General features: G+C 60.2%; 109 protein-coding genes and 1 pseudogene (2 of these 110 cut by a window edge). 67 read left to right on the top strand and 43 right to left on the bottom strand.

The annotated features are described in order from the left end of the window. The 3 genes in view from ACQZ6F_RS26855 to ACQZ6F_RS26845 are tightly spaced (at most 27 nt apart) and all read left to right on the top strand, a layout consistent with a single transcriptional unit that may run on beyond the window. On the top strand, positions 1–963 hold the end of the coding sequence (locus ACQZ6F_RS26855; RefSeq protein ID WP_077467605.1) for a SpoIIE family protein phosphatase. It extends 1,398 nt beyond the left edge of the window; the window shows 963 of its 2,361 coding nt (coding positions 1,399–2,361); the start codon falls outside the window, past its left edge; the stop codon is at positions 961–963. A gap of 4 nt (positions 964–967) precedes the next feature. After that, on the top strand, positions 968–1,513 hold the full coding sequence (locus tag ACQZ6F_RS26850) for a slr1658 superfamily regulator (protein ID WP_449094751.1): 546 nt from the start codon (positions 968–970) through the stop codon (positions 1,511–1,513). Positions 1,514–1,540: 27 nt separating this feature from the next. After that, positions 1,541–1,879 (top strand): slr1659 superfamily regulator, encoded by a 339-nt coding sequence (locus ACQZ6F_RS26845; RefSeq protein ID WP_077467603.1) that lies wholly within the window; start codon positions 1,541–1,543, stop codon positions 1,877–1,879. A 57-nt stretch (positions 1,880–1,936) separates the two neighbouring features. Here the strand turns inward: ACQZ6F_RS26845 and ACQZ6F_RS26840 are convergent, their stop codons facing one another. Beyond that, positions 1,937–2,722 (bottom strand): metallophosphoesterase family protein, encoded by a 786-nt coding sequence (locus tag ACQZ6F_RS26840; RefSeq protein ID WP_449094750.1) that lies wholly within the window; start codon positions 2,720–2,722, stop codon positions 1,937–1,939. Positions 2,723–2,833: 111 nt separating this feature from the next. Here ACQZ6F_RS26840 and ACQZ6F_RS26835 point away from each other — a divergent pair, with 111 nt between their 5' ends. Then, the gene (locus tag ACQZ6F_RS26835) at positions 2,834–3,616 is read left to right on the top strand and encodes an ArsR/SmtB family transcription factor (RefSeq protein ID WP_449094749.1); all 783 of its coding nucleotides are present in this window, start codon (positions 2,834–2,836) and stop codon (positions 3,614–3,616) included. Here ACQZ6F_RS26835 and ACQZ6F_RS26830 read toward each other — a convergent pair. Both ACQZ6F_RS26830 and ACQZ6F_RS26825 read right to left on the bottom strand, forming a co-directional pair. After that, positions 3,577–3,837, bottom strand: a complete 261-nt coding sequence (locus ACQZ6F_RS26830; RefSeq protein ID WP_449094748.1) for a hypothetical protein — start codon at positions 3,835–3,837, stop codon at positions 3,577–3,579. The two genes, ACQZ6F_RS26835 and ACQZ6F_RS26830, sit on opposite strands and share 40 nt — an antisense overlap. Continuing rightward, a complete protein-coding gene (locus ACQZ6F_RS26825) occupies positions 3,837–4,634 on the bottom strand; it encodes a DUF899 domain-containing protein (RefSeq protein WP_449094747.1) in 798 nt (265 codons plus the stop codon). Before ACQZ6F_RS26825 ends, ACQZ6F_RS26830 begins: the two co-directional genes overlap by 1 nt. Before the next feature lie 119 nt (positions 4,635–4,753). On the opposite strand from ACQZ6F_RS26825, the gene ACQZ6F_RS26820 reads away from it, so the two are divergent. Together ACQZ6F_RS26820 and ACQZ6F_RS26815 are read left to right on the top strand one after the other, a co-directional pair. Next, positions 4,754–5,974, top strand: a complete 1,221-nt coding sequence (locus ACQZ6F_RS26820) for a helix-turn-helix domain-containing protein (protein WP_449094746.1) — start codon at positions 4,754–4,756, stop codon at positions 5,972–5,974. 46 nt (positions 5,975–6,020) lie between these two features. Next, positions 6,021–6,653 (top strand): Vgb family protein, encoded by a 633-nt coding sequence (locus tag ACQZ6F_RS26815; RefSeq protein WP_449094745.1) that lies wholly within the window; start codon positions 6,021–6,023, stop codon positions 6,651–6,653. Between the two features lie 90 nt (positions 6,654–6,743). Here the strand turns inward: ACQZ6F_RS26815 and ACQZ6F_RS26810 are convergent, their stop codons facing one another. Together ACQZ6F_RS26810 and ACQZ6F_RS26805 are read right to left on the bottom strand one after the other, a co-directional pair. Next, positions 6,744–7,625 carry a MurR/RpiR family transcriptional regulator gene (locus ACQZ6F_RS26810; RefSeq protein WP_449094744.1) on the bottom strand — a complete coding sequence of 294 codons (882 nt, stop codon included), beginning with the start codon at positions 7,623–7,625 and terminating at the stop codon, positions 6,744–6,746. A 126-nt stretch (positions 7,626–7,751) separates the two neighbouring features. Next, positions 7,752–8,480: an HAD-IIA family hydrolase gene (locus ACQZ6F_RS26805; RefSeq protein WP_449094743.1), complete on the bottom strand. Its 729-nt coding sequence runs from the start codon at positions 8,478–8,480 to the stop codon at positions 7,752–7,754. 159 nt (positions 8,481–8,639) lie between these two features. Here ACQZ6F_RS26805 and ACQZ6F_RS26800 point away from each other — a divergent pair, with 159 nt between their 5' ends. The 5 genes from ACQZ6F_RS26800 (at position 8,640) to ACQZ6F_RS26780 (ending at position 14,885) form a co-directional block, all read left to right on the top strand. Next, entirely contained in the window at positions 8,640–9,509 is an 870-nt protein-coding gene (locus ACQZ6F_RS26800; RefSeq protein ID WP_449094742.1) for a metallophosphoesterase family protein, read from the top strand. Beyond that, the gene (locus ACQZ6F_RS26795) at positions 9,502–10,425 is read left to right on the top strand and encodes an ABC transporter permease (RefSeq protein WP_267554051.1); all 924 of its coding nucleotides are present in this window, start codon (positions 9,502–9,504) and stop codon (positions 10,423–10,425) included. Before ACQZ6F_RS26800 ends, ACQZ6F_RS26795 begins: the two co-directional genes overlap by 8 nt. Then, complete coding sequence (locus ACQZ6F_RS26790) at positions 10,422–11,342, top strand: ABC transporter permease (protein WP_449094741.1); 921 nt, start codon at positions 10,422–10,424, stop codon at positions 11,340–11,342. Before ACQZ6F_RS26795 ends, ACQZ6F_RS26790 begins: the two co-directional genes overlap by 4 nt. 112 nt (positions 11,343–11,454) lie before the next feature. Further along, positions 11,455–13,008 (top strand): ABC transporter substrate-binding protein, encoded by a 1,554-nt coding sequence (locus ACQZ6F_RS26785; RefSeq protein WP_449094740.1) that lies wholly within the window; start codon positions 11,455–11,457, stop codon positions 13,006–13,008. Positions 13,009–13,076: 68 nt separating this feature from the next. After that, entirely contained in the window at positions 13,077–14,885 is a 1,809-nt protein-coding gene (locus tag ACQZ6F_RS26780) for an ABC transporter ATP-binding protein (protein WP_449094739.1), read from the top strand. A gap of 153 nt (positions 14,886–15,038) precedes the next feature. Here the strand turns inward: ACQZ6F_RS26780 and ACQZ6F_RS26775 are convergent, their stop codons facing one another. Beyond that, entirely contained in the window at positions 15,039–15,242 is a 204-nt protein-coding gene (locus ACQZ6F_RS26775) for a cold-shock protein (RefSeq protein WP_068396169.1), read from the bottom strand. Positions 15,243–15,611: 369 nt separating this feature from the next. Between ACQZ6F_RS26775 and ACQZ6F_RS26770 the strand changes: the two genes are divergently transcribed. Next, complete coding sequence (locus tag ACQZ6F_RS26770) at positions 15,612–15,758, top strand: DUF1127 domain-containing protein (RefSeq protein WP_077467589.1); 147 nt, start codon at positions 15,612–15,614, stop codon at positions 15,756–15,758. A 193-nt stretch (positions 15,759–15,951) separates the two neighbouring features. Here ACQZ6F_RS26770 and ACQZ6F_RS26765 read toward each other — a convergent pair whose 3' ends face one another. Then, complete coding sequence (locus ACQZ6F_RS26765) at positions 15,952–16,500, bottom strand: response regulator (protein ID WP_449094738.1); 549 nt, start codon at positions 16,498–16,500, stop codon at positions 15,952–15,954. 291 nt (positions 16,501–16,791) lie between these two features. Here ACQZ6F_RS26765 and glgX point away from each other — a divergent pair, with 291 nt between their 5' ends. Continuing rightward, positions 16,792–18,867: a glycogen debranching protein GlgX gene (glgX, locus tag ACQZ6F_RS26760; RefSeq protein ID WP_449094737.1), complete on the top strand. Its 2,076-nt coding sequence runs from the start codon at positions 16,792–16,794 to the stop codon at positions 18,865–18,867. A 70-nt stretch (positions 18,868–18,937) separates the two neighbouring features. Here glgX and ACQZ6F_RS26755 read toward each other — a convergent pair whose 3' ends face one another. The 6 genes from ACQZ6F_RS26755 to ACQZ6F_RS26730 form a co-directional block, all read right to left on the bottom strand. Beyond that, a complete protein-coding gene (locus tag ACQZ6F_RS26755; RefSeq protein WP_068396179.1) occupies positions 18,938–19,198 on the bottom strand; it encodes a DUF2188 domain-containing protein in 261 nt (86 codons plus the stop codon). A 380-nt stretch (positions 19,199–19,578) separates the two neighbouring features. Then, a complete protein-coding gene (locus ACQZ6F_RS26750) occupies positions 19,579–20,340 on the bottom strand; it encodes an SDR family NAD(P)-dependent oxidoreductase (protein WP_449094736.1) in 762 nt (253 codons plus the stop codon). 13 nt (positions 20,341–20,353) lie between these two features. Further along, positions 20,354–21,166: an ABC transporter permease gene (locus ACQZ6F_RS26745; RefSeq protein WP_449094735.1), complete on the bottom strand. Its 813-nt coding sequence runs from the start codon at positions 21,164–21,166 to the stop codon at positions 20,354–20,356. Next, on the bottom strand, positions 21,166–22,032 hold the full coding sequence (locus ACQZ6F_RS26740; protein ID WP_449094734.1) for an ABC transporter permease: 867 nt from the start codon (positions 22,030–22,032) through the stop codon (positions 21,166–21,168). The genes ACQZ6F_RS26745 and ACQZ6F_RS26740 overlap by 1 nt, the downstream gene beginning before the upstream one ends. Before the next feature lie 86 nt (positions 22,033–22,118). After that, complete coding sequence (locus ACQZ6F_RS26735; protein WP_068396187.1) at positions 22,119–23,282, bottom strand: ABC transporter substrate-binding protein; 1,164 nt, start codon at positions 23,280–23,282, stop codon at positions 22,119–22,121. 22 nt (positions 23,283–23,304) lie between these two features. Then, positions 23,305–24,396 (bottom strand): ABC transporter ATP-binding protein, encoded by a 1,092-nt coding sequence (locus tag ACQZ6F_RS26730; RefSeq protein ID WP_449094733.1) that lies wholly within the window; start codon positions 24,394–24,396, stop codon positions 23,305–23,307. Between the two features lie 192 nt (positions 24,397–24,588). On the opposite strand from ACQZ6F_RS26730, the gene ACQZ6F_RS26725 reads away from it, so the two are divergent. From ACQZ6F_RS26725 to ACQZ6F_RS26705, 5 genes are all read left to right on the top strand, one after another. Then, entirely contained in the window at positions 24,589–25,401 is an 813-nt protein-coding gene (locus tag ACQZ6F_RS26725; RefSeq protein ID WP_449094732.1) for a helix-turn-helix domain-containing protein, read from the top strand. Positions 25,402–25,632: 231 nt separating this feature from the next. Next, complete coding sequence (locus ACQZ6F_RS26720; RefSeq protein ID WP_449094731.1) at positions 25,633–26,277, top strand: YdcF family protein; 645 nt, start codon at positions 25,633–25,635, stop codon at positions 26,275–26,277. A 327-nt stretch (positions 26,278–26,604) separates the two neighbouring features. Then, entirely contained in the window at positions 26,605–26,961 is a 357-nt protein-coding gene (locus ACQZ6F_RS26715) for a response regulator (RefSeq protein WP_136687486.1), read from the top strand. Between the two features lie 197 nt (positions 26,962–27,158). Then, positions 27,159–27,431, top strand: a complete 273-nt coding sequence (locus tag ACQZ6F_RS26710) for a DUF2934 domain-containing protein (RefSeq protein ID WP_449094730.1) — start codon at positions 27,159–27,161, stop codon at positions 27,429–27,431. Between the two features lie 126 nt (positions 27,432–27,557). Then, complete coding sequence (locus ACQZ6F_RS26705) at positions 27,558–27,806, top strand: hypothetical protein (RefSeq protein WP_449094729.1); 249 nt, start codon at positions 27,558–27,560, stop codon at positions 27,804–27,806. 122 nt (positions 27,807–27,928) lie between these two features. On the opposite strand, the gene ACQZ6F_RS26700 is transcribed toward ACQZ6F_RS26705, so the two are convergent. After that, positions 27,929–29,218, bottom strand: coding sequence for an ROK family transcriptional regulator (locus ACQZ6F_RS26700; RefSeq protein ID WP_449094728.1), 1,290 nt, complete (start codon positions 29,216–29,218; stop codon positions 27,929–27,931). Positions 29,219–29,869: 651 nt separating this feature from the next. Here ACQZ6F_RS26700 and ACQZ6F_RS26695 point away from each other — a divergent pair. From ACQZ6F_RS26695 to ACQZ6F_RS26665, 7 genes are all read left to right on the top strand, one after another. Continuing rightward, positions 29,870–30,871 (top strand): ABC transporter ATP-binding protein, encoded by a 1,002-nt coding sequence (locus tag ACQZ6F_RS26695; protein WP_449094806.1) that lies wholly within the window; start codon positions 29,870–29,872, stop codon positions 30,869–30,871. A gap of 14 nt (positions 30,872–30,885) precedes the next feature. Next, positions 30,886–31,758 (top strand): ABC transporter permease, encoded by an 873-nt coding sequence (locus ACQZ6F_RS26690; RefSeq protein ID WP_449094727.1) that lies wholly within the window; start codon positions 30,886–30,888, stop codon positions 31,756–31,758. After that, positions 31,755–32,564, top strand: coding sequence for an ABC transporter permease (locus ACQZ6F_RS26685; protein WP_174073398.1), 810 nt, complete (start codon positions 31,755–31,757; stop codon positions 32,562–32,564). The genes ACQZ6F_RS26690 and ACQZ6F_RS26685 overlap by 4 nt, the downstream gene beginning before the upstream one ends. Before the next feature lie 30 nt (positions 32,565–32,594). Continuing rightward, entirely contained in the window at positions 32,595–33,641 is a 1,047-nt protein-coding gene (locus ACQZ6F_RS26680; RefSeq protein ID WP_449094726.1) for an extracellular solute-binding protein, read from the top strand. A gap of 107 nt (positions 33,642–33,748) precedes the next feature. Next, positions 33,749–35,725: a primary-amine oxidase gene (locus ACQZ6F_RS26675; RefSeq protein WP_449094725.1), complete on the top strand. Its 1,977-nt coding sequence runs from the start codon at positions 33,749–33,751 to the stop codon at positions 35,723–35,725. 26 nt (positions 35,726–35,751) lie between these two features. Continuing rightward, positions 35,752–36,558, top strand: coding sequence for a copper chaperone (locus ACQZ6F_RS26670; RefSeq protein ID WP_449096341.1), 807 nt, complete (start codon positions 35,752–35,754; stop codon positions 36,556–36,558). A 122-nt stretch (positions 36,559–36,680) separates the two neighbouring features. Next, positions 36,681–37,898 carry an MFS transporter gene (locus tag ACQZ6F_RS26665; RefSeq protein ID WP_449094723.1) on the top strand — a complete coding sequence of 406 codons (1,218 nt, stop codon included), beginning with the start codon at positions 36,681–36,683 and terminating at the stop codon, positions 37,896–37,898. 20 nt (positions 37,899–37,918) lie between these two features. On the opposite strand, the gene ACQZ6F_RS26660 is transcribed toward ACQZ6F_RS26665, so the two are convergent. The 5 genes from ACQZ6F_RS26660 to ACQZ6F_RS26640 all read right to left on the bottom strand — a co-directional run bounded on the left by ACQZ6F_RS26660 (position 37,919) and on the right by ACQZ6F_RS26640 (position 44,477). After that, positions 37,919–39,664: a GMC family oxidoreductase gene (locus tag ACQZ6F_RS26660; RefSeq protein ID WP_449094722.1), complete on the bottom strand. Its 1,746-nt coding sequence runs from the start codon at positions 39,662–39,664 to the stop codon at positions 37,919–37,921. Positions 39,665–39,723: 59 nt separating this feature from the next. After that, complete coding sequence (locus ACQZ6F_RS26655; RefSeq protein ID WP_449094721.1) at positions 39,724–40,872, bottom strand: substrate-binding domain-containing protein; 1,149 nt, start codon at positions 40,870–40,872, stop codon at positions 39,724–39,726. Positions 40,873–40,936: 64 nt separating this feature from the next. Beyond that, a complete protein-coding gene (locus ACQZ6F_RS26650) occupies positions 40,937–41,935 on the bottom strand; it encodes an ABC transporter permease (protein ID WP_449094720.1) in 999 nt (332 codons plus the stop codon). Continuing rightward, positions 41,932–42,921 carry an ABC transporter permease gene (locus ACQZ6F_RS26645; RefSeq protein WP_449094719.1) on the bottom strand — a complete coding sequence of 330 codons (990 nt, stop codon included), beginning with the start codon at positions 42,919–42,921 and terminating at the stop codon, positions 41,932–41,934. Before ACQZ6F_RS26645 ends, ACQZ6F_RS26650 begins: the two co-directional genes overlap by 4 nt. Then, complete coding sequence (locus ACQZ6F_RS26640; RefSeq protein WP_449094718.1) at positions 42,918–44,477, bottom strand: sugar ABC transporter ATP-binding protein; 1,560 nt, start codon at positions 44,475–44,477, stop codon at positions 42,918–42,920. The genes ACQZ6F_RS26645 and ACQZ6F_RS26640 overlap by 4 nt, the downstream gene beginning before the upstream one ends. 315 nt (positions 44,478–44,792) lie before the next feature. On the opposite strand from ACQZ6F_RS26640, the gene ACQZ6F_RS26635 reads away from it, so the two are divergent. Beyond that, entirely contained in the window at positions 44,793–45,950 is a 1,158-nt protein-coding gene (locus ACQZ6F_RS26635; RefSeq protein WP_449094717.1) for a Gfo/Idh/MocA family protein, read from the top strand. Positions 45,951–46,078: 128 nt separating this feature from the next. After that, complete coding sequence (locus ACQZ6F_RS26630) at positions 46,079–47,440, top strand: NAD-dependent succinate-semialdehyde dehydrogenase (RefSeq protein ID WP_449094716.1); 1,362 nt, start codon at positions 46,079–46,081, stop codon at positions 47,438–47,440. A 38-nt stretch (positions 47,441–47,478) separates the two neighbouring features. Here the strand turns inward: ACQZ6F_RS26630 and ACQZ6F_RS26625 are convergent, their stop codons facing one another. The 7 genes from ACQZ6F_RS26625 to ACQZ6F_RS26595 all read right to left on the bottom strand — a co-directional run bounded on the left by ACQZ6F_RS26625 (position 47,479) and on the right by ACQZ6F_RS26595 (position 54,834). Further along, the gene (locus ACQZ6F_RS26625) at positions 47,479–48,198 is read right to left on the bottom strand and encodes an ROK family protein (RefSeq protein WP_449094715.1); all 720 of its coding nucleotides are present in this window, start codon (positions 48,196–48,198) and stop codon (positions 47,479–47,481) included. A gap of 40 nt (positions 48,199–48,238) precedes the next feature. Next, the gene (locus ACQZ6F_RS26620; protein WP_449094714.1) at positions 48,239–50,662 is read right to left on the bottom strand and encodes a glucan 1,4-alpha-glucosidase; all 2,424 of its coding nucleotides are present in this window, start codon (positions 50,660–50,662) and stop codon (positions 48,239–48,241) included. 204 nt (positions 50,663–50,866) lie between these two features. Continuing rightward, positions 50,867–51,637 (bottom strand): ABC transporter permease, encoded by a 771-nt coding sequence (locus ACQZ6F_RS26615; protein WP_077467564.1) that lies wholly within the window; start codon positions 51,635–51,637, stop codon positions 50,867–50,869. Then, a complete protein-coding gene (locus ACQZ6F_RS26610) occupies positions 51,634–52,398 on the bottom strand; it encodes an ABC transporter permease (protein ID WP_449094713.1) in 765 nt (254 codons plus the stop codon). Before ACQZ6F_RS26610 ends, ACQZ6F_RS26615 begins: the two co-directional genes overlap by 4 nt. Continuing rightward, positions 52,395–53,174 (bottom strand): ABC transporter ATP-binding protein, encoded by a 780-nt coding sequence (locus ACQZ6F_RS26605; RefSeq protein WP_449094712.1) that lies wholly within the window; start codon positions 53,172–53,174, stop codon positions 52,395–52,397. The genes ACQZ6F_RS26610 and ACQZ6F_RS26605 overlap by 4 nt, the downstream gene beginning before the upstream one ends. A gap of 5 nt (positions 53,175–53,179) precedes the next feature. Next, positions 53,180–53,884, bottom strand: coding sequence for a GntR family transcriptional regulator (locus tag ACQZ6F_RS26600; RefSeq protein ID WP_449094711.1), 705 nt, complete (start codon positions 53,882–53,884; stop codon positions 53,180–53,182). A gap of 14 nt (positions 53,885–53,898) precedes the next feature. Further along, the gene (locus ACQZ6F_RS26595) at positions 53,899–54,834 is read right to left on the bottom strand and encodes an ABC transporter substrate-binding protein (protein WP_449094710.1); all 936 of its coding nucleotides are present in this window, start codon (positions 54,832–54,834) and stop codon (positions 53,899–53,901) included. A gap of 114 nt (positions 54,835–54,948) precedes the next feature. On the opposite strand from ACQZ6F_RS26595, the gene ACQZ6F_RS26590 reads away from it, so the two are divergent. The 3 genes from ACQZ6F_RS26590 (at position 54,949) to ACQZ6F_RS26580 (ending at position 58,203) form a co-directional block, all read left to right on the top strand. Continuing rightward, positions 54,949–55,938: a fumarylacetoacetate hydrolase family protein gene (locus tag ACQZ6F_RS26590; RefSeq protein WP_449094709.1), complete on the top strand. Its 990-nt coding sequence runs from the start codon at positions 54,949–54,951 to the stop codon at positions 55,936–55,938. 32 nt (positions 55,939–55,970) lie between these two features. Then, positions 55,971–56,747: a cyclase family protein gene (locus ACQZ6F_RS26585; protein ID WP_449094708.1), complete on the top strand. Its 777-nt coding sequence runs from the start codon at positions 55,971–55,973 to the stop codon at positions 56,745–56,747. A gap of 178 nt (positions 56,748–56,925) precedes the next feature. Beyond that, positions 56,926–58,203 carry an MFS transporter gene (locus ACQZ6F_RS26580; RefSeq protein WP_449094805.1) on the top strand — a complete coding sequence of 426 codons (1,278 nt, stop codon included), beginning with the start codon at positions 56,926–56,928 and terminating at the stop codon, positions 58,201–58,203. Here the strand turns inward: ACQZ6F_RS26580 and bhcR are convergent. Then, positions 58,200–59,009, bottom strand: coding sequence for an HTH-type transcriptional regulator BhcR (bhcR, locus tag ACQZ6F_RS26575; protein ID WP_449094707.1), 810 nt, complete (start codon positions 59,007–59,009; stop codon positions 58,200–58,202). The genes ACQZ6F_RS26580 and bhcR overlap by 4 nt on opposite strands. 196 nt (positions 59,010–59,205) lie before the next feature. On the opposite strand from bhcR, the gene bhcA reads away from it, so the two are divergent. The 5 genes from bhcA (at position 59,206) to ACQZ6F_RS26550 (ending at position 64,675) form a co-directional block, all read left to right on the top strand. Next, positions 59,206–60,396 carry an L-aspartate--glyoxylate aminotransferase BhcA gene (gene bhcA, locus ACQZ6F_RS26570; protein ID WP_449094706.1) on the top strand — a complete coding sequence of 397 codons (1,191 nt, stop codon included), beginning with the start codon at positions 59,206–59,208 and terminating at the stop codon, positions 60,394–60,396. Positions 60,397–60,408: 12 nt separating this feature from the next. Beyond that, entirely contained in the window at positions 60,409–61,356 is a 948-nt protein-coding gene (gene bhcB / locus ACQZ6F_RS26565; protein ID WP_449094705.1) for a beta-hydroxyaspartate dehydratase BhcB, read from the top strand. A 12-nt stretch (positions 61,357–61,368) separates the two neighbouring features. Beyond that, entirely contained in the window at positions 61,369–62,532 is a 1,164-nt protein-coding gene (gene bhcC, locus ACQZ6F_RS26560; RefSeq protein WP_449094704.1) for a 3-hydroxy-D-aspartate aldolase BhcC, read from the top strand. A 48-nt stretch (positions 62,533–62,580) separates the two neighbouring features. Continuing rightward, entirely contained in the window at positions 62,581–63,546 is a 966-nt protein-coding gene (bhcD, locus tag ACQZ6F_RS26555; protein ID WP_449094703.1) for an iminosuccinate reductase BhcD, read from the top strand. Between the two features lie 145 nt (positions 63,547–63,691). Further along, positions 63,692–64,675 (top strand): type I glyceraldehyde-3-phosphate dehydrogenase, encoded by a 984-nt coding sequence (locus ACQZ6F_RS26550; protein ID WP_449094702.1) that lies wholly within the window; start codon positions 63,692–63,694, stop codon positions 64,673–64,675. Positions 64,676–64,721: 46 nt separating this feature from the next. Here the strand turns inward: ACQZ6F_RS26550 and ACQZ6F_RS26545 are convergent, their stop codons facing one another. Next, complete coding sequence (locus tag ACQZ6F_RS26545; protein ID WP_449094701.1) at positions 64,722–65,438, bottom strand: SDR family NAD(P)-dependent oxidoreductase; 717 nt, start codon at positions 65,436–65,438, stop codon at positions 64,722–64,724. A gap of 132 nt (positions 65,439–65,570) precedes the next feature. Here ACQZ6F_RS26545 and ACQZ6F_RS26540 point away from each other — a divergent pair, with 132 nt between their 5' ends. From ACQZ6F_RS26540 to ACQZ6F_RS26530, 3 genes are all read left to right on the top strand, one after another. Then, positions 65,571–66,506 carry a LysR family transcriptional regulator gene (locus ACQZ6F_RS26540; RefSeq protein ID WP_449094700.1) on the top strand — a complete coding sequence of 312 codons (936 nt, stop codon included), beginning with the start codon at positions 65,571–65,573 and terminating at the stop codon, positions 66,504–66,506. 421 nt (positions 66,507–66,927) lie between these two features. Further along, entirely contained in the window at positions 66,928–68,061 is a 1,134-nt protein-coding gene (locus tag ACQZ6F_RS26535; protein WP_449094699.1) for an efflux RND transporter periplasmic adaptor subunit, read from the top strand. A 9-nt stretch (positions 68,062–68,070) separates the two neighbouring features. Further along, the gene (locus ACQZ6F_RS26530; protein ID WP_449094698.1) at positions 68,071–71,151 is read left to right on the top strand and encodes an efflux RND transporter permease subunit; all 3,081 of its coding nucleotides are present in this window, start codon (positions 68,071–68,073) and stop codon (positions 71,149–71,151) included. 65 nt (positions 71,152–71,216) lie between these two features. Here the strand turns inward: ACQZ6F_RS26530 and ACQZ6F_RS26525 are convergent, their stop codons facing one another. Together ACQZ6F_RS26525 and ACQZ6F_RS26520 are read right to left on the bottom strand one after the other, a co-directional pair. Continuing rightward, positions 71,217–71,396 (bottom strand): hypothetical protein, encoded by a 180-nt coding sequence (locus ACQZ6F_RS26525; protein ID WP_449094697.1) that lies wholly within the window; start codon positions 71,394–71,396, stop codon positions 71,217–71,219. Between the two features lie 169 nt (positions 71,397–71,565). Further along, positions 71,566–71,877, bottom strand: a complete 312-nt coding sequence (locus tag ACQZ6F_RS26520) for a hypothetical protein (RefSeq protein WP_449094696.1) — start codon at positions 71,875–71,877, stop codon at positions 71,566–71,568. A gap of 393 nt (positions 71,878–72,270) precedes the next feature. On the opposite strand from ACQZ6F_RS26520, the gene ACQZ6F_RS26515 reads away from it, so the two are divergent. Next, positions 72,271–72,831 carry a DsbA family protein gene (locus ACQZ6F_RS26515; RefSeq protein WP_449094695.1) on the top strand — a complete coding sequence of 187 codons (561 nt, stop codon included), beginning with the start codon at positions 72,271–72,273 and terminating at the stop codon, positions 72,829–72,831. A 65-nt stretch (positions 72,832–72,896) separates the two neighbouring features. Here the strand turns inward: ACQZ6F_RS26515 and ACQZ6F_RS26510 are convergent, their stop codons facing one another. From ACQZ6F_RS26510 to ACQZ6F_RS26500, 3 genes are all read right to left on the bottom strand, one after another. After that, a complete protein-coding gene (locus ACQZ6F_RS26510) occupies positions 72,897–73,892 on the bottom strand; it encodes an ABC transporter permease (RefSeq protein ID WP_449094694.1) in 996 nt (331 codons plus the stop codon). A 28-nt stretch (positions 73,893–73,920) separates the two neighbouring features. Further along, a complete protein-coding gene (locus tag ACQZ6F_RS26505; protein WP_449094693.1) occupies positions 73,921–75,465 on the bottom strand; it encodes a sugar ABC transporter ATP-binding protein in 1,545 nt (514 codons plus the stop codon). A 106-nt stretch (positions 75,466–75,571) separates the two neighbouring features. Continuing rightward, positions 75,572–76,528, bottom strand: coding sequence for a sugar-binding protein (locus ACQZ6F_RS26500; protein WP_068399077.1), 957 nt, complete (start codon positions 76,526–76,528; stop codon positions 75,572–75,574). Positions 76,529–76,926: 398 nt separating this feature from the next. On the opposite strand from ACQZ6F_RS26500, the gene ACQZ6F_RS26495 reads away from it, so the two are divergent. From ACQZ6F_RS26495 to ACQZ6F_RS26455, 9 genes are all read left to right on the top strand, one after another. After that, positions 76,927–78,042 carry a LacI family DNA-binding transcriptional regulator gene (locus ACQZ6F_RS26495; protein ID WP_068399608.1) on the top strand — a complete coding sequence of 372 codons (1,116 nt, stop codon included), beginning with the start codon at positions 76,927–76,929 and terminating at the stop codon, positions 78,040–78,042. A 244-nt stretch (positions 78,043–78,286) separates the two neighbouring features. Next, positions 78,287–79,174 (top strand): amino acid ABC transporter permease, encoded by an 888-nt coding sequence (locus ACQZ6F_RS26490; protein ID WP_141683844.1) that lies wholly within the window; start codon positions 78,287–78,289, stop codon positions 79,172–79,174. Further along, entirely contained in the window at positions 79,174–79,935 is a 762-nt protein-coding gene (locus ACQZ6F_RS26485; RefSeq protein ID WP_077467542.1) for an amino acid ABC transporter ATP-binding protein, read from the top strand. The genes ACQZ6F_RS26490 and ACQZ6F_RS26485 overlap by 1 nt, the downstream gene beginning before the upstream one ends. A gap of 40 nt (positions 79,936–79,975) precedes the next feature. Then, entirely contained in the window at positions 79,976–80,806 is an 831-nt protein-coding gene (locus tag ACQZ6F_RS26480; protein ID WP_449094692.1) for an ABC transporter substrate-binding protein, read from the top strand. 131 nt (positions 80,807–80,937) lie between these two features. Continuing rightward, a complete protein-coding gene (locus ACQZ6F_RS26475) occupies positions 80,938–81,813 on the top strand; it encodes a polysaccharide deacetylase family protein (RefSeq protein WP_449094691.1) in 876 nt (291 codons plus the stop codon). Continuing rightward, positions 81,810–82,709 (top strand): polysaccharide deacetylase family protein, encoded by a 900-nt coding sequence (locus tag ACQZ6F_RS26470; protein WP_449094690.1) that lies wholly within the window; start codon positions 81,810–81,812, stop codon positions 82,707–82,709. The genes ACQZ6F_RS26475 and ACQZ6F_RS26470 overlap by 4 nt, the downstream gene beginning before the upstream one ends. Further along, positions 82,699–84,060: an MmgE/PrpD family protein gene (locus ACQZ6F_RS26465; protein ID WP_449094689.1), complete on the top strand. Its 1,362-nt coding sequence runs from the start codon at positions 82,699–82,701 to the stop codon at positions 84,058–84,060. The genes ACQZ6F_RS26470 and ACQZ6F_RS26465 overlap by 11 nt, the downstream gene beginning before the upstream one ends. 47 nt (positions 84,061–84,107) lie before the next feature. Beyond that, positions 84,108–85,496, top strand: coding sequence for an argininosuccinate lyase (gene argH / locus ACQZ6F_RS26460; RefSeq protein ID WP_449094688.1), 1,389 nt, complete (start codon positions 84,108–84,110; stop codon positions 85,494–85,496). 77 nt (positions 85,497–85,573) lie between these two features. Further along, a complete protein-coding gene (locus ACQZ6F_RS26455; protein WP_449094687.1) occupies positions 85,574–86,485 on the top strand; it encodes a LysR substrate-binding domain-containing protein in 912 nt (303 codons plus the stop codon). 23 nt (positions 86,486–86,508) lie between these two features. Here ACQZ6F_RS26455 and ACQZ6F_RS26450 read toward each other — a convergent pair whose 3' ends face one another. Then, positions 86,509–87,429 (bottom strand): DMT family transporter, encoded by a 921-nt coding sequence (locus ACQZ6F_RS26450; RefSeq protein WP_449094686.1) that lies wholly within the window; start codon positions 87,427–87,429, stop codon positions 86,509–86,511. A gap of 95 nt (positions 87,430–87,524) precedes the next feature. On the opposite strand from ACQZ6F_RS26450, the gene ACQZ6F_RS26445 reads away from it, so the two are divergent. After that, a complete protein-coding gene (locus ACQZ6F_RS26445; RefSeq protein ID WP_449094685.1) occupies positions 87,525–88,298 on the top strand; it encodes an AraC family transcriptional regulator in 774 nt (257 codons plus the stop codon). A 21-nt stretch (positions 88,299–88,319) separates the two neighbouring features. On the opposite strand, the gene ACQZ6F_RS26440 is transcribed toward ACQZ6F_RS26445, so the two are convergent. Beyond that, positions 88,320–88,913, bottom strand: coding sequence for a TetR/AcrR family transcriptional regulator (locus tag ACQZ6F_RS26440; protein WP_449094684.1), 594 nt, complete (start codon positions 88,911–88,913; stop codon positions 88,320–88,322). 121 nt (positions 88,914–89,034) lie between these two features. Between ACQZ6F_RS26440 and ACQZ6F_RS26435 the strand changes: the two genes are divergently transcribed. Next, on the top strand, positions 89,035–90,261 hold the full coding sequence (locus ACQZ6F_RS26435; RefSeq protein ID WP_449094683.1) for an MFS transporter: 1,227 nt from the start codon (positions 89,035–89,037) through the stop codon (positions 90,259–90,261). 78 nt (positions 90,262–90,339) lie between these two features. Here ACQZ6F_RS26435 and ACQZ6F_RS26430 read toward each other — a convergent pair whose 3' ends face one another. Together ACQZ6F_RS26430 and ACQZ6F_RS26425 are read right to left on the bottom strand one after the other, a co-directional pair. After that, positions 90,340–90,759 (bottom strand): nuclear transport factor 2 family protein, encoded by a 420-nt coding sequence (locus ACQZ6F_RS26430; protein WP_449094682.1) that lies wholly within the window; start codon positions 90,757–90,759, stop codon positions 90,340–90,342. Positions 90,760–90,800: 41 nt separating this feature from the next. Next, positions 90,801–91,028: a hypothetical protein gene (locus tag ACQZ6F_RS26425; RefSeq protein WP_449094810.1), complete on the bottom strand. Its 228-nt coding sequence runs from the start codon at positions 91,026–91,028 to the stop codon at positions 90,801–90,803. Here ACQZ6F_RS26425 and ACQZ6F_RS26420 point away from each other — a divergent pair. Both ACQZ6F_RS26420 and ACQZ6F_RS26415 read left to right on the top strand, forming a co-directional pair. Further along, positions 90,984–91,112, top strand: a pseudogene (locus ACQZ6F_RS26420) (AraC family ligand binding domain-containing protein); the annotation flags it as partial. The gene ACQZ6F_RS26425 and the pseudogene ACQZ6F_RS26420 sit on opposite strands and share 45 nt — an antisense overlap. 15 nt (positions 91,113–91,127) lie before the next feature. After that, complete coding sequence (locus ACQZ6F_RS26415) at positions 91,128–91,640, top strand: helix-turn-helix domain-containing protein (protein WP_449094804.1); 513 nt, start codon at positions 91,128–91,130, stop codon at positions 91,638–91,640. Positions 91,641–91,650: 10 nt separating this feature from the next. On the opposite strand, the gene ACQZ6F_RS26410 is transcribed toward ACQZ6F_RS26415, so the two are convergent. Next, positions 91,651–92,811 (bottom strand): SGNH/GDSL hydrolase family protein, encoded by a 1,161-nt coding sequence (locus ACQZ6F_RS26410; protein ID WP_449094681.1) that lies wholly within the window; start codon positions 92,809–92,811, stop codon positions 91,651–91,653. Positions 92,812–93,034: 223 nt separating this feature from the next. Here ACQZ6F_RS26410 and ACQZ6F_RS26405 point away from each other — a divergent pair, with 223 nt between their 5' ends. Then, a complete protein-coding gene (locus ACQZ6F_RS26405) occupies positions 93,035–94,015 on the top strand; it encodes an alpha/beta fold hydrolase (RefSeq protein WP_449094680.1) in 981 nt (326 codons plus the stop codon). On the opposite strand, the gene ACQZ6F_RS26400 is transcribed toward ACQZ6F_RS26405, so the two are convergent. Further along, complete coding sequence (locus tag ACQZ6F_RS26400) at positions 93,903–95,378, bottom strand: amidohydrolase family protein (RefSeq protein WP_449094679.1); 1,476 nt, start codon at positions 95,376–95,378, stop codon at positions 93,903–93,905. The two genes, ACQZ6F_RS26405 and ACQZ6F_RS26400, sit on opposite strands and share 113 nt — an antisense overlap. Positions 95,379–95,550: 172 nt before the next feature. Between ACQZ6F_RS26400 and ACQZ6F_RS26395 the strand changes: the two genes are divergently transcribed. The 7 genes from ACQZ6F_RS26395 to ACQZ6F_RS26365 all read left to right on the top strand — a co-directional run bounded on the left by ACQZ6F_RS26395 (position 95,551) and on the right by ACQZ6F_RS26365 (position 104,145). Beyond that, the gene (locus tag ACQZ6F_RS26395; RefSeq protein ID WP_449094678.1) at positions 95,551–97,116 is read left to right on the top strand and encodes an ABC transporter substrate-binding protein; all 1,566 of its coding nucleotides are present in this window, start codon (positions 95,551–95,553) and stop codon (positions 97,114–97,116) included. 439 nt (positions 97,117–97,555) lie between these two features. Beyond that, positions 97,556–98,524 (top strand): ABC transporter permease, encoded by a 969-nt coding sequence (locus tag ACQZ6F_RS26390; RefSeq protein ID WP_068399104.1) that lies wholly within the window; start codon positions 97,556–97,558, stop codon positions 98,522–98,524. Positions 98,525–98,551: 27 nt separating this feature from the next. Beyond that, entirely contained in the window at positions 98,552–99,505 is a 954-nt protein-coding gene (locus ACQZ6F_RS26385; protein WP_449094803.1) for an ABC transporter permease, read from the top strand. A gap of 3 nt (positions 99,506–99,508) precedes the next feature. Next, positions 99,509–100,702, top strand: a complete 1,194-nt coding sequence (locus ACQZ6F_RS26380) for an amidohydrolase family protein (RefSeq protein ID WP_449094677.1) — start codon at positions 99,509–99,511, stop codon at positions 100,700–100,702. Next, positions 100,702–102,195 carry an amidohydrolase family protein gene (locus tag ACQZ6F_RS26375; RefSeq protein WP_449094676.1) on the top strand — a complete coding sequence of 498 codons (1,494 nt, stop codon included), beginning with the start codon at positions 100,702–100,704 and terminating at the stop codon, positions 102,193–102,195. Before ACQZ6F_RS26380 ends, ACQZ6F_RS26375 begins: the two co-directional genes overlap by 1 nt. Continuing rightward, complete coding sequence (locus ACQZ6F_RS26370; RefSeq protein WP_449094675.1) at positions 102,188–103,171, top strand: ABC transporter ATP-binding protein; 984 nt, start codon at positions 102,188–102,190, stop codon at positions 103,169–103,171. Before ACQZ6F_RS26375 ends, ACQZ6F_RS26370 begins: the two co-directional genes overlap by 8 nt. Further along, positions 103,168–104,145 carry an ABC transporter ATP-binding protein gene (locus tag ACQZ6F_RS26365; protein WP_449094674.1) on the top strand — a complete coding sequence of 326 codons (978 nt, stop codon included), beginning with the start codon at positions 103,168–103,170 and terminating at the stop codon, positions 104,143–104,145. The genes ACQZ6F_RS26370 and ACQZ6F_RS26365 overlap by 4 nt, the downstream gene beginning before the upstream one ends. 23 nt (positions 104,146–104,168) lie before the next feature. Here ACQZ6F_RS26365 and ACQZ6F_RS26360 read toward each other — a convergent pair whose 3' ends face one another. Then, positions 104,169–104,846 carry a GntR family transcriptional regulator gene (locus ACQZ6F_RS26360; RefSeq protein WP_068399118.1) on the bottom strand — a complete coding sequence of 226 codons (678 nt, stop codon included), beginning with the start codon at positions 104,844–104,846 and terminating at the stop codon, positions 104,169–104,171. A 136-nt stretch (positions 104,847–104,982) separates the two neighbouring features. On the opposite strand from ACQZ6F_RS26360, the gene ACQZ6F_RS26355 reads away from it, so the two are divergent. The 4 genes from ACQZ6F_RS26355 to ACQZ6F_RS26340 all read left to right on the top strand — a co-directional run bounded on the left by ACQZ6F_RS26355 (position 104,983) and on the right by ACQZ6F_RS26340 (position 108,010). After that, entirely contained in the window at positions 104,983–105,612 is a 630-nt protein-coding gene (locus tag ACQZ6F_RS26355; RefSeq protein ID WP_449094673.1) for a flavin reductase family protein, read from the top strand. Positions 105,613–105,635: 23 nt separating this feature from the next. Beyond that, positions 105,636–106,358, top strand: coding sequence for an aspartate/glutamate racemase family protein (locus ACQZ6F_RS26350; RefSeq protein WP_449094672.1), 723 nt, complete (start codon positions 105,636–105,638; stop codon positions 106,356–106,358). A 6-nt stretch (positions 106,359–106,364) separates the two neighbouring features. Next, the gene (locus ACQZ6F_RS26345; protein ID WP_449094802.1) at positions 106,365–107,084 is read left to right on the top strand and encodes an ankyrin repeat domain-containing protein; all 720 of its coding nucleotides are present in this window, start codon (positions 106,365–106,367) and stop codon (positions 107,082–107,084) included. Between the two features lie 89 nt (positions 107,085–107,173). Continuing rightward, positions 107,174–108,010 carry a bifunctional allantoicase/(S)-ureidoglycine aminohydrolase gene (locus ACQZ6F_RS26340; RefSeq protein WP_449094671.1) on the top strand — a complete coding sequence of 279 codons (837 nt, stop codon included), beginning with the start codon at positions 107,174–107,176 and terminating at the stop codon, positions 108,008–108,010. A gap of 79 nt (positions 108,011–108,089) precedes the next feature. Here ACQZ6F_RS26340 and ACQZ6F_RS26335 read toward each other — a convergent pair whose 3' ends face one another. Next, a complete protein-coding gene (locus tag ACQZ6F_RS26335; protein WP_449094670.1) occupies positions 108,090–108,686 on the bottom strand; it encodes a nucleotidyltransferase domain-containing protein in 597 nt (198 codons plus the stop codon). A 192-nt stretch (positions 108,687–108,878) separates the two neighbouring features. Here ACQZ6F_RS26335 and ACQZ6F_RS26330 point away from each other — a divergent pair, with 192 nt between their 5' ends. Further along, positions 108,879–109,319, top strand: coding sequence for a YqaA family protein (locus ACQZ6F_RS26330; RefSeq protein WP_449094669.1), 441 nt, complete (start codon positions 108,879–108,881; stop codon positions 109,317–109,319). A gap of 48 nt (positions 109,320–109,367) precedes the next feature. Here the strand turns inward: ACQZ6F_RS26330 and ACQZ6F_RS26325 are convergent, their stop codons facing one another. Next, positions 109,368–110,354, bottom strand: coding sequence for a LacI family DNA-binding transcriptional regulator (locus ACQZ6F_RS26325; protein WP_077467517.1), 987 nt, complete (start codon positions 110,352–110,354; stop codon positions 109,368–109,370). Between the two features lie 16 nt (positions 110,355–110,370). Then, on the bottom strand, positions 110,371–111,387 hold the full coding sequence (locus tag ACQZ6F_RS26320; protein ID WP_449094668.1) for a Gfo/Idh/MocA family protein: 1,017 nt from the start codon (positions 111,385–111,387) through the stop codon (positions 110,371–110,373). Positions 111,388–111,593: 206 nt separating this feature from the next. Here ACQZ6F_RS26320 and ACQZ6F_RS26315 point away from each other — a divergent pair, with 206 nt between their 5' ends. Next, positions 111,594–112,871, top strand: coding sequence for an ABC transporter substrate-binding protein (locus ACQZ6F_RS26315; RefSeq protein WP_449094801.1), 1,278 nt, complete (start codon positions 111,594–111,596; stop codon positions 112,869–112,871). A 77-nt stretch (positions 112,872–112,948) separates the two neighbouring features. Beyond that, a protein-coding gene (locus tag ACQZ6F_RS26310; protein WP_449094667.1) for a carbohydrate ABC transporter permease crosses the window boundary here: on the top strand, positions 112,949–113,092 show its start. 747 nt of this gene lie beyond the right edge of the window; only the first 144 of its 891 coding nucleotides appear in the window; it begins with the start codon at positions 112,949–112,951; its stop codon lies beyond the right edge, outside the window.

The following is a 113,092-nucleotide window of genomic DNA, read 5'->3' as shown; positions in this document are numbered from 1 at the left end:
GCCGCCAAGCGCATACAGGCCAAAGATTACTCAGTCAGGGTCGACATTGCGAGCAAGGATGAGGTGGCCGAAGCAGGTGTCGCCTTCAACCGTATGGCCGAGGACATCAGTTTTCATACCGAAAACCTCGAAAAGCTTGTTGCAGACCGGACGAAGGAGATCGAGGCGGCCAAGGAAGAGATTTCTACCCTCAACAATCAGTTGAAGAGCGAGAACCTTCGGCTAGGCGCCGAGCTCGATGTCGCGCGCCAGATTCAGTTGATGGTCCTGCCGCGCGCCAAGGAGCTCACTGAGGTCAAGAATCTGGAAATTGCTGCCTATATGCGTCCGGCCGACGAGGTCGGCGGCGACTATTACGACGTCCTGCAGAACGGCAAGAATCTCAAGATCGGCATCGGCGACGTGACCGGCCACGGGCTGGAAAGCGGCGTGCTCATGCTGATGGTGCAATCGATCGCGCGTGCGCTGCAAGAGGCCGGTGAAATGGATCCGGCGAAATTCCTGACCGACCTCAATCGCACGATCTTCAAGAACATCGAGCGGACGGAAACAGACAAGCATATCACCCTGTCATTCCTCGATTACGATGGCGAGCGATTGACGATATCCGGTCAGCATGAGGACATGATCGTCATTCGGCAGAACGGCAATGTCGAGCGCATCGATACCGGCGACCTTGGTCTTCCGGTCGGTCTTGAAGCGGATATCTCCCCATTCATCGACACGCGGGAAATACCCTTCGCGAAGGGCGATATGGTCGTCCTGCACACCGACGGTGTCACCGAGGCGGAGAACTCGAAGGGTGAGCTCTTCGGTTTCGAGCGGCTTCTTGAAGATGCCCGCCGCCTGCACGGCGGCACTGCCGAAGAAGTGGTCGATGGGATCCTCGATGATCTGATGACCTACATCGGCACGCAAAAGATCCACGATGATATTACCCTTGTGGTGATGCGACACAGGTGAGCCCATGACGACTGTAGTATACGGCAAGGAAGATCTCGTCTCGTTCGATACGAGCCGCGCGCTCCGGCTTCGCCTGCTTGATGGACCGCTTCACCTTGCGTGGCGCCACTCGGCGATGACGTCGGATTTTATTGCGGAGACGATGGCGCTCGGGTTCCGGTCTTCGGAACGCCAGTACAAGACGATCAGGCACGATATTGGCTATCTGACGAACGAGCTGATCGAGAATTCCATCAAGTTTCGTGCGTCCGGGGAGATCATGATTGAAGCCTTGGTGGATGCGAATGATTTCAGAATGCGGATCGTGAACTTCGTGGATGACGATGCCGCCACCCGATTTCAGCAGCTTTTGTCGAAAGTCACCGCTGGTGATCCGGGTGAACTTCTCATAGAACAGATCGAGGCGAGTGTGCTCGAAGGCGGGAATGTATCCGGATTGGGATTGCTGACGTTGATGAGCGACTATCAGGCTCATTTGGCCTGGCGCTTTGATGGGGACAATCTGCACAAGCGGACAAAACTGCAAACTTATGCCATGATGGCAATTTGATCGTCGTGAGTCCACGAGAGGCCATTTATGGAAATCAAGGAAGAAGCGTTCCGCGTCTGGTCAGAGGGCAGCACCCTGTTTTTTGACGGAACCATGCGCCTGGCAGGCCCCGATGCCTATGCACCGGTCTACGATCTGGCCAGACAAGTGCTTTTCGACGGCGGAGGCAAGGCTACGTTCGATTTGACAGGCCTGCATTTCCTGAATTCTTCCGGCATCAACCTGCTCGCCAAACTGACGATCGAGGCGCGCAAGCACCCCGATCTCCAACTCACCGTATGTGGTTCCTCGCAAATTCCATGGCAGATAAAGTCGCTGCCAAATCTGAAGAAGCTTCATCCGCGCCTCGATTTGCGCCTGACATAGCCCTGGGGGCCTATTCGCTCGCTTATAGCCAAGCATGCGATAGGCCGCGGAGCGACCTTAGGATCGGGGCAACAGCACAGCCTCTGTTCCAATCTCGCTTCCGTCTATGTGCAGTATGCGGTAGCCGAAAGTTCCGACATCTGCTTGAAGATCATCTGACTGTTTGACGATCTGGTAAGAGGTCGCCGGCGTAGCGAATTGGCGGATATTGGCGTCGCTGGCATCGTCGATCATGTGATAATGGCCGCAGAATACCGATACCTCGCAACCGATGCCAAGCAGCAGCGACCTGGTTTCATCCCGATCGCGCAAGGCAGCGCCGGCGCGATCCACGGGCGTGTCGATCGCCAGGATCGGATGATGCACGAAGAGTAAGGCCTTGCTCACGCCATTAAGCTCACTGGCCAGCCACGCGCGCTGGCTCTCGCCCAATATGTTATCGGACGAGTCGAGAAAGATATGCTTCAGAGCTCCATCGGTGCGCGAGAAACATAGCTTTCCATTCACGACATTGTCGCTGGCGTTCCAATATTGCGTGACGTTAGTGTAGTCATCATGGTTGCCGAGGATGACGCTAACTGTGAAATCATAATCCGTCAGAAGCGCGAAGAAGCCTTGAACCGATTCGGCGGTACCGATGTCGCCGCCGAAGACCACGCTCGAGATACCCTTGGCCGCAATGTCATCGAGGACCAGCCGCAGGCGATCCTCGTGTTCTTTGGGCGCATTGTCGTAGCGCATTTTGTCGCCGGCTATTTCACTGTTCGTGACCAGCTTCTGGCCGAGATGGGTGTCGGTGAAATGGGCAATCTTAGTCTTCGTCATTCGCGGGCTCCATGGCATGCATCTGCCAGACTACCTTAGCGTACCGATCGGATGGAATGTTTCGATGCGTGTCGAAACATGCGAGCAACTTTCGTGCTACTCTGGCGTTCGAAACAGGGAGCCAGACACATGGGTTCGCAGCCGAATATCGCCTCCGCCGCCGCTCTGATTGCCGATCCTGCCCGCGCCACCATACTCATTGCCTTGCTCGATGGTCGCGCAAGGCCGGCTGGTGAACTAGCTTATTGTGCCGGTGTGACCGCGCAGACGGCCAGCTCCCATCTCGGCAAGCTGTTGGCGGGCGGCTTGCTGGCGGTCGAAACCGAGGGACGGCATCGTTATTACCGCCTTGCGGGCCCGCATGTCGCGCTGGCGCTCGAAAACCTCGCGTCGATAGGTCCGGTCGAAATCGTGCGCAGGAAGGCATTGACGCGTGAAGCGCAGAAGCTGCAATTCGCCCGCTGCTGCTACGATCATTTGGCGGGCCGCCTCGGCGTCGCGGTTACAAAGGGGCTGCTCGAAAAGGGATGTCTCGTGGCCACTGACAACAAGCGGTTCGAAGTTACCTCGGTCGGTGCCGGATGGTTCGCAGACATCGGTCTCGATCCGGCGAAAATCAAACCCGCTCGCGCAGGACTCGCCCGGCAGTGCCTCGATTGGACGGAGCGGCAACATCATCTCGCCGGTCCGCTTGGCGTGCAATTCACCAATCTGCTCTGCACCGAGGGATGGATACGGCGGCAAAAAGTGTCGCGCAGTGTCGAGGTGACGCCGAAGGGATGGCGGAATTTCAAAGAGCATTTCGGTATTGAGGAGCGAGTGTTGATGGAGCCCGTTCTATTGGACGCGCCGGGTCAACGCTCGCTCGCCTCTCAATCCCTTGAAAACAATCGCAGCCACGGACCCAGGTGAAACAGGCTCATCAACAGATACATCGGCACCATGCCGCTTAGCATCGAGCTGCCTTGCGCCGAACACATCATGTCGGCCGCGGGATCGTGTGCGATGAGCAACGCCATGCCGGCAAAGACGGGCGCTGCGGCGAGTTGAAGCCAGCGAGCGACGCTTACTGATTGAAGCAGGCCGGCGGCATGCGCGCCGGCCCTTGCACGTGTTTCGGACAATCTGGGCATCAGGCCACTCCGTAACGATCGTGATGGCGCCACCATACACCCGTTTCGTTGCGACCGAGCGGCGCCCGATCGAGCCATTGATACATGCCCCAAAGGCCGTCGAGCCCGCGGGCATAGGACGAATAGGTGTGATAGATCTCACCGTCCTGGATTGTGAACGCGCTTACACCCGGCCGGTCGCGCGTATAGGTTGCGACGTCCGTTCCCGTCATCGAGGCGATCTGAGCGACCGGGCCTTCGCTGCCGCGCAGCTCCCATTGCTGCACCGTCTTGCCGGCCAGGGGCTCGGGCATCGGCGGCTCGCGGCGGTAGTTGTATTCGATGCTGCCGTCGCGTTGCTCTTCCGGGGTGAACCAGACATTGAAATCGTGGTTGAAATCGCTGTTTGCTGACGAAGCCCAGTCGAAGGTCCAGCCCATGCGCCTTTTGAATTCCTGCAGTTTTTCGAGCGGTGCCCGGGAAACGGCGGAAAAGGCGACGTCATGGTTTTCGAGGTGTACGGCAATGCCATTGAATCCGTCTGCAATCGACGAACAGGATGGGCAGCCGGCCGTATAGTCCGGGCCGAACATGAAGTGATAGACGAGAAGCTGCGAACGTCCCTTGAAGAGCGCCGAGAGCGGAACCGTCCCCTGTTCGGTCTCGAGCCGGTAGTCCTTCTCTACCCTGACCCAAGGCAATTCCCGACGGTGCTCGGCGATTTCATCGCCGCGCCGCGTCAGCTCCTTTTCCTGATCCAGTAGGGAAAGCCTGGCGGAAAGCCATTCCTTGCGCGTTCCTGTTCTGTGCATTGTCATGGATCTTCTCCTTCGTCTGCGGGTTAGGTTGCGGCGGGGGCAACATCTTGCCGCCCGATGAGGAATAACTTACCGCTAGGGTTCGGACGGGTGGGAGTTACAAGTGTGACGGGATTTCGATGGACTCGCTGATCGTCGCGGCCGCACAGGCGCTCGCATCTGGCGATGCGCTGGGAGCCATGAAGCGTGTGGCATTGCGCGACGACGCTCCGGCGCTGGCGCTTCGCGGCATTGCCATGGCCCAGCTCGGTGATTTTGACCGTGCCAAGGCGCTGCTGAAGAGTGCCGCGCACGCTTTCGGCCCCCGCGAGATTGTCGCCCGAGCCCGTTGCATCGTCGCCGAGGCGGAAATTGCCCTCGTTTCGCGCGATCTCGGCTGGCCCGAAAAAGTGCTGGAGACCGCGCGAGCCGTTCTCGACAAGCATGGCGACCGCATCAATGCCGCCCATGCCCGCAATCTGCAGATCCGCCGCCTGCTGCTTGTCGGCCATCTCGACGAAGCAGAGCGGCTGGTTGCCAAATTTGACTCCTCGCCACTGCCGCCAGCCGCAAGGGCAAGCCATGAGCTCGCGGTTGCCGGCATTGCCATCCGCCGTATTCGCACGGCGTCGGCCCGTGCTGCTCTGGTGCGTGCAGCCGACGCAGCACAGAAGGCGGGTATTCCAGCCCTTAGCGTCGAAGTACGCGATGCTGTTGACGCGCTTCACACGCCGGCGGCGCGCTTGATCACACAGGGCACGGAAAGTTTGCTGTCGCTCGCCGAGGTGGAGGTGCTGTTATCCTCCGGCGCACTGGTCATCGACGCCTGCCGCAATGTCGTGCGTCGTGGGAATGACACGGTGCCGTTGGCAACCCGGCCGGTTCTATTTGCGCTGGCGCGAGTCCTTGCCGAAGCAGCGCCGGCGGACGCGCCGCGCGAGGCACTGCTCTCCCGTGCTTTCCGTGCTCGTCATGCCGACGAATCCCACAGGGCGCGGTTGAGGGTGGAGATCGGGAGGCTGCGAGCGGCGGTGGAGCCGTTCGCCGATATCGACGCGACGGCGCGCGGCTTTGCGCTGACGGCGCATGGGAAACGCGATATCGTCGTACTGGCGCCACCCATAGAGGCGGAGCATGCGTCCGTGCTGGCTTTGCTGGCGGACGGCGAAGCCTGGTCCAGTTCGGCGCTGGCGATCGCGCTAGCGATAAGCCCGCGCACGATACAGCGTGCGCTTGATGCCTTGGCAGCCGGCGGCAAGGTGCAAGGTGTTGGCAATGGTCGTGCCCGCCGCTGGATGATGCCGCCGGTCGTCGGCTTCCCGACGACATTGTTACTCCCGGGACCTCTGCCGAGCGACTAGGATTGGGCCATCGAATTCAACAGCTTCTGAGTGGAGGATGGATACAATGAAAAAGTCTCAAGCCGAGGTCATTCGCGAATATGGCCCCTTCGACAACGCTCCCCGCGTCAATGGCGTCACCTTCGACGGCCAGCACGTCTGGTTCGCCTCCGGCGAAAAGCTGCATGCCCTTGACCCGGAAACCGGTGCGCAACAGCGCTCGATCGACGTCGCCTCGCATGCAGGCACTGCTTTCGATGGGCACTATCTCTATCAGATCGCCGAAGACCGGATCCACAAGCTTGACCCGGAAACCGGAAAGATAGTCTCCACCATTCCTGCGCCCGGCAATGGCGGCGATTCGGGCCTAGCCTGGTGCGAGGGCAGCCTGTGGGTCGGCCAGCATCGCGGCCGCAAGATCATCGAGATCGACCCCGAGACCGGCGCTATTAGGCGCACGATCGAATCCAACCGCATTGTCACCGGCGTCACTTGGGTCGACGGCGAATTGTGGCACGGCACTTGGGAGGGTGATGAAAGCGATGTTCGCCGCATCGATCCTGTCACCGGCGAAGTACTGGAACGATTGGAAATGCCCGAGGGCGCCGGCGTTTCAGGCCTCGAGTCCGACGGTAAAGATCGCTTCTTCGCTGGCGGTGGCGGCAGCGGCAAGATACGGGCGCTCCGTCGCCCGCGCTGAAGCAGCTTTGAGACGACCTGCTGGAAAACGCAGAATCTGTCCTGCAGCAAGCTGCATGAGGCTCGACGGAGGTCGGTCTTGGCCCTTCGCTCAAACGCGTTTTGTCGAGAGCACGTCGAATGTCTTTGCGATGGTCTGGGTGGCCCGCTCATAGTCGGCAAGGGCAAGACAGGCGATGAGGGCGTCGACGATGGCGAGCTGGGCGATGCGGCTGGTCATGGCCTCTGTGCGGAACTGGGTCTCGCGGGCGAGTGTGTTCAGGACGATATCGGTATGAGCCAAAAGGGGGGATTTGCCGAAATTGGTGATGGCGATGGTGGTTGCGCCGGCCTCCTTGGCAAGGCGCGTTGCCGTCAGAGTTTCGACCGTGCTGCCGGAATGGGAAATGGTGATGACGGCGGTCGAGGCGTCCGCCAGGGATCCGACAATGGCCTGCACATGGCTGTCGACGCTTGCGCGGGAGAGAATGCCGATGCGCAGCAGACGATAATTCATGTCCTCGGCGATCGGAGCGGCACTGCCGATCCCGAACACCTCGACGCGGCTTGCCTTGCGGATGGCGTCGACCGCGCGCGATAGGGCGGCGATGTCGAGGGCCTTTTGCGTGTCTTGAAGCGCCTGTAGGTCGGATTGAAATACCTTCTCGACGACCGAGGCGATGTTGTCGCTCGGGGTCAGGTCCTCATGGATGAATTGAACCGGCTGAACGAGATCGCGGGCGAGCGAGATCTTGATCTGTTGGAAGCCTCTTGCGCCGATTGCCTGACAGAAGCCGATGACGCTCCCCTCGCTGGCGCCGGCCTTTTCCGCGACTTCCGTGACAGACATGTGGATCACGTCCGAAGCGTGCTGCGTGATAAAGTCGGCAATCCGGCCGGCGGTCGGCGCCAGATCCTTGCGCACCGCGCGGATACGATCGATGACGCCGGAAAACTCCTGCGCGCTGGGTGCCTTGTCTCGTTCCACCGCCATGCGAAAACTACCCTCACATTGTCTTAGAGCATGTCCGTTTTTAAACGGAGAGACGGAAATGCTCTATCTCTTTGCTTTCATGCAATTCCCTAAGCAAAATCGCTGCGTACCTTTGCTGGAATTGCTCTAGACCACCGCAAGCTGCGGCGTATGTCTTATGCTGCCATTATGCACTTGCCAGAAACGCATGCCGAGGCGTCGCGCGCCGAGGCCGTCGGTCTGTGGATTATCGCCGATCATGATGGTATCGGAAAAGTCGATGCCGAGGCGGCGGCATCCCATCTCGAACAGCGCCCGTTCCGGCTTGCCGATGACGGTGTAGTCGCGCGTGCCGGCGCAGGCAATGATGGCGGCGGCCAATGCTCCGGTTTCCGGAATAGGCCGGCCGTCGGTGCCTGGGTGGCTGAGATCCGGCGCGGCGACCACAAGCCGAGCCCCATCGGTAAGTGCCGAGACCGCCGCCGCGAGTTTCGCATAGGAGAATTGCCGGTCGCGGGCGATGAGTACGACGTCCGGGCGAGGGGCGTCCAGGTGCAAGCCTCTGCGCCTCGCATAGGAGCGAAGGGCAGGACTTGCGAGCAAAAGCACACGTGCGCCAGGTTGCTCGGCAGCGATCTTGTCGATCGCGCATGTTCCGGCGAGAATGATGCTGCCGGCATCGACAGTAAGGCCGATGGTCTGCAGTACTCTGGAAAGCTGAGTCGGCGTGTGTTCCGCATTGTTGGAAACAAGAACGAAGCGGCCGGCGACGGCATTCAGCAGCCATCGCGCGTCTTCCAAGACCGTTTGGCCGCTTATCAAAGTTCCATCGAGATCAATAAGATAACCTCTTGCATCGATGTCGAGATCAGGCACGTCCGCTCCTCTGTTGTCATCGATACATGGATTGAGAAAAGCTCAATGTCAATAACAAATAATATTGAGATTAGTTCATGAAACTGTCATCGACGCAGCGTACTTCTGCTGCCGAAGATGGGGTTGAGAGCCCCCAAGGACCAGCGCAGGAGCATCTCCATGAAGATCGCAATCATCACCGATATCCATCACGGCCCTCAATCCCACACAAAGGAAGCCGGTTGGGATGGCCTGCCTGCGGTGAGGCAGTTCATCGATCGTGCCATCGAGCGGAATGTCGATCTGGTCCTCGATCTCGGCGACCATATTTCTGATACGACGCATGAAAACGACTACCGTTTCGCCTCGGAACTTGCCGCGATCTTCTCCACTTTTCCCGGCAAGCGCATCCATGTGCTCGGCAATCACGACGTCAACAATCTGAGCGTCGCCGATAATGAAGCGATCTTCGGCCAATCGATGCAGAGCGGCGTCCACGATCTCGGCGAACTCCGCCTGATCGCCTGGCAGCCGGACGTGAAGATCGACATGGAGACAGGTTTCAACAGCACCGGTGCTCATCTGGAATGGCTGGTGGAAGCTCTCAAGGCGGATGAGCGCCCGGCCGTCATCGCGACGCATGTCCCGCTCTCTGGTCATTCGCAGATCGGCAATTATTATTTCGAGCGCAATGCCGGATATTCGACCTACCCCGACCATGCGGCGGTCCGCAAAGCGGTGGAAGAAACTGGCAATGCCGCCCTCTGGCTCTCCGGCCATGTTCACTGGAATACCATCACCAATGTCGGCAACATTCAGCATGTGACGATCCAGTCGCTGAGCGAGCGCTTCACCACCATGCCGCTCACCGCGTCAGCTTACGCCGATCTCGAAATCAAGGATGGCGAGCTGACCATCGACGTCCATGGCAACGATCCGTTCCACGTTCGCGTCCCCTTCCGTAAATCTGGCGAGCGCCCGTGGGTTGCGCCGATGCGGCCTTTCTCGGAGATCGATTGGGCTGAGAGAAGGAAGCAGGCTGGTGCTTGATTTCCTGACCCGGCGCACGATCGGTGCGATCATCACGCTGTGCGTCGTGATCGCTGCCGTTTTCGCGGCAACCCGGCTTTCCGGTGATGCGATGGACTATCTGCTCCCGCCCGGAACCGATGCGGCAACACGCGCGGCGATGGTTCAGCAGCTGGGTCTCGACCAGCCGATCTGGGTGCAGTTCTTCCAGTTCGTGCGCGGGCTGCTGTCGGGCGATTTCGGCCTCAGTCTCTATGAGAGACGGCCGGTCGCCGACATCTATGCCGAACGCCTGCCCAATACGCTGATCCTGTTTGCCTATGCGCTGTTCTTCTCGATCGCCGTCGGCGTGCCGCTTGGCATCGTCGCTGCGCTGAAACGGGGAAAGGCGATAGGGTCGATCATCATGGGGGTGGCCTTTATCGGTTATGCGACGCCGAATTTCGTCCTCGCCATCCTGATGATCCTGGTCTTTTCGCTGAGGCTGCATTGGTTTCCAAGCTCGGGCTCGGCCACGCCGCTGCATTTCGTCATGCCGGCGCTCGTCCTGTCGGCGCTCATGGTGGCCGAAATCCTGCGCTTTACCCGCAACGCCATGCTCGACGTGATGAGCCAGGACTATATCCGCACTGCCCGTGCCAAAGGCCTGCCGAAATTGCTGGTCATCGGCAAGCATGCCCTGCGCAATGCCGCGATCCCTGTCGTCACCATCATCGGCCTGCAGGTGGCCGGCATGGTCGGGCGCTGCGTGCTGGTCGAGGCAGTCTTTGCCACCAAGGGCATTGGCGATCTCGTCGTCTATGCGGCCATCGGCCGTGATTATCCGGTGCTGCAGTTCGGCGTCATCTTCATTGCCAGCCTGGTGGTCGTCACCTCCGTCGTCATCGACGTCATTTATGCCCTGATTGATCCTCGTGTGAAGGTAGCCGCATCATGAGCGACATCGCCACATCCCCGAAAACGATAGCGTTGAAACCAGCCGCCAAGGCGCCGCGACGCACGGCCAAGAGCGGTGTCGGGCGTCTCTTGGCGAAAGCCGGGCTGATGCCGCGCGTTTATCTCGCCGCCTTTGCCGTTGTTCTTGCTTTGGCGCTCGCCGCCCCCGCGATTGCACCATTCGATCCCAATGCGCAGACGCTGCTTGCCCGCCTTCGTCCCCCTGTTGGTTTCGACCGGGCGATGGCGACACACCTGCTCGGCACGGATGAACTCGGACGCGACGTCCTCTCGCGAACCCTGTCCGGCCTGCAATTGACGATGCTCATTGCGCTTGCCGGCAGCTTCATCAGCCTCCTCGTCGGTGTCGCTCTCGGGGTGGTCGCCGGATATTTCCGCGGCCGGCTCGGTGCCTTCCTGATCGCCATCGTCGATGTGCAGATGGCCGTTCCCTTCACGCTGATCGCGCTTCTGACGATTGCCATGCTTGGGAACTCGCTGGCGGTGCTGATTTCCGTCATCGGGCTTTCCGGCTGGGAAGTCTATGCCCGTGTCGTGCGCGCTCAGGTGCTGTCTGTCTCGCGGCAGCCTTTCATCGAAGCGTCGAGGGCGGCCGGTGCCTCGCATGCGCGCATCCTCTTCCGCCACATTCTCCCGAATGTAACGTCGCCGATCATCGTTATCTGGACCATGACCTTCTCGGCATTGATCCTCCTGGAATCGTCACTGTCGTTCCTCGGTCTCGGCGTACAGCCGCCGACCGCGACGCTGGGTTCGATGGTGGGAGCCGGTCGCGACTACCTTGCCACAGCCCCCTGGGTCGCGCTGGCGCCCTCGCTGATGATCATGGTCGTGTCGCTGCTCGTGCTCTTGATCGGCGACTGGTTGCGCGACGCGCTGGACGTAAAACTGAAATAGGTCGCCGGCGGCCGGGCCGCTGGCGACCTCGCATTCAAGCCCCTTTATCTCATGCCCTGCCGCGCCGCGCGCCGGACGGAAGGGGAAACCTTGCTCTCAAGAGGGACACGTCATGACATCGAAAACAACGCTCGCGCTGACCGCGGCGCTGCTGCTCTCCACCTCGGCCATGGCCGCCGATCTGCGGGTCGGCGTTCAGAACCTTCCGCCATTCCTGGATCCCGGCAAGGACTTCAGCAATACGGGCTCGCAAATGTACTACAACGCCTTCGATCCGCTGATCGAGAAGGATTATTCCAAGCCGGAAGCAGCCTTCAAGCCGGGGATTGCAACTTCGTGGAAGCAGGTCTCTCCGACCGTATTCGAAGTCAAGATCCGCAACGATGTCAAGTTTCAGAACGGTGACCCGCTGACGGTCGACGATGTCGTCTTCACCTTCGAGCGCCTGCTCAAGGACATGACGCCGGAGTTTGCCGGCATCCATCGCCAGTTTTTCGCCAATTTCGTCAAGGTCGAAGCCATTGACGAGAGCACCGTCCGTTTCACGACGGAGAAGCCGGAACCGCTCTTCGAGACGCTCCTCAACACCTCGGAAGGATCGATCGTTCCGAAGAAGTACATTATGGGCCTTTCGGGCGATCCGAATGCGCTTGAGAAATCCGACTTCGACGCTTTCGCGCTGAAGCCGATCGGCACCGGCCCCTACAAGATTACCCAATACACGCCGAATGAAAGCCTGACCTACACGCGCTTCGACGGCTTCTTCGGTGAGAAGGCGCCGTTTGAAACGGTCTCCATCCGTCGTATCCCGGAAATGGCCGCGCGCACCACGGCGCTTGCCAATGGTGAAGTCGATCTCATCACCAACGTACCGCCGGACCAGCTCGACGCAATCGCCTCCAATCCGCAACTCAAGGTCGAAGGCGCTGTCACGCCGCTCTTCCACGTCGTCATCTTCAACACGAAGAACGGCGTGCTGAAGGACAAGCGGGTCCGCGAGGCGCTGAGCCTGGCGATCGACCGCGACCTGCTCAACGAGTCGCTGTGGCTCGGCAAGGCGATCGTTCCCAGCACCCATACCTATCCGCAGTATGGTGCGCTTTACATGCCGGAGCTGAAGACCTTCGAATACAATCCGGAAAAGGCAAAGCAGCTCTTGAAGGAAGCCGGCTATGACGGCTCGCCCGTGCGCTACGATACCGACGCTACCTACTATACCAACGGGCTACTGGCGGCGCAGGCGATCAAGGAAATGTGGGCAGCCGTCGGTGTTCCGATGAACATCAACGTCACGCCAAAGTGGACTGCCGCCAATCCCGACATGGACGCGCGTAACTGGTCGAACCCGATGTATTTTGCGGATCCAGCTGGCTCCTTCGGCACGATGTGGGCTCCGAAGGGCGCAGGTACGGAAGCCTCGTGGTCGTCCACGCCAGCCTATGATGCCATGTGGGAGCGGTTCCGCTATTCCACTGACGTCAACGAGCGCAAGAAGGCCTATGCCGAAATGATGGAGCATGTGAAGGACGAAGCGCCGTTCATCCCGCTCTATCGGCCCTACGAGTCTTACGGCATGAGCCGGAAGATCGACTGGAAGCCGCTGCCCGGACATATTCCCTATGTCCTCGATTTCCGCGCCGGCGCCGTCTCAATCGCCACCAATTGATCGCATTAGGCCACCGGGTTGTTCCGCAACCCGGTGGCCTCCTCCCATTCGTCCATTTGAGGCCCACGATGGCTACGGCACCGCTTCTTTCCGTCGAAAATCTCCGCGTCAGCTTTCAGACTGACAATGGCAAGCTCATTGCGGTCGACGATCTTTCGTTTGGTATCGAAGCGGGCGAGTGTGTTGCCGTCGTGGGGGAGTCCGGATCAGGGAAGTCAGTGACCGCGATGGCGATCCTCGGCCTCACCACCTTCAACAGTGGCCGTATCGAGCACGGCGCTCTCAAATTCTCAAGGCGTGACGGGAGCATCAGCAATCTTGCGACCCTGCCCGAGGCAGAGCTTGAGGGGATACGCGGCGACGAGATCGCCATGATCTTCCAGGAGCCGATGACCAGCCTGAACCCCGTTTTCACCATCGGCGAACAGATCGCCGAAGTCGCCAGGCATCACAGGAAGGTCAATGGCAAGGACGCCACAGCGCGCGCGCTCGAACTGTTGAAACGCGTCCGCATCCCTGAGGCCGAGACCCGCTTCCGGCAATTTCCGCATGAGCTATCGGGTGGCATGCGTCAGCGCGTCGTCATTGCCATGGCGCTTGCCTGTTCGCCGCGGCTTCTGATTGCCGATGAACCGACGACGGCGCTGGACGTGACCATCCAGGCGCAGATCCTCGATCTGTTGAAGGAGCTCGCCCGGCAGGACGGAATGTCGCTGCTGTTCATTACCCATGACATGGGCGCCGTCGCCGAAATTGCCGATCGGGTCGTCGTCATGCGCCAGGGGCGCAAGGTCGAGGAGAACCTCACGGCTGATTTGTTTGCAGCACCGACAGAAGCCTACACACGCCAACTGCTGAATGCTGTTCCAAAACTTGGCTCGATGGCCGCCTTTTCCGGACCCCGTGCCTTTGGCGACGAGACGCCGGATTTACCGGTGGGCGAGGAAAGAACCAAAGCGGAGAAACAGCCGCTTCTGCGCGTACGCGATCTGGTGACCCGTTTTCCGGTCCGAGAGGGCGTACTTCAGCGGCATGTCGCCAATATTCATGCGGTCGAGAATGTATCCTTTGATCTGCATGAAGGTGAAACGCTGGCTCTGGTCGGCGAGTCCGGCTGCGGTAAATCGACGACCGGCCGCTCCATCCTGCGTCTGATCGAGCCGACATCGGGGAATGTCGAGCTTGCCGGGGAAGATCTTCTTTCTCTTTCAGGGCCGAGGCTGCAGGCGCGCCGGCGCGACATGCAGATCGTCTTTCAGGATCCCTATGCGGCTCTCGATCCACGATTGACGACATTCGACCAGGTGGCCGAGCCGCTGATCGTCCACCGCGTCGAAATGGGCACGGCGTTGCGTGACAGGGTGGTGAATCTGTTGGAAAGAGTCGGTCTGTCAGCCGACCATCTCGACCGCTACCCACATGAATTCTCCGGCGGCCAGCGCCAGCGCCTATGTATCGCGCGAGCCTTGACGCTCTCGCCGAAGATCATCGTTGCCGACGAGCCCGTCTCGGCGCTTGACGTCTCCATCCAGGCGCAGGTGGTCAACCTGATGATCGAGCTTCAACAGGAGTTCGGCCTCTCCTATCTGTTCATCTCGCATGATATGGCGGTGGTGGAACGAATGAGCCATCGGGTGGCGGTCATGTGCATGGGCCGGATCGTCGAGATCGGCACGCGCGCCGATGTCTTCGGCAATCCCAGTCACGCCTATACACGTGCGCTGTTGTCGGCTGTGCCGAATCCGGATCCGGCGAGAAGGCGGGTCAATGCAGTTGTTGCCGATCCGTCAGGATCTCCGCTGAAGCCGGTCGGACATGTAGCCCCCGAAGCAATCTACCAAAAGGTTTCAGACGACCACTATGTGCTCTCGGATTGAGGCTCGCTGGAGCTCCGCCAGCGCAAATAAGTCAATCGTCGGCTGCGCCGACGCCCACGGTCCCAATCCCATGAGACATGGGATTGGTTTAGCCCGGCCCAATTTCTTATATTGAATCAGGCTAATCCGTAGACATTCGTCTAACCGATACGATCAGAGTACGCTGACGTTTTCGGCCTTCGACTTGCCGGTCTTGCGATCCTGGCCCAATTCGTAGCTGACCTTTTCACCTTCTCTGAGCGAACCGCCCCGCTGCAAGGCAGACACATGAACGAACACATCCGCTCCCCCGTTCTCGGGGGTAATGAAGCCAAAACCCTTGTCTTCATTGAAAAACTTTACGGTCCCTGTAGGCATAACACTTCCTCTTAATCTTCGACGGCCATCTAGCTCGCCCGACGACCTTATAGCTCGTAAGCTTCATGATCAACAATACGCCATGTTTCTGTAGTTTCGGCATTCATCGGAAATCTGGGCATTGAGCCGGACTTTGGCGAGCAACCGCCTCGAACACCAGTCTCAAGGTGGATCGGTAGCGTCGGTCACCCAGAGCCTAAAAAACGATCACCTCTTTCTGATCCACGAGAACCCATGCACTCAATGCATGGGTGGAATGATGGATTGTCTCTGTTTTAAATCGATTGAAATGGCTATATCTCAATCATCGAAACGACGCCGGAACCAAGCAAGGTTGCTGACGTCATAGCCCTCAGAAAGGGGATTATCATGAACGTAGCACGCTCTTTCAACAACTGGCGCCGGTTCCGTCAGACCGTTAACGAACTTGGTCGCATGTCCAGCCGCGAGCTGGAAGACCTTGGCATCGACCGGGCTGATATTCGCACCGTCGCCCGCGCATCGCTTGCGCGTTAATTGCATAGCATTTAATCTTCCTGATTGCTCAACGCCCGCTCATGATGCGGGCGTTTTTGCGTTTCGGCTTCGGATCGAAGCCGGTTTGCACGGCAAGCCGTTGCCGAGCGGCGACCTCAATCCAAGCCCGATAATTGCGGTCGATATCGCTTTGGGTTCGAAATTCGAATAGTTTGGCTGGTCGCACCTCCCATTATGGAGAGGCATCCGCCGTTCCGCGTGCTGATACCAACCTCACGAGCGTGGCCGCCGAAACGGGTTTTGCGACGAAGGCCATCCCCCGGGCAAGGTCCGAACGAGCCATCCGGACAAACCCCGATACGATGATGATCCTCGTCTTCGGCCACAGAGACAAAACTCTCCTGGCAAGGCCGAGACCATCCATCGATCCCGTCATGTTGATATCCGTGTAGAGGGTATCGATCCGATTCTTTTTAAAGAGCACCAGGGCCTCATCGGCATTGGCCGCTTCAAGCGTATCGAAGCCCGCACCCCTGAGGATCTCGATAGCGTCAAGGCGCAGGATTGGTTCGTCCTCGACGATCAGCACTCGATGTCGGCGGTTCGTTTCTTTCGCATCGGCCTGGTTGCGCGCCAAGATTTCGGCGCCGTCATGGGATGCCCGCGTCTGCTCCATCAGGTCGCGTTCCGCGACAGCCTGCAGCCAATGCTCATGGTCCTTGCCCTGAGGTCGCCCCGCGTGCTGCCACAGGTCATAGGCGCGCGCGTTGATCCAAGCCATTCTTTCATCCGTCATCATATTCCTCCGTTATCGCCTCTAACGTCGACGGACGGGCGCGGTTCCGGGCCAATATGAAAGTATCGAAAAAGTGACCGGACGGTGCGAGTTCGCAGCTCGTCGGCCTCCCATAGGCGGATCTGACCGGCTACGTGCAGACAGACGCGCTGGCCCTGTCGTGCTCCTCATCGGCCGCAACTGAGAGGCAGGCGCGCAGTCGGCAGAAGTCTCCCGATCTGAGGGAACAAAGCTCGCCATATCGTGTTTCTGGTGCGCATCAACGATGAGGATTCCATGACAGACGAGGCAAAGCGGCATTCGATCGAGCCAGGTGATTTCACGCAACTCGGGGCCAATTATGATGGACATGGCGTCAATTTCGGGCTCTTCAGTGCCTTTGCCGAGAGAGTCGAACTCTGCCTCTTTGATGAGACCGGTAGCCGGGAAATCGAGCGGATCGAGTTACCCGAATATACCAACGAGATCTGGCACGGTTATATCCCAGGATTAAAACCTGGTGCCTTGTACGGCTATCGTGTCCACGGGCCGTTCGACCCGGAGAAAGGGCACCGCTTCAATCCGAACAAGCTGCTCATCGATCCCTACGCTTGCGAGCTGGTCGGCGATATCGCGTGGTCGCAGGCGCAGTTCGGCTACAGGCTGGATGACGAACAGAAGGATCTTTCCTTCGATGAGACCGATAGCGCTGCCGAGATGCCGAAGTGCCGTGTCATCGATCTTGGTGGGGGAGAGCAGTCGCCGACCCAAAAGCCATCCGTGCCGTGGTCGCAGACGATCTTCTATGAAGCCCACGTCAAAGGAATGACGATGCTTCATCCGACAATTCCTGAAGAATTGCGTGGGACGTTCGACGGACTCGGCCAGAGAGCGATCGTCGATTACGTCAAAAGCCTTGGTATCACCTCGATCGAGCTGTTGCCGATCCACTTCTTTCCCGATGACAGCCATTTGCTGGACAAGGGCCTGCGCAATTATTGGGGCTACAATTCGCTTGCCTTTTTCGCACCGGCCTCGCGCTATTACGGGCCGAGAGGTCTTGCAGGCTTCCGTGAGATGGTGCGCGCCTTCCACGACGCCGGCATCGAGGTGATCCTCGACGTCGTCTATAATCATACGGCGGAGGGCAACGAGCTCGGTCCGACCTTGTCGTTCAAGGGCATCGACAATTTCTCATACTATCGAACCATGCCGGAAGAGCCTCGCTACTACATCAACGATACCGGCACGGGTAACACCATCAACACGTCGCATCCGCGCGTGTTGCAACTGGTGACGGATTCGCTTCGCTACTGGGCTGAGGAAATGCATGTCGACGGCTTCCGCTTCGATCTCGGCACCATTCTCGGCCGCGAGCCGAACGGCTTTGATCAGCGCAGCGGCTTTTTCGATGCAGTGGGCCAGGATCCGGTGCTTTCCAAGGTCAAGCTCATCGGTGAACCCTGGGACATCGGCCCCGGTGGCTATCAAGTCGGCGGCTTTCCGCCGGGCTGGGCGGAATGGAATGACAAGTATCGCGATACGGTGCGCGACTATTGGAAAGGCACGCCTGGCACGACGGGAGATTTCGCGGCACGGGTTCTGGGCTCGGGAGATGTCTATGACCTGCGCGGGCGCAGGCCATGGGCGAGCGTCAACTTCATCACAGCCCATGACGGGTTTACGCTGAACGACCTCGTCTCCTACAACGATAAGCACAATGAGGCGAACGGTGAAGGCGGCGAGGACGGCCACAACGACAACCGCAGTTTCAACTACGGGGCCGAGGGTCCGACCGAGGATGAGGGCATCATCCGGACGCGGGACCGGCAGCGGAGGAACCTGCTGGCGACCCTGTTCCTGTCGCATGGGACGCCGATGCTGCTTGCCGGCGATGAATTTGGCCGCAGCCAGATGGGCAACAATAACGGCTATTGCCAGGATACGGAACTAAGCTGGCTTAATTGGCAGCATCCTTATGAGAGCACGGAGGCCTTGCAGGCATTCACCAGGCGCCTGATCGCACTGCGCCAGGACCATTCCATTTTCAGACGGGAGAGCTGGCGCGATGGCCTGAGCGTCGTCTGGCTCAATCCCGATGGCGGCGAGCAGACGGAAGAACGCTGGAAAGAGGATGAGAGCACGACCATAGCCCTGCGTTTGTCGCGCGAGCAGCCCTTCGAGGAGGGATGGGATGACGTATTGCTTCTGTTCAATCCGCGGGAAGAAGAGACCATCTTCAATCTCCCGGAGGACAGACGCTGGATCGTGGAACTCACGACATCAGATTCGGCAGCCACGACAGACGGAGCGACTAGCGAACAAGGCTTGCGGGTCGAGGGCCGGAGCCTCACGGTTTTGCGTGTCGGCTAGACCCTCTGTAGGATCGAGTAGTTAATCGTTCTCATGTTCCCGTTCATCTCCGCGGCGCAGCGCTGTCAGACTATCTGTGATGCCGGTCCTTTTCGTCGTCGATCACTTCGGTATCGGGACGATCTCCTCCGCCGACATGTTCCGTCTGCCAATGCCCATCGGGAAGCTGGTACGATATCTCGGCATCGCGCCCTTCGACATGCTGCCGCTGCGCGGCAGACTTTGCTGCAGCGAGTGCACTGTCGTGGTTCGGAAATGTCTCCGACCAAACATCGCCAAGCCGATATGCGTATCCGCCGTCATGCTTGCCCACATGATAGGTAACCGTCATCCCATTTCCTCCAACAATTAATAGGAAGGTAGGGCGTGGCGGCTCCATTCCAATATGCCTGCGAGCATCAGCGCGATGATGAACCATATAGGGCGGACTTGCGCGTCTTTCGCAGAGGCAGCCGCCGATCAGCAAAGTCAGCTTCTGGCCGGGGCAATGGCATTCAATAGGTCGTGCTGCCTTAAGATCGGCTTGCACAGCGACAAGGTTCCGATCGAGCCGAAAATCGCTCGTGATGGCTTTGATTGTCGTGAGATGGGCTGCGGTATGGGTAGTCCTACCTATGCGTCTGTCAGATTGGATGGTTTGTGCTATCGCAGCCGTTCACCCGCCATGGAAAGCGCCTTGGCTTTATTTCAGCGGATCGGTTGCGGCATCGCCTAGACGACCGTTTCGCCGCCATCGACGACTAGAATCTGGCCCGTCATGTAGGAGGATCGGTCCGAGACGAGGAAGAGGATCGGCTCGGCAATTTCCGAGACGTCGGCCCATCGTCCGAGCGGCACTTTCTCGGCGATATAGCTTTCGATGGCGCCACGGCCGCCCATCTGCGCGATGAACGGGGCGTTGAACGGCGTGTCGACCCAGCCGGGGCAGAGCGCGTTGACGCGAACACCGAACCGGGCGTAATCGCCTGCCATCTGCCTGGTCATGGCGATGACAGCATGTTTGCTCGTCGTATAGGCGATCATTTCGCGGTCATAGAGCACGCCTGAGGAAGACGAGGTGTTGAGAATGACCCCTTTGCCCGCCTTCTTCATGACCGGCATGACGAAGCGAGATGCCATGAAATGGGCACGGACATTCAGGCTCCAGGACATGTCGAAGCCCGCGACTGCAACATCTTCGAGACTACCCGCCACCTGCGATCCCGCGTGATTGTGCAGGATATCGATGCGTCCGTGACGGGCGGCAATCGCGGCAATTCCCGCTTCGAGCGCGGTGTCGTCGGTCACGTCGACCGCGAGGGCTTCGCTACTTGCGCCGGCAGCCGCAATCTGGCTCACCGTTTCCTCGGCATTGGCCAGATCAATGTCGGCGACAACCACATGAGCGCCTTCGCGCGCCATGATGAGCGCGCCGGCGCGACCGATGCCGGAGCCGGCTCCGGTGACGATTGCGACCCGGTCCTTGAGTATCATGATGTTTCCCCGGTCAGTTTGTCGTTGTCTTTTCGCGCATCAGGAAGCGCGCGATGAAAATGAGGATGAGTGAGGCGATCAGCACCATCGTCGCGATCGCATTGATTTCCGGTGTCACGCCACGGCGAATGGAGGCGAACACATAGATCGGCAGCGTCGTGTTCGATCCGGCGACGAAGAAGGCGATGATGAAATCGTCGAAGGAAAAGGTGAAGGCGAGCAGGAAGCCGGCGAGGATAGACGGCATGATCTGTGGCAGGACGATCTGCCGGAACGTGGTCAGCGGCGTGGCATAGAGATCGCTGGATGCCTCGACGATGTCGCGTCCGAGGCCGGCAATGCGCGCCTTCACGATCATCGTCACCAACGCCATGGTGAAGAGGCCGTGTGCCGCGATGATGGAGCCGTAGCCGAGTGCGAATTTGGGTGGTTGATCGCCGGGCCACACGGCCGCGATCAGCGGATTGACGACACCGAAAACCTCGACCAGCGCCACCAGTGTCGCAATGCCGATGACGACGCCCGGCACGACGATCGCGGCGGCAAAGAGCCCGTCGAAAATGGCTCGGGTGCGGGCGCCGAGCCGTTCCATGCCGATTGCCGCCATCGTGCCGAAGATCGCCGCCAGCGCCGCGCTGGTGAAGGCGATGATCAGGCTGTTGCGCAGGGCTTCCATCAGGAAGGTGTTGGAGAGCGCCCGCCCATACCATTGCGTCGAGAAGCCGGTGAACTCGCTCGCATTGCGGCCCGCATTGAAGGAAAACAGCACGACGAGCGCGATCGGCGTATAGAGAAACAGATAGACGAAAGTAACGAGCGCGCGCATCAGACGAGATCCACCTGGCGGGTGCCGGCAACGCGCCACGCGATGCGCATGGCGACAAGCAAGACGATGACGACGACGGCAACGAGGGTGACGGCGATCGCCGATCCGAACGGCCAGTTGCGCGATTGCAGGAAGAGATCGACCAGCGCATTGCCGATGAAGAACACCTTGCCGCCGCCGAGAAGCTGCGGAATGAGGTATTCGCCGAGCAGCAGGATGGTGACCAGGGCAACACCGGTCATGACGCCGGGCAGGGATAGCGGCAGCGTAATGCCGGAGAAGGTGGATATGGGTTTGGCGCCGAGATCGGCGGATGCCTCCAGCAGCCGACGGTCGAGCTTTTCGAGGCTGACATAGATCGGCATGATCATCAGCGGCAGGTAGCCATAGACAATGCCGAGCAGCACGGCGCCAGGTGTGTTGATGAGCCTGACATTCTCTATCCCGAAGAATTCGAGCAGATGGGGAATGCCGCGTGCGCCGAGCAGATACATCCAGGCGTAAGTGCGAACGAGCAAGCTGGTCCAGAAGGGAACGACGACGAGGGAAACCAACAGCAACCGGCGCTGCGGGCTTGCCTTGACGGCGAGATAATAGGCAACCGGATACGCAACCAGCAAACAGGCAGCAGCACCGATCGGCGCCAGGATCAGCGTATTGACGAAGGCCGTTGCCCGCGCGCCGAGATTGGCGAATTGTTCAAAGGTAAATGCCGCCTGATATCCGCCTTCCGGGGCACGCTCGCCGAAGGCAAAGACGATGATGGCGATGAAGGGCAGCACCAGGAAAACGAACAACCAGATACTTGCCGGGCCGACAAGGGCAGCAGTGACGAGGCGCCGTTTTGTGGCAGAGGTGAGGGGCATCGAGAGGTTCTTTATCCGCCGGTTCGGAAGGCGAGGCCGGTCCCTTGCCACCAAGGCGGGCAGGGACCGGAGTTGGGCGAAGGCGATCAGGCTGACTTGAAACGAGCCATCAGTTCGGCGCGGTTCGGATCGGTCAACGTTGCCGCCGCGCCGAATTCCAGCGGTGTCAGCGCGGCCTCGTCAGGATAAACGATCTTGTTCGAGGTGATCTCCTTCGGCAGCAGCGCGATGACACGGCTGTCGGTCGTCGGCGCACCGTTGGCGATGTGCTCCTTTACGGCATTCTTCGGGTCCATCAGGTAGTTGAGCAGAGCGTAGCCCGCCGCCTTGTTCGGGGCATCCTTCGGGATCGCGTAATAGTCGGTCCAGATCTCGCCGCCATCCTTGCCGAGCACATAGGCAAGCTCCGGCATGTCACGGTTGAGCTGCGCGCCGTCATTGGTCCAACACATGGTCAGCCACGCGTCGGTCGAACGCATCGACGGCTGATAGTCGGAGTTGATCGCGAAGAGATGCGGCTTGACCTTGATGAGCAGCTCTTCGGCCTTGGCGAGTTCTTCCGGCTTGATCGAATTGAAGTCGTAGCCGAGGGAAACGAGCGCGCTGCCGATAGTGGTCAACTGATAGTCATGCACCATGGCGCGGCCATCGGCTTCGGTCTGGGCAATCTCGAAGAAATCCTTCCAGCTTGAAAGCTTCGTTTTGAGCTTGTTGGTGTTCACGGAGAAGCCGGTTGTGCCCCAGTTCTTCGGCACGGCATAGGTCTTGCCGTCGATCTGCCCTTCCTTGGTAAAGCGCGGGCTTTCGGTCGCCTGGCTGAAGTTGGGGATCTTCGAAAGATCGAGTTCGTCGATGAGGCCAAGCTTGTGATGGGTCGAAATCGTGTAATTCGTCGGCACGAAGAGCGACCAGCCGGACGCGCCTGCCTGCAATTTCGCGAGCATTTCCTCGTTCGAGCCGAAGACGTTGACCTCGACGGCGACGCCGGTTGCCGCCTTGAAGTTCTCGAAAGTGGCGGGGTCGTGATAGTTCGGCCAGGTCGCGATCGACATCTGCGTGCCGAGCTCACCGGCGGCATAGGCCGGTGTCGAAAGCGCACCCGGGAAGCGCGAGAGCACCGCCGCCGCAAGGCCGAGGCCAGTGATGTTCAGGAAGTGGCGGCGGCTGACGGAGCCGCGTTTCAGGCGCATGAATTCATCCATGAAGCCTTCGGCGGAGATGGGGAGATTGTCCTTGTAATCCTTGCTCATGATGCTGTTCCCTTGTTTTGGCTTATGCATTCGATGCTGGAAAGACATGTATGGCTTTGGGGTCGAAGCCGAGGAAAACCTCCTCGCCCGGCGCCACGAGATCGCTGTCGCTCATGCTGCGGCGATCGGCCGTGATCAGGAAATCGCCCAGCCCCGGAACGGTGACGGCATATTCCGCCGACGAGCCGAGGAAGATGCGATGCGTAACCGTCCCCTTGAAGGATGTGCCCGTCGTCGCCCGGGTGCGGGCTAGGTGAATTGCTTCCGGCCGAAGGGCCGCAATTGCTGCGCCGGGAGAGAGGGGTTTGCCGGCCGCAATCGCGGAGCCATCCGCGAGGCGAAGCGTCGTGCCGTCCGCTTCCATCGTCGCGGCAATCCGGTTGGTCTTGCCGACGAAATCAGCAACGAAGAGATCGGCCGGCCGATCATAGACTTCCTGCGGCGTCCCAAGCTGGCGGATGCGGCCGGCGCTCATGACGCAGACGATATCGGCCATCGAGAGCGCCTCTTCCTGGTCATGTGTGACGAGCACGAAGGTGATGCCGAGCTCGCGCTGCAGCGTCTGCAGCTCGATCTGCATGGCCGAGCGCAGTTTCTTGTCGAGCGCGGCCAGCGGCTCATCGAGCAGAAGAACGGAGGGGCGATTGACGATGGCGCGTGCCAGCGCCACGCGCTGCTGCTGCCCGCCTGACATCTCGTGAATCCGCCGTTTGGCAAAGCCGCCGAGCCGGACCATCTCCAGCGCCTCGGCAACGCGGCGGTCGATCTCCGCGGACCTTATCTTCGGGCGCATCTGCTTCAGCCCGTAGGCGACGTTCTGCTCGACGTTGAAATGCGGAAACAGCGCGTAATGCTGGAACACCATGTTGACGGGACGGCGGAACGCCGGAACGCCGTTCATCTCGCGCCCATCGATCAGCACCGTGCCTTCGCTCGGCTGCTCGAAGCCGCCGATCATGCGCAGGCATGTCGTCTTGCCGCAGCCTGATGGACCGAGCAGCGCCAGGAAGGCGCCCTTGGGCACATTGAGGTTGATGTCCGTCACGGCGGTCACGGCGCCATAGGCCTTGGTGACCGAACGGAATTCGATATCGTTCGTCGAAGCGGATGCCACGTCTGTTCCCTGCGGTTGGTCTGGAATTGGCAGTCTTTACTGCTCTAATGCCACCGTCGTTAAGGAAAGAGTAAGCCTGAGCTTCCTGCAAGGTATATACCCCGAAAGAGGTATTTCCGTGCAAAATGCTTCGTGGGAGGTGTATATGGAAACTGCGCTGTATTGCGCAGGGCGGCAGAGGGGATCCGTCAGATGAGCACCGACCTGGAGGGCCTTTTTGCTGCCTTCAGCGCCACGATCGGCAGACCGGCGATGGCGGATGCCGAGTTCGGAGAGACCTTTCGTCAAATGATGGCGGCGCTGGTGCGCTTCGACTATGTCGTCGTCTTCGCCTATCGCGGCAAGGAGCGGCCGATCGATCTTTACAGCACCTTCGACCCTGAAGAGCATATCGTCTTTGTGACGCTCTATCAGGCCGGCCCCTATCTGCTCGACCCCTTCTATCATACGGCGCGCGAGCGCCGTGAAGGCGTTCTCCGGATGCGGGAACTGGCGCCGGACCGCTTCTTTTCCAGCGAATATTACCGCACCTACTATGTCCAGACCGGTCTTGCCGAGGAGATCGGCTTCTTTGTGAATGCCGGTGAAGATGTCACGATCGTGCTGTCGCTGATGCGGCGCGAGACGACCGGTGTGTTTCCGCCGGCCGAATTCATGACGCTTAGGAAAGTCGAGCCACTCGTGACTGATATGGTGAGGCATTACTGGTCCGGCCTTGCGCCGCGCTTCGATGCGCAATTGGCGGCCGGCGGCAGGAGCAGGCGCAAGCAGGGCCAAACCGGAAACACCCCGCCTGCGGATGCCGTCTGGCGTGACCTCAACCTGACGAGCCGCGAGACTGCCATCGTCGAGCTGGTATTGCAGGGGCATTCATCGGAATCGATCGGGCTCAAGCTCAATATCTCGACGGGTACGGTGAAGGTTCACCGGCGCAACGTCTACCGCAAGCTCGGCATCTCCTCGCAGACACAGCTGCTATCGCTGTATCTGAAGAACCTCTCATAGGGTAAAAGCACCCACTATTGCGGCAATGCCTCGACACGGTCGAGCGTTGCCACAGCATGCGGACCATCAACTGCCTGAATGGCGAGATCGGTGCCGGCAGCCGCCGCAGCCCCGGTCGGAATAATCCCGGGCTATCGTAAGCTTGGCGTTTACGATAGCGAGATATAGGTGTTGAATTCAGAGAGATAATCCGACTTGCCAAGTCGGATTTGCAGAAGGATTGCCGCAAGAGTGCGTCTTATATTTCGCTACCTCAAGTTCGCGGTCTTGACGGTAGCCATCGTGTGGATTGCGGCGGCTGCCATCATCTGTGTGCGCGGCATTACCATGCGCTATGACAAGGCCGATATTGCCGTGGTCTTCGGCAACGCGCTTTACGGCGATGGGACCCCGAAGCCGATCTTGGCGTCTCGACTGGATGTCGCCGTGAATTGCTATCAGACGGGATATTGCGCAAAACTTTTTGTCAGTGGAAGCATCGACGGCCCGGGCCTCGATGAAGCAGCCGCGATGCAGACCTATCTATTGGCACGCGGCATTCCGGCCGATCGCATCATCGTCGACAACAAGGGCGACAACACGCTGGCAACGGCTCGCAATGCGATCGACTATATGCGGGAGCATCAGATCTCCCGCGTCATGCTGGTAAGCCAGTACTATCATCTCCCGAGGGCGCAACTCGCATTCGAGCGGGTGGGTGCCTCCGAGGTATATGGGACGTTTCCACACGCGTTTCAGATTCGCGATCTCTATTCGAGCTGGAGAGAAGTGCCCGCATTTGCAATTTACAGCATCAGGCTGGCGTTGAACCCGGATTCAAAACCCATTTCCTTCAGGCCGATGCAATTCATTTTGAGCGTCTTCGCCGCGCAATAGCCGCCACCGATTACATCGCTGTATTCGCAATGAAGTTCCGCTGCCTTCTCGGTATCCGCTTCCTTGTGCCGGCATATCAGAGTCTAATCCTCAGCGAGGCCTGTTTTGAAAAAGCTCGTCATAGGAGTATCCGTCGAGCCTATTTGTCTGGTCTCAAGAATCGACTCCACATACAAGCGATGAGGGTCAATGCTGCGTTCGATTTCACGCAATAGTGAATCGACGCCACATTTCACGTTTCGAAATAATGGTGGCTTCTTTATATCTAGATGGAACCAAATGATGTTTTCGGGGTTGGTAGCGACCCAGGGGGATTGCATGACACAGGTGAACCCGAAGGTACTCGTCGTCGAAGACGAACCTTTGCTACTGATGACGGCGATCGATATCGTCGAGGGTGCCGGTTTTGAAGCCGTTTCCGCTCGCAATGCCGACGAAGCCATCCGCCTCCTCGAGAGTGTTCCGGACATACGGATATTGTTTACCGACATCCACATGCCGGGCTCTATGGATGGCCTGAAACTGGCGGCCGCGGTGCGCGAGCGATGGCCGCCGATCGAGATCATCGTCGCCTCCGGCATGACACAGCCCGAGGCGACGCAGATGCCGGAGCGCAGCGTTTTCTTTTCAAAGCCGTACGATCCCCGCAATGTCTCGGATGCGCTCCTCAAGTTCAGCGCATGATTGCATCGGTTGCCGGCTGAGCGGCTAGTCGCCCGATCTCATCCGCTTGGCCCATTACTAGCCCAATGCATTCCCGACATAGCCGCTACGCCGGACAGGCGAAGATCGCGGACCTTTTCCTAAGCCATGCACCTCCCGCGGGGAACAAAAGCTCGCTGCCAGAGTTCGAGATAGCAGTGGCATTGATGGAGAAAGACATGAATGAGGACGATATCAGGAAGGCTGCCTATGCCCGCTGGCAAGCGGAAGGTGAGCCGGAAGGTCAGCACGAACGCCATTGGCACGAAGCCGAGGAAGAGTTGACCTCGGACAGCGATGAGCACACCTCGGCACCCTCCAGGGATCATGCAGACGATTCAATATCCTCGCCTTCCGCAGATGCTGGCGAGACGAGTTCCGAAGCCATTCCTGCGCGAGGGAATGGGCAAAGAGGCTTCAAGCCCGGCGAGCTTGCCTCAGAGAACAAATAGCTTCGGTGCAAATACCACGAGGCAGCATCTGCTTCTTGCGGTCATGCGCCGGAAGAGCCGGCGCAATCAGGCTCCCATCAAGCGGACGGCTGATCACCTGAAAACATACAATTGAAGGAGCATACCATGACAAAGCATCAGCCGGTGTCGGCGACAGCACATGTTTCGAGTGCTTCAAAGACACCAAAAAGCAATAGAATTCGCTCCAACAAAGGCGACAAAACTGCCTATGAACGCGGTGCAGATGCGGGCAGAAAGACGGACTCGCAACAGGCCAACCCCTATCCGGACGGCAGCGATGCCGCCAAGACTTTCGAACATGGGCAGCTGGATGCTCAAAAGGTCAGGAGCAACGACAAGCCGCCAGGGAGGTAAGCCCGTCTTCATCGGATTGCCCGGCTACGGAGATAATCTTCATGGCCGTACGTGACTCGCGACCTCTGACACAAGATTATTCAAACGCTGTTTGATAATTAATGCCTTGAAAGCGGCTTTCCTTACTCCAGGGCAGAATCGATTCCCAGGGCGGCGAGCGCCGGATTGGCGGCCATGGGCGTCTTGCTGATGGTCGCGCGCCAGGAGGCGCCTGACGTGCCGGGCTGCATGACGATGGCGATCGGCAGGGCGGCGGCGCCGAGCGCCGGCAGTTCGGCGGCATGCTCCGCCCGCATCAGGCGCGGATGGCTGTTGGAGTGCCGGTGCGTCATCGTGGGTAGCAGCGGCGCTGCGGCAGCGATGATTCCGTCCAGCAATTCCAAGGGCAGGCCGCCGCCGATGACGACGGTATCGGGGTCGAGCATGGCTTCGACGTTGCGGATGGCGATCTTCAAATATTGGCCGGCCTCCTGTTGCCAGGCGAGCAATCGAGCGTCGCCGGCGCGAAAACAGGCGGCCAGCTCTTCGGCGGGCACCTCGTCCGGCGTGCGCGTCGGGCCGCAGATGGTTTCAGCCGCCGAATAGAACGAGACATATTGCTCCAGGCAACCGCGGCTGCCGCAAGGGCAAAGCCGGCCGCCGGGCTTGACGATCATATGGCCGATTTCCCCGGCGCCCCCGAAAGCGCCACGATAATGATGGCCGTCCATGACAAGGCCGCCACCGACGCCCAGATTGAAATGCAGGTAGAAGAAGCTGCGGGCGACGCGGCCAATGCCGTAGAGGCGTTCGCCGATGGCCGCCACGGTCGCGTCGTTTTCGACGAAGGTTCGCACGCCGGTCAGTTCTTCAAGCTTTGCCGCCAGCGGAAATTTGGTCCATTCGTCGGCTTCCTGAACCTTGTCATACCAGAACGTGCCGTTCTCAACTGTCCCCGGAACGCTGCAGCCGATGCCCCAGATCTTCTGCCGCTGTATCCCCGACGTCTCGACAAGCCGGTTCACCAGAGTGCCGAGTGTCTGGGCGATCAAGGCGGGCTCGCGCTCGATCAGATCCTGCGCCTCGCTGGCGACGACCGTGCCGGTGAGGTCGACGAGGACGCCGGAAACCCGGCGATAGGCGAGAGACAGTCCAATCGTATAGCCGCCCGCCGGATCGAGTGACAGCTCGACGGCGGGTTGCCCGCGCTGTCCCAAGCGCTTGCCCTGCTGGCGAATCAAGCCGGCAACTTCCAGTTCCGACGCAATGTTGGAGATCGCCTGAACGGTAAGGCCAATGGTCTTTGCCAGTTCCGTGCGCGTGATTGGTCCGCCACGACGCACGGCATCGAAGACCGCGCGGCGATTGAGCGTGCGGGTCTGCGCCAGATTGGTGCCCGGCATTGCGCCGTCGCGATCTGCTGAAGTGGCCATGCCTGTTCTCTCATCAAAGCTCCGGTTGCAAGATATTCAAAAACCGTTTAATTAAAAAGTGTTGCGTTATTAGTCATGTGACACCTCGTTGCGGGCAAACGTGCCGGCACAGCCTTGGTCGGCATGCAAGGGCTTTCGGTTGACCGGAATGGCGGCGCCGGGAGTTCCTGTCCGGCAAGCTCCGGTCATGTCGGCTGCAAACACGAAGAGCATGCATCAGCTGAATATTCGAAGAGACGGAGCTCTCCAAAGGCTCAACTTCTTTCGAGTATTTAGTAACCAGATAGTTATGTAGTGACTGAGCTTGACCTTTGCCTCGCTCCCGAGGCCGGCTCTTGTCGCTGTTGAAAAATTGCTGAGATGGGCACTCCCCACGTTCTTGAATAGAGCGTTGCTGGAGGGGAAGTTTTTATTATCTCATTTCATAAATACAAATAAAATCAACGTATTATTGAGATTATTGAGCCGTTTCATGCCCTTAGGGTGGATGATGAGAAATCATGCGCCACCGGTTCACAATTTCCTGGCGCCGATGCTGGCGATTTTTAAGTTTGGCTAGGTCAGCGCCGCTTGACAGGAGAATTTTGCCGCTGTTAGCTATTCACCAAATGGTTATTTATAAAAAACCTGAGGGGCTAAAACGTGCAGGCTATGATCGGTATAGAGGGTGTCTCGAAGTCCTTCTCCACGAAGGGCGCCGGTCTCGTCACCGCCTTGAACACGGTTAATCTCACAATCCAGGACAATGAGTTCTTCACCCTGCTCGGCCCCTCGGGTTGCGGAAAGACGACGCTGCTGCGTCTGATCGGCGGGTTTGAGGCGCCGACGACGGGCAAGATCCGCATCGGCGATATCGACGCAGCCTCGCTGCCGCCGCAGAAGCGGCCCGTCAACACGGTGTTCCAGAGCTATGCGCTCTTCCCGCATATGACGATTGCCGAGAACGTCGCCTTCGGTCTGCAAATGCTCAAAGTGCCGAAGGCCGATATCGATCAGCGGGTGCGCGCCGCGTTGAGCATGGTGCGGCTCGACAATTATGCCTCTCGCAGCCCTCGTCAGCTCTCCGGCGGTCAGCAACAACGCGTCGCGCTCGCAAGGGCGCTTGCTCCGCGCCCGAAGGTGCTGCTGCTCGACGAGCCGCTGTCGGCGCTGGATCTGAAACTCCGCAAGGAAATGCAATCGGAGTTGAAGCGCCTGCAGCGCGAGACCGGCATCACCTTCATTCTGGTCACGCATGATCAGGAAGAGGCGCTGGCAATGTCGGATCGCATCGCCGTCATGTCGGCAGGCAACATCCTCCAGGTGGGCGAGCCCAGGGAGATCTACGATAATCCGCAAAGCCATTTCGTGGCGGATTTCATTGGCGAGTCCAATGTTATTCCCGGCACTGTTCTCGGACGCGACCCCGCCATCATGGTTGCGGTGCGCCCGGAGCGGGTTGCCGTTTCTCCCGCCATGAATTCGGGGCAGGGGCGGGCCAGAGGCACGATCGCGTCAGTCACCTTCCTTGGTCTCGATACACTCTATGAGGTCACGCTCGACGGCGGCAGCAAGGTGCGCAGCCGCTGCCGCGATGCCGAACTTTCCCTGACCGCCGGACAATCCGTCGTCGTCGATTGGCCGAGTGGCGTCGAACGCCACCTGTCGAATTGAGTGGAGGCGGTCTCGTGAACGAAAATCGCACTCTGGCTCTTATCGCCCCGGCCTTCCTGGTCATCGGCATCTTCATGGTGCTGCCGCTTTGTATCGCCGTCGTCTATTCCTTCATGACCGCCAATCCCTATGGCGGCGTGACCATGCCGCTGACCTTCGATGCCTATGTGCAGTTCCTGTTCCGGCGCGATTTCGACGACAGCCTGATGTTCTCGTGGAGCTATGTGATCATCATCCTGCGCTCCATCTATCTGGCGGCGGCAACGACGATCATTTGTCTCGCGCTTGGCCTGCCTGTCGCCTGGTATATCGTTTGCCAGGCGCCGGAGCGCCGTCGAATCCTGCTGTTCTTTGTCACCCTGCCGTTCTGGATCAACACGCTGATCCGCACCTATTGCTGGGTGCTGATCCTGCGCGACGAAGGGCTGGCGAACGGTCTTTTGAAGTCGTTGGGTGTGATCAACGGTCCGCTGCCGCTACTCTACAATGATGGCTCGATCCTGTTGGGCCTGGTCTATACGTTCCTGCCCTTCATGATCCTGCCTGTCTATTCGACGCTGGAGCGTATCGATCCCCGGCTGATCGAAGTGGCCTATGATCTCTATGCCAATCGCTATGCCGTCTTCCGCCGCGTGATCTGGCCTCTGGCCAAGCCCGGCGCGCTGGTTGGCGCAAGCCTCGTCTTCGCTCCTGCCCTCGGCTCTTTCCTGGCACCGGACCTTTTGGGTGGCGGCAAGAAGCTGTTGATCGGCAGTCTCGTGCAGATGCAGTTCACCACATCGCGCAATTGGCCCTTCGGGGCGGCACTGTCGATCGTCGTGACGGTAGGCGTATTGCTGATCTTCCTTGCCCGTGCCCGCAAGGTGCCTGAGGAGGGCCGCTCATGAAGACCGTGAGACCCTTCGATTGGCGTCACACACCCGGCCTTTCGGCCTTCACGGCTGTGATCATGCTGTTCTTCTACGCGCCGCTGGCGATCCTGGTGATCTACTCCTTCAATGCCAACCAGCTGGTGACGGTGTGGAGCGGCTTCAGTTTCCATTGGTTCGTCGATGTCGCCGCCAACACCGATATCCGCCGCGCTGCCTTCAACAGCATTATCATTGCTATCGCCGCGACAGTCGCTTCGACCCTGATCGCGACGGCCGGAGCTCTCGCGCTAGAGCGCGGCAAGCTGCGGTTTGGCCGGGCGACGGTGACGGCGATGATCGCGCTGCCGCTGATCGTGCCTGAGATCATCGTGGCGATCATGACGCTGATCTTCTTCTCGATGGTCGGCATGCATAATGGTCTCGTCAATCTCATCATCGCCCATACCGTCTTCTGCATCCCGTTTGCGCTGCTGCCGGTGCAGGCCCGCTTGCGCGACATGGGCGGCGCGCTGGAAGAGGCGGCGCGCGATCTCTACGCCAGCGAGTGGCAGCTGTTCCGGCGCGTGACACTGCCGCTCTTGATGCCGGCAATTTCGGCCGGCGCCTTGATGGCCTTCGTCGTCTCGCTCGACGATTTCCTGATCAGCCTGATGGTGTCCGGAGCCGGGTCCACGACGCTGCCCGTTTATGTCTACGGCATGATGCGGCTCGGCGTGACGCCGGAGGTCAATGCCATCTCCACCATTCTGCTTGCGGTCTCGCTGGTCTTCGTCACGGCGTCGCTTTTGCTCGGACGACGAAGCCAGAAGGCGGAACAATAATCTCTAGGCAAAAATAACAGAGAGGGAACCATGACCAAAATGAAGAAACTGCTCCTGAGTACCAGCCTGCTTGCAGGCGTTGCCTGCGCCATGCCGCATGCGGCTTTTGCCGATGCCGGCGTCCTGCATATCTATAATTGGACCGACTATACCTCCGACGAGATGGTCAAGAAATTCGAGGCGGAAACCGGCATCAAGGTGACGATCGACACCTATGATTCCAACGAAACCGCTCTTGCCAAGATTAGCTCCGGCGCATCCGGCTATGACGTGATGATCATCAGCAACGACTTCGTGCCGATCTTCGCCAGCCAGGGCCTGCTGCAGGATGTCGGCGTCGCCTCGATGCCGAACTTCAAGAACCTGGAGCCGAAATGGCAGAAGCGTCCGTGGGACGTCGATGCCAAATACTCGGTTCCGTGGGTATGGGGAACGACGTCATACTCGGTGGATACCGCCATCTACAAGGGCCCGACCGATAGCTTAAAGGCGCTGTTCGAGCCATCCGCCGACCTCAAGGGCAAGATCGGCATGTTCGGCTCGCCAAGCGAGGTTATGTCGCTGGCATTGCTTTATCTCGGCAAGGACCAATGCAACGTCAACCCGGCCGACCTGAAGCAACTCGACGCCTTGCTCCAGGCACAAAAATCCTTCGTGAAGGTCTATAATTCCGACGGAACGACGGAGCGCCAGGTGTCCGGCGAAACCGTGATGCACGAGCAATGGTCGGGCAAGGCGCTAGCTGCGCGTCAGCAGAAGTCGACCATCAAATACGTCATTCCAAAGGAAGGCGTGATTGGTTGGATGGACAATGTTGCCGTTCCAAAGGGCGCTCCCGATCTGGAGAACGCCAAGAAGTTTCTGAACTTCCTGATGGATCCCGAGAACATCGCCCTGCAGCAGAAGTCGACCGGCTATCAGAGCGCGGTCGCCGGATCGAACAAGTATCTGCCGCCGGAAGTCGGCAATTCGCCGGAGTTCAACCCGCCGGTCGATCTGAAGATCGTCTTCGCTCCCTCCTGCCCAGAGAAGGCGACGCGCGCCTATGACCGGATCTGGACGGACCTGCGCCAATAATACCGACCATCAGACAGGCCGCGCGTGGCGGCCTGTCGACGACGACGAACCGCGTGGGATGGCCGTTCAGCCGGCCTCCACCGCAATAGAATAGGGAACAGAGTGCCATGAATCAGACCGTTCACCCCGCTACGGCGCAAGCCGGCGTTGCTGCACCGCCGCCGCCAACCTACCTGAGAGCTCTTTCGCCGCTGACCGCGGATGAAATCCGCATCGTTGCCGATGTGGTCAAGGCTGATCCAGAGCTGGGGCCGGCTGCGCTCTTCGAGAATATCGATCTCCGCGAGCCGACGCCGGCGGAATATCGCGCCCATCTGGACGGCAAGACCTTGCCTCGCGAGGCACGCGTCAACGTCAACCATATCGACAAGCCGGGCGTCTGGCAGTTGATCATCTCGCTGGCCGACAAGTCGATCGTCGGCCGCAAGCATTTCCCGACGGCGCGCGCCGGCTTCATGGTCGAACAGATGCTGAGCGTCGAGGTCAACGTCAAGAACGATCCGCGCTTCATCGAAGCCTGCCGCAAGCGTGGCATCGAGGATATGACCGGCGTCATCGTCGACTCCTGGTCCGGCGGCAATTTCGGCCACAAGGATGAAGAGGGCCGACTGATCTCCCATACTTTCTCGTGGCTGCGCGTTCACGAGTTTGGAAATTATTACGCCCATCCGATCGAAGGTCTGAATGCCGTCATCGACGTCAAGACCGGCGAGGTTCTGCGCGTCGACGATCACCCCGATCATCCGCCGATCCCGATGGTGCGCTATGACTACGATCCCGAATTTCTGCCCGCTCCGTCGGCGCCGCTCAAGACGCTCGATGTCGTGCAGCCTGAGGGTGTCAGTTTCACCATCGACGGCCATGCGATTTCCTGGGACAAGTGGACGCTGGCGATCGGTTTCACCCCTCGCGAGGGCCTGGTACTTCACGATATCCGCTATGACGGACGTTCGGTCGTTCGCCGGGCCGCAATCGCTGAGCTCGTGGTGCCCTATGGTTCGCCCCTTTTCGGCCATGCCCGGCAGAATATTTTCGACGTTGGCGAATACGGCTTTGGCAAGCTCACCAATTCGCTCAAGCTCGGCTGCGATTGCCTGGGCACCATCCACTATCTCGATGCGCATGTGAACGGCATCAAGGGCGAAGCCGTTACCATCGAAAAGGCGGTTTGCATCCATGAAGAGGATACCGGCATCCTCTGGAAGCATTGGGATTTCCGTACCGGCCGGACCGTGCTGAAGCGCGGCCGCAAGCTGGTGATCTCCTCGATCTGCACGGTCGGCAATTACGAATATGCGCAATACTGGTATCTGGATCTCGCGGGCGAGATCGAATTCGAAATGAAGGCGACCGGCATCGTCAACACCAATGCCTGCCATCCCGGCCAGCCGGACAAATACTCGGTCGAAATCCAGCCGGGTCTCGGCGCGCCGATCCATCAACATGTGTTCTGCGCCCGTCTCGACATGGCTGTGGACGGTTCGGGCAATAGCGTTGTCGAGACCAACTCATACATGGAGCCGACGAGCGCCACGAACCCCTTCGGCAATGCCTTCTATGCCGAGGATACCGTGCTGAAGACGGAGCTTGCGGCGGCCCGCAGGGCCGATCTTTCCACGCATCGCAGCTGGAAGGTCGTCAATCCAAACAAGCTCAATCACGTCGGCAAGCCCGTAGGCTACAAACTGCATGCACCCAACTGCGTCACCCCGATGATCCAGGATGATGGCGCTTCCGGCACGCGGTCAAACTTCATCCGCAATCATATCTGGGTCACGCCGTATAATGAGAACGAGCGCTATCCAGCCGGTGAGTTCGTCGCCAACTCCGATGGCTCGGACGGGCTTGCGGAGATCGTCAAGCAAGATCGTCCGGTCGAGAACACCGACATCGTGCTCTGGCACTCCTTCGGCCTGCATCATGTCGTCCGTCCGGAGGACTTTCCGGTGCAGCCCTGCATATCCTGCGGCTTCTCGCTGGCGCCTGCCGGCTTCTTCGAGATGAATCCGTCGAACAACCTGCCGGATACGGTCAACAAAGCGAGCGTCCTTGCGGGCGACGGCTCGAAGGGATGCTGCTGCTGATCTCCTCAAATTAGGCAGCAGCTCACATGGCGGCTTCGCTGGCCGGGGCCGCCATGTGCTCTCCATCAACACTCCAGTCGGTACTTGCGATGAGTTCGACCATCATGCTTCGCGACACACAGATGCAGGCGATCCTTCTGGGGATCGCCTTTGTCAGTGCGCTTTGCTGGTGGCTTCTCGTTTCGACCATGCCGATGGCAGGCATCATGGTGTGCGGCGTCGAGGGGATCGGGTCGAACATACCGACCTGGAATTCAGGCCGGGCATTCAGCCTGCTGGCAATGTGGATTGTCATGACACCGGCTATGATGCTGCCGGGCGCGGCTCCTGCTATCATGCAGGCGTCCTGGGATCATCGCGGCCGCCTCGATGTCTATACTGCAGCCATGTCGGTCGCGAGCGGCTATCTCCTCATGATCCTGCTCGGAAGCGTTGTCGCCGCATTGGCACAATGGGCTCTGGAATCCCACGGCGTCCTGATCGGCGGCGCGACCATGGGTAATCCGAAATGGAGCGGCCTTCTTTTCATTGCTGCAGGCCTTTATCAGGTCCTGCCGTTCAGGCGGTCGCCGAAGCCGTTTTGCGTAACGGGGACTTGCGGCGGGGGTACAGGAGTGAAAGCGGGGCTGCGACACGGCAGAGCATGTTTTGGCAGCTGCGCCGGCATGATCTGCCTGCAGTTTGCCGGTGGCGTGATGAATGTCGGCTGGATGGCGCTATTGACCGCGTGGATGCTGGCGGATGCGATCTTGCCCTGGAAAAGGCATGTCGCCGTTCTGGCAGGAGTAGCCTTGCTTGTGAACGGCGCTCTGTGCCTCGCAATGACGTCCTGAGCCAGATCACATTTGAGCGATCTGCCCATTTTCCATCTTCTGATTAGTCATGGGCCGGCCTAAAAACCACTTCGCATTTCCTTGAGATCATGCTCAAGTTGCAGCCGAATCCGGAGATCTCCATGCAAGAGGATGAAACATTGGCGACCGATAGGGTCGAGCAGGAGCCCTCGCGCGCCTTTGTGACCGTCGTGGCGGTTGCGACGGGTGCGCTCGTCGCCAATCTCTATTATGCTCAGCCGCTGGTTGCCTCCATCGGCGCCGAGCTTGGTATCAGCGATCGCCTGGCAGGTTCGATCACCAGCATCACCCAGATCGGCTATGGCGCCGGTCTGTTTCTGCTGGTCTCGCTAGCCGATATCGTCGAGAACAGGCGGCTGGTGCTGGTGACGCTTTCGCTCACCATCATTGCGCTGATCGCGGCTGCTGTCTCGACGGTTGCAGTTCCGTTCTTCATCGCTTCATTCGTCGTTGGGGTCTGTTCCACCGGCGCGCAGGTGCTGATCCCCTTCATCTCCCATATGGTGCCGCCCGAGCGGCGTGGCCGCACCGTCGGCAACATCATGGGCGGATTGTTGACCGGCATCATGCTGGCGCGTCCGGCTTCGCTGTTCATCGCCGCGAGCTTCGGCTGGCGCGCCGTTTTCTGGTGCTCGGCAGTGCTGATGGTGCTGATCCTCGTGGCGCTGGTGCGCATGATGCCGAAGCATGCAGTCAAGGGCAGTCTGCACTACGGCCAGATCCTCACTTCGATGGCGGGGCTTTGGCTGGCCATGCCGGCTCTGCGCTGGCGCGCAGCCTTCCAATTTCTGATGTTTGCCGCCTTCAACATGTTCTGGACGGCCGCACCGCTGATGCTTGCGGAGCAACTCGGCCTCAGCCAGCGCGCGATCGGATTTTTCGCGCTTGCCGGTGCGGGCGGCGCTCTTGCCGCACCTCTGGCCGGACGCCTTGCCGATCATGGTCACTCCACCATGGTCACCCTCGCTTCGATGCTGCTGGTCGGCGTCGGGTTCCTGGCCACCGGCTGGGCGGCGGCAATCCCGACCGTGGTTGGCCTGGCGATCCTTGCATTCCTCATCGATGCCGGCGTGCAGGGCAATCAGGTGGTCAGCCAGCGGATCATCTTCTCCGCAGCCGGGCAGGAAAATCGCGGTCGCATCAATGCGCTTTACATGACCGTAACCTTCATCGGCGGTGCACTCGGTTCGCTGCTTGGCACCGTCACCTATCATTGGGGTGGATGGACCGCCTCGGCCTTGGCGGGCGGCGCGCTGGGTCTTCTGCTTCTCATCCTTTTCGGCCTGCAACAGGCGACCGCATCCCGCCAACCGGCGTGATGCGGGATTGAATGCCGTGCCTATGCCGATGGCGAGGCGGCGCGCGCCGGTGATGAAGCGCTCTGCCGTGCGGCCTTGATGTCGTCGGCGATCTTCTCCGCCATCATGATCACGGGCGTGTTCGTGTTGGCGCGCGGGATGGTCGGCATCAGCGAGGCGTCGCAGATGCGCAAACCGGCGATGCCGTAGACCTCGCCGCTGCCACTCGTCACGGCAAGCGGGTCGCTCTCCGCGCCCATCTTGCAGGTTCCCGAAGCATGCCAGACGCCGCCGACGGCACCGCTGACGAATGCGGTCAACGCCTTGTCGTCGGCAAGCAGGTTCTCGATCTTCACGCCGAGCGTTACCACGGAATTGATGAGCCAGGGGCGCAGGGCATAGGAATGATCGAGCATCGCGCCGAACAGGCCGCGCTGGATCTGGTTGAGCATGCCCGGACCGCCAAGCTTCGCGACCCGCGGCGAATAGCTGGTTGGAAATACCGGGCCGCGATGACCGTCCATATGCTTGTCGAGCAATGTCTGGGCACCGAGACGGAAGGCGGATTTCAACCGTTCGAGATCGCGTTCGTCCGACAGCATGCGGAAATCGACCAGCGGCTCCTCGCGCGCATCGATGCTTTGCAGCTGCACATGCCCGCGCGAATAGGCCTTGTTGACCCAGATGAACAGCGTACCCACCCGCTGGCCGACGCTGTGCCAGCCGGAGCGGGCGATCATTGCCGCGTGCATGTCGCCTTCCGGCGTTCCCGGCAGGCCCGACGAAAAGCGCAGGATGGCGTGATCGTGATGTTCGTCGAGATCCCGCAGCCGCGATTGCGGCGGCAGATATGTGGAAACGGCGGTCGACGGATGTTCCATCAGATTGCGGCCTATGCCGGCCTTGTCAAGGGCAACCGCGATGCCGAGCTTGTTCAACTGCTCGCCGGGGCCAATGCCGCTGCGCATCAGCAATGCCGGTGTATGAATGGCGCCGCAGCTGACGATGGTCTCGTGGCCGAGCAGCGTTTCAGTCCTTGAGCGGTCCCGTGCATCGGAAATGACTGCGCCGGTAACGCGGCCTGCTTCGAGCACGAGCTTGTCGGCGAACCGATCCGTCAGGATGCGCAGATTGGGCCGCGCCCTGACTTCAGGAGACAGATAGGCGACGGAGGTCGGCACGCGTTCGCCCTTGTCGCTGACGGCGATCGCGCCGACATAGATGCCGTCCTTCCATTCACCATTCTGGTCTGGCCGGCGCTGATGGCCGCGCGCAACCATGGTGTCGATGACGCTCTTGACGAAGGGCGACATGTTGGCCTGCTTGATGCGGCGGATCGGGATCGGGCCATCCTGTCCGTGATAGTCGTCGTTGAAATCGAAATCATGTTCCAGCTTGCGGAAATAGGGCAGGGCCGTTTCCCAGGACCATCCCTTCGCACCCTCGGCGCCCCATTCGTCATAATCGCCCGGTGCGCCGCGATTGGCGACCATGGCGTTGACGGCCGAGCCGCCGCCGAGCACGCGGCCCTGTTCATAGCGGCGCGGGCTTCGGCCTGAAGTTTCGCCCTTCGGCGCACCGATATAGGCCTTGAGATCAGCCCAGATATTGCCTTCGTCGATATAGGCGCGGCCAGGATAGCGGCTGCGGATATTGTCGGGAAGGCTGCCGGCCGCAATGTTGCGACCGGCTTCGACGAGAACGACCTCAACGCCGGGATTTTCGGAAAGACGGGCGGCCAGAACGCAGCCTGCGCTGCCACCACCAAGAATAAGATAGTCGATCATGGAATACGTCCTGTTATTATCGGCAGAGTGGTCGTTGTGTGGTCATTGCGCGAAACGGATCAGCGTTTGCCGCCGAAACGCTCGGGGTAGCCCGGCAGGTCTTCGCAGCCGCAGAGCGCGTAGTGCAGCGGCGGCATTTTCAGGTTCACATAGTGGTCGAGATTTTCGTTGGTGATGACGGGTTGCGGCAGCACCCATTTCGGGCCTGGAACCTGCTTGCCATCAAGGATCTTTACGGCCGCCTGCAGTGCGGTGCGCCACTGATAGGCCGGGTATGTCGGGGCAACGCCCTTGAAGCCGGTATTCTTCCACTTCTGCAGATAGTCTTCCTGATCCTCGCCGGTGATGATCGGGTAGGGCTGGCCGGCATCTTCGAAGGCTTCGGCGACGGCAACGGACATGGCGCCGAGGTCGACCCATACAGCATCGAGTTGACCGAGTCGGCTCAGATAGTCTGATACGACCGCCTTGGTCTTGGCATTGTCACCACCGGTAAATTCGCTGCCGACAGGTGTGATGCCGGCCTCCTTGAAGATGCGCATGGCGGCATCGGAGCGGGTTTCGAACAGGTCGATGCCGGGTGCCGTGCGCAGCATCAGCACCTTACCGCCCTTCGGCAGGTTCTCGGCAATATAGCGGGCACCGGCGATGCCCCAGGCATTGCCGCCGATGCTGCTGATCGAGGTGACCGGGCAGCTCGTATTGACACTGCGGTCGAAGACGATGACCGGCATCGTCTTGCAGGCTTCCTCGACAACGGGCGTCAGTGCGTTCGACGTCGTCGGTGAGACGATCAGCGCATCGCACTGGCCGCCATTGATGAAGGCGCGGATGTCGGAGATTTGCTTGTCGTCGCTATCCTTGGCATCGGCATATTGCAGCGAGGCGACGGAGCTCTTTTCGGCGTCGGCTTCCGCCTGCATGACCTTCCAGCCGACGACGCGCCACGGGTTGCTGACGCTGGCGTTGGAGAAGCACAGCTTGTGCGGGCCGGCCTTCTTGTATTTCGAGGTATCGACCAGGCCGCCGCCGACATATTGCTCCCACGGCTTGTCTACGGGGCCGGTCGGCGTCACCTTCAACAGCGCCTGTTCGGCGGTGAAGGCGTCATCCGCCATGGCCGGTGGAGCGAAAAGCGCCACTGACGCCGAAAGCAGGCAGAGGCTGACGGCTATGGATAGAGGCTTCGTTGCGTTGAATGCTGTCATGTTACCCTCCCAATGTTGAACCGGTATTGCCCGGTAAGGCGCCCTCTCCCAAGGAGCGCGATCGTCAACTCATCATCTGCCGCCGCGATGTGATCGCGGCTGCGACGATCAGAATGATGCCTTGCACCGCCACGCGCATCGGCTCGGGAAAGCCGATGAGGTTGAGCAATGTGAACAAAGCGTAGAGCGAAAGAGCGCCGCAGGCGGCGCCGAAAATGCTGCCGCGACCACCGAGCAGCACGATGCCGCCGATGACAGCCGCCGATGTCCCCTGCAATTCGAGGCCGGTGCCGACATCGACTGACACGCCCGAAAAGCCGCCCAGCAGGATGCCGGCAATGACGGCCGAAAGGGATGAGATCACGAAGGCCGCGAAGCGGATCCTGCGGACCGGCGCGCCGGCGAGTTCCGCGGCGCGTGGATTGTCGCCGATCATGGTCAGCAGCTTGCCGTATTGGGTTGAATGCAGCAGGAAGGCGAGCAGGGCGACGACGACGATAAGGACGATGACGGCGACAGGCAGGCTGCCGATGACCGGCACGGGGCGGATGACCATGCGGCCGAACATGCGCAGATTGTCCGGAAGGTAGCCCTGCGGTGCCCCGCCTGACCACACCATCGCCGCGCCCTTTACCGACAGGAGCGCGCCGAGCGTTGCGATGATGGAGGGCACTTTCAGATAGGATACGACGAAGCCGTTGACCGAGCCGACAACAAGCCCAAGCACGAGGGCGATGCCGATCGCTTCAGGGGTGAGCGCCGCATCGCCGCCGGTGAGCAGCGCGCAGGCAATGACGACGAGGGTGACGAGCGAACCCTGGGCGAGATCGAAGCCGCCGGAGATCAGCACGAAAGCCTGACCGCAGGTGAGAATGACCAGAGGGGCCGCGCGCTGCAGCAGGCTCATCATGCCGGCAGGCGTACGATAGAGCGGGCTCAGGATCGCGATGCCCACAAGCAGAACGAGAAGCATGATCAGGGCGGGGTTGACCCGCCTTATTGACGCCAGCATGGGAAACCGCCCCTGTGGAATGTTGAGCTTGGCCGCGAGGGACGGCATCATGCGATGTGCCCTTTCTGCCTGACGCTGTGATAGGCGACGGCGAGCACGACGACGGCGCCGCGCAGCACCTGTCCGAGGAACGGGTCGATCTGCAGCATGTTGAAGACGGCGTCGATGGTGCAGAAAAGAAAGACGCCGGCAAGCGTGCCGCCGACACCGCCCTTGCCGCCGGCAAGCAATGTGCCACCGATGACGACGACGGCGATGGAATCGAGATCGTAGCCGCCATTGCGGCCGACCCAGGGTGTCGCCGTTCCAAGCCGGCTCGCCAGATAGAGACCGGCGACGGTGGCGCATGCACCCGATACGATATGAGCCGCGAGCACCACCCTGTCGGTGTGGATGCCGGCGAGACGGGCGCTGATCGGATTGCCGCCGACGCTGTAGATGCGGGCGCCGGCGATGGTGCGGCGAAGAACGAAGGCGGCGACGATGCCGATGGCGGCCAACAGCAGCAGCGCATAGGGGACTTCGGCGATCGAGTCATAGGCAAGCGTCCGGTAGCCGGCAGGCGCTGTCGCCTGCATCGTTCCGTAGCTTGTCGTCAGGATACCCTGCAAAATAAGGCCGGTTCCGAGTGTCGCGATCAGCGGATTGACCTTCAGAAGCGTTACGAGCAACCCGTTCACGCCCCCGACGACAATGCCCAGGAGGATTGCCGCAAGGATGCCGAGCCAGATCAACGTGGGATCGCCCTGCATGACGAAGGTCGAGATGATTGCCCCGAGGCTGATCAGGTGCGCCACCGAGAGGTCGATCGAGCCGGCGAGGATGACGAAGGTCTGGCCGACCGCCACGACCCCGAGCGCGACCATGCGCTGCAGCAGCCCCATGACCCCGTCCCAGCTCAATTGCGCGATCTGACCGGTTATGAACGCGACGACGGTATAGGCAATGGCCGAACCGGCGACGAGAACGAGCGGGAGCGCCGAGCTCCGCATCCTGTTTCTTCCGGCCCGGCTGCTTTCGATTGGCATATCGGTCATGTTGTCGCCCTCGACGCGCCTGATAGTGGCCGGTGCGACAGGACCGCATGTTTCATGATGTCTTCCTCGCTGGCGCCGGCCGGGCATTCGGCGGCGATCCGCCCTTCGCTCATCACCAAGATGCGGTCGCTGAGGCCGATGACCTCGGCGAGATCGGAGCTGACGACCAGCACGCTGCCGCCCGCATCGGCAAAGGATCGCAGGATCGAATAGATGCTGGATTTGGCGCCGACATCGACGCCGCGCGTGGGTTCGCACAGCACCCAGAGGCGCGGATTGACGGCCAGCCATCGGGCGACGACCACCTTTTGCTGATTGCCGCCCGACAGAGCGCCCACAGGCATCGTGTGGCTTGCCGCCCGGACATCGAGCTGGCGCAGCAGCGCATCGAGCGCCGGCGCTGAACAGCCGCCGCGCGACACAAGCGATAGCGAAGGCGACAAGGCGCGTCGGGTCAGGGCTGCGTTTTCGCGCAACGACTGGCGAAGGCCGAGACCTTCGCTTTTCCGATCGTCGGGAACGTAGGCAATCTTTCTTCGAACGCCCTCGCGTGGACTGGACGCCGCGCCTTTGCCATCCCAGAAGCGGATATTGCCGGCCTTGAAGGGCTCGTCGCCGGTGATGGCACGCGCAAGTGCCGTCTTGCCGGATCCCTCCAACCCAGCGACGCCAGTGATTTCGCCCGCTCGCAAGGTCAGCGCGATATCGTGAAGATGGCGGTTTCCTCCGTCGGCGATGGAGAGAACCGCTTCGCCAGACGCGACGCGAGATCGTGGCGGGAAGAGTGCTCCGATCTCGCGACCGACCATGAGTCGGACGATGGCGTCGGAATTGGTATCGCTTCTTTCGAGGTCGCCGACGAGCCGTCCATCCTTGATGACGCAGATGCGGTCGGCAAGCGTGAAGACCTCGCCCATCCTGTGCGAGATATAGAGGATGGCGGCGCCGTCCCGCCGCAACTCCTCGATCAGGCGGAAAAGCTTCGCGGCCTCGGCATTGTCGAGAGCCGCCGTCGGCTCGTCGAAGACCAGAATGCGGGCGTCGAGCGTCAGTGCCTTGGCGATCTCCACGACCTGCTGATCGGCGATAGGTAGAATGCCTGCCAAGGTGTCGGGATCGATGGTCGATTGCAGGCGTGCCAGCACGCGCAAGGCCGCCGCACGCATGCGCTTGTGGTCGACGATGCCGAACCGCGTCGGCTCGCGCCCGAGGAATATGTTCTGCGCAACCGTGCGGTGCGGCAGGAGGCTGAGTTCCTGGTGGATGATGGCAACGCCTTCGCGCTGGCTGTCGAGCGGGTGCCTGAAATGAACGAGATTTCCGTCGATATGCACGTCGCCGGCATCCGGGCGGTAGAAGCCAGCCAGAACCTTCATGAGGGTGGATTTGCCCGCGCCGTTCTCACCGCAAATGGCCAGCACTTCGCCGGCCCGACATGTCAACGAAATGTCGTCCAGCACGGTAACCGCGCCGAAATGCTTTGAAATATTACGCATATCGAGGCGTAGCGGAAGGCTCGTGCCTTCATTGGCACTTATACCGGCGGCCGTCTCCATCCCATGCTTCCTCCAGGCACCTGATCAGCCTTGCAGTCTCTCCCAAAACCACAAACACAAAATTTGAAAATGTTGTAACCGATCGGTTACTAGAATGCATAAGCCCCGAGAAGCTGTCAAGTAGTCGCGAGGAGCGTGCAGCCATGGGATAGATCGGGCCTTTTGAACCTAGTGGTTATGCAGCCTGACGTTTTTTCGCAACTGCTCAGCAATCAGAGATGATGGAGGTGTTCCCTTGCGGCTTCTTGGCGTTGACAGGTGTGCATTGGCATGTCAGTTATGTAACTATATGGTTATTTACGGAAGGAATGGCTTATGGCGACAAGGCCAATCGGGATCATCATGCACGGCATCACCGGACGCATGGGCTACAATCAGCACCTGCTGCGCTCCATCCTGGCGATCCGCGAGCAGGGCGGGGTGTTGCTGTCGAGTGGCGACAGGCTGATGCCAGAGCCGGTGCTTGTCGGCCGCAATGCCGAGAAGATCGAGGCGATTGCCCGCAAGCACGGCCTGTCGAAGACGACGACCGATCTCGATGCCGCTCTGGCCGATCCTGCCAATGCGATCTTCTTTGATGCCGGCTCGACGCAGATGCGTGTGGAGTTGCTGGAGAAGGCGATTGCCGCCGGCAAGCATGTCTATTGCGAAAAGCCGATCTCCGAGACGCTGGAAGAAGCGCTGTCGGTGGCAGCCTCCGCCGAGCGGCGCGGCGTCAAGAACGGCGTGGTGCAGGACAAGCTGTTCCTGCCGGGCCTGCGCAAGATCGCCATGCTGCGCGACAGCGGCTTCTTCGGCAAGATCCTGTCGGTGCGCGGCGAGTTCGGCTACTGGGTGTTCGAGGGCGACTGGGGCGTACAGGCGCAGCGTCCGTCGTGGAATTACCGCAAGGCCGACGGCGGCGGCATGATCCTCGATATGCTACCGCACTGGCGCTATGTGCTCGACAATCTGTTCGGCGAGGTCAGGTCGGTGAGCTGCCTTGGAGCCACTCATATTCCAAGCCGTGTCGATGAGAACGGCAAGACCTATGCCGCCGATGCCGATGATGCGGCCTATGCCACGTTCGAGCTCGAGGGCGGGATCATCGCCCATATCAATTCCTCCTGGGCGGTTCGCGTCCGTCGCGACGATCTCGTCACCTTCCAGGTCGACGGCACGCATGGGTCTGCGGTCTGCGGGCTGATGCGCTGCTGGACGCAGCATCGGGTGAACACGCCGAAGCCGGTGTGGAACCCTGACCAGCCGCAGCCGATCAACTTCTTCGAGACGTGGGACGAGGTTCCGGACACGCAGGTGTTCGACAATGGCTTCAAGGTGCAGTGGGAGGGCTTCCTGCGCCATGTCGCCGAGGATGCGCCGTGGAAGTTCAGCCTGCGTGAGGGCGCCAAGGGCGTGCAGCTTGCAGAACTTGCCCAACAGAGCTGGCAAGAACGACGCTGGGTCGATGTGCCGGAACTCAATGCGCGATAAAGATTTGGCTTGCGGGGAATGGAAATCTATCCGGAAGCGACCGGTTTGGGGCGAGGCCCCTGATATCGCGTCGTTTCCGCCCCATCTATTGAAATCAGCGATTAGACAATGTCCGGAGGAGAACGAGAATGAGCTTTCAATCCTACAATCCAACGACGGGCGAACTCATCGGCACCTATGAGGAGCATAGCGATTCCGAGGTCGAACGGTTGCTGCAGCAATCCCACGATACGTGGAAGAGCTGGTCGAAGACGCCGATCACCGAGCGCAGCGCCTTCTTGATCCGCCTTGCCGACCTGCTGGAAAGCCGGGCCGAGGAATACGGCGCCCTGATCGTCTCGGAGATGGGCAAGCCACTCGCTGAAGCGATCGGTGAGGTGAAGAAATCGGCCTTCGGCGCGCGGCATTTTGCCAGCGACGGCCCGGCCTATATCGCCGATGAAGCCATCCCGGGTACGCCGGGCAAGATCATCTATCAGTCGATCGGCCCGATCTTCGGCGTCATGCCGTGGAACCTGCCATTCTGGCAGGTGCTGCGCTTTTTCATTCCGGCCGCTCTGGTCGGCAATACCGTCATCGTCAAGCATGCCGAAAGCGTGCAGGGTTCGGCTGCGGCGATCGAGAAGCTGATCCTCGATGCCGGTGCGCCCGCTGGTCTCTACACGAACCTTGTCATCGACCGCCGCCGTGCGCCGAAGGTCATCAGCGATCCGCGCATCGCGGCCGTCACGGTTACCGGCAGCACCCAGGCCGGCCGTTCGGTGGCGGAGCAGGCCGGCGCGCTTGGCAAGAAGGCCGTGTTGGAGCTTGGTGGCTCCGATCCGTTCATCGTCTTCGCCGATGCCGATTTCGACAAAGCCGTGCAGATGGCAGTCGTCTCGCGCTACTCCAACAACGCCCAGAGTTGCATTGCCGCCAAGCGCCTTTTCGTCGAGGAATCGATTGCCGAGCGTTTCACCGCCGCCTTCGTTGAGGCCGTGAAGAAAATCCCGATCGGCGATCCGATGAAATCGGAAACCAAGCTCGGACCGCTGGCGCGCAAGGATATTCGCGACACCGTACATCGTCAGGTGACGGATGCGGTCGGCGCCGGTGCCAGGGTGCTTGCCGGCGGCAAGCCGATCGAGGGACCGGGCAATTTCTATGAGGCGACCGTGCTTGCAGGCCTGCCGCACGATGCTGCCGTTGCCCGCGAGGAATTCTTCGGGCCGGTCGCGATGCTCTTCACCTTCAAGAACGAAGAGGAAGCCATCGCTCTTGCCAATGACACGGAATATGGCCTCGGCGCCACCGTCTGGAGCAGCAATCCCGAGCGTGCCGAACGTGTTGCAGCAAGCATCGAGGCCGGTGCCGTCTTCATCAACGATTTTGTCCGCTCTGACCCGCGCGCACCTTTCGGCGGCGTCAAGGGGTCAGGCTTCGGTCGCGAACTCGGCGGCCTTGGTGCCCGCGAGTTGACGAATGCGAAGCTGGTCTGGAAGGGGGCGTGACATGGTGATGTCACGCCGCTTGTAGTAGACGACGGGATCTAGAACTTCAGGCTTTCGTCTTTCCAGAGGCGAAAGCCGCCGAGAAAAGCATTCTCGTTGTCGCCGGCGCGGCAGCCTTCAGGCAATGTTTCAAGCTTTTCGACATTGCCGCCGCCAATGACGGTTTCATGCGGCAGCAATGCCGCCTGCAGCCGGGTTACGACCTTCTCGACAGACTTGCGCCATTTCTTCTTGCCATATTTCTCGAGACCGCGCTCGCCGACGAAATCCTCGAACGTGTCATCCTTCTTGTAGGGCAGGTGCGCGAGCTCCATGGGCAGGCAGACATTGTTGACGACCATTGCCGAACCGAGCCCGGTGCCGAGCCCGATAAACAGCATATTGCCGCCCTTATAGCCGCCAATTGCCTGCATGACCGCGTCGTTGACGAGCCTGACAGGTTTGCCGAAAGCGGCTGAAAAATCGAAGTCCTTCCAGCCGGGACCAAGATTATGCGGCTCTGCCGCTGGCTTGTTGTCCACGACCGGGCCGGGATATCCCATGCCGATCACGTCATAGTGCCAGTCGGCGGTAAGCTCCTCGACCGTTTCGACCATCTTCTTCGCCGACATCGCCGCGCCGGAAACGGCTGCGCGCCGTTCGCTGCCCGTGCTTAGAAGCATTTTGACATGCGAACCGCCAAGATCGATCGCCAGCACGACGAGATCCTTCGGGGCGGCAGACGTTTTTGGTTTGATGGATTTTGGTTTTGCAACCATGATGCGCCTCTCTTTCGGTGTGTTTGCTGTCGACTGACGTTTACTTGTCGCCATCCGCCACGACGACGGAGAAGTCTTCTCCCTCCCAATGGTCAGTGTCAGGCCAATAGAAGGTAAAGACGATCACGGTGCCTGCCGGCAGCCGTTCGGTTGCAAGCTCAGCGACGTCGATGCCGAAGCCGTTTTGGTGCGTTGTGACATCGCTTTCGTTTGCCCAGCCATCGGAACTCCAGCGCACCACAGCCTTGGCCATCACCTCGATCCTGAGGCGCTTGCCGACGGAAACCTGCGCAGTCTTGTTGTTGAAGCGCCAGAGCACAAAGGGTGCGGTGGTCTTGTTTTTCACGTAGCGCTCGACGCCCTGCGGCGGCATGTCGAAAACAGCATTATCTCTGAGCGAGCGCAGGAGTTTGATATGCTCCGCATGCGCCCAGACAAGCGGCATCGCGCTGCCGGAGGGTTCGCCGAAAATGAGGCCGCGCTCCGGGATATCGGGCTGGTCCCAGACCTGTTCGGGCAACAATCCGCCCGGTCCGGCCGACCCTTCAAGGGCGCTGAGTAACGCGATGGCCGCCTTTGGCCTGCCGGCCGCAAGCTCGTAATGGGCGCGTTCGCCGGCAAGCAACGGCCATGGGCGGCCAATGCCGGTGCCGTTGAATGCGCGGCCATCGGCATGCTCGCCATAGCCGTCTCCGGTATAGCGATACCAGAGCGGCCCCTGCGGCAACTCGCATTTGAGTTGCGCATCGATCACCTTAACGGTGTCGACAATGCGCGGATCATTGGCGGAACGCAGTCCGAAACGAACGAGCGCCAGGGCATCCGGACTGACGACACGGGCGGTCGGCAGATAGGATTCCCCAGGCGGGCGGTTCTTGATCGGCACGAAGCCATCAGCTGGCGAGGCGCCGTCGGCGATCTCCGGCGGGGCGATGCGAACATAGTAGCCCTTGACGCCAAGTTCGTTGCCTGTGGCATCGGCAGGGACATAGGTCCAGCGCTCGATCTGGTCGTTCCAGGCGTCCGCGGTCTGGCGCAGATAATCGGCATTGTGATCCTGGCCGGCAATCTCCAGAATATCGGCAGCCGCCAGCAAAGCGGCGATCTCGACCGCTAGCGTGAAGGGCGAAAAGCCGCCATCCTCCTCCCAGCGGTCCTCCCCCGTCACCGGGCCGTTGACGACCACGTAGCGCGCGGCTCTCTCGACCATCGAAACATAGGAAAGCAGCGCATCGCCGGTGAGCGCCCCCTCGCGGCGCAGGGCGTCGGCAAGCAGGATCGGAAAGGCGCATTCATCCATCTGAATGCCGGTCCAGTAGGGTTCGCCATCGAGCCAGGCGTTCTGCGGCCAGTGGCCGTCGGCCTCCTGGATCACCCGGAGATAGGCAAGGATGCGGAGCGCATCCAGCGGAGCGCCAGCCGCAAGGAAACCGCCGGCCGTCTCGACGAGATCGCGCGGCCAGACCAGGTGGTAGCCCCCGAGATCCTCATCGCCCTTGGCAAAACCCCAGGGGATGGAGAGCGAGGCAACGGCGGGCCCTTCGAAGGAGAGTGGACGATGCGTGGCGAGAACGGCTGTCGAGATCCGGTAGCGATTGACTTCGGGCGGCGGCGCTCTCGGCTCATCCAGCGCCAGCAGCGTACTCTGCCATTTCCGCCAGTCGGCGACATAGGTGCGCTCTGCATCCTTGTAGCCGGCCTGCAGGCTGGCAAGTGCGTTGTAGCCGGCTTCCTCGGCACGGTTTCCGAAGCCGAGCGAGATGAGAACAGTGTCGCTGCCGGCTGCAAGATCGATTTCGCCCGTCAGCGCGACATTGCCGTCGGCGGCATGGGTGACGCGCGGATCCAATTCTCCGGCGTCCTGCAACTGCCGCCATCCGTCGGAAATGCCGACATAGCCGGCCGATGCCGTCCGCCAGCCGCCGCTGACAGCGAGCGCCAGCGAGATGCCGCCCTTGCCAGTCGCAAAGAGCATCGGTGTGCCCTTGTAGTCGCCGACCCAGCCGGTATTGCCGGCGCCGGCATTGACGAGATGCGGGGCGGCAAGCACAAAGAGCCGATAGTCGTGAACAGACCCTTGCAAGGCTTCGAACGATATTTGCTGAAGCAGGCTGTTGCGCACGGGATCGACGATGATGCGCTTGATGATGCGGTAGCGCCCGTCGAGTGCCGTGTTGACGAGACGATAGGCCGGAACGCCGTCTTCGACTGTCGTGACCACACTTTCGGTATCGCGTTTTTCCTCGGAAAAATAGCCGTCCGGACCGGTGACGATCAGGCCGAGGTCGCGCGTGCAGGCACAGTCGACACGCGGGAAATAGACTTCGTTGAGAATGCCGTGGCTGAGCGTAAACCATATGCGGCAGGCCGGCGAGAGTGCCGTGCCGACGCCGCTCTTCGCGCTGGATGTCCAGCGAGGGGCGATACCCCCCGCGTTAGAGCCCGAAGTATCGTCCTGTGTCATGCGTCCATCTCCATTGTCGCTGCAATCTGCTCCGACAAAGCTGCTTCGGCAAGTGCTGCTTGCGATGATGCTGATATGACGCGATGGCTGTGGTCAAGGCCACTCAATTGTTATTGATCAAGTTAGCCGGCAAAGGGCTTCGGACGTGCTTTTCCACGAGCGACCGGACATTCAGTGTTTCGTTCGGCAATTTCACGCTAGAGGTCAGCGTGTCTTTGATCGCCAGACTAGAAGCCGCCGTTCGAAGGCCGCGATCACGGCAGAGGTTGCATAGCCGAGTGCGCCGAGAAGGATCACGCCCGCATAGAGGTCGGGTGCTCTGAACGAACGTGCGGAAAGAAGGATCCAGTTGCCCAATCCATTGCGCCCGGCAATCATTTCGCAGACGATCGACAGGATCAGCGCGACGGTAAGACCAAGCCGCATGCCGGCCAGGATATCTGGTGACGCCGAAGGCAGTGCGACCTTCCAGATGACCTTTGCGCGCGAAAAGCCGAGAGCCCGCATCACCTCGTAAAGGCGTGGTTCCACCGCCGAAAACCCGTGAATCGTCGCCAGCAAAACGGGCCACATCGCCCCGAAGGCAATGACCACAAGCACCATTCCGTCCGAGAGGCCGAAGATCGCAATGGCGACAGGGATCGTGGCCGAAGCCGGAAGAGGACGCAGGAACTCAAGCATCGGCGCGAGATAGGCCCGCAGCGCGGGCGAACTGCCGATAACTGCGCCGAGCGCGACGCCCGCAAGCGAGGCGATCAGCCAGCCCCAGAACATGCGTTCGATGGTGGCGAGGAGTTTGGTGCCGAGGTCTCCCTGGCTAAATCCGGTCATCAGGGCTTTCCAGGCGCGATCAGGGCCGGGAAGGAAGACGGGATTGACCAACCGATGATCTGCGGCGATCTGCCAGAGCCAGACGAGGAAAATCGCCACGGCCAGGCTGCCGGCGAGAAAGAGCAGGCGCGATCCCCATCTCATGTCGTCACTCCGATCGTGGCCGCGCGTCCCAAAAAGCGGTGCTGCGCAACGGACAGCAAGGCATTGACAGCCCAGCCGAGCAATCCGGTCCAGACCAAATAGGCGAGCATGGTTGCCGGCTGCAGGCCCTGCTGGGCAACCAGAATGCCATAGCCAAGCCCGAGAGGATTGACCGCAATCTCGACGGTCACCGCCACGACCAGCGCCATAGCTGCGGCAAGCCGGAATGCAACGATAATGCGCGGCAGGGCGGCCGGCAGTACGATCGTGCACAGGCGCTGCCATGTCGAAAGGCGAAGCGCCCGGGCCACTTCCAGCAGGCGCGGCTCGATACCCGCCATGGCGGAGCGCACGAGGATCATCATCGGCCAGATGCAGGAAAAGGCGACGATCGCAATTTCCATGCGGAATCCGAAACCGAATACCAGCATCGCAATCGGCAATATGGCGACGGATGGGATCGGCCTGATCAGTTCGACGCTGACTTCCATGAGCCGGTCGACCACACTGGCGAGGCCAAAAAGGATGCCGAGCATCAGGCCGATCAACCCGCCGAGCACGAGCCCGGCACCGGCCGAGATCAAGGTGTCGCGCGTCGCCGTCAACAGGGATGTGTCGGCAATGCTGCGGAAGAGAGCGAGGGCAATATCGCTTGGTGCAGCCAGCGACAACGAAGTCGATCCCTCGACACGCATGGCGACTTCGGCAAGCAGGATCAATATCACCGGGACGACGAGCCCTCTCCACCATCCGGCTTTCATTGTTCAGCTCTCTCGATGAAGGCGAACAGCGCGCGGCGTAGCTGCAGGAATTCCGGCATTTCGCGTGTTTCGAGCTGGTTGCGCGGGCGGGGCAGATCGACGTTCAATTCGATGCCGATACGGCCGGGCCTCGGCAGCAATCCGATGACCCTGTCTCCAAGGTAGACGGCTTCTTCCAGATCATGCGTGACGAACAGGACCGTCGTGCCGGTTTCGGCAGCAAGCGCCAGCATCTCGTCCTGAAGGCCCTGGCGCGTCATCGCGTCGAGCGCGCCGAAGGGCTCGTCCATCAGCAGGACCGAGGGTTCCTGTGCCAGACAGCGCGCGATCTGGATGCGCTGCTGCATGCCGCCGGACATTTCGGTCGGATATTTATGCTCGTGTCCGGCCAGGCCCACCTTGGCAAGCAGGGCGTGGGAACGGTCGGCGCGCTCGGCGCGAGGTGTGCCTGCCGCTTCGAGCGCAAGCGACACGTTGGACGCGGCGGTGCGCCAGGGCAGCAACGCCTTTCCATAATCCTGGAAGACGATCGCCACGTCGCGCCTGGGTGCTGTCAGCGGCTGGCCCATGAAGCGCACTGTTCCGCCATTCGGGCGCACCAGCCCGCCCGCCATGCGCAGGGCCGTGGTCTTGCCACAGCCGGAGGGGCCGATGACGCAGACGATCTCGCCGCGTCGGATCGTCAGGGACAGGTCCGAGATGATCGCGCGGTCGCCATAGGCAAGACCAATTCTATCGAAGTCGATTACTGCGCTGCTTGATATCACGGCGTCCATGTTCTTCATTTCCCGGCCAAGGGGGTGGGGCCGTGGTAGACAATGTCCAGGGTCTGATGGAGGTGGGCTGCCAGCTCGGCTTCTGCCCGGTCGGCGTCTCTCGAAAGGACGATGTCGGCCAGAAGCCTATGCTGCTGGATGAAGCCTTGATGATGATCGATGCGGCTCATCATCGTGCGCCGGTAGCGGTAGGCCTGATAGTAGAGATCGTCGTGAAGGCGCAGCAGGCGCTCGGAACCGCAGGCTTCCAGCAGCGAGCGATGAAACGCCTTGTGCAGATGGTCGAATTCCGACGATCCCTCCCGCATGGTTTCCGGGTCGCGCTCGACCGAGCGGACGAGGCGGTGCAGGGCGGAGAGGATGCCGGCTTCCCATTCGTCAAGGCCGTCACGGATCGAGCGGCGAAGCGCTTCGGTTTCGACGAGGATGCGCACCTGGGTGATGTCGGCGAGGTCGGCTTCGGAAACGCTTGCCACGCGAAACCCTCTCTGCCCGACGGCCGAAACGAGACCGCGCGACACCAGGCGGGAAAGTCCTTCCCTCAAGGGGGTCGCGCCGATCTCATAACGCTCGGACAGGGCTTGAATGCCAAGCCGGTCTCCCGGCTGCCAAACGCCGGCGAGAATATCATGCTCCAAGACCGCCGCAGCTCTTTCGCTGAGGGTCTCGGAGCTCGCCAGCTCCGCCACGGTTCCGAACAACTTGGTCACCCATCACTCCCTGATTATTTCTCGATAAGTGTAGCCGTATCCGGCTTTCCCTGCAGCATATGTTGCTGTGCCATGGTGGCGGCCCACCAGTCGAGCTGTTCCTGATCGAGCGTTGGATCGGAGAAGGACAGCTTCATCTTCGACAGCACAGTCGGTGGGATCTTGGTGAAATCGGCGATCGCCTTGCGCCCCGCATCCGGATCGTCGTTGACGATCTTGGCCGCTTCGCCGATAGCAGCTCGGAATGCCGCGACCGACTGCGGATTGGCATCGGCCCATTCGCGCGTTGCGGCATAAAGGATGGCCGGGCGGCCATCGGGCACGGTTTTCAGGAAGTATCCCGCATTGGTGCCGACCTTCGATTCGATGATGCGCGACATCATAGGCTCGGCTGTCACGACGGCATCGACAGCGCCGGATTTCAGCGTGTCACCCATGGTCGGAAAGGTAACCTCGACGAAATTGACCTGCTTCGGATCGACGCCATTGTCGATCAGCCATTTCGAGAACAGCACCTGCAGAAATGCGCCGATGCCCGGTGCTCCCACCTTCTTGCCGACAAAATCTGCCGGCTTGGCGATGCCGCTATTGGGGCCGACCAAGACGCCGACGGTATCGTAGGTCGATTGCGCCGTCGAGCTGGCGCCCGACACGCCGACAAGGTCAAGCCCGCCATCGACGGCCTGCAGGAACACGGTCGGCGTTGGGCCGCCGATCTGTACGGAGTCAGAAAGCAGGGCTGCCGGAATATTGGAATTGAGGCCGATCAGGGTCATCGAGACATCGAGGCCGTGCTTCTTGAAGATGCCTTGTTCGAGCGCGACCGCGGCAGATGCACAGTCGGTGGTCGCAGTGCAGCCGATATTGATTTTCTGATCGGCGGCCGCAGTTCCTGACCAAGCGACAATGGCAAGGCCCGCGGCGAGCGCGGCCTTCGAAATCGAGTTCATGGTTTCTCCTCCCAAAGAAATCCGCTTCCCAATTGGGTCGGTTTCAGATATCGATAAAAGCACAAAATATATATGATCTCAAGTCGTGTATAGAATTTGGAGGAGAAAGAGCCGATGAAGCTTGCGACCTATCGAGCCGCCGCTGGCGATATCAGGATTGGAATTGTGTATGCCGGTGATGGTCGTTTGTTCGACCTGCATGCCGCCGCAACTAAAGCCGGCGCCGGCGGATTGCATCGCTTCACATCCATGCTCGCATTGATCGACGGCGGCGATGCCGCGCTGGTCGAGGCAGCCGCGCTGTTTGAGAAGCATGCCGGCGACGTCACGCTCTCTGTCGCGATTGCCGATGTCCGCTTGCTGGCTCCGCTGCCGCAGCCCACGCAGATGCGCGATGGCATGAGCTATGAAACCCATATTCGCCAATCGTCGCGCGGCATGCGCCGTCTGGCTTTGGGCGACGACAAACAGGCGATCGCCGCGCTGGATGCGGAACCGCTGCCGCCGCTTGCCGATGTCTACAAGCAGCTGCCGATCTACTACATCACCAATCGGATGATTGTTTCAGGCCCGGAAGACACGATCGTCTGGCCCGGCTATTCCAAGGTCATGGATTACGAGCTGGAATATGGCGTCGTTGTCGGCAAGAGCGGCAAGGATATCAGCGTCGAGAATGCCCGCGACCATATCTTCGGCTACACGATCTTCAACGATTTCTCCGCTCGCGACCAGCAGGCCAAGGAGATGCCCGGTTGGCTTGGCCCGGCCAAGGGGAAAAGCTTCGATGGTGCCAATGTGCTCGGCCCCTGGATCGTCACCAAGGACGAACTCACAGATCCCTATTCGCTCAAGGCTTCCGTGCGTGTGAATGGCGAGCTGCGCTGCGAGAGCACGACATCAGGCATGCTGTTCAGCTTCGAAGCGATCCTCTCGCACATGTCGCAGGGCGAGACCGTTCACGCCGGCGAATTCATCGGCTCCGGTACGATAGGCAATGGCTGCGGCCTTGAAACCGGCATCTTTCTGCGAGACGGCGATGTCGTCGAGCTCGAATTCGAAAAGATCGGCATTCTCAGGAACAAGGTTTCGCGCCGAGCTTCCTAGCGGCTGGCCATATCAAGCGGAGGAGATAACCCATGACCCAGCGTATTATCGATCTGTCGGTGCCGATTGCCAACGATATTCCGGCCGATCCGCCGATCCAGATTCCGGCGATCACTTATATCGACCATACCCAAAGCCTCAAACAGATCCTTTCCTTCTTTCCTGGCCTGACGGCGGAAGACCTGCCGGATGGCGCCGGTTGGGCGGTGGAGCATATTGCGCTCTCCACCCACAATGGAACGCATCTGGATGCGCCGTGGCACTATCACCCGACGATGAACCATGGCGAGCCGGCATGGCGCATCGATCAGGTTCCGCTGGAATGGTGCTATCAGCCCGGCGTCAAGCTCGACTTCCGTCATTTCCCTGATGGTTATGTCGCGACGGCTGCCGATGTCGAAGCCGAGCTGAAGCGCATCGGCCATAAGCTGAGCCCGCTTGAAATCGTCGTGGTCAACACCTCGGCCGGTGCCAAGTTTGGCCAGGCGGACTATGTCGCGAGCGGATGCGGCATGGGCTATGAGGCAACCATGTACCTGACCGACCAGGGCGTGCGCGTCACCGGCACGGATGGCTGGAGCTGGGATGCGCCCTTCGTGCACACGGCAAAAAAATATACGGAAACCGGCGATGCCTCCCTCATCTGGGAAGGGCACAAGGCGGGCCGCCACACCGGCTATTGCCACATCGAGAAGCTGCACAATCTCGAGGCGCTCCCCTCGACCGGTTTCATCCTCAGCTGCTTCCCCGTGAAGATCGAGAATGCATCGGCCGGATGGACCCGCGCGGTAGCGATCATCTCGGACTGAGGGCCTCACTGTCATCGCATGAGGAAACGGTGGAGCCCTCCTTGAAGAGGAGTGGAGTGACCGTTGTTGGGCATGCCATTCAGTTCCCTCGTAACGCGAGGGAACCTTTTCCGGTCTGGAGCTTTCCGTTTGACGATTTCCAGAATCGGATGGTTGCCGATTGTCGCGCTTATTCCCGATTGACCGGCTGCGCCGGGCTCTCATTCCGCTTGGGTTTCTGAATTTTTTCATGGCCGACGTTCAGGCGGGCATCGGTCCCTTTCTCGGTGTCTTCCTGATCGCGCATGGCTGGCAAAGCGGGCCGATCGGTTCCGTGATGACGATCGGCGGCATTGCCGGCATGATCATGACGGCGCCGGCCGGCGCTTTTATCGACGAGACCAAACGCAAGCGAACCTGCGTGATCGTCCTCGGCATCTGCACCGTGCTCGCCTCGATGATCATTCTCACATCGCAAACTTTCTGGGTCGTGGCGTTGTCGCAGGTCGCAACCGCCGTGGCGGGTGCGGCGATCGGGCCGGCGCTGAACGGCATAACGCTCGGCATCGTCCGACAGGCCGGTTTCAATCGCCAGAATGGCTATAATCAGGCGCTCAATCATGCTGGCAATCTGGTCGGCGCCGGCCTGTCCGGCTGGCTTGGCTGGGCGTATGGCTTGACGGCCGTCTTCTGGCTTGCGGCCGTCTTCGGCGTGTTCTCGATTATTTCCGTGCTGATGATCCCGCGTGAGGCGATCGATGACGATGAAGCGCGTGGCGCGGTTCATGTCGTCGCGGATCCTCAAGGGAAAACCGGTTCTACTGAACAGCGCAAGGCAAGCGGCTTCGGCGTGCTCGCCGATTCCAAGCCGCTGCTTCTCTTGGCCGGTGCGCTGGCATTGTTCCATCTCGGCAATGGCGCGATGCTACCGTTGTTCGGACTCGCGGTCGTCGCGGCCAAGCAGGGCGATCCTGCCGGCTTTGTCGCCCTGACCATCGTCGTCGCGCAGGCCACCATGATCATCACATCGCTGATCGCGATGCAGGTTGCGGAGAGGAGAGGGCAATGGCTGGTGCTGTTGATATCCTTCATTGCGCTGCCCGTTCGCGGTTTTGTCGCGGCCCATCTCATCACGTCATGGGGCGTCTATCCCGTGCAGATTCTCGATGGGATCGGCGCCGGCCTGCAGAGTGTCGCCGTGCCCGCACTCGTCGCGCGTATCCTGAACGGAACGGGCCGGATCAATGTCGGCCAGGGTGTCGTCATGACCGTGCAGGGTGTCGGCGCATCCCTAAGCCCGGCCATTGGTGGCTGGCTGGCGCAGGAGATCGGCTATAGCGCCATGTTCATGATCCTCGGCAGTTTTGCATTCGGATCGATCGCGCTCTGGGTCGGATTTCACGGCGTTCTGCGAGCCGCCTCTGCGGTCCCGGGCCTTGCGTCGCGCCCGCTGCTCCGTCCTGAACCCCGATCCTAAGGCGCTCCAAGGCGCCGCGACACCATTCTCGCAGCACTCCTCACGCGCTCGCCGATCTTGTCGATATCGCCATCCGGAAGCCGATGGATGGGGCCGGAAACGGAAATGCCGGCCACGGCTTCGCCGTGCACATTCAGGATCGGCGCCGCGACGCATCGCATCCCTTTGGTTCGCTCCTCATCGTCGAAGGAGTAACCTCTCTCCCGCGTCTTCAGCAGCTCCTCGCGCAGCTGCTCGAAAGAATGCACGGTATTGTCCGTGAAACGCTCGAATTCCTTCTTTTTGAAGAGGGTTGAAAGCCGCTCTTCGTCATAGGTGCTGAGAAGCGCCTTGCCGATGCCGGAGGCGTGCAGCGGCGACAGTGTGCCCGGCGGGAAGAAGGCGCGGATCGACTCATGGGTTTCCACCTGGCTGACAAACAGGACGTTGCCGTCCTTCTCGATGCCGAGATTGGATGTTTCGCCGGTTTCGAGCATGAGTTCGCGCATGATCGGGCGGCTACGCTCGACGACGTTGGAGCGGCGGAGAAATGCTGCACCTAGCCGATAGGCCTCGGGGCCGATATGCCAGACCTGCCGATCGGGACTGATCTCGACGAATTCGCGGCGCTCCAATGTCGCCAGCACGCGATGCATGGTCGCCGTCGATTGATCGAGCTGGCTTGCCAGCTCGGACAGCGTCTTGCCCTCCGGTGTGGCAAGAGCGTCAAGGACATCCAGTGCCCTGTCCAGCGCCTGGATGGTGTTTTGTGTTTGCGGGCCGTTGAAGGCCTTGGGGCGGCCTCTTCGGCGTGGTTCAGCGGGCATCAGCCATCGTCTCCAATGGGATTCAGTCGATGAAAAATTCTGGCTTGAAAAATAGATTTGTACAATGAAAAAATAGCAAATTATTGATTTAAATAAATATTACCGTGTTTGTTGCCATTTTGAAAAATGATTTCAAAAAAATTTATCTCCAATTTCCGGCGTGCTATCCATTCTTCAACAACAGGAGGTCGCCCAAATGTATATGCAGAACCCAGTCTTCATTCCGGGCCCGACGAACATGCCTGAGATCCTTCGCAAGGCTACGGACATGCCGACGCTCGATCACCGCTCGCCCTTGTTCGGAGAGATTCTTCGCCCGGCACTTGCTGGCGTGAAGAAGATCCTGAAAACCGAAGCGGCCGCCGTCTACGTATTTCCGTCCACGGGAACCGGTGGTTGGGAGACGGCGATCACCAATACGCTCAGCCCCGGCGACCGCGTTCTTGCCGCCCGCCATGGCATGTTCAGCCAGCGCTGGATCGACATGTGCCAGCGGCACGGGCTGAAGGTTGACATCGTCGAAGCCGCCTGGGGCGCCGGCGCTCCCGCTGATCGCTATGAGGAAATCCTCGCGGCCGATACTGCGCATGAGATCAAGGCGGTTCTCGTCACCCATAACGAGACGGCAACCGGCGTCAAATCCGATATCGCCGCCGTTCGGCGTGCGATCGATGCCGCCAAGCATCCCGCTCTGTTGTTCGTTGATGGCGTCAGCTCCATCGCGTCGATGGATTTCCGCATGGACGAGTGGTCCGTCGATATTGCCATCACAGGCTCGCAGAAGGGCTTCATGCTGCCTGCAGGCCTCGCGATTACCGCCTTTTCGCCGAAGGCGTTGGCGGCGGTCGAAACCGCCAAGCTTCCGCGAACATTCTTCGACATCCGAGACATGGCGCGGAGCTATTCAAACAACGCCTATCCCTACACGCCGGCCGTCGGCCTCTTGAACGGGCTCAAGCTGTCGACGGAGCTGCTGCTGGCCGAAGGCCTGGAGAATGTCTTCGCGCGCCATCACCGCATCGCTTCGGGCATTCGGGCGGCCGTCCGGGCATGGGGACTGGAACTTTGCGCCAAAAGTGAAGACCTCTACTCTGACACGGTCAGCGCAATCCGCACGCCGGATGGTTTCGATGCCACGTCGATCGTCGCCCACGCAGCCAAGACATATGATGTCGCCTTCGGGGTCGGCCTCGGCGAAGTCGCCGGCAAGGTCTTCCGCATCGGGCATCTCGGCAGTCTGACGGATGTCATGGCACTGTCGGGCATTGCGACGGCGGAGATGGTCATGGTCGACCTCGGCCTTAACATCAAGCTCGGCTCGGGTGTCGCGGCAGCGCAAGAGCATTATCGCAACGGCCGCGCTTCGAAAATCCAGGCCGCAGCCTGAGGAGGCAGACCCATGTACATTCCAACACTCGCCGACATGACCGCCGCAGAAGAGCGGATCAGGCGCCATATTCATCGCACTCCGGTTCTGACCTCCAGCTTCATCAATTCGCTCGTGGGAGCAGAGCTGTTCTTCAAATGCGAGAACTTCCAGAAGGCAGGAGCCTTCAAGGCACGCGGCGCATCGAATGCCGTCTTTGGTCTTAGCGATGAGCAGGCGGCCAAGGGTGTCGCGACGCATTCCTCCGGCAATCATGGGACCTGCCTTTCCTATGCTGCCGGCCGTCGCGGAATTCCCTGCACCGTTGTCATGCCGCGCACTGCGCCGCAGGCGAAGAAGGATGCAGTGCGGGGCTATGGCGGCAAGGTTGTCGAGTGCGAGCCCTCGACCTCGTCGCGCGAGGCCGTTTTCGCCGAAGTCGTCGCCGAGACCGGTGCGGAGTTCGTGCATCCCTACAATGATCCGCGTGTTATCGCCGGACAGGCAACCTGTTCGAAAGAGTTGATCGAACAGGTGGACGGGCTCGATGCCGTCATCGCCCCGATCGGCGGCGGCGGCATGGTTTCGGGAACCTGCCTCACTTTGTCCAATCTGGCGCCCCATATCCGGGTTTATGCGGCCGAACCTAAGCAGGCTGACGATGCATATCGCAGCTTCAAGGCCGGCCATATCATCGCGGACGACGCGCCGAACACGGTGGCCGATGGCCTCAAGGTGCCGCTCAAGGACCTGACCTGGCATTTCGTTAGAAACCACGTCACCGACATTCTGACGGCCTCGGAGGAAGAGATCGTCGATGCGATGAAGCTCATCTGGAAGCGGATGAAGATCGTCATGGAGCCATCCAGCGCCGTGCCTCTGGCGACGATCCTGAAGAACAAGCACGTCTTTGCCGGAAAACGTGTCGGCATCATCATCACCGGCGGCAATGTCGACCTCGATAAATTGCCTTGGCAATAGGGAGAAGAAGCAATGAACATGGAACCGAAATTTGCCGGCATGGAAGTCGGCTACGACGTACCGGCTCTTCCCGGAATGAGCGTCGATGATATCCAGACGCCCTGCCTGATCCTGGATCTCGACGCGCTCGAGCGCAATATTCGCAAGATGGGCGACTATGCAAAGGCTCACAACATGCGCCACCGCGCGCATGGCAAGATGCACAAGTCCGTGGACGTCCTGAGGCTCCAGCAGGAGCTGGGCGGTGCAATCGGCGTCTGCTGTCAGAAGGTGTCCGAAGCGGAAGTTTTCGTTCGCGGCGGTATCAAGGATGTGCTGGTCTCCAACCAGGTTCGCGATCCGGCAAAGATCGATCGCCTGGCGCTTTTGCCGCAGCATGGCGCGCGGATCATCGTCTGCGTCGACGATCTGGCCAATGTCGAAGAGCTTTCCAGAGCGGCGCAGAAATACGGCACGACGCTGGAGTGCTTCATCGAGATCGATTGCGGCGCCGGACGGTGCGGCGTCACGACGACTGCGGCCGTCGTCGCGCTTGCCAATGCCATCCATGCGGCACCCGGCCTCAAGTTCACCGGCATCCAGGCCTATCAGGGCGCCATGCAGCACATCGATAGGTATGAAGACCGCAAGGTCAAGCTCGATGCGGCTATCGCCCAGGTCAAGGATGCCGTCGAAGCGCTGAAAGCCGAAGGTCTCGACCCCGAATTGGTCAGCGGCGGCGGCACGGGCAGCTACTATTTCGAGAGCAATTCGGGCGTCTACAATGAGCTGCAATGCGGCAGCTACGCCTTCATGGACGCCGACTATGGCCGTATCCACGACCAGGACGGCAAGCGGATCGACCAGGGCGAATGGGAAAACGCGCTGTTCATCCTGACCAGCATCATGAGCCACGCAAAGGCGGACAAGGCGATCTGCGATGCCGGCCTCAAGGCACAATCGGTCGACTCCGGACTGCCCTTTATCTACGGTCGCGACGATGTGAAATACATCAAATGCTCGGACGAGCATGGCGTTATCGAAGACCCGAACGGCGTCCTCAAGATCAACGAGAAGCTGCGTCTGGTCCCTGGTCATTGCGATCCCACTTGCAATGTTCACGATTGGTATGTGGGCGTGCGCAACGGCAAGGTCGAAACGCTCTGGCCCGTATCCGCCCGCGGCAAGGCCTACTGATGACACGGGGGCTCCGACCCCCTTCCTAAAATTCAAGCGGAAGCCAGAATGATCATCGTTCCTGAGAGTGAAATTGCCGGATTGGTAACCCCTGCCGATTGCTTCAGGGCGGTCGAGGGCGTCTTTGCCTCGATGGCGGATAGATCGGCCTACAATTTCCCTGTCGTCCGTGAGGCGATCGGGCATGCCGATGCCCTATACGGCTTCAAGTCAGGGTTCGATCGTAAAGGTCTGGCACTCGGTCTCAAGGCCGGCGGGTTCTGGCCGAACAATGTCCAGAGAGGTCTCACCAACCATCAGTCCACCGTGTTCCTGTTCGATCCCGATACCGGCAAATGCCGGGCCGTCGTCGGCGGCAATCTGCTGACGGCGCTGCGGACGGCAGCGGCCTCCGCCATTTCGATCAAATATCTCGCCCGTAAAGACGCGAAGGTCCTTGGCATGATCGGTGCCGGTCACCAGGCGACGTTTCAATTACGCGCAGCCCTTGCGCAGCGCCCATTCGAAAAGATCGTCGGCTGGAACCTGCATCCCGACATGCTGAGCCGTCTGGAGGAGGTTGCCAAGGAGGAGGGCCTTCCCTTCGAGGCAGTCGATCTTGGTCGGCTGGGAGCAGAAGCGGATGTGATCATCTCGATCACCTCCTCTTTTGCGCCCATGCTCAAGGCGTCGCAGGTTCGCGCCGGGACGCATCTCGCCTGCATGGGGACCGATACGAAAGGCAAGCAGGAAATCGAGGCAGAAATCCTGGCCAAGGCAACCGTCTTCACCGACGAAGTGGCACAGGCCATCACCATCGGCGAGTCCCAACATGCGATCGAAAGAGGGCTGATCCGCGAGGAGTCAATCATCGAGATCGGCGCCGTCATCAACGGCACGCATCCCGGACGAACCTCCGCGGACCAGATCACCCTCTTCGACGGCACGGGGGTCGGCCTGCAGGATCTTGCCGTTGCTTCGGCTGCGGTCGAGCTTGCTCTGGCGAAAGGCGTGGCAATCGAGGTCGACTTCTAACGCAGGCGGATCTAAAGGGAGGGGATAGGGAGGAGAGTGGCATCGGCATCCGCCGTGCCACGAGCATCGATAGCCAAATCAACCGCGACACTGCAGGCCTCCGGCATTGTCGAGCAAGGGTGTAAGTCGAATGTCGAACCGGCCGTTGAGGATTGCAATTAACGGGTTTGGCAGGATCGGGCGTTCGGTCCTGCGTATTCTCCTGCGCGATCGTCGTGACATGGAAGTGGTCCTGATCAACGACATCGCAGCCCTGGAGACATGCGCCTATCTCTTCGAATATGACAGCGTCTACGGCCCATGGCCTGAGCCTGTCTCCTTTCGCGAGCAGACCCTCGTGGTCGGTGGGGTGTCGATACCGTTTCACCATGCGGCCGACATCAGCAAGCTCGACCTTCAAGGGGTCGACGTCCTTTTGGAGTGCACCGGCCACGCCAATTCCCGTGCGGTGGCTTTGCGCGGCATTGAAGCCGGGGCAAAGAGAGTGCTGATTTCCGGCCCGTCGGCTGCTGCCGATGTCACGCTGGTGCTGGGCGCCAATGAGGAAGCCTTCAGCGATCAGAGCGTGATTTCAAACGCATCCTGCACGACAAATGCGCTGGCGCCGCTTTTGCGCATTGTCGACCAGGAATTCGGCATCATCGGTGGCCAGATGACCACCATTCATTGCTACACGGCGAGCCAGCCGACCATAGATCAACCGCGTTCCGATCTAGCCCGCAGCCGTGCCGCCGCACTTTCCATGGTACCGACGACCACGAGTGCCCATGCGATCGTCGGCGAAGTCCTTCCGCATCTCGCAGGCTTGATCGAGGCGCGGGCTCTCCGGGTGCCGACGGCCAGTGTCTCGGCAATCGACCTCACGGTCGCAGTTCGGCATGTATCGGACCTCGCCACCATGCGTGCGACGTTGAAGCAAGCTGCGGAGGCGTCGCCGATATTGGGCTGGATCGAGAAGCCGCTGGTCTCGTCGGATCTGCGCGGCCGCCAGGAGTCTCTTGTTTTGAGCGGACCCGAGACGTCGCTTGGCGCCGGCGGTCTTCTGAGGGTGTTCGGCTGGTACGATAACGAATGGGGCTTCTCGAACCGGATGCTCGATATGGCTCAGCATATCGGCCGCCCGAACTAGAGAGATCAAAGCCGCGCTCGCCGCAGGTTGATTTGCCGAGACAATTTCACCAGGGCACCGTGCGGCCAAGATAATCGAGATATTCCAGACCCGGTCTTCCCTGCTTGGCAAGAAGCACATCTACCAGACTCGGAATGCTTTCTTCGATGGTGAGCTTTGCATCCGGCCCTCCCATCTCGGTGCGGACCCAGCCGGGGGCCATGATTGCCATGGCACGCGATGTCTCCGCGTGACGGGCCGCGAAGCTGCGCATGAACATGTTCAGCGCCGCCTTGCTGCCACGATAGACCTCGCGTTGGCCGGCATTGTTATTGGCGATGCTGCCTTGCCCGGATGACATCACGCCGATCAAGCCCGTCGCAGGCACGTATTGCTCCAGGCTTTCGAGAACCCGCATCGGGCTCAGCGCATTCGTGACCATCACCCGGATGAACTCGTCCGTCGTCACTTCGCCTATCGTTTCGGTCGGATTGTTCGTGACGCCGGCATTGACGAACAGCATGTCGAATACTCGTCCCGACAGCCGCTCGTGCAGGGCCTTGACCTGATCCGGCTCGCAAATGTCCAGGGTCTCGATTTCGACGCTCCCTTGGAATTCGTCAGCGAGATCATGCAGCTTGGTGCGGCCTCCGCCGGCCCGCACAGTACCGACGACATTCCATCCTCTTTTCAGGAATTCGCTCGCCATCGCAAGGCCGAGACCCCGAGATGCGCCAATCAGAAGGATTGTGCCAGAAGGGGTATTCGAAATGCTTGTAGACATGGGTCAGTCTCTTTCGTTGGCTCGTTCACGCTAGATATGGGCAATCGGCCAATTGGCGCCAGACGCATCAAAATCAAAATATAGTTGCATCGAACGCTATGTCAGGCGGACGAGGTGCGATAGGCTCCTTTCATGAACGATATGGATGTTGACCTGAATCTTCTTGTTACGCTGGACGTGCTGCTTGCCGAAGGCAGTGTGACGGGCGCCGCCCGCCGGCTTGGCTTGAGCACTTCGGCGATGAGCCGGACACTCACGCGGCTTCGCGCAGCGACAGGTGATCCGTTGCTCGTCCGGGCCGGACGCGGGCTTGTGCCGACACCGCGTGCCTCGGAGCTGCGCGATCACGTTCACGAGCTTGCACGGGATGTGCGGGCGGTTCTGCGGCCGCAAATTGCCGAGGTAGACCTGGTCGCCCTGGAACGGACTTTTACTATCCGGGTCAACGAGGCGTTCCTGGAATTCCTCTCCGGTCCGGTGGTCGCCGCGGTTTCACGCGCGGCACCAAATGTCTGCCTCCGGTTCGCCTATAAACCCGACAAGGATGCGCTTCCGCTTCGCGAAGGCCTGATCGATCTGGAGATCGGGGTGCTTGGAACTTCCGCACCCGAGATCCGCACCCAGCTTCTGTTCTACGACAAGCTTGTCGGCGTCGCCCGGATCGGTCATCCACTTCTGACGGGAGCAGCAATCACGCCCGAGAGATATGCGGCCTGCAAGCATGTCGCCGCGTCGCAGGAAGGCAATTTCGTCAAACCGATCGATGACGCCCTGGAACAGCTCGGTCTTCGCCGCGCGATAATGGTCGTCGTACCGGGATATCCGGACGCCATGCGGATCGCCCGGCAATCGGATCTGGTCGCGCGCGTACCGCGCTCTTGTTTTGGCAATGGCGTGGCCGATGGTCATGCCGCCACGGCTGGGCTTCAGACTTTCGAGCTTCCTCTGCCCATGCCGGAGTTCAAGGTTTCGGCAATATGGCATCCGCGCATGGACGCCGATCCAGCCCATCGCTGGCTGCGCGATACTGTGATGTCGGTCTGCCGTGCGGCGTATCCGCGACGATAAGCATGTGGCGATGTTGTGATCTGAGCATTCCACTCAAGGCAGATTGCGGCAAGGCGATGCGCCTTGCCAGCAAGGGATGCAAAGCGGGCAGGTAATCTTTTGGACACCATATTGCCGTAATTTAGGACATCTTTGATGTGGTCTGGGTATGATAAATCAGTTATCGTGAATGTGCTCGGGAGAGCCTGTGCTCAATCAAAACAAAGGCCTGCCAATGACGTTTGACTGGTCCGCTTTGTTTGAGGACAGCCGACATGGGCACAATAAATCCGCATCGTTATCGACTGTCACGCCGAGCCTGAGTGCCGGCAATGACGCGGTGCTGAGCATGTCGACGGAAAGGCGTTTTCCGTGAGCCTAGCCGGAGCCGATGCCATCAAATCTCGTACCGACCCATCCCTGAAAAATAGAGTCTGCTAACATGATAAAACGCATGGTCATCATGCTGATCGTCATAGGCCTGATCCTGGGCGGGATCTTCGGCTTTCAGGCATTCAAGAACCGCATGATTGCGGCTTATCTGGCTAACCTCAAGGCACCGCCGCAGACCGTTTCGACAATTACGGCGGCAACGAGCCCATGGCAGACGACGTTGCAATCCATCGGCAGCTTTAACGCTGTCGAGGGCGCCAACCTTTCGGCGCAGGTCCAGGGCATTGTTCAGAAGATCGGCTTTGAGGATGGCCAGGATGTCAAGAAGGGCGATCTGATCGTGCAACTGCTCGCCGATCAGCAGATCGCGACCTTGCAGCAATACCAGGCGTCGGCCGCGAACGCGCAGATTGCCTATGACCGTGACTCGAAACTGATCAAGGCCAACACTATTGCGCAAAGCCAGGTCGACAGCGATCTCGCCAACTTGAAATCTGCGCAGGCGCAGGCCGCGTCGCAACAGGCGTTGATCGATCAATATTCGATCCGGGCACCCTTTGACGGGCATCTCGGCATCAAGCTTGTCAGCCTCGGCCAATATCTGGCGGCCGGAACGGCAGTCGTGACCTTGCAATCGCTCGACCCGATCCAGTTTGACTTCTCAATGCCACAGCAGGCTCTGTCGCAGCTGAAAGTCGGGCAGGCGGTAACGGCAACGGTCGACGCCTATGGCACCCAGACCTTTGATGGCAAGATCACGGCAATCAGTCCGTTGGTCGATAGCCAGAGCCGCAATATCACCATTCGTGCCACTTTCGACAATCACGATCGCAAGCTTTTGCCCGGCATGTTCGGCAATGTGTCCGTCGTGGTCGGCGATCCGCAAAACTACATCTCCTTGCCGCAGACCGCCGTTGCCATCAATCCCTACGGCAATGTCGTCTATATCGTGACCGACAAGGGTAAAGGACCGGATGGGAAGCCGCAGCTCGTCGCCAATCAGAAGTTCGTCAGCACTGGGCAGGCGCGCGGCGATCAGATCGCGGTGACCAAGGGGGTGAATGCGGGTGATGTCGTTGTGACCTCCGGCCAGCTCAAACTGAACAACGGTTCGCCCGTCATTATCAACAACGACGTACAACCGTCGAACGACCCGAATGCTAATCCCGCAAATCCAAACTGAGGCGTGACGATGAATATCACCGACATCTTCATCCGGCGCCCCGTTCTTGCCCTGGTGGTGAGCGCGTTGATTATCGTGATCGGCTACCAGTCGTTCCGCTCACTGACGGTGCGCCAATATCCACAGACACAGAATGCCGTTGTTACGGTGACAACAACCTATCCCGGTGCCGCACCCGACGTCATCGCCGGCTTCATCACGACGCCGCTCGAAAACGCCATCGCTCAGTCGAATGGCATCGATTACATGACCTCGACGAGCACCAGCGGTACGTCGACCATCACCGTCAACCTGCGCCTCAATTATAGCGCCGACTCGGCGTTGACAGAAATCAGCGCCAAGATATCGTCTGTTCTCAATCAGCTGCCAACGGGCACGCAGCAGCCGATCTTGTCGGTCTCCATCGGCCAGTCGATCGATGCGATGTATATTGGCTTCCGCAGCGATGTTCTCGCCAGCAACCAGATCACCGACTATCTGACGCGCGTCGTTCAGCCCAAATTGCAGGCGGTCAATGGCGTTCAGACGGCCGAAATCCTCGGCGCGCGAACCTTCGCGTTGAGAGCGTGGCTGCAGCCGGACAAGCTCGCCGCTTACGGGTTGACGGCCGGCGATGTCGGGACTGCACTTGCAGCCAACAACTATATCTCCGGTATCGGCACGACGCGCGGCCAGATGACGCAGACCGTGCTAACCGCACGGACCGACCTGCATTCGGTCGACGAATTCAACGAGATGGTGGTCAGGCAGATCGGCACCTCGATCGTTCGCTTGAAGGATGTCGCCACTGTCGCGCTCGGATCTCAGAACCCCGACGTCCAGATTGGATTTGATGGCCAGGACGGTGTGTTCATGGGCATCCAGATCGCGCCGACGGCCAATCTGCTCGACGTGATCACGGGTGTCCGCGCTGTATTTCCGAGCATCCAGGAACAGCTTCCGCAGGGGCTCCAGGGCTATATCGTTTATGATTCCAGCGTCTTCGTCACCACGTCGATCAACGAGGTCGTGAAGAGCCTGCTCGAAGCTCTGGTCATCGTCATTTTCGTGGTGTTCGCATTTCTCGGTTCCCCACGTTCGGTCGCCATTCCCATCGTCGCCATACCGCTATCGCTGGTCGGTACCTTCGCGATGATGCTGATCTTCGGCTTCTCGATAAACCTTTTGACCTTGCTTGCCCTGGTGTTGGCAATCGGCCTTGTGGTCGACGACGCCATTATCGTGGTCGAGAACGTCAACCGCCATATCGAGGAAGGTGCGACGCCGATGCGGGCGGCGCTGGATGCCGCGCATGAATTGGTCGGGCCAATCCTGGCCATGACCGTCGTGCTGATCGCCGTCTACGTGCCGATCGGCTTCCAGGGCGGCCTGACGGGTGCGCTTTTTTCGGAATTCGCCTTTACGCTGGTTGGCGCCGTAACCGTCTCGATGATCATCGCGCTGACGCTGACGCCGATGATGTGCTCACGCATCCTGAAGCCGCACCTGACCGACCGTAGCGGTTGGGAAGAGCGCGTCTCGGATTTCATCGATCGGCGCTTCTCGGAAATCCATCGGCCCTATGTGCGAATGCTGCACGGCAGTTTGAACACCATACCGGTGGCGCTGGTATTCGCCGCGATCGTGCTCGGCAGTATCTATTTCCTCTACACAAGCGCCAAGAACGAACTGGCTCCCAATGAGGACCAGGGATTTCTGGCGGCACAGGTGACCAACGCTCCGAACGCAACGCTTCAACAAAAGCTGCTCAGTTCCGACCAGGTCACTAAGATCTTCCACAGTTTTCCTGAAACCGACAAGACCCTTCAGGTTGAGGTGCCAGGCACCTCGTTTGAAGGCATGGTGCTGAAGCCTTGGGACCAGCGTACCAGAACAGCCGACCAACTGCAGCCACTGGTACAGGCCGACTTGGCAAAGATCGCCGGCGGTCAGGCGGTGGTCTTCCAGATACCGCCGCTACCCGGCGCCAGCGGCCTACCGGTGCAATTCGCCATCGGCAGCACCAGCGGCTTCGAGCAACTCAACGAAGTGTCCAGCGGCTTCCTGCAGGAAGCGCAGAAATCCGGTCAGTTCATCTTCCTGACAAAGGATCTCTACGTCGACAATCCGCAATATTCGATCCAGATTGATCGCAGCAAGGCATCGGCACTTGGGCTAAATATGAACACCGTCGGTGCGGCGCTCTCCTCCATGCTCGGCGGTGGCTACGTCAATTATTTCAGTATCGACAACCGCTCCTACCAGGTCATTCCGCAGGTGGAGCAACGCTCGCGTCAGACGATCGATCAGATCATGAATTATCCGATCGCGAACGTGAACGGTTCTAAGATCCCGCTTTCGGCCATCGCGACCGCGAAACTGCAGGCGACTCCGCGCTCAGTCGCGCACTTCCAGCAATTGAACTCCGCCACCATCTCCGGCGTGCCGGCGCCGGGCGTCGCCGTCGGCGATGCGCTTGAAACCCTCAAGTCGATCGCGGCGCGTACATTGCCGCAAGGCTACTCGGTGGATTATGGCGGCCAGTCGCGCCAGTTCGTGCAGGAATCGAGCGGCATGGCCACCACATTCGCTCTCGCGCTGATCATCGTTTTTCTGGCGCTGTCGGCCCAGTTCAACAGTTTCCGAGACCCGTTCATCATTCTCGTCTCGGTGCCGATGTCGATCGCAGGTGCGCTCGCCTTCATCAGCCTTGGCATCGGCGGCGCGACGATGAACATCTACACGCAGGTCGGTTTGGTGACGCTCATGGGGCTGATCAGCAAGCACGGCATCCTCATCGTCGAGGTGGCGAATACGCTGCAGGCTCAGGGGAAATCCAAGCGCGAGGCGATCGAGGGCGCTTGCGGCATTCGACTGCGTCCGATCTTGATGACGACCGGCGCCATGGTTCTGGGCGTGATACCGCTGATCTTGGCGACCGGTGCCGGTGCTGCTTCCCGCTTCAACATGGGTCTGGTGATCGCCACCGGGCTGGCCATCGGTACGCTTTTCACGCTTTTCGTAGTGCCTGCGGTCTACATGGTGCTGGCTGCCGACCATCGCAAGCAAGATGTGCCCGACGGGGAGCCGGAGTCGGCACCGGTGCATTGACAATCTAGCGGCGTCGGCCCGCCGGCGTCTTTGTACTCCGCCCGGATAGCGGCGATGTCCGAATATTAGTTGCCGGGCTGCTGATCGTTTTGCTGTCCGTTCTGATTGTCGCCTGGTTTGATGACCGGGGTTCTACCGACCTTTGGCGCCGGTTTTTCCAACGCGCTATCGCCGACAACCGGCGGCTTCAGCACGCCGTCGCAATCCTTCAGCTTGTCGCTGGAGTTGCTATCGGGTGCCGGCACAGCCTGTTCGGTTTTGGCCTGCCGGCCAGAATTGCCAGCCTTGCAGCGATCATTGTCCGCCGCCGGCTGCGCAAATGCTACGGTCGATGAAACGGCGGCGACGATGACGGCAGTCAGCAGGACACCGCGGCATTTGGGCAGGCTCCATCGTCCCCTTTGATGTGGCTCATCAAACCTGTGTCGAAATGATCGTGTCGACGCTAATCGTGCCGGCGATGACGCCGCGGTGGTGATATTGCTTGCCATTATTCACCTCGATGACGGTGTAGAGTTTCTCGTTGCGAAAGACGCTTGCCATTTTGGTCGTCTTGTCCTCCGCGGGCACGGCATCGATTTCCATGAAATCCAGTTCTCTTTCGGCCGCGACCACACGGGCATCGCCTGCGGTTCGAGCTGCCACCAGAACTTCGCCGTGCGATTTTCCGCCAAGCCAATTGGGGTCATTGTCGGCGGCCGTCGGAACCAGACGATATAGTTTCATGGGGTCATCCATCTTCATCTCCCTTGTGCGTGAGTATCGAAGAGGCCACAGGTCGGATGGGTAAGAAGCTCGTCTGCCGTTTCGTTGGCTATGGAGAGAAAGCGGAAAAATCTCCATATTCTTCGGCGCCATCGCGTCCGCTTGGCACAACCTGCGGCCTCATGGAGCTAACGCCGGGCTATGGGCAATGTTCCAATTTAGATAGACCGGGTGCGGCCGCCGGTTGACGGGCTAACGCTGCTGGCACCAATTGGACCGGTAGTATCCCGCACGAGCCGAGCCGCAACAGCACGCTGAATTGGGAGAATATTGCACTCCCTGGCCGCTGGATAATTCCCAAGCGATTATGCGATGCTATGGATGATTCCCCCGACAGAGAGGCAAGGAAACAGCATGACCGATGTGACCTGGCGCGCAGATCCACTAAGCTGGGGCCATGGCTCCCGCGTTTTCGAAGTTTTCCTGGAGCCGACTTGCCCATATTCGGTCAAGGCGTTCAACAAGCTCGACGCCCTACTGGAACAGGCTGGTGAAGATAGGGTCACCATCAAGGTCCGCCTGCAGTCGCAGCCATGGCATATGTATTCCGGTGTCTTGGTGCGCTGCATCCTTGCCGCTTCGACGCTTGCGGGCGGTAAGGAGACGGCGAAAAAGGTGATGGCTGCGATTGCCGCGCATCGCGAGGAATTCGAGTTTGCACGCCATGCCGGTGGACCCAACATGGATGTGACGCCGAACCAGCTGATCGAGCGCCTGGAAAATTATAGCGGTATTCAGCTGAAGGAAGCGTTCTCGATCCCCGATCTCGACCGCGAGATAAAGTGGCATTGCAAATATGCCCGGCAGAACGGCATTCACGTTTCCCCCACCTTCATGATCGATGGGCTGGTGCAAGCCGATATGAGCAGCGGCGACGAGGTCGAGGCGTGGATCAAGAAGCTGGCAGTCATCTGATCATGCGGTCGGCTTCTGCCTCGTGCCTGTGGTCAGGACGTCAAGGCATAGCCGTCAAACGAGGCCTATTCAGCGGGCTGCCGCACATCTGCCTGACGGGCCGCGGATACCAGGCTCCGCTGCGCGCGGATTGCGCTCCACTGCTGATCGATCAGCACGCCGATCAGGATCACCCCGCCCATGACGGCGAAGTTGAGTGAAGAGGGGATGCCGAGCAGATTGACGAGGTTCTGCAGTTCCTGCAGCAGGATCGTGCCGAGTACCACGCCGATCAGGGAGCCTTCGCCGCCGCGCAGAGAGAAGCCGCCGAGCACCGCTGCCGCGATGGCATAGAGTTCATAGAACTGCCCATGGCTCGCCGGCGAGATCGAGCGCGTATACATCGCGAAATAGATCGCTGACAGAGCCGTCAGAACGCCGCATATGACGTAGGAAATCATCACCATCTTGGAGGTGCGGATGCCGGAATACTTTGCGGCTTCCTCATTCTTGCCGATGGCGTAGAGATAACGCCCATAGACCGAGCGATGCAGGACGACCCACATGATAGCGGCGATGATCAGGAGCGCTATGAAGGTTGTGGGTACGCCGTAAAAGCGGCCGGCGGTCAGGAATTCGAGGGAAGGGAAATTCTGGCCGAAAGCGAAGCCTGCCGTACCATCGGCCGTGTAGAAACGCGCCGCGCCGCGATAGATCAGCAGGCCGCAAAGCGTGACGACGAAGGGCTGAAGATTAAGCCGCGTAATGAGCCAGCCATGGATGCCGCCCAACAGGCCGCCGAGGATCAGGATGAGCGGCAATGCGACGGCCCAGGGCACGTTCTGCACGGCAATGAAATCGATGAACAATACGCCGAGCAGGGCGACCAGCGACCCGACCGAAAGCTCGATGCCGCCCGTTATGATGACGAAGGCCTGCCCGATCGACAGTATCCCGAAAAGGCCGATCAGATTGGAGGTATTCGCCAGGTTGATCGGCAGCAGGAAGCGCGGATTGATGATCGTCACGACGATGCCGACGACGATGATCAAGAGGAGCAGGCCTACGTCTTTCTTACTCATCGATTTCAATTCCTATTGGCCGCAGCCGTTAGTGTACTGTTTTACCAACGGCCAGCAAAAGCACGTTTTCCTGACTGAACTGATCCTTGTCGAGAATGCCGGCGATCTGGCCCTCATGCATGACGGCGATACGGTCGGAGACGCCGATGACCTCCTCCATGTCGCTCGAGATCATCAGGATCGCGACGCCCGCATCCGCAAGTTTACGCATCAGGCTGTAGATTTCATTCTTGGCACCGATATCGATGCCTCGGGTCGGCTCGTCGAAGATCAGGACCTTCGGGCGCATCGACAGCCATTTGGCCAGAACGACCTTCTGCTGGTTTCCGCCTGAAAGCGTTCCCGTGCGTGTCGAAATCGAGGGTGCCTTGATGCTGAGCTGTCTGCGCTGGGTTTCGGCGACGGTGTTCTCCTGACCTGTCGACACCATGAAGCGACGCGCAAAGGCAGGCAGATTGGGCAGGGAAATATTCTGCGAGATCGGCAGGTCCAGCAGGATGCCGCTGAGCTTGCGATCTTCGGGGACCAGGAAGATGCCGTTGGCGACCGCTTCCCTGGCGGAGGTAATCCTTATATCTCGGCCATCGAGCGTGGTGGTGCCACCCCCATAACTCCTGTCGATGCCGAAAAGAACGCGGGCTAGCTCGGTGCGTCCCGCGCCGACAAGGCCGGCGAGCCCGAGGATTTCGCCATATCTGATATCGAGATCGACCGGGCGGGTCGGATGGGCGGCGGTGCGGATGGCGGAGACTTTCAGTGCTACATCGCCCGGCGGGCGGGCCGGCTCCGCATCGCGTGCTGTCAGAGCGCGGCCGATCATTAATTTTACCATGCGGTCGTGGTCGATCGAGTCTTTCGGCAAAGTGCCTGCGAGCGTTCCATCGCGCAGGACGAGAACGCGATCGGCAACGCGCTCGACCTCATGCAGGCGATGCGAAATGAAGATGACGCTGATGCCATCCGCCCTGAGCGAGGAAATGACGGTCAGGAGCTTTTCGGTCTCGGCGAGCGGCAGGCTGGATGTCGGCTCATCGAGAATGACGAGGCGGGCGTTGATCGACAATGCTTTGGCGATCTCGACCATCTGCTGTTGGGCCAGGGATAGCGACGATACAGGCGTATCCGGCGAAAAATTCGCGCCGACGCGTTTCAAAAGGAGCGCGACCATCGTTCGCAGGCGATCGCGGTCGACAAGCTTCATAAGGCCGCCGCGCAGGGGCTCGCGCCCGAGGAAGATGTTGGCCGCAACGTCGAGGTTGTCGAAGAGATTGAGCTCCTGATGGACGAAGGCGATACCGGAAGCAATGCTGCTCTCGACGGTGAATGCCTCGTGCTCGGTTCCATCAAGCCGAATGGCGCCGCGGTCGGGTTTGACCACGCCTCCGAGGATTTTCATGAGTGTCGATTTGCCGGCGCCATTCTCGCCGACAAGGCCGATCACCTCGCCGGGATTGACATCCATCGAGAAATTATCGAGCGCCACGACACCGGGATAGGTCTTGCCAATTCCTGAAAGGCTGAGAAACGGCGTGGTGGCTTCCATCGATACCAATGCATCCGATTGCTGGTTCATGACGAATATGGGACCCATACGATGAGGCTCGAAAAGCCGATGCGTCGTGCGCAATCACGGTACAGCAGCGCCGGCCCTCGAAGCCGGCGCTGCCGCAGAATGACTTTTAGTTGCCGGCCATCGACTTCAGGTTCGCGGCATAGGCATCCACGTCATCCTTGCCGATGATCTTCGTGGGGATGATGATCAGCTTTTTGTCGGGAATGCCCGATTTGTCGCCCTTGAGATAGGCAGCCATCAGCTTCATGCCCTGATAGGCCCAGAGATAGGGCTGCTGCACCACGGTGCCGGCAATCGTGCCTTCCTTGACGCCGCCGAGCGTGATCGGATCGTCATCGAAGCCGACGACGGTGATCTGGCCAAGCTTGCCTGCTTCGCGAAGCGCTTCGTAGATGCGCGGCGTGTTGTAGGAATAGAAGCCGACCATGCAGGTGACGTCAGGGCTGGCAACGAGTGCGTCCTCGACATTCTTCTTGGCGCGGGTCTGGTCGATATCGTCGCCACGAACGTCGACAAGGTCGATCTTCGTGCCGGCGATGCCATCCTTCATGCCCTGGATGCGCTCCTTGGCATTGTCGGCGCCGAGAAGACCCACAAAGCCGATGCATTTGCCCCCGTTTGGCATGGCTTTCTTGGCGATCTCGGCGGCCTGCTTGCCGGCGTCGACGTTCGAGGAGCCGATATAGGCGACGCGGTTCGTATCCGGTGCATCGCTATCGGTGGTAAACAGCGCTGTCTGGGAGCCGATCTTGTTCAAGCCGTCCGTCGAGGTCTTGGGATCGACGGCCGAAACCATGATCCCTTTGACGCCGGCTGACACAAGGTCTTCCATCAGGCGTTGCTGGATCGCGACCGAAGACTGCTCGGGATATTTCAGTTCCAGATTGAAGTCCGGCAGTTCAGCCTGGGCCTTCTTGACGCCGGCTTCTGCTGCCTTCCAGAAGTCGGATGCGCCGTTGACCACAAATGCCAGTGTCGGCTTGTCGGCGGCGTAGGACGCCGTTGCATAGCTCAGCAATAGCCCTGCCGCGATGGTGGCAGCGCCCCGTGTAAGGTACTTCATGACAATCCTCCCATAGACCCGCTGTCGGGATCCAGTTTCAATTCGCGGCAGACCGTCCTTCACCCCCTCCTAGGGCCTCTCGCCAAGCGAGATAAGGTGCGTCCAACCACAAGCGCGACGGTATACGACTAATTTCGATTAGTAAATAGAATTAGTAATACAAATTAGTACTCCTACGGCGACACGACAGCGGCGAGATCGATATCTGCAGCAGTTATCGAGCCTTATGCCGAAAAGAATTGTGTGTGCGGTCGCATTTCCATCTGAGCCTGTTGCCGAGATCGGCCCAATGATGATAATAAATATTAGCGCGTGAAGGTGGCCGTGGGGATCTGGCAGGCTTCGCTTCAGGGAGACGAGACTTTATTATGAGCAAAATACCGGCCGCAAACGGCAATATGACGGCCGAAGACAACAGGGCATCGAAGCGAAACGGCCGCCGTCCGGGCAATAGGGTGACGATGACCGATATTGCCAAGGCAGCCGGGTGCTCGCAGAGCGCCGTATCCTTTGTGTTGAACAACACCCCTGGCATGCGCCTGTCGCAGCAAACACGCGAGAGGGTTATCGAGGCGGCTCGACAACTCGGCTATGCTGCACCGGTGCTGTCAATGCCGCCGGCGCTTCTGTCACCCGCCAAGCTGGATGGCGTTATCGGCTTTGCCGTCGACCAGTTGGCGACCAGCCCTGAAGCTGTCGTTGCCATCGAAGGTGCGCGACAAGCCTCCTGGAACGCCGGAAATGTTCTCCTAGTTGCGCAGACCATGAGTGATCCGATCATGGAGCCGAGGACCATAAAGGCGCTCAGCAATAGCGGGATCTCGGCTCTCATCTACATGACGATCTTCACCCGCGAAGTGGAGGTGCCGGATTATCTCTACGATCTCAATATTCCGATCGTTCTCCTCAATTGCTACACTTCCGACTACGCCTTTCCCGCCGTTGTTCCGAGCGAGATAGCCGGAGGTCAGACAGCGACCCGGCATTTGATCTCTCATGGCCACCACCGGATTGCGACCATTACCGGCGAGCCGTGGATGCAGGCGGCGCAGGATCGACTGACCGGCTATCGCCGGGCCTTGGCGACCGCAGATATCCCCTTCGATCCGGAACTGGTCATAGAGGGCGACTGGTCGGCCAGCGCCGGCTATTCCGCGACGATGAAATTGCTTGCTCTTGCCGAACGTCCGACAGCCATCTTCTGTCAGAATGACCGCACTGCCATCGGTTGCTACGAGGCGCTCAAGGAAGCCGGGCTTCATATTCCGCAGGACATGTCGGTCATGGGCTATGACGACGAGGACATATGCCGTCATCTCGTGCCGCCTTTGACGACTTCGGTTCTCCCGCATATGGCCATGGGGCAATGGGCGATCGAGCATCTGGAAACCGCAGTGCTGCCGCGGGAGCGGCGATATCCGGTTACCAAGCTCGAATGCTCGCTTGTAAAGCGCGCATCCGTTGCCGCCCCGGCGGGCGCAAAGACCGGTAGTCGCAAGGTCCGGAAGATCTAACGGTCAGCGGATACCACAAGCCGCCTCCCGGCGACGCTCTCTTCGGACTGCTCAGCGGCAACGCGCATATGGGCCGCGATCCAGCTTGCTCAGCCACCGCCAAAAACCACAGCTTCCCTGCCTCATTTATGCGTAAAGAGCATAAATCGCATGTTCAAATCTCGTTTGTGGATGATTTCGAAACCAACGTAAGCTTCTTCCACTACAAGATTGAAGCTCACAAACGAGCTCAGGGAACCGGAATTTGAGCAACTCAGCGCCACTCGACGTGAATGCGCTTGTGATCGTGCCGCAACGAAAAATCGGCACAAAGATCATGGCGGCGGTCTGCATCATCCTGCTGCTTCTGTTGGCGAGAGCCTTCTGGAAGGGAGATATTGCCTGGAGCTATGTCTCGGACAATCTCTTTACCAGAGCCGTCCTGCAAGGCGTTGCTAACACCATCATCATGACGATCTGCGCCATGCTGGTCGGCATCGTCCTCGGTGTTGTGGCGGCCATCATGCGCATGTCCGACAATCCGGTTCTGCGCAGTATTTCGGTCGGTTACGTCTGGCTGTTTCGCGGCACGCCGGCGCTGCTCCAGCTCTTGCTCTGGTTCAATCTCGCCTTGATTTTCCCAACGATCGGTATTCCCGGGCTCTGGTCGATCCGCACTGTCGAGGTCATGACCCCGTTCGTCGCCGCACTTCTCGGCCTTGGCATCCAGCAGGGTGCCTATACTGCGGAAGTCGTCCGTGCCGGCCTTCTGTCGATCGACAAGGGGCAGATGGAGGCGGCGCAATCGATCGGCATGACGAAACTGCGCGCAACGCTCAAGATCGTCCTGCCGCAGGCCATGCGCGTCATCGTGCCGCCCATCGGCAACGAGACCATCGGCATGGTCAAGTTGACCTCGCTTGCAAGCGTCATCCAATATTCCGAGGTGCTGAAAAACGTCGAGGACATCTACTATGTCAACTCGCGCGTCATCGAGCTGCTGATCGTCGCGGCCATCTGGTACATGGTTGTCGTTACCGTCCTGAGTATTGGACAGATCTATATTGAACGGCACTTCTCGAAGGGCTGGGGCAGGCGTGATGCGTCCGCCCAGCAGGCCACGAACCAGACCTTGGTCGGGGAGGCAGGCTGATGGACGCGATCATCACGGCACACGGCCTGCAGAAATATTTCGGCACGTTTCATGTCCTGAAAGACATCGAGTTCGAGATCAAGAAGGGTGAAGTGGTCTGCGTCATCGGGCCATCGGGTTCGGGCAAGAGCACCTTCCTGCGCTGCATCAATCAGCTCGAACAGATCGATGCCGGTTACGTCCTGGTCGACGGCGAGATCGCCGGTTATCGCCGCGACGGCAACCGGCTGTTTCCGCTCGCCGACCGCGAAATTGCCCGCCAACGGCAGGCGGTCGGCATGGTCTTCCAGAAATTTCATCTCTTTCCGCATCGCACGGTGCTGCAGAATATCATCGAGGGCCCTGTCGGTGTTCAGGGACGGCCGAAGCGGGACTGCATTGCCGAAGCGCGCGTTCTTCTCGAACGCGTCGGCCTGGCGGACAAGGCAGGCTCCTATCCTGGCGAGCTTTCCGGCGGCCAGCAGCAGCGCATCGCCATTGCAAGGGCGCTGGCGATGAAGCCGAAGGCGATGCTGTTCGACGAGCCGACGTCCGCTCTGGACCCCGAACTGGTCGGTGAAGTCCTTGGCGTCATGAAGGAACTCGCGGCCTCGGGGACGACGATGATCGTCGTCACGCATGAGATCGGCTTCTGCCGCGAGGTGGCCGATCGTGTCGTCTTCATGGATGCCGGCATGATCGTCGAGACCGGAACGCCAAGCGAGATCCTTGAAAACCCCCGGAATCCCAGAGTGAAGAACTTCATCTCTGCGGTGCTTTAACAACAAGAACCCTGAAGCAAAATCATCAGAGGAACATTTTATGAAACTCATTCGTCTTGCCGCCTCAGTCGCCTTGCTATCCCTCGCTGCAACCGCCGCCTCCGCGGATTCGAGCCTGAATCTGCTCAAGGATGGCGAGCTGCGCATCATGACCAACCCGATCTATCCGCCGATGGAGTTCGTTAACCCGGATACCGGCACGATCGACGGTTTCGACGTCGATCTGGCGAATGCCATCGCAAGGAAGCTCAATCTGACGACCGTCTTCGTGACCTCGGCCTTCCAGGAACTGCAGAGCGGCCTTCAGACCGGCCGCGCCGACACGATCATTTCCGGCATGAGCGACAACGTGAAGCGTCAGGCGAGCATGGACTTCGTCGATTACATCACCAGCGGTCCGATCCTCTTTACCGTCAACGCCAATGCTGAGACCTACAAGCAGCCCGTCGATCTGTGCGGCAAGACGGTTGCGGGAAGCCGCAGCACCTCCTTCGGTGATAACGTCAAAGCCTGGAGTGCTGCCAATTGCGAAGGCAAGGGCAAGCCGGCCATCAAGTTCGAGGGCACTGCGGATTCGAACGCTGCCCGCCTCGGCATGAAGCAGGGTCGCTATGACGCGGTCGTCCAGGGTATCGAGACGATCGCCTACCAGATGCGCCTTGAGCCCGACACCTACAAGCTGGTCGGCGAGCCGCTGCTCAGCAACGACACCTTCGGCATTGCCTTCAAGAAGGACAATACCGCACTCCGCGATGCCGTCGCCGGAGCCTTCGACGCCGTCATCAAGGACGGGACCTATGACGAGATCCTCAAGAAGTGGGGCCTTGTCCACAATGCCGTGCCGAAGGCTGTGGTGAACGGCGTCAAGTAAGACACAGAAGAAGCGCCGCAGCGATAGCGGCGCTTCCCTTTACCATCAACGCACCTACCGGCCGGGACGTTACCGCGTTCCGGGATGGATGCTTGCGTCCCAAATACAGCTGAAAGCGCATGCAAAGTCCCATGACTGCCAAGACCGTACCCATGACGTCGTCGATGCCTCGCCTCTGGCCGCAAGGCCGGCAGTCGGCGGTGGCGCTTGCCTTCGATGTCGATGGACCCACCGGCGACGCGATGCTCGACGGTTCGCTATTGTCCAATCCGCGCTACTTCACGCAAGGTGCCTATGGACCATGGCGTGCCCTGCCGCGGCTGCTGGATCTGCTTGGCGAATACGGGCTCAAGGCGACGTTCTTCGTGCCGACCTGGGTGGTCGAGCACTGGCCATTGCCGTGCGAACGCATCCTTAAAGACGGGCACGAGATTGCCTATCACGGCCATTATCATGAGGTCTTCATCGATTGCAGCCGGCAGCAGCAGCTCGATATCATGGCGCGCTCCCGCGACATCTTCCGCACGCGGCTGGGCGTGACGCCGGTCGGCTTCCGCACGCCTTCGGGCGACTGGAGCGAGGAAACGGCTGAACTGCTGCACGAATTCGGCGTGATCTATTCGAGTTCGATGCGTGGCGACGACCGGCCCTATTTCCACAAGACGCCTCAAGGGCGTGGCCTTGTCGAAATCCCCGGGCGTTGGGATATCGACGACTATACGGCCCTTGCCTACAGCGAGGAGCCGGACTTCCCCATCGGCCTCGACCGCATCTCGGCCTATGCCGACGTTCAAAGAAACTGGTGCGCCGAATTCGAAGGCTATCACCGCGAAGGGCTATGCTGGACGACGATCCTGCACCCGAAAGTCTGCGCCAAGCCTGGCCGGCTGGCAATTCTGGAAGGCCTTTTCCAAGCCATCACCGCGCATGGCGATAGCGTCTGGGCGACGCATTGCGCTGAGATCGCAAAATGGTGGATCGCGCAAAATCCGGAGATCGTGGCATGAGCAACACGGCTTCCGAAACCTTCTGGCCGCAGGGCAAGAGATGCGCCGCCGTCGTCTCTGTGATCTTCGATGACGGGCTTGATGCGATTGCGCAGGCGCCTGATCTGGCAGCGCGCAGCAAGAGCTTTTCCGTTTGGCAATATGGTGCCACGCGTGGCGTCGAACGCCTTTGCAATGCGTTTGCCGCCGCCGGCATATCGACGAGCTGGTTCGTACCCGGCATCGTCGCGGAGAAACACGAGCAACTTCTTCGCGATGTCGTCGCCGAACATCACGAGATCGAAAGCCACGGCTGGGCCTTCGAACGCTACGATGCCCTTGAGGCATCCGCTGCTATCGAGCTCCTCAAGCGCAGCCGCGATAGACTGAACTCGATTGCATCGAAAGACGTCTCCGGCTTCCGGCTGCCGGCAGGCAATTGGCCGCGCCATTTCGACCGGTTGTTGCTGGAAGCAGGCTATTCCTGGTCGGCATCGCTAAACGGTGACGACATGCCCTACAGTCATTCGTCGTCGCTGGTGGAAATCCCTGTCCATATCGAGCTCGAGGACCGGCCCTATTTCCAGTTCAATTTCACCCCTTCTTTTCCCAAGGGGCAGGGCCGTATCCCCTCCTATGAGGCGGTGCTTGCCAATTGGATTTCCGAATTCGACGCCTATCGGAAATACGGGCTCTGTTACGTGCTGCAGCTTCGGCCCGAATGGACGGGAACACCCGGCCGGATCGCCCTGGTCGAGGAATTGCTGCGCCACATAAGCAGCTTCGATGATGTCTGGCTGGCGACGGCTGCCGAGGTTGCCCGTTGGCATGGTGGCAAGAGCATCGTCGCGCCAGCCGAGCATCCGATCAACGTCTATGACGCCTATGTCAGCGAGGAGCAGGCCGGTGAGCGATAATCTGACCCGCACCCTTGCCGGGCACGTCTGCGCAACGCGCTTCGATGCTTTCCCGAGCCAGACGATCCATAAGGCGAAGCTTCATATCCTCGATACGCTCGGCGCCGCTATCGCTGGATCGGCGTCGGGAGAAACCGGAGCGATGCTGGAAATGCTCAGCCTTCGCGGCACGGCAGGGCGTTCGCCACTCTGGGGATTACCATTGTCAGCGGACGCAAGAACTGCCGCTCTCGTCAATGGCGTCTCGGCCCATGCCTATGAGCTGGATGATAGCGGCGGCTGCGATCATTCCGGTGCCGTCGTTTTGCCCGCAGTGCTCGCGGCACTCGGTGATCTCGACCATTCCTTCAGCGGAGCAGATCTGCTGCGCAGTGTCCTCCTTGGTTACGAGGTCGGCCGTCGCGTGCTGGAAGCAGTCGGCGGATATGAAGAGCATAATGGTCTCGGATGGCATTCCACCGGAACCTGCGGCGCGTTTGGCGCCGCCGCCGCCGTCGGTGCCATGCTGAACCTCGATAGCGAGGCGCTGGCGTCGGCGATGGGTAACGCCTGCTCCTTTGCCGGTGGTACATGGGCTTTCATTCACAATGGCAGCTCGGCCAAGAAGCTCCATGCCGGTCGCGCCGCCGAAGGCGGCTTGATGGCCGCATATCTGGCAAAGAGAGGTTTCGAGGGGCCGGATAGCGTCTTCGAGGCGGATCGCTGGGGAAGCTTCTTTGCGACCTTCGGTGCCGGACGGGGTGACCCGGCAGCACTGGTTCAGGATTTCGGAGTGAACTGGCGGCTCAATCGCTGCTCGATCAAGCCGCACGCGACCTGCCGCGGCACCCATGCGGCGATCGATGCGCTCGACCTCCTGCTGCAACGCCACGGGCTCACGGCCGGCGAGATTGCTGCGATCGAGGTCGATATCAGCCGCTTCCAATATGGCATGTGCGGTGGCAAGGTCGTCGAGTCCCGCGCGCAGGCACAGATGAGCCTGCCCTATGCGCTTGCTGCCCGGCTGCGCTACGGCAAGGTCTTCCTTGCCGAATTGAAAGAGGCAGCGTGGTCGGCGCCAGAGATCGGACCTTTGCTCGATCGCATCGCCGTTCGGATTGATCCGGAAATGAAGGATGAGGACGAGCCGGCGATTACCATCGTGACCGCCGATGGCGCACGTCATCGCCTGATCGTCGAATTCCCTCTCGGAGGACCGCAGAACCCGCTGAGTGACGAGCGGCTCATCGGCAAATATGCCGACCTTGCCGGCATGGCTCTGCCTGCCCCAAAGGTCGACGCCATAAGGGATTTCGTTCTCGGTCTGGAACATCAGAGCGACGCCCGCGGTCTGCTCGAGCTGCTTCAATAAACGACGCGCCCGGCACGGGCTGCTACCTTTCGAAAGGGAAGATCGAAATGAGAAACCAGACGAGCACCACATGGTCCCCGCTGTTCAAGCAGGACGTCTCCAGGGATTTTCAGGATTTCCATGAATGCCTGGATCAGGACAAGCGCATTGCGCTGCATGATGTCGCCGGCTCGAAAGTCCATGCCGAGATGCTGGCCCGTGCAGGCATCATTACGGCCGAAGACAATGCCCAGATCCAGAGGGGGCTTGACCGGATTGCCGAGGAAATGCGCTCCGGCGCCTTCGAGTGGAAGACCGAACTCGAAGACGTTCATACGAACGTGGAGAACCGCCTTGTCGCGCTGATCGGCGATGCCGGCAAGAAGCTGCATACGGCCAGATCGCGTAATGATCAGGTGGCAACCGATATACGCCTTTATGCGCGCGAGCAGCTGGATCTGCTCGCCGATGATCTGAAGGTGCTGATCGGTGCCTTCGTTGATCTTGCCGAGCAGAATGCCGAGACGATCATGCCCGGTTTCACCCATCTGCAGGTGGCCCAGCCCGTCACCTTCGGACATCATCTGATGGCCTATGCGGAAATGTTCCTGCGCGATCTCGATCGCGTCAAGGCGGCGCGTGAGCGTCTCAATGTCTCGCCGCTGGGTGCGGCCGCCTTGGCGGGTACCGGCTATCCGATCGATCCCGAATATAGCGCGGCACAGCTCGGCTTTTCCGGCTCGTTTGCCAATTCCCTCGATGCCGTTTCGGACCGCGACTATGTCGTGGATGTCTGCAGTGCCGGTGCGCTAATAATGGGTCATCTCTCGCGTTTCAGCGAAGAGGTGATCCTCTGGTGCACGCCGATGTTTGATTTCATCGAGGTCGGCGATCAGTTCTGCACGGGATCCTCGATCATGCCGCAAAAGCGCAACCCTGATCTGGCCGAGCTTGTGCGCGGCAAGGCAGCACGCGTCATCGGCAATCTGGCGTTTTCCGCGGCTCTCATGAAAAGCCAACCGCTTGCCTTCAACAAGGACCAGCAGGAATCCAAGCCACCGCTGACGGATACGCTCGAAACCGTGCGTGGCGCCGTCAGCGTCACCGCCCAGATGATCCCGAGCATCACGGTAAAGCACAGCCGGATGCTGCTCGCCGCAAACCAGGGTTATTCGACGGCGACCGATCTTGCCGACTATCTCGTCCGCGCCGGACTGCCTTTCCGCGATGCGCACCACGCCGTCGCCGCGATCGTGGGCGCAGCACGCGACAAGGCCTTGCCGACACTTTCAGAACTTTCTCTGGCCGAGATGCAGTCCTTTGCGCCCTTGGTTCGCGAAGATGTCTTCGAAGTGCTAACGGTCGAGGGATCGGTCGCCAGCCGCGACCATCGGGGCGGGACGGCTCCAAGGCAGGTGAGACTGGCTGTCGAGGCCGTGCGCCGCTCGATTGCCTGAGCTGCATCCGGTTGCCATTCGATCCGCATGCTTTAAAGCTTGTTGTTTGCGACAGCAGCGAGAAAGCCGGATAGGGAATGGAGCCGAGATTCGATCATAACAGGCTGCCGCCATTGCAGACGTTGCAGACCTTTTCCGTGGTTGCGGAAACGGGAAGCTTCACGGCGGCGGCCGCCGAACTCAATCTCAGCCAAAGCGCCATCAGCCGGCAGGTTCAGCAGCTCGAGCATTATTTCGGTTGCAGCCTGTTCGAGCGTCACACGCGTAAGGTCGCACTGACAGAGCGCGGCATGGCGCTGATCCCGATCGTCGACAGCCTGCTCGCTTCGCTGAAGACCTCGTTCGAGGCGACGCGGACGACAGTGCGCTCTTTGACCATTCGGATGCCGCCAACCTTTGCGCGCAAGTGGTTCCTGCCGCGCCTGCCGGATCTGCACAGTCACCACCCGGATCTGAACATCAATATCGATACGGCCTGGTTCCTGCGTCCCACCTTCTCCGTCGGCGATATCGACATGCTGATCACCTATGGCAACGGCCATTGGCCGGGCATGGATGTCTTGCCGCTGCTTGAGGAGCGGTTGACACCGATGTGCTCCCCTCAGCTGCTTCCCGCGCTCGGCGATCCGCCTGTTGTGGAGAAGCTGCAAAGCTGCGTGCTGCTGCATTCCAACCCCCGTCACAGCGACTGGACGCTTTGGTTGCAGGCCGAGGGCGCCTATTCCTTCCAGGCAATTCGTCATCAGGTGTTCGATACCCAGGATTTCGCCATGACAGCGGCGGCAAGCGGCTATGGCGTGACGATGGGGGACCTCGCCTTTTCGCAGCAGGATCTCGAGAACGGCGAACTCGTCGCCCCTTTCGAGCGCATCATCGACAGCGGCTATGGCTACTACGCCCTCTGGCCCGCCCGCGCGGAAGCGCGCCAGAAGGTAAAGGCATTTTCGGATTGGCTCGGACATGCTTGCGGCACCACGCGGCTCACATAGATCTCGACCGAGTGCTGCCACTTCTAATCGACGATTTCGGGAACGACTGGAGGCGCACCGCGCAATGGCCGACGGAAGATTTCGACGCAAGCCACCCCGGTTAGCGCAAGGCCGCCGCCGATAACGTGGTAGAGATGGATCGGCTCGCCGAGCATGGTTATGGCGCCGAGCGCCGTGAAGACCGGCAGCAGGTTCATGAAGGCGGCGCAGCGGCTTGGCCCGAGGATTTGGACGCCGCGGATCCACAGAAATGGAAGCACGACCGAAGCCAGCCCGCCGGCATAGGCGATCAGCGGCAGCGTCTCGGCATTGAGCGAGCGCATGGGTGCGGGTGTTGCAAGGAATGCCGGAAACATGATCGCCAAGGCGCAAATCGCCTGCATATAGGTCGATTGCCAGCCGGCGACAGGAAGGCTCCAGCGTTTCAGCAACACACCATAAAGCGCATAAACCACCGCGGCCGTCAGCATCAGCGGATCGCCGAGATGGATGCCATTCTGAATGAGTGCGCCGGGATCGCCGGCGCTGACCAGATAGACGAGCCCGACAAGCGACAGGATGCCGCCGCCGACCATGCCGACAGTCGGGGTGTCTTTCAGGACGACGGCGCTCAGGGCAACCGTCAGCAATGGCGTCAGCGCCGTGAACACGGCCATGTTGGTCGCCGTGGTGGACTCGGCCGCCAGATAGGACAGGCTCTGGAACAGGCACATCGCCAGGAAGCCGAGAATGGCGAACTGGCCGAGATGCGGCCAGATGACGGCGCGGTTTCGCCATGCGGGTGCGGCGACGAAGGTGCTCATCAGAAGCACCGCAAACAGCAACCGATAGAATGTGATGGCCTCCGGTCCGATCGTATGTGCGGACATTCTGGAAACGATGACGTTGCCGGACCAGAGGATGATGGCGATGAGGGGATAGAGAAATGCGAGTTTGTTTTTCATGATCGATAACCGTGAACTGTCGTTGATATCGACGCTTATCGGTTCAGCTTTCGTCCGTATCGCTCTATACTGAACACAATTGTAGAGATTAGGACATGCAAAGCGACCCGACCCAGAAACATCTGGATTTTCACGATACGCATCGCGCCATGGCTGCGATGGACATCAATTATCCGGACGGATCCTCGACCGGATGGCATTCCCACCCGCGCGGCCAGCTTCTCTATGCGATCGAGGGTGTAATGATCGTGCGTTCGGCGGAGGGTTCCTGGGTCGTGCCGCCGAGCCGGGCGCTGTGGTTGGCCGCCGGTTTGGAGCATGACGTCAGGATGTCGGGCGAGGTCAAGATCCGCACGGTCTTCATCGATGCAACGGCGATCCGGCACTTACCGGAAAAAAGCTGCGTCATCGAGGTCTCGCCGCTATTGCGCGAGCTCATCGTTGCCGCCGTTCATGTTCCGCTCGATTATGAGGAAGGCAGCCGCGACGATCGGCTCATGCGGCTGGTCGCAGACGAGGTGCGTGTTTCCGACATACTGCCCGTGCACCTTCCCATGCCGGAAGACGCGCGCATCAAGCTGATCTGCGAAGCGGTGAGCGAAGATCCTTCCGACACTTCGACTGTTGGCGAATGGTCCGAGCGGCTAAATGTGACTGCCAAGACCATCCATCGGCTGTTCAGCAAGGAAACGGGCATGAGCTTCGGGCGGTGGCGCGAACAGGCAAGGCTCTTGTTCGCGCTGCGCCGGCTGGCCAATGGCGAGCGCGTGATCGATATCGCTTTCGATTGCGGCTATGCCAGCCAGAGCGCGTTTACGGCGATGTTTCGGCGGCATTTCGGAAAGCCGCCATCCGAGTTTTATCGCTAGTGGCGATCAGTGGCGAAACGCTCAACCGTTCTTGATCCGCAATCCCTCGAGGAAGGTCCGGAACGCCTTGACCGCCCGTTTCGAGGTCGCCTCCGGATCGTCCGAATTGGCGATCCATTGCGCGGCACTGCTGCTGGCCGCATTGATGAGGCGGGCGCCGGCTTCGGGATCCATGTCGACGATGATGCCCTCTTCGCCAAGACTGCGAAGGCTTTCGGCAACGGCGGTGATGCAGCCATTGGCGCTCGGCCAGCCGGAGGGATCACCGAGCACGGCCGGTCCGTCGCGGAACATGATGCGCTGGAGTTCCGGCTCGAGCGCCATCTGGACATATCCGACATTCTCATCGATAAATCCCTGCCAGCGGGACGGCGCCTGGGACGAGATGGCACGGAGTCTTGCGGTCATTTCCGCATCGATCTCGCCGACAACAGCCTGCAGCAGGCCCTTCTTATCGCCGAAATGATGATAGAGCGCGCCTCGCGTCAGCCCGGCTGCGGCCGTGAAATCGTCCATCGAGGCTTCGGCATAACCGACGCTTCCAAATGCCTTTCGGCCCGCCGCCAGCAGCTTTGCCCGCGTTTCTGCAATCATCTCACTACGGGGCTTACGCATTTTTTCTCCGTCAACTCACATACGTCGCGTATATTAGTTGACATTCGCACGGCACGCAATTACTTCATTCTCATACGCCGCGTATGTGTATGGCGACTTCATTCAGTCAAGGATCGTTCCCATGTCCAATCCGTACAGTGAAATCTTCCGGGCTCCCGGCGCCAAGGGCTTTTCGGCAGCCGGCTTTTTCGCTCGTCTACCCATCGCCATGGCCCCCATCGGCATCGTCGCGATGCTTTCGCAGACGCGTGGTGAATATTGGCTCGCCGGTGCCGTCTCGGCGACTTTCGCGCTCACCAATGCTCTCATCTCCCCGCAGATATCGCGGCTCGTCGATCGGCGCGGCCAACGCGCCGTCGTCGCACCGGCAACCATTGTCTCCGTGCTCGCATTCGTTGTTCTCATCATCGCTTCAAATCAGAATTGGCCGGTATGGACGCTGTTTGCCTCGGCTTTCCTCTCCGCGGCCATGCCCAGCATTCCGGCTATGGTGCGTGCCCGCTGGACGGAAATCTTCCGCGACCGACCAGAGCTGAATACAGCCTTCGCATTTGAATCCGCTGCCGACGAACTTGTCTATATTGCCGGCGCTTCCCTTTCGGTCGGCCTTGCCGTCTCGCTGTTTCCGGAAGCGGGAATGGTCATCAGCACGGCCTTCCTTGCACTCGGGACGACCGTCTTTCTCCTGCAACGCTCGACGGAGCCGAAGGTGCGCGGGCTCGATTCCGATAGTCCTCAGCGTTCTGCAATCCGGCTTCGCCCGGTTCAGGTCATCACCTTGGCTCTGATCTTCGTGGGTGCGACATTCGCTACCGCAGAGGTGAGCGCAGTCGCGATCACCAAGGAGCTTGGTCAACCAGGTGCTGCAAGCCTAGTGATCGGTGTCTACGCCCTCGGTTCGTTTGTTGTCGGGCTGATCATCGGCGCGCTCAATCTCAAGGTGCCGCTGCACCGGCAGCTGCTCGTTGCCGTCGGTGTGCTTGCCCTGACGTCCTTGCCGCTTCTTGTCGCCGGCAGCTCGGTTGCCCTGCTCGCCTTCGCCGTCTTCCTCAGCGGCGTGGCGATCTCGCCGACCTTCATCACCGCCTTCGGCCTGATCGAGCGCCGCGTGCCGGAATCGATGCTGACCGAAGGCGTGACCTGGGTGATGACCGGCATCGGCATCGGCATGGCGCTCGGCGCTTTCCTCTCCGGTCTGGTGGTTGATAATTTTGGCCCGGCAAATGGGTTCTGGGTATCCGTCCTGGCGAGCCTGGTGACCGTCGTGATCGTGGCACTCGGCCAGAACACCCTCTCGGGCAAGCGCGCATCGCCGGATGCAGCCTGCATCACCCAACCGGCGGAATGAGGTTCTCTCTTCTTAGCTGAACGTCTCGGCCGCTCCGGGCGAGACGTAAAAATCCAGGCAGGGCGGATGCCGGCCAGTTCAATCCGGCATTCGCGAACCGAGATCCCGGTCCTGGGTTGTCCCTTCAAGCAGGTGGGTGAGTTCATCCACCAGGCAGATGCGATGGTCGCGAAACTGGTAATAGGCAATCACCTTGAGGCGGATACGCTCGCCATTGATCTTCACGGCCTTGGCGATGTGAACTGTCGCCGCCGAAACGCCATCGGTCACGAAGTGTTCGAAGGTGACGTTGCTTGAAGAGAGGCTCGCCTGCAGCGCTGCGCTGTGATGGAGAAAGCCGGCATAGTCGAGCTCTTTGCCGTCGACCCTTTGAATGTAATCCGGCGTCAGCAGTTCGGCATATTGCTCCGGCTTCGTCGTCGGGTTTGTGAAGGCGGCAAACATGCGCTGGAGCAGGTCATGAACTTCATTCTGCGTCATCACGTCTTTGGGTGTCATCGGTGTCTCCATAAATTGTATGGGTTGGGAACACCTTGCATCTAGCTCACGTGCTTTTGCGCTGCTAACGTATCGGGGCCAATCAATACGGCTTTGAAGCCATGCGCGATTTTCTTGTTGATCCTCTTCGACTCAGTTCCGCCCGTGAGCCGGTAATCCTGGTGACAAGCCGGCATCAAGCCGAGATGCGGCAAACGGACCGGCACGCCCACGCACGAGGCCAATTGCTTGGCACCACGCAAGGCGTGGTCACCGTCGGGACCGATCATGGCCGTTGGCTCATCCCGCCCGTTAACGCCGTATGGCTTCCACCGCATCTCGAGCACGATTTCAGATCGCACGGCGCCTTTCATGGCTGGAGTGTGTATGTGGCGGAGCAGGCATGCGCTGCCTTGCCGGATGCGCCGCGCGTCATACGGCTTTCTGGCCTGCTGAATGAGACAGTCGCCCGCGCAGCGGCTTGGCAGTACGGACCACTTTCCGAGCCGCAGGCACGCATTGCCGGCGTGATGCTGGATGAGATCGCCGCGCTGCCGGAAGAAGCTCTCGGACTGCTGATGCCGACCGATCCACGGCTGCAGAAGATCGCGCGTGCGATTGCAGATGATTCATCCGAGCGGCGGAGCATGGCGGAGAGGGCGACATGGGCCGGTATAGCGCCCCGGACGTTGAGCCGGCGGTTCGTTCTGGAAACGGGCCTTACATTCAGTGCCTGGCGTCAGCGCGCCCTGCTGCTGCGATCCCTGGAAATGCTGGCGGCTGGAAACTCCGTCACTACGGTTGCTTTCGATCTGGGCTATGAAACGGTCAGTGCCTTCATCGAGTTGTTCCGAGCTCATTTCGGCACGACGCCGGCGCGCTATTTCAAGCGGTCGAACTGACGGAACTCTTTCAAATCGAACCGGCCTTGAAGACCAGACCGGCGAAGCGTTCACCCATCAGCCGATGGGTTTCGGCGTCGGGATGGAGTTCGTCCGGCAGTGGCAGACGCTCGTTGTCCGTCTCCCCATACAGTTCTCTGCCGTCCACGTAGTGGATATTGCCGTCATCTTTCGACCGGCGATCGACGATGGTTCGGAGTTGGTCGCGGATGAGGGTGAGCGTCAGCTTGCCCTGCCTCACCTCCTCGGCATTGCCCCCGGCTTGAAACAGCAATTGTCCTCTCCTCAGTGAGGCGAGGTCGGCCTGGCTCGGTCCCGGCACCGTTTCATGGATCGGGCACAATATCGGCGACACGACGAAGAGAGGTGTCGTCGGATGCCCTTCTCTGATCGTATCGAGAAATCCATGCATGGCCGGGCCAAAGGCGCGCAGCCGCATCAGGTCGGTATTGACCAGATTGATGCCGATCTTGAGGCTGATGACATCCGCCGGCGTGTCGCGGATCGTGCGCGCCACGAAAGGATCCAGCAAGGCGCTGCCGCCAAAGCCGAGATTGACAAGTTCCACTCCCGCCTGATCGGCTGCGACCACCGGCCAGATGCCGGTCGGCGATGCCGCATTCGAGCCCTGGCTGATCGAACTGCCATGGTGAAGCCAGACCGGTTTGCCGGACGCTCTGATCGGGTCGATGGGAGCATCCGAGCGTAGAGCGATCAGCTCGGTGGCCTCATTGTGTGGCAGCCAGATTTCCACGGTCTTCACGCCTTCCGAAAGGTCGGAGAAGCGCAGCGTTTGCGGCTGGCCTGGCTCAAGCGTAGATGAGCCCTTCGCCATATCGATCCTGAGAACCTTGCCGCCTGAAGCACTCTCCTGCCTCTCCAGTCGGCCATCCACGCGCAAGTCATACACGCCGGCTGGGCGAGGGGGCATGCCGACATAGTCTCGCCTGGTGGGGAGGACCTCGAGTTCAATTGCCGTCGCCGATGTCTGGAACACCAACCGAACACCGGACGGCTGCGCCTCAGCCATCAATAGTTGAGGATCGTCGCATTGGGTGCGGGCGCGAAATGGCAGGCGATGCGGAAGGAGGCCGGCATCGGTGCGTTCCAACTCGAGTGCGCCGAACAGGAAGTCCGGAGTGATTGATGTTACTGTGGAGGTAGCGTTCATGGACTCGTTCACGCGTTAAACCGGCTCGCAACATTTGTCCGGATTTCCTATTCAAAATAGTCTTTTACCTAATGCAGTCAGGTTTCGCGTTGGACAAGCTTGCTCGGCAATGATGGCTACGAATTTTCCACCTATACCCGGCTTCTCCTAGAGCGATAGGGGTGGTTCCGGCCGGCCTTGCTGGATATAGGGTGGAGACGACGCATAGGCCCGGAGAGTTGAAGTGACTGAGATCAATGAGAGCGAGCACTGGATCGAGAGCCCTGGTGGCCGGCTTTTCGCCAAGGCCTGGACGCCGTGTGATCCAGTGTCGGGTACGCCGCTGATCCTTTTTCATGACTCGCTCGGATGCGTTGCACTCTGGCGGCAATTTCCACAATTGCTGGCCCAAACCCTTAATCGGCGGGTCATCGCCTATGACCGCCTGGGCTTTGGTCGGTCCGACCGCCGGACGGATGTGCTGAGCAACAATTTCGTCGCGACGGAAGCGGAGCAGTATGTGCCGCTCCTTTGCGAGGCCCTTTCGATCGATGAGTTCATCGCCTGCGGGCATAGCGTCGGCGGCGGCATGGCGGTTTGGGCGGGAGCGCGGTTGCTACGGCAGTGCAGGGGCGTGATCACCATAGCCGCTCAGGCCTTTGTCGAAGATCGGACCTTGGCGGGGATCAGAGCAGCGGAAAAAGACTTCGAGTCGCCCGACAGCATGAGCCGCTTGGCGAAATATCATGGCGGCAAGGCCGAGTGGGTTCTTCACGCCTGGATCGATACATGGCAGCGTCCGGAATTTGCCGATTGGAGCCTCGATGCAGCTCTTCAGGCAATTCGTTGCCCGCAGCTTGCAATCCATGGCGAATATGATGAATTCGGATCGCCTGCGCATCCCCGCCGGATAGCGGGGACGCGCGGAGAATGCCGCATCCTGTCAGGCGTCGGGCACACACCGCATAAGGAGTGCCCGACACTGCTTATTGAAGTCATCGAAAGCTGGCTTGTTTCCTCAAATCCAGCGTCCACATCGATATCCGCCGATCGCGGAAGCCCGAGGGCTCGGCGATCGATCCTTCGTCGAATAGGCAGTGATGGCCTTGGCTTCAGCAGTCCGCGGCTTGCGGAGGCCGTATTGGCTCCGAGAAAGTTCGCTGCAGCTTTCCCCAGCCGGGATCGTGCATATGAGCGCGCAGACCGGCCCGCTCGACAAGGGTAAGCGCCTGCTGCTGGCCGAAATCAAGCGCAGCTTCGACATCCGTCGTCAGCACCTTGCCGGCTTCCATCAGCACTTTGCCATTGACGATCACCGTATCGACGTCGCTTCCGAGAACCTGATGGACGAGGCGGTGAACCGGCATCCAGTTGGGCATTAGATGCGGCTTGCGCATGTCGATGATGGCAATATCCGCCTTCTTGCCAACCTCCAGCGATCCGATCTCGTGATCCATGCCGATGACCTTGGCGGCATCGATGGTGATCATCTCGAAGACCTTGCCGGGTGGCAGCAGGTATCGGTCGTGGTTATGCAGGATATGCTGCGTGGATTGGGCCAGCCGGGCGGTCTGGAACATATCGAAATGCCGGCTGGGAGCGGCGCCGTCCGAGGTGATGGCGAGAGGAATGCCCCGTGCCATCATCTCCATAACCGGCGTTGCACGGCCGGGCGGTGCGTGGGTGACGTTGGTGCCGGTCTCGGCCAGAATGTCCATCTCCTCATGCGAAATGCCCCAGCAATGCTGCAGGTGAACGTCGGGTCCGAGCATGGCGTTTTCCTTATCCTGAAACGCCATGCGGATCTGTCCGGCAAAGGCATCGGAATGAATACGCACGCCCCATTTGCGGGCGGTTTCGCGAACCCTGCGCGCCTGCATACGATCGCTGTCCGTGAGATTTACGGCCTGATCCGGCGTGGATGCGTTCGAGGGCTCTACCGACGGTACGATGGTGAACGGCGTCAGGAATACGCTGATGCGTCCGTCCGCGCTGCCATCAAGCGTTTCTATCACCGCTTCCGAACCTTCGATCATCTGCTCGAAGGTAATGTTGTGCCGCTCCGGTTTGCCATTTTCCCAGCGGGTCACGGGGTGCGGCCAGGGCAGGCCAGAAGGGCCGACGCAGACGATCTCGCGCAGGCCGATTTCGGTGTAGGCGCGGGCGTGGTTGATGGCGAAAACAGGGTCGTCGCTGCGCGGCATCGAGGTGATGATACTTGCTCCCGTCGTCACGCCGGCGCGAAGCCGCTCCAGACCCGAAACGAGCCCGTCCGCATACCAGAAGTCGCGGGTGACGTAGTGATAGTAGGTTGGCGTCACCACCCGCATCCACATGGCGTTGGTGTCGGCGGCGATGCTGCGGATCAACGCATGCCCGGCATGGCCATGGGCGTCGATCAAGCCGGGGATGATCATCTTGCCGCTGCAATCGATCACCCTCTTCTCGGTGTGCCTGGATATCAGCTCTGCGGCTGTTCCGATCTCGACAATCCGGTCTCCGGAAATCGCCAGGCCGCCATCCTCGATGATCCGGCGCTCTTTGTCGACGGTAACGATGGCTCCATGCAGCAGAAGCAGGCCGTTCATATCTTCCTCCCATATCCCCAAGCGTTTGTCTTGGCGCCGATCGGCATGATTTTTGGATACGATAATTGTCAACAATTTAATTGACAATAGCGAAAGTCACACCGATACTCCGCCCCAAATTGGGGAGGGGCCGTTCAAATCAGGGCTCTGCAAATAACAAAGGGAGGAAACAATGTTTCGTTGGAAAAAGCTCATTCTCGCTGCAGTGGCTACGGCCGCACTGACCGCGCCGGTCGATGCCGCCACGCTGCGCTGGGGCAGCAGAGCAGATATCTACTCGCTGGATCCGGATTCGGTTCCGTCCACCTCGAACCTTGCCTTTCTCAACCATATTTACGAGGGACTGGTCCGCTATGACGCGAACTTCAAGGTCGAGCCGGCACTTGCCACGGACTGGAAGCTGATCGACAACAAGCACTGGCGCTTCACCCTGCGCCAAGGCGTGAAGTTCCACGATGGCGCGGATTTCACCGCCGATGACGTCGTCGCATCGTTCAAGCGCGCTTCCGACCCGGCATCGCCGCTACGCGGCAATATTCCACTTTATGTCGGCATTCAGAAGGTCGACGACCATACCGTCGATATCGAGGTTTCCGCGCCCACCTCGCTGTTCCTGAACGACATCACCAATATCTTCGTCTTCAATGCCAAGTGGCTGAAGGACAATAACAGCGAGAAGCCCACCGATTTCGCGTCGAAGGTCGAAGGCTACACGACCATGCACACCAACGGCACCGGGCCGTTCAAGCTCGAAAGCCGCGTGCCTGACAGCAAGACGGTCCTGGTTGCCAATGGCAGTTGGTGGGATCAGAAGAAGCACAATCTCGACCGCATCGAGTTCGTGCCGATCTCCTCGGCCGCCACGCGTGTCGCTGCACTACTCTCCGGCGAAATCGACTTCATCGACTCCGCTCCCATTCAGGATTTGCCCCGTCTGGAATCGACGCCCGATATCAGTGTCCAGAAGCGCACGGAACTGCGCACAGTCTTTGTCGCCTTCAATCGCAAGGAAAAGCTGGAAGACGGGCGCCCCAATCCATTCAATGACTTACGCATACGCCAGGCGTTTGAAGCGTCCATCGACCGCGACCTGATCAACAAGAAGGTGATGCGCGGTCTCGCCCGCCCGTCCGGCTCGCTGATCGCGCCGGAAATCTCCGGTTACGTGAAGGACCTCGATACCTACCAGCCGGCCGATCCCAAGCTTGCGCAAAAGCTCCTGGACGAAGCCGGACAGAAGAACCTCGCCTTTACCTATACCTGCATGAACGACGAGAGCATCAATGAAGAGGATATTTGCTCCGGCATTGCCAATATGCTGAAGCGCAGCGGCTTTCAGCCAAGCATCGATATCGGTCCGCGCGCGGTGCAGACATCCAAGCGCAGCAACGGCAAGACCGATGTCTTCAATCTGAGCTGGGCGAACGAGCCGACGCTCGATGCCTATTCGTTGCTGTCGCAGGTCCTCTCCACCCGCAATGGCTCCATGGGCGTCTCCAACTATGGCGGCTGGTCCAATCCCGATCTCGACAAACTGGTGGCGCAGGCGGCGCAAGAGCCGGACAATGACAAGCGCCTGGCTCTCGAAGCGCAGGCACTGAAGATTGCCAAGGATCAGGCCATGCTCATACCGCTCCATCAGCAGCCGATCGCCTGGGCGACGCTGAAGAAGGTCAAGAGCATCGATTTCCGCGCCGACAACAAGCCGCGCCTTTGGCTGACGCAGATGGCTGAGTGACGGCCGCCAGGTCATAGTATCGAGGTAAGAGAGAGCGTCTCGCGGTCCCGTGAGGCGCTCTCTTCTTTTATGGATATCTTCTGCCGGCCGGAGCTGTGATGCTCGGGATTGTTCTGCGGGTGCTGTCTTCGGTTATTCGCTATCCGGGAGCGCGCCGAGCCCGCCGAACGCGCAGTGGCCCCAACATTGGTAGTCAATATTGTCTACAATTACGTTGACAACTTCAGAATATCTGCGTTAATGACTGCCAAAGGGAGTGAGGGAGGAGATCGCGGCGCGCATGTTCGTGTTGCGATGGCTGTCAGTAATGACGGCACTAGAAGTGGCATGCGTTCGAATACGTTTGCTGCCGCAAATCTTTCCCCATTGCCGAACGAGAATTCCGTGAGGGTTGACCGGGCAGGTGTGCCGGAGACCGAAGCGAAGCCTAGAGGTTCCCATGCTGGTTTTCATCATCAAGCGTCTCGGCAATGCGATCCTCGTCATGCTTGCTGTTGCCCTCCTGGCGTTCCTGATCTTCCGGCTTGCCGGCGATCCCGTCGAACTGATGGTCGGCGAGCAGACGTCTCAGGCGGACCGCGCTGCCCTTCGCGAGCGGCTGGGCCTCAATGACAGCCTGCCGACACAGTACATCCGCTTTGTCGTCAATGCGGTGGAGGGTGATTTCGGCGTTTCCTATCGCAACGGCCAGAAAGTCTTACCGTTGATCGCCGAGCGCTTCCCCGCGACGCTGGAGCTCGTCTTCGTCGCGACGCTGATCTCGCTGCTCCTCGGCATTCCCCTTGGTGTGCTGACGGCGATCAAGCGTGGCAAATGGTATACGGAGGGGCTGCAATTCCTGTCCATCATCGGCGTATCGCTGCCGAGCTTCGTCGTCGGCATTCTGCTCATCCTCGCCTTTTCCGTCAGCATGGGACTGTTGCCAGCCTTCGGACGCGGCGACGTGGTGCAGATCGGCTGGTGGTCGACCGGATTTCTGACGCCAACGGGCCGGGCCGCGCTCATCCTGCCGTCGATCGCGCTTTCGCTTTACCAGATCACGCTGGTCATGCGGCTGGTGCGCGCCGAGATGCTCGAAGTGTTGCGCTCCGACTATATCAAGTTCGCCCGCGCCCGCGGCATTCCGCGCTGGCGTATCTATTTCCGCCACGCGCTGCGCAACTGTCTCATGCCCGTGGTCACCATGACGGCGATGAATGTCGGCTCGTTGATCGCCTTCGCGCTGATTACCGAGACGGTGTTCCAGTGGCCGGGTATGGGCATGCTCTTCATTCAGGCCGTCACCTTCCTCGATATTCCGGTCATGGCGGCCTATCTCTGCATCATCTCCTTCATCTTTGTCGTCCTCAACACGTTGGTGGACATCGCCTATGCGGTGATCGATCCCCGCCTGCGCACCGCACGCTGATCGAAGCCAGGAGCCCGCTCGATGACCATGGAACTGTCGGAAACGCCCAAACTGCAAAAGCCCTCGCGTCCGTCGCTATTCAAACGCCTTCGCAATAGCGACCTCTGGTGGTCCTTCATCCATAGCAAGGCGGCGATCATCGGTGCGACCATTCTCGCCATACTGATCCTCACAGCGCTGCTGGCGCCGGTGATCGCGCCGCAGAATCCCTATGACGGCGCGCAGCTCGACATGTGGAAGGCGGAATTGCCGCCGATCTGGCACGAAGGGGGCGAGATGCCCTATCTGCTCGGCACCGATACCCAAGGCCGGGACATGCTGTCGGCCATCCTCTATGGCACCCGCATCTCCATCGTCATCGGCATTGCCTCTGTCGTGCTGTCGTTGGTGATCGGCCTGATCGCCGGCCTGGTTGCCGGCTTCTTCGGCGGCTTCATCGACAATCTGCTGATGCGCATCGGCGACGTCATGCTGTCCATACCCACCATTCTCGTCGCAATTCTGGTGTCCACGGTCGTGCGGCAAATGCTGCCGGAAAGCCTGCGGGAGATCGGTGCCTCCGCCGTGCTTGTCTTTGCCATCGCGCTCTCGAGCTGGGTGCAATATGCCCGCACGGTGCGAGCGCAGGCGATCGTCGAAACCGGCAAGGACTATGTGCAGGCCGCAAGGCTGATCGGCGTGCCCGCACGCCGTATCATGGCCAAGCACATTCTGCCCAATACGCTGACGCCGATCATGGTGGCGGCGACGCTCAATTTCGGCATGGCGATCCTCACCGAGGCGACGCTGTCCTTCCTCGGCATCGGCATGCCGCCGAGCCAGCCTTCGCTCGGCACGCTCATCCGCATTGGCAATCAGTTCCTGTTTTCCGGTGCCTGGTGGATCGTGCTGTTCCCCGTCATCCAGCTTTGCCTGCTGGTCGTGGCCGTCAATTTGCTCGGCGACTGGCTGCGCGACGCCCTTAATCCCAAACTGAGGTAGATCATGACCAATCTTCTGCTCCGCAATGTCAGGCCCATGGCCGGCGAAACCTGCGACATCCTGATCCGCGACGGAAAGATTGCAGGCTTTGGAAAGTTTGAAGCCGAGCCGGGCATGCCGGTCGAGGATGGCGGCAACGCAATCGCCGCACCCGGTTTGATCGACGCTCACACCCATCTCGACAAGACCACCTGGGGCATGCCGTGGCATGTCAACAACCGCGCCGCGATCCTGCGCGAACGCATCCATTTCGAGCGCGAGCATCGTCTGGAGATCGGCATCGATCCGCATCGCCAGTCCATGCGCCACGCCATCGGTCTGGCGGCACATGGCGGCACGCATATCCGCAGCCATGTCGATATCGATCCGACCCATGGTTTGCGTCTGGTCGAGGGCGTGTGGGAAACCCGTGAGAAGCTCAAGGGCATCATCGATATCGAGATCGTCGCTTTCCCGCAGTCCGGCGTGATGGTCATGCCGGGCACGGTGGAACTGCTCGACGAAGCGCTGCGCCAGGGCTGCGAGGTGCTCGGCGGCATCGACCCTTGCGGCATCGATCGCGATCCGAAGGGCCAGCTCGATATCCTCTTCGCCCTTGCCACCAAGCACGGTGTTCCGATCGACATTCATCTGCACGAGGCCGGCGAGCTCGGCGCCTTCACGATGGAGCTGATGTTCGAGCGCATTCGGGTCAACGGCATGCAGGGCAAGGTGGCGATCAGCCACGCTTTCGCATTGGGCATGAACGATTATCTGCGTGTCGGGAAACTGATCGACGAGATCGCCAAGCTCGATGTGGCAATCCTCACGACCGGCGCACCTTCGGCAGCCGTGCCGTCCATCATGCGTCTCAAGGAAGCAGGCGTACGTGTCGGCGGCGGCTGTGACGGCATCCGCGATACCTGGGGTCCGTGGGGCCATCCGGATATGCTCGATCGCGCACAGGTGATCGGCATGAAAAACGGACTGCGCTCGGATCGTGATCTGGAGCATGTGCTGCATATCGTGTCGCAGGGCGGCGCTGATGTCATGCGCATCGAGAACTATGGCCTGAAGGTCGGTTGTGACGCCGATTTCACCCTGTTGGCCGGCGAAACGCTCGCCCACGCCGTCGTCGACATCGCGCCGCGCCCGCTTGTCGTCAAGGGTGGCCGTGTGACGGCACGCCAGGGCCAAGCCGTGGTGGAGATGCCCTGATGGTGCAGGAAACGGATAATCTTCCGCTCGGTCGCCAGCCGGAAGGGCGCACGCTGATCACCGCAAGCTGGGTGGTCGGCCACAGGGACGGTGGCCACCGGCTGCTCCGCAACGGCCAGGTCGTGTTCGAAAATGGCGCCATTCTCTTCGTCGGCCATAATTTCTCCGGCGAAGTGGCGCGTCGCATCGATTTCGGCAATGCGCTGATCAGCCCTGGACTGATCGATCTCGATGCCCTGTCTGATCTCGACACTACCATCCTCGGCATCGACAGCCATCCCGGCTGGGCCAAGGGGCGGGTCTGGCCTCGCAGCTATGTGGAAGCCGGTCCTTACGAGATGTATTCTCAGGAGGAACTGGCTTTCCAGAAGCGCTTTGCCTTCGGTCAGCTCCTGCTGAACGGCATTACGACAGCCGCTCCCATCGCATCGCTGTTCTATCGTGAATGGGGCGAGACCGTCGCCGAATTCGATGCCGCCGCCGATGCTGCCGGCGATCTCGGCCTGCGCGTCTATCTCAGCCCCGCCTATCGTTCGGGCGGCATGGTTCTGGAAGCGCCGGGCAAGATGGTGCCGGTCTTCGATGAAGAGCGCGGGCTCAAGGGCCTGAGCGATGCCATCGCCTATATAGAGCGGCAGAATGGCCGGCATGGCGATCTCGTGCGTGGCATGCTGGCGCCGGACCGGGTCGAGACATCGATGCTTGCGCTTCTGCAGCGCACCGATGCTGCTGCGCGTGATCTCGGCTGCAAATTCCGCCTGCACATGGCTCAGGGCACGATGGAGGTCGAGACAGTGCGGGCGCTGCATGGTGCGACGGCGCCGGCCTGGCTTGCAAAGCATGATCTGCTGAGTGACCGGATGATCGCGCCCCATGCGACGAATGCTACTGAGGAAGACCTCGGGCTCTATGCGGAAAACGGTGTTTCCATTGTGCATTGCCCGCTGGTCTCGGCCCGCAGCGGCTCGATTCTCAATTCCTTTTCCAGCTGTCGCAAGCGCGGCATCAATATCGCCATGGGCACCGATACGACGCCGCCCGACATGCTGATGAACCTGCTGGTCGGGCTCATTACCTGCCGTATCAGCGATCATGCACCGGATCGGGTGCGGTCCGCCGACCTGTTCGATGCCGCGACGCTGGGCGGCGCTCGGGCGCTTGGGCGTTCCGATCTCGGCCATCTGTCACCGGGAGCACGCGCCGATATCGCTGTTTTCAGCCTGGATGACGCTATCATGGCACCATCCGTCGATCCGATCACGACCATCGTCACCGGCGGTTCCGGCAAGGTGACGCGCGCTGTCTTCGTCGACGGCCGTGTCTCGATGTTGGATCGGCAATTGGCCGGCTTCGACATGGAAAAGGCACGCGTGCGGGCACAGGCGCAGTATGACGGGCTGATCGCCAAATACCCCGAGCGCAGCTGGAACCATCCAACGGTTTCGGAGATCTTCCCGCCCAGCTATCCGATCGAGGTGGAGAGCCATGCTTGAGGCACAACAGCCGGTTATCGACGTCCGAAACCTGAAAGTGGAATTTCCGAACCGCCGTGGCACGGTCACGGCACTCTCCGATATCAGCCTGTCCATCCGTGCGGGCGAAGTTCTTGGCGTCGTCGGAGAGTCGGGCGCGGGCAAATCCATGACCGGACTTGCTATTCAGGGGCTGCTCGAGCGTCCCGGCCGCATCGCCGGCGGTGAAATCTGGCTCGGCAAGCAGAGGATCGACACGCTCGACGACCGGGCGATGGAGCGCATTCGCGGCCGCGAGATCGGTGCGATCTTCCAGGACCCGTTGACCTCGCTGAACCCGCTCTTTACCGTCGGTGCACAGCTGATCGAAACAATCAGGCAGCATCGGTCGCTCGGCCGGGCGGAGGCGCGGGCGCGAGCCGTGCAGCTGTTGCGTGATGTGGGCATTCCCTCGCCGGAGGAGCGGGTCAATCATTATCCCCACCAGTTTTCCGGCGGCATGCGTCAGCGTGTGGTGATTGCGCTGGCGCTGGCAGCCTCGCCGAAGCTGATCATCGCCGACGAGCCGACGACGGCGCTCGACGTCTCGATCCAGGCGCAGATCATTTCGCTGCTTCGCCGGCTGTGCAAGGAGAAGCAGGCGGCTGTGATGCTGGTGACGCACGATATGGGCGTGATCGCCGAAGCGGCCGACCGCGTTGCCGTCCTATATGCGGGCCGGCTGATTGAGATCGGTCCGGTGGAGCAGGTGCTGCATGCGCCGCGCCATCCCTATACGCAGGGGCTGATGGCTTCCATTCCCTCGCTCGGGGCGCGGGTGAAGAAGCTGAACCAGATCGACGGCTCGATGCCCCGGCTTGATGCGCTTCCGCAAGGCTGCGCCTTCAATCCGCGCTGCAAATCTACCGGCTCGCGCTGTCTGCGCGAGCGGCCAGAACTGATCCCGGCCGGCGATGGCGCAAGCGCCTGCTGGCTCAACGCGGGAGGCACCGCATGACGACATCCTCTAACGCAGTCGCAGCTCTGACCGTCGACGGTCTCGTCAAGACGTTCGATGTTTCTGTCCCATGGCTCAATCGTGTGGTGGAGCGCAAGCCGCGTCAGTTTCTTCAGGCGGTCAATGACATCAGCTTCACTGTGCCTGCCGGCGGCTGTCTGAGCATTGTCGGCGAAAGCGGCTGCGGCAAATCGACGGTGGCGCGGTTGGTGACTGGACTCTACGCGCCAACGGGCGGCGAAATCCGTTTCGCGCCCGGGCGCAGCGGCGCGCCGCTATCTGCCCAGATGATCTTTCAGGATCCTTATGCCTCCCTTAATCCGCGTTGGCGGGTAAAGAACATCATCGCCGAGCCATTGCGCGAGCTGAAGCTACGCAAGACATCAGCCGAGGTGACCGAGCGCGTCGAGGAACTGCTGCTGACCGTCGGTCTCTCCGTCTCCGACGGCGAGAAATTCCCGCATGAGTTTTCCGGCGGACAGCGCCAGCGTATTTCCATTGCCCGCGCACTTGCGAGCGAACCGGAATTCCTCGTCTGCGATGAACCGACATCCGCACTCGATGTTTCGGTGCAGGCACAGGTCTTGAACCTCATGCGCCGGCTGCAGGACGAGCTGGGGCTAACCTATCTCTTCATCAGCCACGACATGAGCGTGGTGCGTCACATGTCGGACCGCATTGCGGTGATGTATCTGGGGCGGATCGTTGAGGAGGGGGATACGGAAGAACTCTTCGCCCATCCGCGCCACCCCTATACCCAGCTTCTGCTGCAGACCATTCCGAGCATCGCCGCGCCAAAGCGCGATCAGGAGCTGGCGAGCGGCGAGGTTCCGAGCCCGCTGAAGCCGCCGTCGGGCTGCACCTTCCATCCGCGATGCCCACTCGCCACGGTCAGGTGTTCCGCAGAGGTGCCTGCTGTCCGCGAGCTATCGAACGGAACACGAGTTGCTTGCCATCTCGTGGCCGACGCGTGACGGATGCGGGCGCTTCGACCGGTTCAAGCCAGCGCGGCGCGCAGGTCGTGGGAGAGGTCGCGGATCTCGGTGAGGTCGAGTTCGGATTCGACATGTTCGAGGTGGTGAGCCATCAGATGTGTCGCCTTGTCGGCATTGTTGCCGACAATTGCTTCGACGATTTCGGCGTGCTCGTCAGGCCCGCAATTGAAGCGGTTGGTGTTGCGGTAGATGGCCGTGATCAGCGAGGAACGAGCGATCAGGTCGCGCATGGTGGCGAACAGGAAGTCTGAGCCGGCGGTCTCCGCCAGGAGCAGATGGAAGCCGCCGGAAAGCTTGATGATGTCGGTGGTGATGTCCTGCGTATTGGCGATCCGCTCCTTGGCGACATGGTCGCGCAGGCGTTTGATGTCGGCTTTGGAGATTCCTTTGCAAAGCCGCTCCACCACGCAGCGCTCGACGGTGCGTCGCACGAAGAAGACATCGCGGGCCTCATCTACGGAAGGTTTGGAGACGAAGGCGCCACGGTTGGGAATGATGCTGACGAGGCCATCACGCTGCAGCACGGCCAGAGCCTGCCGGATGCGGGCGCGGCTGACGTTGAAGATGGTTGCCAGCTGCTCTTCCTTGAGCTGCACGCCGGGCCTGAGCCGTCGCTCAGCGATGGACAGCCAAACTTTCTCGACAATCTGCTGAACAGAGACCCCGTTTTGGTCGGCCATGAATCTCACTCCTCGTTATGGCTAGAGAAGCGTGATGCGCGGGAAAAAGTCAATCACAACAATCGGTTTTCGATTGCAAAATTGTCTACAATATATAATTATATTGTAGATCATAATCGACATGCAGGATGGCGCGATGGAATTCGACTTTGCCGAGCTTGAGCCTCAAAGCCGATACCGGCTTCTGACAAACTTCGTCGGGCCGCGCCCGATCGCGCTGGTGACGACGCGCTCTTCCGCCGGGCACAACAATGCGGCGCCGATGAGCTTCTTCAATGTCTTCTCGCACGATCCCCCGATCGTGGTTCTGGGCATACAGCCGCGGGTGAACGGCGAGGAAAAGGATACGGTCGCCAATATCAGGCGGACCCAGGAGTTCTCGATCAACATGGTGGACATGGCGATCGCACAGCAGATGCTCGTTTGCGGCCTGGGCTTTGATAATGAGGTCGATGAGCTCGATATGGCGGGCCTGACGGCGACCCCCTGCCGCAAGATCGATGCAGCCTATGCCGAGGAATCCCCTTGTGTGTTTGAATGCAGGGTCGAGCGGCTGATCGATTACCCGCGCCGCACGCTGGTTTTGGGCGAGGTGGTCCATATGCATGTGCGGCGCAACTGCCTCGACGCCGAAGGCCACTACGTCGATCCGGAGCAGTATCAGCCGATCGCTCGCCTGCATGCCGACAATTACATCGTCTCCGACCGCCAGTTCGTCCTCAAGGCGCCGTCAATCACCGATTTCATCAAGCCGCAGCGCGACTAAGGATGGATGAAAGGTCTCACACCATGCATATTCGCCTCATCAATCCGAATTCGACGGCATCCATGACGGCGCAGGCGCTGGATAGCGCCGTTCGTGTCAAGCAGCTCGGGACGCAAGTCTCCGCGGTCAATCCGACCGATACTCCGGTCAGCATCGAAGGTGGCGCCGACGAGGCTGCCGCCGTGCCGGGAATGCTGGCCGAGATCCGCAAGGGCGAGACGCTCGGGGTCGATGCCTATGTCGTTGCCTGCTTCGACGATCCCGGCCTTCATGCAGCGCGAGAAGTCGCCCGTGGGCCGGTCATCGGCATCTGCCAGGCCGCCGTACAGGTGGCAATGACCATAAGCCGCCGGTTTTCAATTATCACGACGCTGCCGCGTTCCATTCCGATCATCGAGGACTTGGTGAGCGACTATGGCGCCGAACGCCATTGCCGCAATGTTCGGGCCATCGATCTGCCGGTTCTTGGGTTGGAGGAAGATCCCGCCGAGGCGGAGCGGCTGCTGATTGCGGAAATCGAACGCGCCAAGCGTGAAGATCGCGCCGAAGCCATCATTCTCGGCTGCGCCGGCATGTCCTCGCTTTGCGATCGATTGCAGGTGGCAACCGGCATTCCGGTCATCGACGGCGTCACCGCTGCCATCAAGCTTGCGGAAGCGCTTGTGGGTGCGGGCTATACGACCTCGAAGGTCAATGCCTATGACTATCCTCGCGTCAAGGAAATGCCGCGCCTGAACTGCGCCTAGCCGATGATGAAGCCTTCCCATGGTGACCTTGTTCCCGACATAACAAAGCGGCGGCGCTTGCTGAAGCTCGCTTCTCTGTCTGTCTGGGTCTTCCTGACGGCCCTCTGCCTTCCTGTTCTTGCTAACGGTAACTCCATGGATCTTCGATTGCACAAAGCGGCTGCGGCAGATGAGGTTGCGGCCATCCAGCAATTCCTCGCCGGCGGGGCGGATACCGATGCGCGGGATGCAAGTGGCGCAAGCGCTTTGCTTGTGGCGACGCACGGCAACAAGATTGAAGCCGCACGCGCATTGATCGAGGCCGGCGCCGACGTCAATGCCAAGGACGATATTCAAGACAGCCCCTATCTCTATGCCGGCGCCCGCGGCCATCTCGAAATCCTCAAGCTTACACTTGCGCATGGCGCCGATTTGAAGAGCGTCAATCGCTACGGCGGCACGGCGCTCATTCCGGCGTCCGAGCGCGGCCATGTCGAGACCGTCGATACGCTGATCAGGGCCGGGGTCGATGTCGATCACGTCAACCGGCTCGGCTGGACCGCGCTTTTGGAGGCGATTATCCTGAGTGACGGTGGGGGCCGTCATCTGCGAATCGTCGAGTTGCTTGTAGCCGCCGGAGCAAATGTCAATATCGCTGATCGTGAAGGTGTGACACCGCTCCAGCATGCTCGTGGCCGCGATTACGACAAGATTGCGGCATTGTTGGAAAAAGCGGGAGCGAAGTGACGCGGTGTTAAGGCTTTGCCGCCATCCATTGACGAGATGAAGGCGGGCGCCGAGCCTCCCGGGAAATTCTGAGAACGAAGGGCGAGACGATGCAAAGAATCTATTATTCCTCTCTCGGCGGCCATCCGCCGCAAAGCGATCTGCTGACGGGACGAGCCGTCTTCACCGAGGCCTATGCGGTTATTCCGAAAGGCGTCATGCAGGATATCGTCACCAGCTTTCTGCCCTTCTGGAACGAGACGCGCTGCTGGGTGATTGCTCGCCCGCTCTCCGGTTTTGCCGAGACCTTTTCGCAATATGTCATGGAAGTCGCGCCGGGAGGCGGCAGCGACCGGCCGGAGCAAGATCCTGAGGCCGAAGGCGTGCTCTTCGTCGTCGATGGCGAGATCGAATTGACGCTGCCGACGGGCAAGCACATTATCCAGCCGGGCGGCTATGCCTTCCTGCCGCCAGGCCTGAAGTGGTCGCTTCACAATCGCTCCGGCGCTCATGCGCGCTTCCATTGGGTCCGCAAGGCCTACGAGGCCGTCGAGGGGCTCGATCATCCGGAGCCGCTGATCCTCAACGAGAGGGATATAGCGCCCTCCGTCATGCCCGGCACGGAAGGGCGTTGGGCGACGACCCGTTTCGTCGATCCGTCCGATCTGCGCCACGACATGCATGTGACGATCGTCACCCTCCAGCCTGGCGCCGTCATTCCCTTCGCTGAGACCCATGTGATGGAACACGGTCTCTATGTGCTGCAAGGCAAGGCCGTCTATCGCCTGAACCAGGATTGGGTCGAGGTGGAGGCCGGTGACTTCATGTGGCTGCGCGCCTTCTGCCCGCAGGCCTGCTATGCCGGCGGCCCGGAACCGTTCCGCTACCTGCTCTACAAGGACGTCAACCGCCACATGACGCTTCGTCCCTTCGGTTCACGCCGCTAGGCCGCACAGGCCATCACGGAGCCCGCGCCTTACAGCGCGGGCTTTCGCCTGTTCAGTCGGTGCATCGCCGATCAGCGGATCAAAGTGCTGCCAGCCATTGGTGGTTCGGATGGACGAGTTCGAGCCATAGCCGGAGCGTTTCTCTTTCAGCGGGATCGAGGCAGGGCAGGGCTCGTGCAAAATCCACCTCATCCTTGTCGCGGAGATATTTCGCCTTGAACAGCAACACGGCAGCGGGCGCCATATAGGGTATTCCCGTTTCGCTGATCCGGACTATCTCGGAACGGGGCGCGTGGATGGATGCGTCGCGCTTGTAGATCCAGGTCGACGGCGTTCCTCTTTCGAGCATCATATCGACACGCCAGCGAGCGTTACCGGAATCGAGGCCCCATAGCTGCGAGACATGCGGCGGCGGCGATCTGGCGGGCTCAAGATACTCGATGACACCTGCATGAACGGTGAAGAAATCGAGCTCTTTCAATATCTCGCGAAACTCCGGCACGCTTTCCGGCAGGATCGCAAACTCCAGATCCTCATGTTCTCGCGTCCGTCTGCCATGCCAAAGGTCGAGTGCCCATCCGCCGACGACACACCAGAGTCCGCAGGCGTGCTTCAGTCGGCTTGCAAGTTCGCAGGGCAGCCATGGAGACCAGGCATCGTCGGAGACCGGATTCATTGATCGCTCAATTCATATGGAGATGTGGTGGCGTGATCCGCCGGGCGAATGCGGAGCGACGTTTAGCACAGGCCGACCGACATCGCGACTATTGCCAGCCCGAAAACCGATCTCTTCCGGAGCTTCGGTCGTGAGCCAAAGCATATGTTGGGATACGTTGACACTGATGCACGCGTGGAAGATAGAGACGGCATGATCGATCTTGCAGCTTACCTCGGCCTATTCCTGGCGGCGCTTGCTGCTGCGACGATCCTGCCCATGCAATCCGAAGCCGTTCTTGTCGGCATGCTGCTGACGGAGAGTTATCCGGTCCTCGCGCTTGTCACCGTCGCAAGCCTCGGCAACGTGCTCGGTTCGCTGGCGAACTGGGGGCTGGGGCGATGGATCGAGCGCTTTCGCCATCGATCGTGGTTTCCGGTCGGCGATCGCGCCATGGAACGGGCGCAGGGATGGTATCGCCGCTACGGGCGTTGGTCGCTGCTGGCAAGCTGGCTTCCCATCGTTGGCGATCCGATCACCGTGGTTGCCGGCGCCTTGCGCGAGCCGTTGCCAACGTTTCTTCTGCTGGTCGCTATCGCCAAGATCGGCCGCTATGTCGCGCTCGCCATGGTGACGACAAGCCTTGCGTCATGATGTGCCAGGCAATGGCAATCTCGCTGGCGAAGCGGGCATTCAGGGATTTCAGCAGGTCGAGCCCCAGCGAACCGTGTATTCGTGGGTTACGGTTGCAGTGCCATCCTTGCCGAGGACCTGATCTTCGATGAAGCCGACGATCGTATCCATGTAGGCGTTGATATCGAGCGCAAGCGTGGTCAGATCATTGCATTCCCACATGGCCAGGTTGACGCCATCCTGCCCGATGATCGCGAGATCCTCCGGCACCTTCCTGCCGAGCACGCGTGTCGCCGCATCTCGAACGCCAATCGCCATCACGTCGTTTCCGCAGACGACCGCATCGATCGACGATCGGCGAAGCAGCACGACGGCCTCCTTGAAGCCTGACTCGTAGGAATAGTCGCCATGGCTTTCCGCGACGAAGCTGAGGCCATGCTGGGCGAGCGCATCGGCAAACCAGCTCTTGCGCTGCTTGTCGATCCAGCTGGAGTTGCGGCCGGTCAGATAGGCAAAACGGCTTCGCCCGGAAGATACCGCCTTGGCGACCACTTCGGCCGCCGCCTTCGATCCGTCGACGATGAGCTGCGATATGTTGGGATCGGAAATGGGCTCAAACGACACCATGATCGGCCGGGCGGTCCGGAAGATCTGAACCGCATCGGCCATGGACACCATGTCGGAGAAGATCACGGCGTGATCCACCTGATAGGCGGACGCCATCCGCATCAGATGCGCCCGGTCATCATAGCCGGCGCAGCAGAGGAGGATCGGCAGCAATTCCCGCTCCTGCAGCCGCTGGACCAGATATTGCAATTGCTGCCCTTCGCACGGGTTCTCGATCGAGTTCACGACGAGGGCGACAAGCTGCGATCTTTGGCTGTTCAACGAGCGGGCGATCGCATTCGGGCGGTAATCATGCTCGTCAGCAATGGACATGATCCGTTTTCTCGTCCGATCGCTGATCCGCGCATCGCCCGAGAAAGCCCTGGAGATCGTCGACGAAGACACGCCGGCGAGCTTTGCGATTTCCTTCGAGGTGATGCGCTTGTTCATTCCCGCTTCCTAAAGATTAGCCGATGTCGGAAATTCTGACCGATTCTCCGTCGCGTGCTGCCGAGGCCTTGATAGCATCCCAGAGGCGCGCAAAGCGAAGCCCATTCTCGACGGTCGAAGGATTTTCCTCTTCGCCACGGCGCACGGCAAGGAAGGATTTCAGCGGGGTCTCCTGATGGGTGGCCTCGGCAACGTCGCGCGTGCCGGGCTTTCCGTCCAGCTCGATTTCGCGCCAAGCGCCCCATGCGTCTATCCGAACGATGGCCTTGGAATAGAACAGCGTCATGTGCGAGGCGCAGCCGGGAGGGCCTTCGCCGGCGGCGTTGAACGTGACCAATGCGCCGTTCTCAAGTCGTGCCGCGACTGCGCAGGTGATGTCGATGGGCTTGCCGTAGTTGTTCATATAGGCGGAGACACGCTCGAATTCGGAGCGAACGAGAAGGCACACGGTATTCATCATGTGTGCGCCGGTATCGAACATGAAGCCGCCGCCGGATAGTTCAGGTTTCTGCTTCCACTGGCCGTCATATTTCGAAGACCAGCCCTCCCAGATGGTTGCCGAGACGCTGACCAGATCGCCGAATTCGCCTGCGGCCGCCCGCCTGTGGGTGTCGCGCACGAGTGGCGACAGCGCGCCGTTGAAAGCGATGACTACGATATTGTTGTTTCTGGCTCGGGCTTCGATGAGCGCCTTGGCCTCCGCCACGGTGGTGACCATCGGCTTTTCGAGGAAGAGGTCGAGGCCGGCCTCGATTACGGCCAGTGCCTGTTCGGCATGGAAGGCATGCGGCGTCGATACGTAGACGGCATCCAGCTCGTCCTTGCATTGCGCGAGCATGGCCCGGAAATCATCGAATTCCAGCGGAGCCTTGCGCCCTGCGCTCGTGCAGATCTCCGCCAGCCGCTGGCGCGATGCGACGCTGACGTCCGCCGCCGCTGCAAATTCAATCTCAGGCATCCGAACCCAGCTCCGGGCGTATTCGGCGGCTTTCAGCCCGGCTCCGATCACGGCCAGGCGAACGGGATTTGACATAGTTTCCTCCATTTATGCACACGTATGCGCAAAACGATCTAACCGGACATGAAAAAATTTTCAATATAAAACAGCCTAGTAATTGAGAATTTGGCGGCGACATAATCACGCTATTGAAAATCAATGCCATACGTGTGTACATTTCCGTGGCGATGGAGGATCGCAAGAAGAACCCATGGGAGGGGTGGATGTTGAAGAGCTTTCTCATGGCCGGCATATGCGTCGCCGGCCTGTCAGTTTTCATGAGCGCCGCCAACGCGGAGACCATCCGAATTGCCGAACATCGTCAGGCGCGCATCGATGCGCTGAAGGTCGTCGTTCCGGACATCGAAAAGAAGTTCGGCGTCACGATCGAGGTCATCGAATATCCGGCGCCGGAGAAGGACTATCTGTCGAAGCTGCTGACCGAGCTTCGGGCCGGCAATGCCCCCGATCTGTTCACAGCCCCCGCCGGGCAGGATGTCGCGGATATGGTGGCCGCAGGCTATCTCGCGCCGATCACGACCGAGTTCAGGGCCTGGGACGGCTATAGCCAGCTGTTCGACGTCTCCAAGAAGCTCGTGACGCGGCCAGACGGCGACGTCTATGTCTTGCCGGCCATGCTGGGCGTGCAGCAGCTCTACTATCGTCGCGACATTCTCGAAAAGGCCGGCATCTCCACGGAGCAGCCGAAGACCTGGAAGGATCTTCTCGATCGCGCCAAGGAAATCAAGGCAAAGACCGGCGCTTATGGACTGCTGTTTCCGGCCGGTGTGACCTGGGGCGGCGGCGCCTTTGCCGAGGGGTTCAGATATCTCGTCGTCGGAAGCTCAACGCCACAGATCGCCAATGACGATGGCACCCTCAACCTGAAGGGCGATGGCATCAAGGATGCGCTCGGCTTCTACAAGGATCTCATCGACAGCGATTTGATGCCCGTCCAGCCCCTGCTTGGCCCCGAACCATGGGTGACGCCAAAATACCAGATGTTCCCGGAGGGCAAGCTGGTCGCCACGACCTGCGGCTCCTGGTGCTACATCTATGACTGGGGTCCAGAGAGCAAGAACCCTATTCCAAACGTGACGCAGGCCGTCGGCACATGGACCATGCCCGGAAAAGACGGTGGCGAGCATGTGCTGGTCGATATCGACAGCGCATGGGGCGTAAACGCACAAGGCTCCGATCCTGATCTTGCCAAGAAGGTCCTGCTCGAACTCGGCTCGGTCAAGGCCGATGTCGCCTACTCGGAACGCCTCGGCAACATACCCGGGCGCAAGGATGCCACAAGCGATCCCGAATTCCAGAAGCTCACCGCGCTCGTGCCTGTTCTGGCGGCCGTCGAGAAGGGCGTGTTTCTGAATTCCGCCCCCGGCTTTTCCGCCGTCTCCGAGGGTGTGGCCCGTGCCACCGAAGCTCTGCTCCGCAAGGAGACGGATGCTGCCGGCGCACAGAAGATCCTCGTCGATTATGTCAGCGAGACGCTCGGCGAAGACATGGTGAAATAACCTATCCGTTCGATCTTGGAACCAGCGGGAAGAGGCGACAGCGCTCGCTCTTCCCGCCGAATAGGGACGGTTGCGCAATGCCCGCAAAGAATTTCCACGAAGCCCGGATCAGGCGGCAGCTATTTCTGATCCTGCTGCCCTCCATGCTGCTGCTGCTCGCCTTCGTGATCTATCCGGCGGTCTATTCCGTCTATCTGAGTTTCACGAATGAGGCGTTGACC

It is taken from the genome of Rhizobium sp. A22-96 (assembly GCF_053521805.1).
Note: the sequence above shows the minus strand (reverse complement) of the source record. Positions and strands in the feature narration are given on the sequence as shown.

Coding starts and splice junctions, on each gene's coding strand:
- ACQZ6F_RS26850 (WP_449094751.1), top strand. CDS start 968: ATGACGACTGTAGTATACGGCAAGGAAGATCTCGTCTCGTTCGATACG.
- ACQZ6F_RS26845 (WP_077467603.1), top strand. CDS start 1,541: ATGGAAATCAAGGAAGAAGCGTTCCGCGTCTGGTCAGAGGGCAGCACC.
- ACQZ6F_RS26840 (WP_449094750.1), bottom strand. CDS start 2,722: ATGCCATGGAGCCCGCGAATGACGAAGACTAAGATTGCCCATTTCACC.
- ACQZ6F_RS26835 (WP_449094749.1), top strand. CDS start 2,834: ATGGGTTCGCAGCCGAATATCGCCTCCGCCGCCGCTCTGATTGCCGAT.
- ACQZ6F_RS26830 (WP_449094748.1), bottom strand. CDS start 3,837: ATGCCCAGATTGTCCGAAACACGTGCAAGGGCCGGCGCGCATGCCGCC.
- ACQZ6F_RS26825 (WP_449094747.1), bottom strand. CDS start 4,634: ATGACAATGCACAGAACAGGAACGCGCAAGGAATGGCTTTCCGCCAGG.
- ACQZ6F_RS26820 (WP_449094746.1), top strand. CDS start 4,754: ATGGACTCGCTGATCGTCGCGGCCGCACAGGCGCTCGCATCTGGCGAT.
- ACQZ6F_RS26815 (WP_449094745.1), top strand. CDS start 6,021: ATGAAAAAGTCTCAAGCCGAGGTCATTCGCGAATATGGCCCCTTCGAC.
- ACQZ6F_RS26810 (WP_449094744.1), bottom strand. CDS start 7,625: ATGGCGGTGGAACGAGACAAGGCACCCAGCGCGCAGGAGTTTTCCGGC.
- ACQZ6F_RS26800 (WP_449094742.1), top strand. CDS start 8,640: ATGAAGATCGCAATCATCACCGATATCCATCACGGCCCTCAATCCCAC.
- ACQZ6F_RS26790 (WP_449094741.1), top strand. CDS start 10,422: ATGAGCGACATCGCCACATCCCCGAAAACGATAGCGTTGAAACCAGCC.
- ACQZ6F_RS26785 (WP_449094740.1), top strand. CDS start 11,455: ATGACATCGAAAACAACGCTCGCGCTGACCGCGGCGCTGCTGCTCTCC.
- ACQZ6F_RS26780 (WP_449094739.1), top strand. CDS start 13,077: ATGGCTACGGCACCGCTTCTTTCCGTCGAAAATCTCCGCGTCAGCTTT.
- ACQZ6F_RS26775 (WP_068396169.1), bottom strand. CDS start 15,242: ATGCCTACAGGGACCGTAAAGTTTTTCAATGAAGACAAGGGTTTTGGC.
- ACQZ6F_RS26770 (WP_077467589.1), top strand. CDS start 15,612: ATGAACGTAGCACGCTCTTTCAACAACTGGCGCCGGTTCCGTCAGACC.
- ACQZ6F_RS26765 (WP_449094738.1), bottom strand. CDS start 16,500: ATGGCTTGGATCAACGCGCGCGCCTATGACCTGTGGCAGCACGCGGGG.
- glgX (WP_449094737.1), top strand. CDS start 16,792: ATGACAGACGAGGCAAAGCGGCATTCGATCGAGCCAGGTGATTTCACG.
- ACQZ6F_RS26755 (WP_068396179.1), bottom strand. CDS start 19,198: ATGACGGTTACCTATCATGTGGGCAAGCATGACGGCGGATACGCATAT.
- ACQZ6F_RS26750 (WP_449094736.1), bottom strand. CDS start 20,340: ATGATACTCAAGGACCGGGTCGCAATCGTCACCGGAGCCGGCTCCGGC.
- ACQZ6F_RS26745 (WP_449094735.1), bottom strand. CDS start 21,166: ATGCGCGCGCTCGTTACTTTCGTCTATCTGTTTCTCTATACGCCGATC.
- ACQZ6F_RS26740 (WP_449094734.1), bottom strand. CDS start 22,032: ATGCCCCTCACCTCTGCCACAAAACGGCGCCTCGTCACTGCTGCCCTT.
- ACQZ6F_RS26735 (WP_068396187.1), bottom strand. CDS start 23,282: ATGAGCAAGGATTACAAGGACAATCTCCCCATCTCCGCCGAAGGCTTC.
- ACQZ6F_RS26725 (WP_449094732.1), top strand. CDS start 24,589: ATGAGCACCGACCTGGAGGGCCTTTTTGCTGCCTTCAGCGCCACGATC.
- ACQZ6F_RS26710 (WP_449094730.1), top strand. CDS start 27,159: ATGAATGAGGACGATATCAGGAAGGCTGCCTATGCCCGCTGGCAAGCG.
- ACQZ6F_RS26705 (WP_449094729.1), top strand. CDS start 27,558: ATGACAAAGCATCAGCCGGTGTCGGCGACAGCACATGTTTCGAGTGCT.
- ACQZ6F_RS26700 (WP_449094728.1), bottom strand. CDS start 29,218: ATGGCCACTTCAGCAGATCGCGACGGCGCAATGCCGGGCACCAATCTG.
- ACQZ6F_RS26695 (WP_449094806.1), top strand. CDS start 29,870: ATGATCGGTATAGAGGGTGTCTCGAAGTCCTTCTCCACGAAGGGCGCC.
- ACQZ6F_RS26685 (WP_174073398.1), top strand. CDS start 31,755: ATGAAGACCGTGAGACCCTTCGATTGGCGTCACACACCCGGCCTTTCG.
- ACQZ6F_RS26680 (WP_449094726.1), top strand. CDS start 32,595: ATGACCAAAATGAAGAAACTGCTCCTGAGTACCAGCCTGCTTGCAGGC.
- ACQZ6F_RS26675 (WP_449094725.1), top strand. CDS start 33,749: ATGAATCAGACCGTTCACCCCGCTACGGCGCAAGCCGGCGTTGCTGCA.
- ACQZ6F_RS26670 (WP_449096341.1), top strand. CDS start 35,752: ATGGCGGCTTCGCTGGCCGGGGCCGCCATGTGCTCTCCATCAACACTC.
- ACQZ6F_RS26665 (WP_449094723.1), top strand. CDS start 36,681: ATGCAAGAGGATGAAACATTGGCGACCGATAGGGTCGAGCAGGAGCCC.
- ACQZ6F_RS26660 (WP_449094722.1), bottom strand. CDS start 39,664: ATGATCGACTATCTTATTCTTGGTGGTGGCAGCGCAGGCTGCGTTCTG.
- ACQZ6F_RS26655 (WP_449094721.1), bottom strand. CDS start 40,872: ATGACAGCATTCAACGCAACGAAGCCTCTATCCATAGCCGTCAGCCTC.
- ACQZ6F_RS26650 (WP_449094720.1), bottom strand. CDS start 41,935: ATGATGCCGTCCCTCGCGGCCAAGCTCAACATTCCACAGGGGCGGTTT.
- ACQZ6F_RS26645 (WP_449094719.1), bottom strand. CDS start 42,921: ATGACCGATATGCCAATCGAAAGCAGCCGGGCCGGAAGAAACAGGATG.
- ACQZ6F_RS26640 (WP_449094718.1), bottom strand. CDS start 44,477: ATGGAGACGGCCGCCGGTATAAGTGCCAATGAAGGCACGAGCCTTCCG.
- ACQZ6F_RS26635 (WP_449094717.1), top strand. CDS start 44,793: ATGGCGACAAGGCCAATCGGGATCATCATGCACGGCATCACCGGACGC.
- ACQZ6F_RS26630 (WP_449094716.1), top strand. CDS start 46,079: ATGAGCTTTCAATCCTACAATCCAACGACGGGCGAACTCATCGGCACC.
- ACQZ6F_RS26625 (WP_449094715.1), bottom strand. CDS start 48,198: ATGGTTGCAAAACCAAAATCCATCAAACCAAAAACGTCTGCCGCCCCG.
- ACQZ6F_RS26620 (WP_449094714.1), bottom strand. CDS start 50,662: ATGACACAGGACGATACTTCGGGCTCTAACGCGGGGGGTATCGCCCCT.
- ACQZ6F_RS26615 (WP_077467564.1), bottom strand. CDS start 51,637: ATGAGATGGGGATCGCGCCTGCTCTTTCTCGCCGGCAGCCTGGCCGTG.
- ACQZ6F_RS26610 (WP_449094713.1), bottom strand. CDS start 52,398: ATGAAAGCCGGATGGTGGAGAGGGCTCGTCGTCCCGGTGATATTGATC.
- ACQZ6F_RS26605 (WP_449094712.1), bottom strand. CDS start 53,174: ATGGACGCCGTGATATCAAGCAGCGCAGTAATCGACTTCGATAGAATT.
- ACQZ6F_RS26595 (WP_449094710.1), bottom strand. CDS start 54,834: ATGAACTCGATTTCGAAGGCCGCGCTCGCCGCGGGCCTTGCCATTGTC.
- ACQZ6F_RS26590 (WP_449094709.1), top strand. CDS start 54,949: ATGAAGCTTGCGACCTATCGAGCCGCCGCTGGCGATATCAGGATTGGA.
- ACQZ6F_RS26585 (WP_449094708.1), top strand. CDS start 55,971: ATGACCCAGCGTATTATCGATCTGTCGGTGCCGATTGCCAACGATATT.
- bhcR (WP_449094707.1), bottom strand. CDS start 59,009: ATGCCCGCTGAACCACGCCGAAGAGGCCGCCCCAAGGCCTTCAACGGC.
- bhcA (WP_449094706.1), top strand. CDS start 59,206: ATGTATATGCAGAACCCAGTCTTCATTCCGGGCCCGACGAACATGCCT.
- bhcB (WP_449094705.1), top strand. CDS start 60,409: ATGTACATTCCAACACTCGCCGACATGACCGCCGCAGAAGAGCGGATC.
- bhcC (WP_449094704.1), top strand. CDS start 61,369: ATGAACATGGAACCGAAATTTGCCGGCATGGAAGTCGGCTACGACGTA.
- bhcD (WP_449094703.1), top strand. CDS start 62,581: ATGATCATCGTTCCTGAGAGTGAAATTGCCGGATTGGTAACCCCTGCC.
- ACQZ6F_RS26545 (WP_449094701.1), bottom strand. CDS start 65,438: ATGTCTACAAGCATTTCGAATACCCCTTCTGGCACAATCCTTCTGATT.
- ACQZ6F_RS26540 (WP_449094700.1), top strand. CDS start 65,571: ATGAACGATATGGATGTTGACCTGAATCTTCTTGTTACGCTGGACGTG.
- ACQZ6F_RS26535 (WP_449094699.1), top strand. CDS start 66,928: ATGATAAAACGCATGGTCATCATGCTGATCGTCATAGGCCTGATCCTG.
- ACQZ6F_RS26530 (WP_449094698.1), top strand. CDS start 68,071: ATGAATATCACCGACATCTTCATCCGGCGCCCCGTTCTTGCCCTGGTG.
- ACQZ6F_RS26520 (WP_449094696.1), bottom strand. CDS start 71,877: ATGAAACTATATCGTCTGGTTCCGACGGCCGCCGACAATGACCCCAAT.
- ACQZ6F_RS26515 (WP_449094695.1), top strand. CDS start 72,271: ATGACCGATGTGACCTGGCGCGCAGATCCACTAAGCTGGGGCCATGGC.
- ACQZ6F_RS26510 (WP_449094694.1), bottom strand. CDS start 73,892: ATGAGTAAGAAAGACGTAGGCCTGCTCCTCTTGATCATCGTCGTCGGC.
- ACQZ6F_RS26505 (WP_449094693.1), bottom strand. CDS start 75,465: ATGAACCAGCAATCGGATGCATTGGTATCGATGGAAGCCACCACGCCG.
- ACQZ6F_RS26500 (WP_068399077.1), bottom strand. CDS start 76,528: ATGAAGTACCTTACACGGGGCGCTGCCACCATCGCGGCAGGGCTATTG.
- ACQZ6F_RS26495 (WP_068399608.1), top strand. CDS start 76,927: ATGACGGCCGAAGACAACAGGGCATCGAAGCGAAACGGCCGCCGTCCG.
- ACQZ6F_RS26485 (WP_077467542.1), top strand. CDS start 79,174: ATGGACGCGATCATCACGGCACACGGCCTGCAGAAATATTTCGGCACG.
- ACQZ6F_RS26480 (WP_449094692.1), top strand. CDS start 79,976: ATGAAACTCATTCGTCTTGCCGCCTCAGTCGCCTTGCTATCCCTCGCT.
- ACQZ6F_RS26475 (WP_449094691.1), top strand. CDS start 80,938: ATGACTGCCAAGACCGTACCCATGACGTCGTCGATGCCTCGCCTCTGG.
- ACQZ6F_RS26470 (WP_449094690.1), top strand. CDS start 81,810: ATGAGCAACACGGCTTCCGAAACCTTCTGGCCGCAGGGCAAGAGATGC.
- argH (WP_449094688.1), top strand. CDS start 84,108: ATGAGAAACCAGACGAGCACCACATGGTCCCCGCTGTTCAAGCAGGAC.
- ACQZ6F_RS26455 (WP_449094687.1), top strand. CDS start 85,574: ATGGAGCCGAGATTCGATCATAACAGGCTGCCGCCATTGCAGACGTTG.
- ACQZ6F_RS26450 (WP_449094686.1), bottom strand. CDS start 87,429: ATGAAAAACAAACTCGCATTTCTCTATCCCCTCATCGCCATCATCCTC.
- ACQZ6F_RS26445 (WP_449094685.1), top strand. CDS start 87,525: ATGCAAAGCGACCCGACCCAGAAACATCTGGATTTTCACGATACGCAT.
- ACQZ6F_RS26440 (WP_449094684.1), bottom strand. CDS start 88,913: ATGCGTAAGCCCCGTAGTGAGATGATTGCAGAAACGCGGGCAAAGCTG.
- ACQZ6F_RS26435 (WP_449094683.1), top strand. CDS start 89,035: ATGTCCAATCCGTACAGTGAAATCTTCCGGGCTCCCGGCGCCAAGGGC.
- ACQZ6F_RS26430 (WP_449094682.1), bottom strand. CDS start 90,759: ATGACACCCAAAGACGTGATGACGCAGAATGAAGTTCATGACCTGCTC.
- ACQZ6F_RS26425 (WP_449094810.1), bottom strand. CDS start 91,028: ATGATCGGTCCCGACGGTGACCACGCCTTGCGTGGTGCCAAGCAATTG.
- ACQZ6F_RS26410 (WP_449094681.1), bottom strand. CDS start 92,811: ATGAACGCTACCTCCACAGTAACATCAATCACTCCGGACTTCCTGTTC.
- ACQZ6F_RS26400 (WP_449094679.1), bottom strand. CDS start 95,378: ATGAACGGCCTGCTTCTGCTGCATGGAGCCATCGTTACCGTCGACAAA.
- ACQZ6F_RS26395 (WP_449094678.1), top strand. CDS start 95,551: ATGTTTCGTTGGAAAAAGCTCATTCTCGCTGCAGTGGCTACGGCCGCA.
- ACQZ6F_RS26390 (WP_068399104.1), top strand. CDS start 97,556: ATGCTGGTTTTCATCATCAAGCGTCTCGGCAATGCGATCCTCGTCATG.
- ACQZ6F_RS26385 (WP_449094803.1), top strand. CDS start 98,552: ATGGAACTGTCGGAAACGCCCAAACTGCAAAAGCCCTCGCGTCCGTCG.
- ACQZ6F_RS26380 (WP_449094677.1), top strand. CDS start 99,509: ATGACCAATCTTCTGCTCCGCAATGTCAGGCCCATGGCCGGCGAAACC.
- ACQZ6F_RS26375 (WP_449094676.1), top strand. CDS start 100,702: ATGGTGCAGGAAACGGATAATCTTCCGCTCGGTCGCCAGCCGGAAGGG.
- ACQZ6F_RS26370 (WP_449094675.1), top strand. CDS start 102,188: ATGCTTGAGGCACAACAGCCGGTTATCGACGTCCGAAACCTGAAAGTG.
- ACQZ6F_RS26365 (WP_449094674.1), top strand. CDS start 103,168: ATGACGACATCCTCTAACGCAGTCGCAGCTCTGACCGTCGACGGTCTC.
- ACQZ6F_RS26360 (WP_068399118.1), bottom strand. CDS start 104,846: ATGGCCGACCAAAACGGGGTCTCTGTTCAGCAGATTGTCGAGAAAGTT.
- ACQZ6F_RS26355 (WP_449094673.1), top strand. CDS start 104,983: ATGGAATTCGACTTTGCCGAGCTTGAGCCTCAAAGCCGATACCGGCTT.
- ACQZ6F_RS26350 (WP_449094672.1), top strand. CDS start 105,636: ATGCATATTCGCCTCATCAATCCGAATTCGACGGCATCCATGACGGCG.
- ACQZ6F_RS26345 (WP_449094802.1), top strand. CDS start 106,365: ATGAAGCCTTCCCATGGTGACCTTGTTCCCGACATAACAAAGCGGCGG.
- ACQZ6F_RS26340 (WP_449094671.1), top strand. CDS start 107,174: ATGCAAAGAATCTATTATTCCTCTCTCGGCGGCCATCCGCCGCAAAGC.
- ACQZ6F_RS26335 (WP_449094670.1), bottom strand. CDS start 108,686: ATGAATCCGGTCTCCGACGATGCCTGGTCTCCATGGCTGCCCTGCGAA.
- ACQZ6F_RS26330 (WP_449094669.1), top strand. CDS start 108,879: ATGATCGATCTTGCAGCTTACCTCGGCCTATTCCTGGCGGCGCTTGCT.
- ACQZ6F_RS26325 (WP_077467517.1), bottom strand. CDS start 110,354: ATGAACAAGCGCATCACCTCGAAGGAAATCGCAAAGCTCGCCGGCGTG.
- ACQZ6F_RS26320 (WP_449094668.1), bottom strand. CDS start 111,387: ATGTCAAATCCCGTTCGCCTGGCCGTGATCGGAGCCGGGCTGAAAGCC.
- ACQZ6F_RS26315 (WP_449094801.1), top strand. CDS start 111,594: ATGGCCGGCATATGCGTCGCCGGCCTGTCAGTTTTCATGAGCGCCGCC.